The sequence below is a fragment of the Pseudomonas sp. Marseille-Q1929 genome, assembly GCF_017316265.1.
Classification (GTDB): domain Bacteria; phylum Pseudomonadota; class Gammaproteobacteria; order Pseudomonadales; family Pseudomonadaceae; genus Aquipseudomonas.
Genome location: NZ_JAFLWU010000009.1, coordinates 57,672 through 173,014, shown reverse-complemented (window position 1 = coordinate 173,014; position 115,343 = coordinate 57,672). Strand labels below are relative to the sequence as shown.

Sequence of the window (115,343 nt, the reverse complement as noted above, 5' to 3'; positions counted from 1 at the left end):
CCGGCTCAATGTGTATGCCGAGACCAACACGGCCATTGTCAAGAAAACCCCGGTGAAACGGCGCTTGCCGCCGCTGGGTGGCGGGGATTGAGTGTTTGGCAGGCAGATCGAGGTGACCTCATCGCAGGCAAGCCAGCTCCCACATTTTGACTATGTGAACCCGATCAAGTGTGGGAGCTGGCTTGCCTGCGATGACGGCAGAAAGGCCAATAAAGCCCCTCAGTCGTGCAGCGCCTGCGTGATCAACTTATCGAGGGATGAAACGTTTCACCTTGCAACTATGACGACACATTCAATTTGCCCACCTTTCTATCCAATTGAAGGTATCTCGCAAAAACCAAGACATCAAAACGCCACAATCTCTGCTACTGTCCAATGACCTCATCTCCTCCTCGTCGCCTCACCGCGATCTTCTGTGAGCATGCTCTGCGCCCTCGTCGGCTGACGAGGGCGGGCCTGAACCTCATGGAATACCCCCGCGATGGACACACCTTTACCCGGCCCCGCGCAATCACGCGCCGAAAAGATCGTCGAGTTCAAACGCCAGAAAACCCTGCTCAAGGCCGGCGCCTTGCAGGATGCCATCTTCAACAGCGCGTACTTTTCCAGCATCGCCACTGACGAAAAAGGCGTGATCCAGATCTTCAACGTCGGCGCCGAACGCATGCTTGGCTATGCCGCTGCCGACGTGGTCAATCGCATCACCCCGGCCGATATCTCCGACCCCGTAGAACTGATCACCCGCGCCGCCGCCCTCAGTCAGGAGCTCGACACGCCCATCACCCCAGGCTTCGAAGCCTTGGTGTTCAAGGCCTCCCGGGGCATCGAAGACATCTACGAGCTGACCTATATCCGCAAAGACGGCAGCCGCCTGTCCGCGATGGTCTCGGTGACCGCCCTGCGCAACCGCCATGACACCATCATCGGGTACCTGCTGATCGGCACCGACAACACCGCACGCAAGCAGGAAGAAGCCCAGCGCAAAGGCTTTGAACGCGCCCTGGAAGAAAAGAACCTGGAACTGGAACACGCCAGCCACATGAAGTCCGAGTTTCTCGCCACCATGTCCCACGAACTGCGCACGCCGTTGAATGCGGTGATCGGCTTTTCCGAGGCGCTCAAGGACGGGCTGGTGGGTGACATGAGCGAGACACAGCGCGAATACATCGGCGATATTTTCACCAGCGGCCAGCACTTGCTGTCGTTGATCAACGACATTCTCGACTTGTCCAAGGTCGAGGCCGGGATGATGGAGCTGGAACTGGAAGCGGCAGAGCTGTCGGGATTGTTGGCCAACAGTTTGCTGATCGTGCGTGAGAAGGCGGCGTTGCAGCAGATCCAGTTGAAGCTGGACAGCCCGGATGACTTCGGCACCCTGGCGCTGGACCTGCGCAAGACCAAACAGATCATCTACAACCTGTTGGCCAATGCGGTGAAGTTCAGCGAACACGGCAGTTGCGTGACGTTGGCGGTGCGCGAGGTCAAGCGTGATCAAGTCGGCAAGGTCCCGGGCGATTGGCCGGTGCGCGGCTTTGACGTGCCGCCAGGCGAGCATCAGGCGTTTTTGCAGTTCAACGTCAGCGACACGGGGCTGGGCATTGCAGAAGACGACATGGGCAAGCTGTTCAAGGCCTTCAGCCAGATCGACAGCAGCCTGGCACGCAAATTCGAAGGCACCGGCCTGGGGCTGGCGATGGTCAAGCAACTGGCCGACCTGCATGGCGGCAGCGTCGCCGTGGCCAGCCGCGAGGGTCTGGGCGCACGGTTTGTGGTGTGGCTGCCGCTGCTGCGCACCGCCGCCATGGAGGGCCCATGGCCGATATCCTGATCATCGAAGACAACGAAGCCAATATGCGCCTGGCGCGCTTGCTGCTGACCAACGCCGGACACAGCGTGCGCTGGGCCGCCGATGCGGAAAGCGGCCTGACCCTGGCCCGCGACCACCAGCCGGCGCTGATCCTGATGGACATCCAACTGCCGGGCATGGACGGCCTGGCCGCCACCGCCCTGCTCAAGCATGACCCGCTTACCGCACACATCCCAGTGATCGCCCTGACCGCCATGGCAATGAAGGAAGACCGCGAAAAAACCCGCCTGGCCGGCTGCGACGCCTATGTGATCAAGCCCTTGCGCTACAAAGAGCTGTATCAGGTGATCGACGCGCTGCTTAACCAACCCCCACTCAGATGAGTCCCCACTATGGCTACGCTGCTGATCGTCGATGATGAACCCCAGGTGCGCAAGCTGTTGGAAACGCTGTTGCAGTACGAGGGCTACCACACCCTCAGCGTCGGCTCCGGCGAGGAAGCCCTGGCCCTGGTCGCAGAGCAGCCGCCGGACCTGATCCTGCTGGACATCATGATGCCCGGCATGGACGGTTTTGAAGTGGCCAACCAACTCAAGGGCAACCCGGCCACGGCCAATATCCCGATCATCATGCTCTCGGCGTTGAGCGAACCCAGTGCGCGCCTCAGTGGCCTGCAAACCGGTGCCGAAGAGTTCATCAGCAAACCCGTGGAGCGCGTCGAGTTGTGGCTGCGGGTGCGCAACCTGCTGCGTCTGAAGGCCTATGGCGACCAGCTGAAAAGCCATAGCCTGATGCTCGAACAGCAACTGCGCGAGCGCGGCAGCGAAACGGCGAAGATGAGCGTTCACGACCTGGCATTGCTCGACCTGGAAAACGCCTTGCGCCAGGCGGTGACTGCGCGTGAATTCACGCTGCACTACCAGCCCAAGCTGGATTTGGCCAACGGCCGGATCAGTGGCGTGGAGGCGCTGCTGCGCTGGGAGCGCCCCGGTTATGGTGCAGTGTCGCCCGGGGTATTTGTGCCGATCCTGGAACGCTTGGGGTTAATCGTCCTCGTGGGGCGCTGGGTGATCGAACAGGCGTGCAAGCAAATCGCGCAATGGCAACATTCGGACATAGGCGCCTTGGAAGTGTCGGTGAATGTGTCCGGCCATCAATTGATCGAAGGCGACCTGATCACCGATATCGGCCAGCTATTGGCCGAAGCCGGGGTAGAACCCCACTGGCTGGAGGTTGAACTCACCGAAAGCTCACTGATGGAAAACACCCCGCACACCATCAGCAGCCTGCAACGCCTGCGCGAGATGGGGGTGAAGATTGCCATTGATGATTTTGGCACCGGCTACTCCAGCCTCGCTTATCTGCGGCGCTTTCCCCTGGACACCTTGAAGATCGATATCGCGTTTGTCCGCGAAGTCACCAGCAACCCTCAGGACGCAGCGATTGCCCGGACCATCATCGAACTGGCCCACAGCCTGGGCCTGCGCGCTGTGGCCGAAGGGGTGGAAACACCAGCGCAGTTGGCGTTTTTGAAAGAGGCTGGCTGCGATCAGCTACAGGGGTACCTGTTCAGCCAGCCGCTGCCGGTGGCGGCGCTGGAGCGATGGTTTCGGGGAAAGCGCAGCGTCTAACTGGACGCGCCAGCTGACTCTGGGTCCAACGCCCCTCCGGTGATGGGGGCTTCGAATCGGTCCGGATATAAGCGGCAACCCAAAAGAAGCCCGTGACCGGAATCATCCAACGCGCATGTGACACACAGATTTATCCGAGAGGCGGCCAATGCCTCCGTGATCAACCTGCCAATCACATGACGAGCGATACCACGATGATCCATTCAAGCCGTGCGACCTCCCACCACCCAATCCCCTCCGACAAACTTCAGGCACAGCCCGCCCCGCAGCGGCGTGCGGCTGATACGCCGCCCCAAACCGACCCCACGCGCGCTCCCATCCCCGCCAATTCGACCTTCGGGCAATGGTGGAAGCAACTGGGGCAAGCGTTTCAGTCCCCGGATGTCCAGCAGTGGATGCAAGACAAAGGCATAAGGCCCGACTCGATAACCCTTAACCCAGCGTCAGGCCAGATCGCGTTCACGGTCAAATCAGAGCCAGGGCAACTGATTCATAAGGTAGGCCTCGACGACCCGGGCTGGGCAGCCGTCAGCGGCCCGGTCCTGGAGGCCGCCCGCATCATTGTGGCCGACGATACCGCCATCACGTTTGCCCCGCCGTTGTCAGCCACTGCCAATAGCGCTCCGTTCAATTTGATGAAACATTTTTACAAGGCATCGCCGCTCTTTTCTGCGCAAGACAACCGCCACAGTGAGGAACGGTTAGCCGAACAACAGGGGCAACTGGCCGATATCCGCAATCGCTACCAGGCGGCTTTCGATGTACGGCACCTGGCAGACTTTGTCAGAGAAGGCACTCGGAGTGAGTCCGACATCCCCCACGAGTTGAACACCCGTGTTGTCTATATAGACAGCGCCGGCACTTACCGATTGGCCAACGCCGGCGACCACAACAGCGTGAGCTTGAAGCAATTTATCGAAGACCAGGGCTGGCACCTCCCTAGCACCCTCGATCAATTGGACAATCTCGTCAGCGCGTTGCTAACCCCCTTCCCCAAGGCACCCGCCAACGGCAACTACGGCGGCGCGCGGGCATGGCCCGTGCCGCTGGATACCGCGAGTACGCAACAATTGAGCGCCGATATCCTGCGGGGCAAGATCGGCGAGATTGACCTCCATCCCTCCACGAGCGTGTTGGAATACTTACTCGATGGCGCACCAGTGCGTCCTTCAAGCGCCGCTGAGCGCAGGCGTACGATCGATCGCTTGATCGCGTCACCCAAAGGCCAGGCATTAGGCCAGGCGATTCAGGCGCAATTCGAGGCGCGTTCGGTCAAAGGCAGTGCCAACGACTGGTTGCTGGCGGCGCTGACACTGGACCCGTCCGGACCGGCAGAGGCCGCCCCGGGAACCGGGCCAACCGTCATTGCGGGTTACGCGTTGGTATCCCCACAGAATGCAGGCAAGACCGCCACGACGGTATTGAGTGAATTGACAGCCGAGCTGGCCATGGCCGGCAAGGGTTCGTCGCCTGAGCAGGCCGCTATTCAAGCCACGCTAATGCTGTCCAGCCGGGCACCGGAGTTTCTGGTCAAGGACATTCCGCAGGATCTGACCGTGGGCACCCACAGCTGGGTCAGCTTCACCACCGCTGTCGCCCGTATCGAAGCACTCGCCCCTGGGGCGACAGCGACAATGACCTACGCCCAAGTGATGCTCCAGGCGAGCATCGCGCCCATCAACGACGAAGAACAACGCATTGAGTTTGTCGCCCAGAGTGCAGCGATCAAGGAGTGGGCAGTCGCCAATGGCAGGCCGTACCCAACCACCGACGCTGCGTTGAAAGACGTGCGCGAGGCATTCTCAGCCCAAGTCGACGAACTCCAGAGGGCTTCCCTGGACTCCATGGCAGAGATGCCGACTGCCAAGGGCATGGCACTGGAGCAGTTGAAAAAGGCGCTGCCGGACCTGGACCCGAAGCTCTTCGAAGAAAAATGCATCAGCGTCCAGCCCTCCAACCTGCATTTTCCAGGGCCCTATTCGATACTGGATTTGTACATCGACGGTCGGGGCATTCCGAAGGCACCTGATTCTGCGGACAGCTGGGGAGAAACGGGCAGAAGCCTGGTGCGGCATTTAACATTTGGAGAGGTGGACTTACCCGATGACGGCAGGCCGGGTGCCTGGGTTTCGTCTTCGGCGGCATTGGATATCAACGCCATCATGCCAAAGCTTGAACAATTGCCGCGCCTGTCCGAGACGTTCAATACGGCGTTTTCGGCTTATTCGCGTGCGATCAAGACGGCAACTGCCGCGCACGTAAAGCACATGGTTTCGAAACTGCCCTTGGCAGATCGTCAGAACTTCGAGTTCGGCAAAATCACAATCGCCAAGGAAGTCCATTATGAATGGGGCGGTGTCACCGCCAGTGAGCGCAACAAAACCACTGAAGGTTGCGTGCAAATCAAGATCGAGCGCGATGGCCAGGTCCATACCTATCAACTCGACCGCCTGCGCGGCACCATCACTCAGCGTCCGGACCTGGGCGACTTCAAGACCGGGCAGCCTTATTACAAGGAATCGCGGCCCTTTAACGAATTCAAGGTCATCACCCCCGAGGGCCAGTACCCCGCCGGACTGACCGAGGAGTCCAAAGGCGCCGCCGGTATCCCTGACAGCTTCACCAGCTCGAGAACCGCCTATCTTGCAGACGCCATCCTCCAGGACATGGATCTGCCCGGGGTGAAAACCTCGGCCAAGGGGCAAACCACATTTGATACCGAAGTACCAACCTATAAAAAGTTGGCAGAGTTCGGCCTCAACCTCATTCCATTCAGGTCGGCTATCGTCAACTTCCAAAAGGGCGACATTATCAAGGGGGTGGGGGATTTATCATGGGATATATTCGGCTTCCTCGTCGGCTTCGGCGCCGGGCTCAAAGGCGCGAAAGCGGCGGCCACCGGGGCTTCCGCGCTCGCCAAGGTCGGGCATACCCTCAAGATCGTCGGGCGCGCCGGGCTGGGCGCGCTGAATCCAGTGGGCGGCGTGGATGATGTGTTGCGTGGCGCACTCACCGGCACGGCAAACGTGCTCAAGGGGGGGTACAGGGGCATCAAGTCTCTGCGGTACCATCACAGCGGCAATCTGCTTAAGCTGGCCAAACGGCCGGACATCGCCGAAGGCACCTACAAGGCAATCAACACCACGACTGAAAGCAAAGCCCTGGCCAAATTCGACGAGGCGGCAGGCAAGTGGTACGCCGTGGACCCACGCACCCAGCAGGCCTATGGCAAAGCGCTGGACAACTTCGTCGCTGACGCCCCGGGTGCCGCCGCTACCGACAGTTTGCAAGCGATCGGCAGCGCTGATGAAGTGGCAAGCGCCAGCCGGCAACACGGCCTGGCGGCCAGTGGTGCGTTCAAGGATGGGCACAAAGCGGTCGAAGGCACCGCCGTCATGTTCCAGGGCAATTGGCACCGTTACGACGCAATCACGAAGCAACCCTTCGGCCCGCCCCTGAAAGACTTCACGCCTAGCCGGGTTGCCGTCGGCGGCGAGGTCAGGCCCCTGGACACGGAACTGCTGGGTTATGAAGCCAAGTACATTGCCCCGGATGAACTCTCGACCAAGGGTTTGCAAGGCAATGTGTACGTGGGCCGCAGCCAGAAGGAATATGTGAAGATCGACGGCGTGTTGTATGAGTCCCGGCTCAAGGACGGCCAGCGCATCATCCGACACCCCAAGGGCACCGGCCCTGATATTGCCGTCAGGGATCTGGGTACTTCTGGATGGGAGCCTTCGAGCAGGTCCCCGCGCCTGCAAGGTGGCGCAAGCGACTCCACCACGCGCTGGAAGCTGGGGGACAGCACCTATGTCGTGCCGATGGACGACATCAAGACCGTGGAAAACTCGACAACACCCTTCAAGCTCAACTACCAGGGCATGGATCATAACGTCATCTTCGACAGCACGGCGGGGGCGTGGAAAGCGGCCGATGTTTCAACCGGGGTCGATGCGCTCAATCACCAGTACTTCTGGCGAACCGGCAAAGGCAAATGGCAGCGCGGACCGTTCAGCGAGTTCCTGAAAGCTAAAAAAACCGACGCGCATCACTATGCGTTTGTGGATGTCATAGCGCCGTCGGCGGTGAAAATCCCGAGCAGTGCAAAACCTATACCCAAGAACCTTCACTATTTTTGGGCGGGTCAGGACATCCCCACCAAGCTGGCGGACAACATCGCCAACAATGCGGCCCAGGCCCCCGGGTACACCTCCATCCTGCACGTGGATGCTGACACCCCTATCCTGTTTCAACAGATAAAGCAGAAATTGGAAAGCAAGGTCCCAGGCCTTGAGGTAAGGAACCTTCACGAAGATGACATCTTCAAACAATTGAAAAACGACGGAATGTACGATTACTTCCGGCAAGGGCAAGGGAAAAACCTGGCGGCGGCCTCAGATGTTGCTCGCTACCCCATCGCCAATAAATACGGCGGGATCTATCTGGATACCGATGATGTGATTCAGGCAAAAATCGGCGCCGAGGTAGTGAATGCGGGCGCCCATGATGTGCTGCTCAACCGGCCGGTTGGTCATAGCCTCAGCAACTACAAGCCTTTCTACAACACCAGCAATTTCGGCACGCAGGCAAACAATCCGGTGATTAGCGACATGATCACCGAGATGAAAAAGCGCTTTGCTGCCAACAAGGCCTATTTCATGGCGAACCGACCGACCGCGGCCAGGGGCGCCGACGGTGTCGTGCAGTACACACCCGAGTTCAAAGCGTACGAAAACAAGATTTTTGAAACGGTCGGCCCGACACTGTTCAACGACAACCTCAAGCTCAAGCGTCCTGACATGTACGACTTGGGCTTTGACGGGCTGACCAAAGAGAACAAGGTAGTCGGGTCAAAACTCGTCCCGCAGGGCCCGATCGTCAACATTGAAAACGATGTGCGCCAGTCCTATCTGCGCAGCGGCATCGTCCCGCCTGACACACTGGGCAAGCAGCTAGAAAAACTGAAGGAGCATTACTTGCCGCTTCATCACCGGTTCAACGTCAAGATTGGCGCCGAGCATTCCTGGCTCGACTCCTGATGCAGCTCGCCCTCCTTGAGCGGAACCTGAGCATCATCCATCAACGACCCCGGGTCTTCGTTACCGGGGTCGTTGAGTTCCTCGTCCCGTTCTTCCTCGCGTTCATCCGACATGACCGGCACCTCTATGAACCAGGGTTATCCACTTGGATATAAAACGCATACGCCCCCAGCAACAACCAGAACACCATGAATAACCACGGCGCACGCATAGAGAATAGCAGCGACTTGCGATAGCCCTTATGGGACGACTCGGTCTCGCAGAACAGCGGCGAATCGTCATACGCCAGGCCCATCACGGGTTCGCTGCGCAGCAGTTCGCTTTGCTTGTAGTGCCAGTGGTCGATGATGTCGTACGCCGCGCGAATCCCCGGCCAGGCGTTCAGCGAGCTGAAGATGCCGAGCAAGACCAGGAACACCGGCACCACCAGGGTGAACAGCTTGCCCCACTCGGGGTTGAGGTTGCCCATGCCCGAGACGAAGGCGATGACCAGGAAGGATTGCGCGGTGAGGTAGGCGTCGGTGCGGTTGGCCAGGATGGTGGTTTCGTACTGGATCTCGCGCCGGTAGAAGTCCAGGCGGTCCTTGGGCGAGCCGAAGATCTTGGCGTTGTGTTCACTGTGGTCGGTCAGGGCCGTTTCCGGGGACTGAGGCGAGATGATTCTGGGCACGGCGGTGCTCCAAGAAGAGTCGAGTGAGGTTAGAAGATGGGGCGGGATGTGAAGTTCAAGTTTGTTCATGCACCAATCTGAAGCAGCACGCGCGTGCAACTGTGTCGAGAGTGCCTGCGAACGCCAGGTTTGGGGGGTTCGGCACAAGCATTGCTTTAGCCCTTCATCACTGCCCGCACACAGGAGCGTTCGTTACCCCCCGACCCAGAGCCGATCCCATAAGAAAGTAAGGACCAGGCCCAGTGGCACCCTTAGCCACGGGCTCATAAAAACATGCGTTTTTCAAAGCGGCAGTGCCACCCAAGCGTCCCTCGGCACTGACAAGGTACTGGAATGGCTCGATCTTTCTTCGATGAAATGAATGACGCAAACGGCGTGTGCCGTGCGCATTATCAGGAATTCTCCCGCTGGCTGGCCAACACGCCACCGGAACTGCTGGCCCAGCGTCGCCGCGAAGCCGACTTGCTGTTTCACCGCGCCGGGATCACCTTCACCCTGTATGGCGACGAGCAGGACACCGAGCGCCTGATCCCCTTCGACATCATCCCCCGCAGCATCCCCGCCAGTGAGTGGAGCGTGATCGAACGCGGCTGCATCCAGCGCGTCACTGCCTTGAACATGTTCCTCGCCGACATCTACCACGACCAGCGCATCATCAAGGCCGGGATCATTCCCCCCGAGCAGGTGCTGGGCAACGAGGGTTACCAGAAGGCCATGGTCGGCCTCGACCTGCACCGCGACATCTACTCCCACATCTCCGGCGTAGACCTGGTACGCGACGGCGACGGCACCTATTACGTGCTCGAAGACAACCTGCGCACCCCCAGCGGCGTGAGCTACATGCTCGAAGACCGCAAGATGATGATGCGCCTGTTCCCCGAAGTGTTTGCCAAGCAGCGCATCGCGCCGGTGGACCACTACCCCAACCTGCTGCTCAAGACCCTGAAAAGCTCCAGCCGCCTGGACAACCCCAACGTCGTGGTGCTCACCCCTGGCCGCTTCAACAGCGCGTTCTTTGAACACGCCTTCCTCGCCCGGGAAATGGGCGTGGAACTGGTGGAAGGCGCCGACCTGTTCGTGCACGACCTCAAGGTGTTCATGCGCACCACCGACGGCCCCAAGGCCGTGGATGTGATCTACCGGCGCATCGACGACGCGTTCCTCGACCCGCAGGCGTTCAACCCCGAATCGATGCTCGGCGTGCCCGGCCTGGTCGCCGCCTACTGCGCGGGCAACGTGGTGCTGGCCAATGCCATCGGCACCGGCGTGGCCGACGACAAGTCGATCTACCCCTATGTGCCGGAGATGATCCGCTTCTACCTCGACGAAGAACCGGTGTTGCAGAACGTACCGACCTTCCAGTGCCGCAAGCCCGATGAGCTGTCCCACGTACTGGCGCACCTGCCGGAACTGGTGGTCAAGGAAACCCAGGGCTCCGGTGGCTACGGCATGCTGGTGGGCCCGGCATCCAGCGCGGCCGAGATCGAGGACTTCCGCCAACGCATCAAGGCCCGTCCCCACGCGTATATCGCCCAACCCACGTTGAGCCTGTCCACCTGCCCGACCTTTGTCGAAAACGGCATCGCCCCCCGGCATATCGACCTGCGGCCGTTCGTGTTGTCGGGCAAGGAAACCCGCCTGGTGCCCGGTGGCCTCACGCGCGTGGCCTTGCGTGAAGGCTCGCTGATCGTCAACTCGTCGCAAGGCGGCGGAACCAAGGACACCTGGGTGGTGGAGGGCTGATTATGTTGAGTAGAACCGCCGCAGATCTGTACTGGATGTCCCGTTACCTGGAGCGCGCCGAGAACCTCGCGCGCATGCTCGAAGTCAGCTATTCGCTGTCGCTGATGCCCCAATCCGGGCGCAGCGATGGCCTGGATGAACTGGCGATGTCGCTGCTCAGCAGCGGCACCCTCGACAGCTACCTCGAACGCCACAAACAACTGGATGCCGAACGTATGCTGCACTTCTTCGCCCTCGACGAGGAAAACCCGGCAAGCATCTACAACTGCCTGCGCGCCGCCCGCGGCAATGCCCATGCGGTACGCGGGCGCATCACCGCCGACATGTGGGAAAACCTCAACGCCACCTGGCTGGAAATGCGCAGCATCGCTGCAGGCGGCCTGGCGCGGCATGGCATCAGCCACTTCTGTGATTGGGTCAAGCAACGCTCGCACCTGTTCCGTGGCGCCACGTCGGGGACCATCATGCGCAACGACGCCTACCGGTTTATCCGCCTGGGCACTTTTGTCGAGCGCGCCGACAACACCCTGCGCCTGCTGGATGCACGCTACGAAATGTTTGGCGAAGAGTCGGAGGAAGTCAGCGACGTCTCGGCGCGTGGCTACTACCAGTGGAGCGCCCTGCTCCGCGCGTTGTCGTCGTTCGAGGCGTATACCGAGCTGTACCCGAACGCGCTGAATGCGCGCTCCGTGTCCGAACTGCTGTTGTTGCGCAGCGACGTGCCGCGCTCGTTGCATGCGTGTATCGAGGAGTTGAGCCACATCCTCGCCGACTTGCCCGGCAGTTATGGGCGTACCGCGCAACGCTTGGCAGCGGAGTTCGAAGCGCGGCTGCGGTATACCGGGATCGACGAGATTCTGGAGGACGGTTTACACAGCCGGCTGACCGACTTCATCGACACCGTACGCGAGCTGGCGCGGGCGATTCATAGTTCCTACCTGGAGGTGGTGTAAGTGCGCTGCGGCCACTTATCTGTCACTTAGGGTGATTGACCCTGTTGGAGTACCGCTCTTATGTTGGGCAGGTGAAATGCCTTCCCAACCATAAGAAGAGGTACTCCCCATGACCGCACTGCCCCTCAACCCGGCTGCCACCCACAGCCTGCAACGCTGGCACACGATGCTGGCGAGCCGCGATCTCACCGCCCTCCCCGAACTGCTGGCGCCCGACGCCGTGTTCCGTTCACCGATGGCCCATACGCCCTACCCTGGCGCCCCCGTGGTGGCGCTGATCCTCAACACCGTGATCAACGTCTTTGAGGACTTCGCCTATCACCGCGAACTGGCAAGTGCCGATGGCCTGAGCGTTGTACTGGAATTCAGCGCCCGGGTCGGCGACAAGCAGCTCAAGGGCATCGACCTGATCCGTTTCAATGAACAAGGGCAGATCATCGAGTTTGAAGTGATGATCCGCCCCTTGAGCGGGCTGCAAGCCCTGGGTGAGGAAATGGGCCGGCGCCTGGCGCCCTACCTGGCCAAGGCCAAGGGCTGACTACTGGTTTTTCACCAGCACCGGCTCGGCACGGTATTGATCGGCAAACAGCTTTTGCAACTGCGCCACTTTCGGCAAGTCGTTGATCACGATGTAGGGGTACGACGGGTTCTGTGTGAGGAAGTCCTGATGATAGGACTCCGCCGGGTAGAACGTCGTGCCCATCTCGATCCTGGTCACGATGGGCTTGTCGAAGGATTTGGCCGCCTCCAGTTGCGCGATATAGGCCTGGGCGATTTTTTGCTGCTCGGCATTCTGCGCAAAGATCGCCGAGCGGTACTGCGTGCCGGTATCCGGGCCCTGGCGGTTGAGTTCAGTGGGGTTGTGGGCCACCGAGAAGTAGATCTGCAACAGCTTTCCGTAGCTGATTTTGCTCGGGTCATAGGTGACGGAAACCGCCTCAGCATGGCCGGTATCGCCCGCACTGACAGACTCGTACTGCGCCGTGCCCGCCGCGCCGCCGTCATAGCCGGACACTGCGTTTGTGACGCCCTGCACATGCTGGAACACCCCTTGTACGCCCCAGAAGCAGCCGCCCGCAAACACGGCCGTTTGCAGGTTGGCCGAGGCCGGCAGGTCCAGGGCGGGTGGTGCGATGACGACGGCATCGTCGGAAGAGCCAAAGGAAAAGGCCTGGGCCTGGCCGATAAAGGCAACCAAGACCAACACCGGTAAACATCTCAAGATTTTCATAGATCTCACTCCAGAACACGGTCAACTGTGGGAGCTGGCTTGCCTGCGATAGCATCGCCTCGGTCTCACTGACATACCGAGGTGCCTGCATCGCAGGCAAGCCAGCTCCCACAAAAGCCAGCGCCCACAGGGATTGGGGTTATCACATCAGCCGAAGGTAAAGGCATACGCCGCCACATTCGGGTCCAGAAACTCAATGCTGAAAGTACGGTCCTGCACCTCACCCGGCTGGCGCACCAGTTGGTACAAGCGCTGTTCAGTCACCGTACCCGTGCCATCCGGCGCCACATCCGTGCCATGGGCGTCGCCTGGGGCCTGGCCGTCGACCGTGACCTTGAAGCGCACCGGCTTGCCATCCGCGCCAGGCGCCAGCACCAAATGCAAGTCACGGGCGTGGAAGCGGTAGACGATGCGCCCGCCGACCTGCTCCAGGGTGACTTGCTGGCCGCCCACGTTCCATTGGCCTTCCAGGGTCCAGTTGTTCAACGCCAGCGGGCCGGACTTGACGAAGTTCTCGGCGCGCTGCGCGCCCAGATAGGTTTCCGGCGACTGCACGGTGTTCAGGTCCGGCGCCTGTTGCACGCCCTTGGCATTCACGTCGATCAAGCCGCCCGCAACGTTTTGCGCCCCGGCTTCGCGTAGCAGTTGCTGGATCACCCGCTCCGACTCGGCATAGTCGCCCTCGCCAAAGTGGTGATAGCGAATCTGCCCGTTGGCATCGGCAAAGTAATGCGCCGGCCAGTACTGGTTATTGAAGGCGTGCCAGATCTTGTAGTTGTTGTCGATGGCCACCGGGTAGGTAATCCCCAGGTCTTTCATGGCCTGGGTGACATTGCCCACGTCCCGTTCAAAGGCAAACTCCGGGGCGTGCACGCCAATCACCACCAGGCCCTGGTCACGGTATTTCTCGGCCCAGGCTTTGACGTAAGGCAGGGTGCGCAGGCAGTTGATGCAGGAGTAGGTCCAGAAATCCACCAGCACCACTTTGCCCTTGAGGGCCTCGGCGCTCAGCGGCGCGCTGTTGAGCCATTGCACGGCGCCGTCCAATGGCGGCAGCGCGCCTTCGATCGGCAGCGAATCACTGTTGTGGTTGGCCGCCATCATCATCGCCCCACCCTGTGCTGGCGGTTTGGCACTCAAGCGGTCCACCAGGCTTTGTTCCAGGCCACCGGTGGACGCTGTCGACAAGCGCGACAGCACGCCAGTGTCGAGGCCCAGGGCAATCGCTGCCACACCGGCCAGCATCAGTGCGCCAAGGCCGCGACGCAGCCACTCACCGGCGCCCAGGGACTTCTTCATCAAGCCAAAGACTTTACCGCCGACCAGCAACGCCAGCGCCAGGGACGTCGCCGCACCGGCGGCGTAGGCCAGCAACAGCAAGGTAGTGCCGATATTGGCGCCCTGCAGCGCGGCGCCGGTCAGCAGCAGGCCGAGGATTGGCCCGGCGCACGGCGCCCAGAGCAACCCGGTGGCCACGCCGATCAGGAACGAGGCGCCCGCACGCGGCTTGGCGTCGGCCCCGGCGGCTTCCGACAAGCGACTGCCGGCGGCCACCAGCGGCCGCGTCAGGCGTTCCGACAGTTGCGGCAGCAGCAGCGTGAGCCCAAACAGCGCCACGCAGAGCAACGCGAGCCAGCGCCCGTATTGATTGACTTGCACCACCCAGCCGCCGCCCACCGCGGCCAGCGTGGCCACCAGGGCAAATGTCACCGCCATCCCCGCCAACAGCGGCAAGCCACTGCGCAAAAACGGCTGCCCGGTGCGAGCGAAGACAAAAGGCAGAACCGGCAGGATGCACGGACTGACGATGGTCAGCACGCCGCCCAGATACGCGAGAAGCAGAAGCCACATGGGATAAGACCTTATAAGAAAGAGACATTGGCTTACGCCGCCGTGAACGTCATGGCCGCGCCATTCATGCAATAGCGCAGGCCAGTGGGTGGTGGGCCGTCATCGAACACGTGCCCTTGGTGACCGCCGCAACGGCGGCAATGGATTTCGTTGCGTGCCATGCCGAAAGAACGGTCGGTACGGCTGGCGACTGCGTTGTCCAGCGGCTGCCAGAAACTCGGCCAGCCGGTATGGCTGTCGAACTTGGTGGTGGACGAGAACAGCGCCAACGCGCAACCGGCGCAGGCAAAGGTGCCGACGCGGTGCTCATCGTTAAGCTTGCTGCTGTAAGGGCGCTCGGTGCCCTCCTCGCGCAGCACGGCGTATTGCTCGGCGCTTAGCAGGCTGCGCCACTCGGCGTCGGTGTGGCTGATGTCGAAAGTCTCGGCCGCTTCGGCTTCGCTGACCAGGTTGAGCTGCTTCAGCAAGCCACCGGCGAGCACGGCGACACCCAGGCCACCGCCGGCCAGCAGGATGTGTCTGCGTGAGTACATGGAGTTCTCCTCAAAAAGCGTTGACGCCATCCTGCCCCCCGGCCGGTCGCCAAATCCTCACGCAGAGTTAAACAATTCGTGATAACTACACTGAGGCAAAAGCCGCACAATGCGCCGACTACAAGCCAAGGTTTCGCTTACATGGATCAGCCCAAACGTGTCCTGGTGGTCGAGGACGATGCCCATATCGCCGACTTGATCTGCCTGCACCTGCGTGACGAGCAGTTTGACGTGGTGCACAGCGCCGACGGCAACGAGGGCCTGCGCCTGCTGGAGCAAGGCGGCTGGGATGCGCTGATCCTCGACCTGATGCTCCCTGGCGTGGATGGCCTGGAGATCTGCCGGCGCGCCCGCGCCATGACGCGCTACACGCCGATCATCATCACCAGTGCGCGTTCCAGCGAGCTGCACCGCATCCTCGGCCTGGAGCTGGGCGCGGACGATTACCTGGCCAAGCCGTTCTCGATGCCGGAGCTGGTGGCGCGGGTCAAGGCGTTGCTGCGCCGGGTGGACGCCATGGCACGCAACCTGAAGATGGACGCCGGCAGCCTCGACCTCGGCCAGCTGTTCATCAACCCGCTGACCCGCGACGTGACCCTGCTAGGCCAGCGCCTGGACCTCACGCCGCGTGAGTTCGACCTGCTGTATTTCTTCGCGCGCCAGCCAGGCAAGGTGTTTTCGCGCATGGACTTGCTCAACGCCGTGTGGGGCTACAGCCATGAGGGCTATGAACACACGGTGAACACCCATATCAACCGCCTGCGCGCCAAGGTCGAGACCGACCCGGGCAACCCGGCGCGCATCCTCACGGTGTGGGGCCGTGGCTACAAATTTGCCGAGACCGCGCCATGAAGCTGACCCTGACCCAGCGCCTGTCAGTGGTGTTCGCCGTGTTGCTGCTGATCTGCAGCGGCACCTCGGCGTGGCTGCAAGTGCGCTCCAACCGCATGCACGAACTGGAAGTCGTACAAGGTTTGTCCCGCGATCTCGCGGCGCACATCGCCCGTGACACGCAACTGATGGACGCCGATGGCCTCAAGCCCGAGGCGGTGCGCATGCTGTTCAGCCAGTTGATGCTGGTGAACCCGAGCGTCGAGGTGTACCTGCTCGACATCGACGGTCGTGTGGTCGGCAATGCCGCACCCAGCGGCCACTTGTTGCGCGACCGCGTCGACCTGGCGCCGGTGCGGCGCTTCCTCAGCGGCGCCATGCTGCCGATCCTCGGCGATGACCCGCGCAGCGTCGAGGGACGCAAGGTGTTCAGCGCTGCGCCGCTCAAGGCCAATGGCAAGCAGACCGGTTTCCTGTATGTGGTGCTGTTGGGTGAGGCCCACGATGTGTTCGATGCCAAGGACGCGACCGGCATGGCGCTGAAGATCGCGCTGTGGTCCATCGGCCTGGTGGCGTTGCTGTGCCTGATGGCGGGCTTGATCGCCTTTGCCTGGATCACCCGCCCGTTGCGCCAATTGACCGACAAAGTGGCGCAGTTCGATATCAACGGCGCGCCGAAAACCCCGGAGCCGGCCACCGCGCCGCTGCACAGCGGTGACGAAATCGCCGTGCTCGACCACGCCTTCGTGCAAATGGAGAACCGCCTCGGTGAACAGTGGCGTGCCCTCACCCACCAGGACCAGGAACGCCGGGACATGGTGGCGAACATCTCCCATGACCTGCGCACCCCGCTGGCGTCGCTGCACGGCTATCTGGAAACCCTGTCCCTCAAGGACGCCAGCCTCAGCCCCGAAGACCGCCGGCGCTACCTGGGCATCGCCCTGGACCAGAGCCGCAAGGTCGGCGGCCTCGCCCAATCCCTGCTGGAGCTGGTGCGCCTGGAGCACGGTTTTGTGCAGCCGGTGATCGAAGGGTTTTCCCTGCCGGACCTGGTGCAGGACGTGTTCCAGAAATTCGAACTGAGCGCCGAAGCCCGCGCCATTACCCTCACGGCCACCCTGCCACCGCAGGTGCCGACGGTGCTGGCCGACCTCGGGTTGATCGAGCGGGTGCTCACCAACCTGCTGGACAACGCCCTGCGCCACACGCCGCTCAACGGCGAAGTCGAAGTGATCCTCGCGCCGGGCGCCGAGGGTGTCGCCGTGACGGTCAGCGACAGTGGCCCGGGGATTGATCCCGAGTTGCGCGAGGGCTTGTTCCTGCGCGCCTTCACCATTGGCGGCGCGCGCCGCGATGGCGGCCTGGGCCTGCGCATCGTGCACCGCATCCTGCAATTGCATGGGCGCAGTATCCGCCTGGTGGAGCGCCCTGGGCACGGCGCGACGTTTACGTTCTCCCTAGAAAGGCAAGCATCAAGCCGTTGACCTGTTGCCCTTGCTCGTTCTGGATCCAGTGACCGCAATTGGGCAATACGTGTTGCTCCAGATCGGGCACGGCGTCCGGCATGCGCTTGAGGGTGTGGGCTTCAAACACGCCGACCGGGTCGCGGTCGCCAATCAGGAACAGCGTGGGTTGCAGCACCTGCTGGCCGGCCAGGGACTCGCTGCGCTGCCAGTTGCGTGGGAAGTTGCGATACCAGTTCAGCGCGCCACGAAAGCCCTGTTCGGCAAAGGTTTGCACGTACACATCGAGGTCCGCGCGGGTACACCACGACGGCAATGCGCCGGGGGCGGCAACGCCGTCAAGCAAGCGGGCGTTGGCGGGTTTCTGCTGCAAAAACACATCCTGATCCTGCATGAACAGGCGCAGGGTGCGTTCGATATCGGCGTCCAGTTCCTGCTCGGCGACGCCGGGTTCCTGGAAATACAGGATGTAATTGAAGCGGTCGGCGTACAGCTCGCGCATGATTTCAATCACCGGCCGCCGCGCGCGGCCGGCGAACGGCACCGACAGCGTGATCAGCCGCGTCACGCGCTCAGGCTCGAGCAACGCCAGGTGCCAGGCCACCACGGCGCCCCAGTCATGGCCGACCATCACAACTTGGCTGTGGCCGAAATGGTCCATGGCTTGCTGGATATCGGCGCACAGGGTCAGCAAGTCATAGTCGGCAATTTCGGCGGGCGCACTGGATTGGCCATAACCCCGCATTTCCGGAACAAACACCCGATAACCCGCCGCCACCAGCGCCGGGACCTGAAAACGCCAGGAGTGCCAACACTCCGGGAAGCCGTGCAGCAACCAGACCGGCTGGCCGTGCTCGGGGCCGGCGATGTGCACACTCAGCGTAATGCCGTTGACGGGGATCAGTTGCTGGCGCATGGGCGGGCCCTGTGTAGAGGTTTTCACCCAGCGTGGAGGATTGTCAGCGGCGATGCCAGCATCATTGATACCGGGAATGCCTCACTCCACCGCCCACCAGCGGGGCAACAGTTGCCGCACCCGCGCCTCGCCGAAGCGGTCGTCGATCAGCATCACCACGCCCTCGTCCTGCTGGCTGCGGATCACCCGGCCGGCGGCCTGCACGACTTTTTGCAGCCCCGGATACAGATAGGTGTAGTCATAGCCGGCGCCAAAGATCGCGGCCATGCGCAGCTTCATCTGCTCGTTGACCGGGTTCAGTTGCGGCAAGCCCAGGGTGGCAATGAACGCACCGATCAACCGCGCCCCGGGCAGGTCGATGCCTTCACCAAAGGCGCCGCCGAGCACCGCGAAACCGATGCCTTGGCTGTGCTCGGTGAACTGGTCAAGAAAGGCCTGGCGCTCGGCCTCGGCCATGCCCCGTGATTGTTGCCACAGCGGAATCTGCGGGTGGCGCTCGGCGAGCAATTGCGCGACCTGTTGCAGGTAATCAAAGCTGGAGAAAAACGCCAGGTAGTTGCCTGGCCGTTGCGCGAACTGCTGGGCGATCAACGCGACGATGGGTTCCAGCGACGCCTGGCGGTGCACGAATCGCGTAGAGATCGCATCGACAATCCGCACCTGCAATTGCTCCGCCTGGAACGGCGACTCCACGTCGATCCACGCCGTGTCGGGTGGCAGCCCCAGCAGGTCGGCGTAGTAATGCCGGGGGCTGAGGGTCGCGGAAAACAGCACGCTACTGCGGGCGGCGGTCAAGCGCGGGCGGATAAATTCGGCTGGCACCACATTGCGCAGGCACAGGGTTGAGCTGCTGCGCTTGCCGTTGAGCTGGCGCTTGCTGATGTCGAAGATGAAGTGTTCGTTGAACAGCTCGGCGACCTTGGCAAATTGCAGGGCTTCGAAGTAGAAGGTTTGCAGCTCGCCGCTAAGGGCTTCGGGGTGATCGTTGAAGTAGTCGCCCAGGGCGCTGGTGCACAGGCTGAGGGCTTGCAGGAGTTTTTCCGGGCGGGCGGCATAGGCCTGGTAGGGCGCGAGCTGATCCTTGTGCAGCGCATTCCATTCGCGGTTCAGGCGTTGCAGGGGTTTCTTCAGCGGTTCGGGCGCCGTGTCGCGCAGGGTCTTGAGGCTGTACTGGTCGAGGCTGGCGCTGTACATCGCGCGGGCGCGCTCCACCAGGTTGTGGGCCTCGTCCACCAACACGGCCGCACGCCACTGGTTGAGCTGGGCGAGGCCGAACAGCATGGCGCCGAAGTCGAAGTAGTAGTTGTAGTCGGCGACCACCAGGTCGGCCCATCGCGCCATTTCCTGGCTCAGGTAATACGGGCACACGCTGTGGGCCAGGGCCACGTCGCGCAGGCTGCGCTGGTCGAGCAGGCGCACCTGGGCGGCGGCGGCGCGCGCGGCGGGCAGGCGATCGTAGAAGCCTTTGGCCAACGGGCACGAGTCGCCGTGGCAGGCTTTGTCCAGGTGTTCGCAGGCTTTGTCGCGGGCCACCAGTTCCAGCACGCGCAGGGGCAAATCGGGGCTGCTGCGGTGCAGCACGCTGGCGGCGTCGAGGGCGAGCTTGCGCCCTGGAGTCTTGGCGGTGAGGAAGAACACCTTGTCCAGTTGCTGCGGCGCCAGGGCCTTGAGCAGCGGGAAGATCGTGCCGATGGTCTTGCCGATGCCGGTGGGCGCCTGGGCCATCAGGCAGCGGCCGGTGGTGACAGCCTTGTACACCGTCTCGGCCAGGGCACGCTGGCCCGTACGAAAGCCAGCGTGGGGGAAACCCAGGCTTTGCGCCGCGCGGTTGCGCCCATCGCGATGCTGCATTTCCCGCTCGGCCCACCCGAGGAACAGCGCGCACTGCTGGTTGAAGAACACCTCCAGCTCCGTCGCCTGGGCACTTTGGCTGAGCACGGTCTCGCCTTCGCCGACGATATCGAAGTACACCAGCGCCAGGTTGATCTGGGCCAGCCCGAGTTTCTGGCACAGCAGCCAGCCGTACACCTTGGCCTGGGCCCAGTGCAGTTGGCGATGGTTGGCGGGCTGGGCGTCGAGGTCGCCGCGATAGGTCTTCACTTCTTCCAGGCGATTGGTATCCGGGTCATAGCCGTCTGCCCTGCCCCGCACCTTGAGCTGTTGGTACTCACCCTCCAGGGCCACTTCATTCTGGTAATGCGCACTGCGCCGCGAGGCAACGGTGCGATGGCCGACGATACCTTCCTGGGCACTGGGCGACGGGGTAAAGCGCAGGTCGAGGTCGCCGACCTTGGCCGTGAACTCACACAGCGCCCGCACGGCCACGCTGTAGCTCAAAGCGCAGGCTCCGCCCAGCGCACGTAGCAGACGGTGACCGGCATCTGGTGTTGCGCGCAGAATTCCAGCCAGCGCAGTTGGTTGTCCTGCAGGCGGTCGCCGGGGCCCTTGACCTCGATCATGCGGTAGGTGTTTTGCGCGGGCCAGAACTGGATCAGATCCGGCATGCCGGCGCGGTTGGCGCGGATGTCCAGCAACAGCCGGTCGAACCAGTGGCGCAGGTGGGCGGCGGGCAAGCAGGCGAGCGCCTGCTCCAACAGGTCTTCGCTGAGCAGGTTCCAGAACACGAAGGGCGACTGGATGCCCCATTTGTCCACGTAGCGTTGGCGGATCGTGGTTTTGTAGCGTTCATCCGCCAGTTGTTCGAAACAGGCAGCGAACAATGCGGCGCGCCGCGAGTGGAAGTCTTCGCTGTGCAAGTCCACCGGCCCGCGTTGGAACGGGTGGAAAAACGAGCCCGGCAGCGGCGCGAAGATGGCCTCCCAGCACAGCAGGCCAAACAACGAGTTGATCAGGCCGTTCTCGACGTAATGCACCGGCGCCTCGGGCGTGCTCAGGTGCAGCTGCACACAGGTTTCCACCGACTCCAGCGGCTGCGGCAACGCCAGGTCCAGGCGGCTGACCTCGTGCGGCTTGACCTTGGGCAACGCCGGCGCCCCCAGTTTACGCCGCAGGCGTGGCAGCACCCGCAGCAGGTGTTGGAGCTCGGCAGGACTTTCCGGCGCCTGTTGCGCCGCGTTCGCCAGTTCCATGGCCTGGGCGTAGTCCTCCTGGCGCTCCAGCACGCGGATCAGCCGCGCACGGGCGCCGGGATAGGCGCAGGTGCGGTAGATCTGTGCGGCCAGGGTCAACTCGGCGAGGCGCTCGCAATGCTGCCCGAGCTGGAACGCGAGCTTGGCCCGGCGCCGTTCCAGCCAGGGGTTGTCGGTGCTCAGGGTGGCGATGCGCGCCCGTACATCGTCAATCGGTTCACCGGCCTCGAAGGCTTGCTGACACGCATGCAGGAACAGAAACCCCTGCACGTCATCCCGGCTGCGTAACCCCCGGGATTCAGCGCAGATCCTCACTTTTTCGTAGGTATAGATGCCCAGGTCGGCCAGCACGAACTCGGACCAGTCCTGATACAGGTTGCCGAAAAACATCAGGCGCAGGCGGTCGCACAGGTCCATCACGCTGAGGCTGTACAGCGTGTCGGGCAGTTCCGGGCACCAGGCGGCAAAACTGCGGCTGTCGGGGAATTGCGTCGCCAAGCCTTCCAGCCAATCGGACTTGTTGCCCTTCGGATTGTCGAGCCATGGCTTGAACGCCGCGAGGATCTCGCCTTTTTGCAGCAAGGCGAACAGCGCGTCAAAACTCAGCGGGCAGTGCTCGTCGATCCACCCCAAGCGCAACAACGGCTCAGCTGCTGCACGGGTACAACCGATTTCCAGGTAATTGAGTTTGCCCGCACGGAAATGCACGCCCTTGCGCATGACCATGCGCACCAGCAAGGCCTGGGACGCTTGCGGCAAGCTGTCAAATTGCTGAATGAACTGCGTTTCGTCCGGGTCGAGCAGGTCGGCATAGCGTTGCCCCAGCCATTGCAGGACCTGACGGAAGTTTTGTAGGTAATAAAGCGGGTCTTCGAGGGGGTTGGCCATGGCGCACAGGGGTCAAATACTGGTTATGCATACAGAGTGCCGCTGCCGATGGCTTGTTGCAATCGGTAATAGATAAATGGCGCACGCAACTTTTTGTATAAAAGTGATCTGATGGGTGAGCCGATGGCGTAAAATTTGTGCCCCGCAGCCTTTAGCGCGGGACTTTTCAGGGTTGATAGGTAAGGGTTATGAGCATGAAGAATTTGGGTCTGCCACTGGTTGCACTCACTTTTCTGGTATTGGCCGGTTGCGCGACGCAAACGGTGGTGACATTGCAAAATGGCACGCAGTATTTGACCAAGGACCTGCCGAAAACCAACTCCGCCGATGGTTTCTACGAATTCACTGATATTGCCGGCAAGCGCGTGCGCGTGAAGGCGGCGGATGTGGCCACGGTTATCAAGGAAAAGTAACTCTCTGGCGCCGAGTGCAATTCAAAAATGTGGGAGCTGGCTTGCCTGCGATGGCATCACCTCGATTCAACTGAAAAACCGAGGCGTCTGCATCGCAGGCAAGCCAGCTCCCACATTTGGACTGCATTTCAACATTTAGCTGATCACAATCCCCTCCCCCGTAAAGCCGTGCACGCCGACCAGCGTCACCGAATCCGAACCGACACTGATCACCGTATCCCCACCCTGCTCGCGGTACACCACACTGCCCTGCACCTCCTTGAACACCAGCCTGTCCGTCGGCTGATAGCCAATCACCCGATCCTGCCCAAACTGCCCGCTGAACAGAAACGTGTTGTGCCCGCTGTTGTCACGGATCGTGTCATTGCCCTTGCCACCCTCGATAAAGTCCGCGCCTTTGCCGCCCTGGATCAGGTCGTTGCCGTCACTGCCGATGATGAAGGTGTTGCCTTTGTGGGGCTCGGCGTTGCGGTTGAGGTCTTGTACCCAGGTCGTCGCACGGGCCGGGTCGGACAGGTTGGCGACAATCACCGTGGAGTCGCGGGTCATCTGCTCATAGAAGCCCGATTCAAGGACACGCGTCAGGCCGTCGCCATAACCGGTCGGCAGATGGGAGATCCAGGTCGGCAGGTTGGCAATGGAAAACGGCAACACATTCCACAGGGTCGAGGCGTAGTGGTCGTTGAAGCTGACGATGTTGTCGGTGGTGGAGGCATGAGGAGTGTCATGCACGCCGAGGGACGCCAGGTTGAACGCTGAACCATCCAGCGCACGAAACACCGGGTCGTTCTCGTAGCCGATATTGAGCACCTTGTCGCTGCTGCTCTGGGTCGGCGAGGCGTAGGCTACGTAGTTGGCGTCCTGGTAGAAGCCCGACCATTTGTTGCCGCTCAGATCGGCCATGCTATTGACCGCCAAGCCGCCCAGGCTGTGGCCGCTGACCACCACGTCCTTGCCGCTGAGGCCGTGGGCGCCGGCGTAGTCGGCAACGTGTTTGAGCAAGGTGCCGAACGCTTCGCCGCTGTAGTTCTTCGCATAGTCCTTGGGGCCCAGCGCGGCCATGAGGTCGCTGACCAAGTCGCCGATGGAATCGCTGATCAGGCTTTCCCGGGGCCCGGAGGTGCCGCGAAAGCCGATGCCGATCTCCAGCAACTTGCCGGCGTCATCGTACTTGCCCAGCACCTCCACTTGGGCGCTGGTGTAGCCGGCTTTTTCGCCAAAGAACGTACCGCGCGCATCGACCTTGCCGGCGTAACCCAGGGTGCTTGCACTGATGGGCGTCCAACCGGCTTTCTGCACCGCGTCCAGGGCGGCTTTTTCCGAATCCGGGTTCCACGGGATGCCAGGGATAACCCCTTGGGAATCTGTGCCACCGAGCAGCGCACCGACCAGTGTGGCCGGTAGCCCCCAGCCCAGGCCGTTGTGCTGGTAACCCACGGCAAAGCCGTTATCCAGGTTGTGATAGCTGTACAAGGTGATTGCCATGGCGTCGGCGAACAACGCCTTGGAACCCTCTACCCCGAGGTTTTTATAGTCAAAAATACCCATCGTAGTGCCTCTCTTTTGTTGGACTTGTCGAGATAGCGGACTAGCGTGCCTCCGGCCCAAACGCCTCATCCACCTTGGCCAGGTCGGTGTCGCGCAGGTTGCCGGCGTAGTAGTGCAATTTGGTCCAGGCCATCAGGTAGTCATAACGCGCCTGGGCCAGGTCGCGCCGGGTGCTGTAGAGCTGCTGCTCGGCGTTGAGGGCATCAAGGTTGACGCGCTCGCCGCCGAGGATGCTTTGCTTGGTCGAGACCACCAGCGCTTCGGCCGACGTCAGCGCCTTCTGATACGCGCGCAATTTGCTCACCCCCGACAAACAGGCGCTGAACTGGCGGCGCAGTTCGATCAGGGTTTCGCGGGTCTTGCCCTCCAGCTCGTACTCGGCCTGCTCCATCGCCCGGCTGGCCTGGCGGGTGGACGCGGAAATACCGCCACCGGCATACAACGGCAGGCTGACTTCGACGCCGATGGTGTTGGTGTCGTAGCGCTGGTTGTAGGTGTTGCCACTGTCGGACTCCTGCTGGCGCGAACTGGCGTACGCGGTGACTTTCGGCAGATGCCCGGCGCGGTTGCGCTCCACTTCATACCGCGCCACTTCCAAGGCCTGGCGCTGGGATGCCAACGTCGGGTTGTTGCTGATCGCCAGCTCATGCCAGGTGTCGTAGTTGGCCGGGGTCAAGGTGAAGGCGGCAAAGCCCTGGTTCAGCGGCGCCAGGTCGTCGATGTTGACGCTCGGCACACCGATCAGCGCGCCCAGTTCCCGCAGCGATGCGTCCTGCTCATCCAACGCCTGGATCTCCTCGGCGGTGGCCAACTCGTAGCGGGATTCGGCTTCGAGAATGTCCGTGCGCGTGCCCTCGCCCTGCTGGAACAAGTGCCGGTTCTGCTGGAACTGCTGCTCGAATGCTTTCTTCTTGGCGCGGGCAATGTCGATCTGGTCCTGTGCGAACAATGCCTGGGTGTAGTAGGACAACACCCGCACCAGCAACGCCTGACTCTTGTCGCGAAAGCTTTCATCGGCAAACAGCGCCTGGGCCACGCCCTTGCGGTAGTTGGCGTAGGCTTCGTAGTCGAACAACGGCTGTTGCAGGCTGAAGGTCGAGCCGTAGCTGTTGTAGTTGCGGTCATCGTGATAGGTGCCGCCACGGCCGTCGGGCAAGGTGGCCTGGGAGTTGTTGCGGCCCTTGTTGTAGTTGTAGGACAGCTTGGGCAGCAGGCCGGCGCGGCCGATGGTGCGGTTTTCCAGGCCGGCGTCGCGCTCCTTGATGGCGCCAAGGAACACCGGATCGTTGCGCAAGGCTTGCTCGTACACGTCGAACGGGCCCATGGCGGCGTGGGCACTGGTGCAGCTCAACAGCAAGGCGATAAACACCGGTTTCATGCTTATTCCTCGGTCAACGCGGAGCCGGCGCGATCCAGCAGCGGCTTGAACAGATAGTTGAGCAACGAGCGCTCGCCGGTGCGCACAAACATCTCGGCGGGCATGCCGGGCTTGATCACCAGGCCGTGGAGTTTCTCCAGCGCCATGTCGCTGACCGTGGTGCGCAGCACGTAATACGGCGCGCCGGTCTTTTCATCGAGCATCTGGTCAGCCGAAATCAGGCTGACCTGCCCCGGTACCCGTGGCGTGCGGCTCTGGTTGAAGGCGGTGAAGAGGATGTCCACCGGCAGTTGGGTGCCAACCTTGTCCACCAGATGTACGGGCAGGCGCCCTTCGACTTCCAGGCGTGTGCCCTGGGGCACGATTTCCAGCAGCGTTTCCCCGGCGCGCACCACGGCGCCCACGGTGTGCACGCTGAGGTTGACCGCAATGCCATCGGCCGGCGCGTTGATCTGGCTGTGTTGCAGGTCGAACCCGGCCGAGGTCAGTTGCTGTTCCAGGGTCAGGCTGCGCAGTTGCGCGTCGGCCAATTGGCTGCGCACTTCCTTCTGGTATTCCTCGCTGTGCTGCTGAAGTTTCAGGCGCGATTCGAGGATGCCCTGCTCCACCCGCCCGCTTTCGCCGGTGTTCTGCGCCAGGTCCTGCTGCACCTGGGACAGTTGGCGCTGGTACTCCAGCAGGCGGTTGCGCGGGATATAGCCGTTGTCGGCCAAGGGTTGCAGGTTGCCCAGTTGATCGCGCAGGGATTGGGCCTGGGCCGTCAGGTCGCTGCGTGCCCGGCGCATGCCGCCCAGTTGCGCGGTGGCGCCGTCGATATTCGCGCGAATCCCTGCCTGTTCACGGGCAAAGGCTTCGCGGCGGCTGCTGAACAATTGGCGTTGGCCTTCCAGGACCAGGGCCAGGGCGGGATCGGCGTCGCTGCTCAGCTCGGCGGGAAAGGTGATAGCGGCACGGTTATCACGCTCGCTCTGCCAACGCGCCACGCTGGCCCAGGCCATGCGGTACTGCGCTTGCAGCGATTGCACGTCGGCCTGGTGCTGGGTCTGGTCAAGACGAAACAGCGGCTGACCCTGTTTAACGGCCTCGCCTTCACGCACCAGAATCCCGCTGACCACACCCGGGCTGAGGGTTTGCACGGCCTTGCGCTTGCCCGACACCACCACCGTGCCTTGCACCGGAATGCCTTGGTCCAGCGGCGCCAGGCTGGCCCAGAGGAAAAACCCACCGGCACCGAGCACCGTCAGCAGCCAGCCCATGCGCACGAAAAAACGCGCGTCGTGTTGTTCGTGGATCATGCTGGCATCCTCTCTTGAGGCGGTTGTTCGCGTTGCCCGGACAAGGCCCGCAGCACTTCCTGACTGGGACCGAACACTTGCAACTGGCCCTCGTTGAGCACCAGCAACTTGTCGGCCTGGGCCAACGCCGCCGAACGGTGGGTGACCAGCACCACGCTGCTGCCCTGGGCTTTCATCTGCACGATGGCGCTGGCCAGCGCGGCCTCGCCCTGTGTATCGAGGTTGGAGTTGGGCTCATCCAGCACGATCAGCCGGGGCCCGCCGTACAAGGCCCGGGCCAGGGCCACCCGTTGTTTCTGCCCGCCAGACAGGCCGCCGCCGTTGTCGCCCAGCAGCGTGTCGTAGCCTTGGGGCAGGCGCAGGATCAGCTCGTGCACCCCGGCTTGTTGCGCGGCCTGCACCACAAGCTGCGGGTCGGCCTGGCGAAACCGTGCGATGTTGTCGGCAATGCTGCCGCTGAACAGTTCGATGTCCTGGGGCAGGTAGCCGATGTGCGGGCCGAGGTCGTCGCGGTCCCAGCGATGGATATCCGCGCCGTCCAGGCGCACGGTGCCCGCCAGGGTCGGCCACACGCCCACCAGCACACGGGCCAGGGTGGATTTGCCCGAACCCGAAGCGCCGAGCACGCCGAGTACTTCGCCTGCACCGAGGTTGAAACTGACGTGATGCAGGGTCGCCACGCGACGCCCCGGTGGGCCTGCGCTGACCTGCTCGAAACTGACCTGGCCCTTGGGCGCCGGCAATTTCATCGGCTCCACGGCCTCTGGGCTTTCGCGCAGCAACGCGTCCAGACGCTGATAGGCCAACTTGGCCGAACTCCACTGTTTCCACACCGCAATCAGTTGGTCGATGGGGCTGAGCACGCGGCCCATCAGGATCGAACCGGCAATCATCATGCCGGCGGTCATCTCGCCTTTGATCACCAGCAGCGCGCCCAGGCCCAACACCAGCGATTGCAGGCACAAGCGCAGGGATTTGCTCAGGGCGGTGATCACCGAGCCGGTGTCGCTGGCCTGGTTCTGCAAGCCGAGAAACTGCGAATGCACGGCAAACCAGCGCTGACGCAGCGCGCCGAGCATGCCCATGGCCTGGATGGTCTCGGCATTGTGCAAATGGCTGGTGGCCAGTTGGGTGGATTGCTGCGAGTAGCCGCTGGCTTCGCCCAAGGGTTTTTTCGTCAGGTATTCGTTGAGGCACGCCAGGCCGATCAGCAGCAATGCGCCAGCGGTGGCCAGCACGCCGAGCCAGACGTTGAACAGGAAGATCACCAGCAGGTAGATGGGAAACCACGGCGCATCAAAAAACGCGAATAGCGCCGGCCCCGTGATGAACTGGCGGATATGGGTCAAATCCCCCAACGACTGCCCGGCATGCCCCTGGCCGCGATGCAGGTTGCGTTCAAACGCGGCCTTGTAGACGCGCAGGTTGAAACGCCGCTCCAACTGGCTACCGATGCGGATCACGATAAAACTACGAATCACCTCCAGCGTGCCAATAAATACAAAGAAGCCGACGACCATCAGCGTCAACATCACCAGGGTGGTTTCATTCTGGGAGGACAGCACGCGGTCATACACTTGCAGCATGTAGATGGACGGCACCAGCATCAGCAGGTTAATCAATGCCGTGAAACAGCCAACGCTGAGCAAGACACTCTTGTATTCACCCAGCGCTTTGAATAAAGGCGGCGTGGCCATAGCTTGCGATCTTCCTTGAACCAAATAGCGCGCAATAGTTACCCGCACCCCGAACAACGGAGCGAGCAACTAATAAAATCAAGTTATGGGCTTATAACCAATAACTAAGGGGCTCGTTGCAATATCACTTCAGTACCGGAAAGTGTGCGGCCTGTGTATTCACCGTTCTTCTGCCGATTCAAATGGGTAATGCCCGTGCCGTCGGCATTCATCAGCCAGATGCCGTCTGGCGTCGGCAGCCAGGTCTTGGGGGTGTCCCCCAGCCACTGCTCGGCGCACGCGACATCGCCACGCACGGCATTGGCGGCCAACAGGTCCAGGGCACACACTTGGTCCTGCTGGTGCAGTTGCCAGTGCCCGGCCAATTGGGCGCTGCTGGGTAAAACGAGGCTACTCGCCATAACGGGGGCTCCTGCCGACATGAACATTACCTGCACCACGCAGGCGATAAAGTGGGTAAAACGCTGCATCTTCACGCTCCATCGGGGAAACGCGGCGCCGAAACGCCGCGCTGCTACATCACGCCACGATGTCGCTGACGGCTGCCTGGCCCACGGTGGTGACGAGGAAATCCGCCACGCCGTGCCCAGAGAAGTCTACCGCCAAGGTGCCCAGGTTGGTGCCTGCGGCGTAGGTCAGTACCGCGTCGCCGGCGTGCCCGGTGAACGCATTGACGAACGTGAGGCCTGCGCCTTTGGTGATGCCGCTGAGGTCGATCTTGTCCGAACCGGAGGTGAAGTCAAAGATCTTGTCCGCAGCCCCAGGCTTGGAGTCGGAACTGGCGCCGAACACAAAGGTGTCGTTGCCCGCGCCGCCCCACAGTTGGTCGGCTCCGCCGCCGCCGTAGATGATGTCGTTGCCGGCACCGCCCTTGATCAGGTTGGCCGCGTTGTTGCCGATAATCAGGTCGTTGCCGGCGCCACCGAAGGCATTCTCCACGGTCACGCCCTTGGCGATGGACACGTTGCCCACCAGGCCGCCAACGTCGGAGAACGAGGCTTCATTGAGGTTGATCTTCTGGTTCTGGGTGAAACCAGAGAAGTCCAGGGTGTCGTTACCACCGCCGTCCCATACCGAGAACACCAGCTTGTCGGCATTGGAGGTGGCGCTGAGGAAGTCGCGCCCGGTGTTGGAGTTGAACCCGTAGGTGGTGTCGCCGGCACGGGTGTTGTAGTTCGCGCCGTAGAGCTTCTGGATCGCGGCAATGTCGTCGATCAGCGGCCCGGAAGCGTAGGCTTCGACCCCGCCTTTACTGAAGTTCTGGTTGGTGTTGCTTTCGCTCCAGTAGCTCATGACGCTGTAACCGCGCGTGTCCTGTCCATAGGACGCGTCGTTGTAGGTCGGTGCGCCTTCGCCGGCGTTGTAGTCGCCGGGATGCGCCAGGCCCAGGGTGTGGCCGATTTCGTGGGTCAGGGTCTGCCGGCCATAGTTGTTCAGGTCCGGGGTCTTGTTCGGCGTGTAGCTGCTGTTGGTCAGGTACCACGAGGTGCCGTCGTAGCCTGCGCCGGTGCCGGGCAGGTAGGCAAACGCCGCCGCGCCGTCCTGGCCGCCGCTGTAGTTGCCGAAGGTCATGTGGGCGTCACCGCCGCTGGCCTTCTCGGTGAAGGTGACGTTGGCCACATCCGCCCAGGATTGCATGGCCAGCGCGGCCTGTGCTTTTTGCTGGGCGCTGAACTGGCTGAAGCCCGAGATGCCATGTTTGTTCATGGTGCTGGACGACGCCGAGGTCAGGAAGGTGTAGGTCAGATCGATCTTGCCGTTGCCGTCAACGTCCCGGTAGGCCGCGCCGTCGCGCAGTAGCTGGGTGGCTGCCTGGTCGACGGTGTAGGACGGTTTGCCATTGACCGTGAGGTTGCCGCCACGATCATACAGATGGCTGAAGCTATCGATTTGCGAGTAAGCGGTGCTGGCTTGCGCCGCCGACACGATAGCCTTGTCTTTAACTTTTGACATAAACGTACTTCCTTGTTTGCAAGTGCATCAGTCTTTGATCGATAGGAACCCCGCGGGCGAGATCGTCCTATCACTCGCCTCTTTTGAAGGCGTAAGAAAACTGACACAACTTGAAATCTTTCGTCTACATCTTTCCTGCAGGTAAAACAGGCAAACAATTTGCGCAAATAAGTTGCGCGCCGTATTTGTTGGGCGGACTTGGTTTTGTCCGACAAAAAACAGCACCCCCTTATTTAAATATTAAATAGCGCTAAAGTCGTGCAACTTGTGCGGCATCACTAGTTAATGGATCCAATATATTGGCACGGTGTCATTGGCAACATTAAACAGCCACTACCTGCACTAATAAATGCAGTTGCCCCCTATTACCGGGACATACTCCAACCCGTTTTATGCAGAGCCGCCAATAGCGTTTCGCCGTGCAGGCCTGGCACCAATACGCCGTCATCGGTGCTCATGTCTTCGCCGGCGAGGATCGCGTTGATGATCGCCTCCTCCACCGCTTCTGCCGCCGCGCTGAACAAAGGCGAGATATGGTCGTTGTTGACCATCTGCAACGCACTGCTCAATGGCAGGCCTTTACGCCCGTAATCGGCCGCCGGGAGATCCTGGTTGCCGGTGGCAAAGGCCAGGAACAGGTCGCCGCTGGAGTCCTCGGTGCCGCCGCCCGTGCGGGCGATGCCGATGGACGCACGCTGCGCCAGGCGCGTGCATTGGTGCGGCAACAACGGTGCGTCGGTGGCGATGATCACCACGATGGAGCCCATGCCCGGCGTGCCCCGCTCGGCGAACGGCGAGGCAATGTCCAGGAGCTGGCGGCCTACCGGGTAACCATCGACCCTCAGCTCCTGGCGCTTGCCGTGGTTGGCCTGCACCAGCACGCCGACGGTCCAGCCGCCCTGCTCTGCCGACAAGCACCGCGACGCGGTGCCGATGCCCCCCTTGAACTCATGGCAGATCATCCCGGTGCCGCCGCCCACGGCGCCTTCCTGCACCGGGCCGGATTCGGCGCTGTCCAGCGCTTCGCGCACATGCTCAGGCCCGACATGCTGGCCCCAGATATCGTTGAGCAGGCCATCGTAGGTTTCCATCACCACCGGCATGCACCAATACACCGCCGGGTCTGCCAGGCGCTCGCGCTCCAGGGCGATCAGGGTGTCGCGCACAATGCCGATGCTGTGGGTGTTGGTGATGGCCAGCGGCGTGGTCAGCAACCCCGCTTCGCTGATCCACTCAAGGCCCGTGGCATCGCCGTTGCCATTGAGCACGTGGTACCCGGCAAAGCACGGTTGTTGCCGCGCCTCACCGGCACGTGGCTGCACCACGCTGACCCCGGTGCGCACCTGTTTGCCATTGATGCGGGTCTTGAGCGTGCTGTGGCCGACCCGCACGCCTGGGACGTCGGTGATGGCGTTCAGCGCGCCGGGTGTGCCCAGGCCCAAGGTAATCCCCAATTGCCGTGCTCGCATAACCACTCCTTACAGTTTCTGGTACGCCGGACTCGACCGGCCACTGATGCAATAGAAAATCACCGATACGGCCAGCAAGCCGGCGATGATCATCACGTCGCGCACGGAGGCCGCAGCGACCAGGGTCGCCAGCAGATACCCGGCGCCTACCACCGCCAGCAAGGCCGGCAATGGCCACAGCGGCATGCGATACGGATGCTCGCGATCGCGCAGCCACACCCGGCTCATCAAGGCGCTCAACGCCACCACCAGGTACACCAGCATAATCAGCAATACGGTGAACGAGGTGAGGTCGGCGAGGTTGGAGCTGAAACTGAGCAGCGCCGACGGCACCGCCAGGAACAGCGTCGCCAGCCAGGGCGAATCCCAACGCGGGTGAATGCGCGTAAACAATGTATTGATACGTGGCGTCCACAGGGCATCACGGCCACTGCTGAACACCACGCGGCCGATCTGGATCACGATGGCGACGATGGCATTGAACACCGACAGAAAGATCCCCGCACTGACCAGGCGCGACAGGGTTTCATTGCCATGGCTGGTCAGCAGGTAACCGATGGGGTCCGGGCTGCTGATCATCGCACTCAGCGACGGCGCGCCGATCAACAGCGCAGTGATGGGTACCAGCTCGATCACCACCACCAGCCCCAGCGACCACAACACCGCCTTGTGCACGCCCTTGCCGCCGCACTTCATGTCTTCGGCCAGCAACACCGCCGGGCCGTAGCCATTGAACGAAAACAGGCCGATCCCCACCGCGCCGATCACCAGGGCCCAGGGCGCCAGGTGCAGCACGCCGTTTTCGACGATCTGCGGCTGGAACAGCACGCTGGCCGGCTGCACAGGGTTGCCAAAACCGAGAAACACGATCACCAGCAAGGCCGCGACTTCCAACAGCAGGCACGTGCCGGTGATCCAGGCGTTGAGCTTGATGTTGAGGATGGCCAGGGCGTAACTGCACACCACAATGACCAGGGCGACGGTTTGTGAATCGAATTTTGTGCCCAGCGCATTATTCAGGTACGTCGCCGCCCCGGTGGCCAATACCGGCGGGATGAACAGCAGCATCACCAACACCGTCAAGAACGTTGCATAACCGGCCATGCCGCCAAATACCCGCTTGGCGTACACATATTCGCCGCCCGCGCTGTTGTGGGCGCGGCCCAGTTCGGCGTAGCAAAAGGCGAACATCAGCGCGAGCAACGCAGCCATCACAAACGCCAGGAACACGCCGCTGCCGGCCTGCTGGATGGCAAACGGCGCGATGACAAACACAGAACTGGCGGGCGTGACGGCGGAGACGGTGATGGCCACCACATCGAACACACTCAGCGTGGGTTTAAGCACGCCGTCTGGCGTGGGAGAAGCACTCATATCGTTATCCTCTGCTGTTGTTTTTGGTGTGAGGCAGAAACGAAAAATGAAGCCGTGTCGGGATATGTTTCCCGTTGAATGCAGACGACGTTATCCCCTGGGCCGTTGTCAGCCAATTCCCCTATTGGAGTACTCCCCTTGACGTCGCGCGGCAAAAGCCGAAACCTTGGCCGATCTTTTTGCCATGGGAGCCTGCGCTATGAGCCTGTTTGGGGAAGTCGGCCTGCACGCAGGCCTGGGCCGCACGGTCACGCACATCGGCACCGAGCGCTTCTGGAAACAGTTGGTACTGTTGCTGCAGCAATGCCTGCCATTCGATAACGCCCTGGCGATCTTCTACCCCACCGATGGCGCGCCCCTGGCGCTGGAGGAATACGACGCACAACCCACCAGCAAACCCGCGTCGATGCTGGTGTACCTCAATGGTTTGTACTTGATCGACCCGTTTTTCCAGGCCTGCCGCGAGGGTTTCAGCAGCGGTGTATACCGCCTGGAAGAAGTGGCGCCGGACCATTTTCGCCAGAGTGAATACTTCCTCAACTACTTCCACGACAACGTGTTGGAGGATGAGGTGCAGTTCATCCTGCAAGTGCAAGGGGCCGGGACCTTGTCATTGTCCCTGGGCATGCAGCGGCGGTTCAGCGCTGAAGAGACGGGGCTGCTGACCCTGGTGGCCGCCTGGGTGTTGCCGCTGATGCAGCAGCATTGGCAACAAAGCACCCAGCGCGCACCGGCCATGGACAGCCAGATCCGCGATGCGTTGAGCCACTTCGGTAGCGGCGTGCTCTCGGAGCGTGAGCTGGAAATCGCCCGCCTGGTGCTGCGCGGGTTCTCGTCCAAGGCCATGGCCGAACGCCTGAATATCTCGCCGGACACGGTGAAGGTGCACCGGCGACATCTGTACGCGAAGCTGGATATCTCGTCACAGCCGGAGCTGTTTTCGTTGTTTATCCAGTCGTTGGGGCATGATCTGGAACACCCATGATCACGGTATCGAAGCCACCCACCGCCAGAGCCAGTGGCACCCTGTCGGTGGATGGCAGCCTTCACAAGGCTTGAGGCGATACTTTGTAAGTCGCATCAATTTCTACACTTCCCGCGACAAAATGCATTTCTCCCGAAACCTCCTGCGTATTGGGGTTATTTGTGACGGTGATGAACCCTGACTCTGCAAGGTGGAGCTTGTCGCCAGGTGTAAGAATTACCGCATGGCCAAACGGTTGCTCCCCCACACGGTAGGTGCCGTCGGGTGGGGTTGCCCTCAAAATTCTCACGAGAACCCCCGTTGCATCAGCAGGGTCTTGCGGTAACGAATGGTATTGCTCACCGGTTATTTCGAACTGTGGGGAGCCCCGATAAACCACGACGTCCGCAGAAAAGGGCGTGCTCACATTGCCCTCTTTCACTTCGCCCTGTATTTCGTTGGCGCCTTCCTTACCCTGCGCCGCGTCCAGGTGCGTCCACTGTTGATTTGCCATCTTGGATTCCTCTTGGTTTGTTTGAGCGCTGCGCTTGTATTGAATCAGCACGCACCGCAAAAAAAACCTGTCAGAAATGACACCTTACATATGCAGTTTTTTATCGCCAAATCATCTATAGGTAATTCAGCCCACCTAACGACGGCACTCTACCGATCAATGGGAGTTATAGAAGTTTATGTGCTCAGGCAGCAACTTTACGTTATCGACGCGAACAGAAAATAGTGGCCCCTCATGTGTCACCTTCATATTCAATGTACTCACGCCAAACCCATGATGGGTAATTTGTACATCTCCCACATTTTTGGGTAGTTCATTCTGAATATGAATGGCCGTTATGCCGTTCTCTTGCAGCACTTCGGACAGATCGATTTCGTCCTGTTTCGGGTTAAAGTTGAAGATCGTGTCAGGCTCATTGCTCAGAGAATCGCTGGCCTTTTCATACTTGAATGTATTGGCGCCTTTGGCACCCACCACGTGGTCACCCCCACCGCCACCAATCAGCACCGAGTCCTGGCCAGGCTTGGCTTCGAGGCGTTCGCGGTTGTCGGTACCCCGCAACACAGGGAGGCTGTTTTCAGGGTATGTCCAGCTACCGCCGCTCTGAAGAAATTGTACTGAAGACATATTGATAACCTCTCGAAATATATTTGCTTGATAGGAGACATGTGAAGTACCGAGAAACTTCTCACGGCAAGAATATCGCGATCAACCCGGGATTTTTAACATCCTATTTCGAAAATATCCGCACTGTTTCCGCGACACAAAGCCAAACACCATTCTTCAAGCCAGGCCAGCACGCCAATATCGGCAGATGACTACTCTGCGTCATAAATTGCAGTACCTTATTCAAGGCGCTGTTGCTGGTCACTTCCTGTAAATCAGCAACATTTTGCCAAAACAGCACATGGACAGGGCTGTATAGCGTTATTAACGCCCCATACGAATAGTGTTCCACACCCGCGTCCGAATCCTATCGATATTCAACGGCATCGCTTCCAACGCAAACAACTTGCCCATCATTTCTTCGCTCGGGTAGATCTTGGTATCCGCCTTGATCTCCGGCTCCACCAGGCTGTCAGCCGCGCTGTTGCCGTTGGCGTAATGCACCGAGTTGGTGATGTCGGCCATTACCTTGGGCTCCAACAGGTAGTTCATGAACGCATAACCGGCCTTTTCATCCGGGGCGTCGGCAGGCATGGCCACCATGTCAAACCAGATGGCGGCGCCTTCCTTGGGGATCTGGTAGCCGATCTTCACGCCGTTCTTGGCTTCCTTGGCGCGGCTTTCGGCCTGCAGCACGTCGCCGGAGAAACCGACGGCCACGCAGATGTCGCCATTGGCCAGGTCTCCGGTGTATTTCGAGGAATGAAAGTACGCCACATAGGGCCGCACTTTCATCAGCAACGCTTCGGCTTTTTTGTAGTCCTCGGGGTTCTTGCTGTGGGGCGGCAAGCCGAGGTAGTTGAGGGCAATCGGCAGCAATTCCGGGCCGTTGTCGAGGATGGCCACGCCACATTTGCTGAGTTTCTCCATGTACTCGGGCTTGAAGATCAGGTCCCAGGAGTCCACCGGGGCGTTATCCCCCAACACGGCCTTGACCTTGTCGATGTTGTAGCCGATGCCAGTGCTGCCCCATAGGTACGGGAAACCGTGGGCATTGCCCGGGTCGTTGTTTTCCAAGGCCTTGAGCAGCACCGGGTTGAGGTTTTTCCAGTTGGGCAACTGGCTCTTGTCGAGTTTTTTCAAGGCGCCGCCCTGGATCTGCCGTGCCATGAAGTGGTTGGACGGAAACACCACGTCATACCCGGAGTTACCCGTCATCAGCTTGCCGTCGAGGGTTTCGTTGCTGTCATACACGTCGTAGCTGAAACCGATTCCGGTCTGCTTCTGGAAGTTCTTGGTGGTGTCCGGCGCGATGTAGCTGGACCAGTTGTAGATCTTCACCGTCTCGGCGGCCTGGCTGATAGAGGCCACCAACATCAAGGGCAACAGGGTAATGGCTTTCATGGTTCGATTTCCTGGCGGTTTTAGGGCTGTTTTTATGGCAGGCGATCAAGGATCAAAGCGTTACAGAATCAATACGTAGGTCTTGCGCACGGTGTCCTGGATATCCCAGATACCCGTGCTATTGGCTGGCAACATCAATGCATCGCCGGCTTCTATATGGACGACGTCACCGTTGTCCGGGGTGAAGGTGCAGCGGCCCTGGATGAAATGGCAAAACTCCTGGGATTTGATCTGGCGCCGCCAGCGACCGGGGGTGCATTCCCAGATGCCGGTTTCGACGCCGTCGCTGCGTTCAACGCTCAGCGTCGAGGCCACCGCGATGGGTTCGCCCAGGGGCACGGCCACCGGCGACGAGTCCGGCAGGTGGGCGTTCAGCGTGTCTTTGAATTGAGTGATGCTCATGGGGTTTCCCGTGTGAGTGGAACGGTTTAGTGCATGAAACCTTCCATGAAACCGGCCACGCCGGTCGCCAACTTGCGGCGCCAAGGGGCGGTGTTGGGGTTGGCCAGCACCTGGTCTTCATGGACAAAACTGCGAATGATCGCGTTGTAACCCAGCCAGCGGCACGGCTCGGGCTCCCAGGCCTTGAGCGCATCCAGCCCGCGCTCGCGGATCACCCAGGGTTGCTGGACCAGCGGCGTGACGTGGCCGAGGATCAAGTCGGCCAGGGTGCGCCCGCCCAGGTTGGTGGCGCCGACGCCCTCCCCGCCGTAACCACCGGACAGCGCGATGCCGGTCTTGTTGTCGCAGAGCATGTGCGGTCGGAAATTGCGCGACATGCCGAGGTTGCCGCCCCAAGAATGGGTAATCCGCACGTTCTTCAGTTGTGGGAAAAGCTCGCCGAACAGGTAGCGACGCAGCTCCACTTCGTTGTCCGTCAAGTCGAAGTCGTGGCGCAGTTTGCCGGCGAACTGGTAACCGCCACGGGCGCCGAACACCAGGCGATTGTCCGCCGTACGCTGGCCGTAGGTGACCTGGCGGCTGCTTTCGCCAAACGCCTGGCCGTGGTTCAGGCCGATTTCGTCCCAGGTGCTGGCGGGCAGCGGCTCGGTGGCGACGATCAGGCTTTGCACCGGCAGTTGATAACGCCCCAGGGGCGGCAAGGTGTTGGCGTAACCCTCGATCGCTGGCACCACCCAGGCGGCGCGGATGCTGGCCTTGGCGGTGCGCACGCTGCCGGATTGCCAGTGGGTGACCGCGCTGTTCTCGTAGATCGGCACGCCCATGTTTTCAACCACCTGCGCCAGGCCGCGCACCAGCTTGGCCGGGTTGATGGTTGCAACGTGGGGCGCATAGATACCGCCATAAGGCTTGGCGATGCGGATCTGTTCGGCGAGCTGCTGCGGGCTGAGCCAGCGATAGTCGGATTCGGTGAGACCCTGGGCGTAGAGTTTGTCCAGGTAGCGGCGCAGGCTGCCTTCCTGCTCGGGGTAACGCGCGGCGCAGTACAGGGCGCCGCCTTTGCGGTAATCGCAGTCGATGCCTTCGCGGGCCAGGACCTGGGCGACTTCATCGGGAATAGCGTGCAACAGGTCAAAGGACGCGCGCCGTGCTGCGGGTGCCAGGCCCGCCAGCAAACGGTCTTCGCCCAGCAGGTTACCCATCAGCCAGCCGCCATTGCGGCCCGACGCGCCGAAGCCGGCGGTTTGTGCTTCGACAATCGCGATATTCAGCTCAGGTGCCTGGCGCTTCAGGTAGTAAGCGGTCCACAACCCGGTGTAACCGGCGCCGATGATGACCACATTGACGTCCAGGTCGTGCTCCAGGGACGGCCGCGCCACCAGCGGGTCGTCCAGCTGGTCCATCCATAAACTGATATTGCGCCATGCTGGCATGCCCGCTTCCCCTACCTCGTTTCGATAGGGCTGATCCTAGAGCGCGGTGTTACGGCATGTCTTGCGCGCGTGCACGCAGGGAAATTTGTTTGACATAGGCCTTGGGTGACTGGCCAGTGTGCTGACGGAATGCACTGTAGAACGCCGACAGCGAATTGAAACCGGCGGCGAACGCGAGGTCATCGACCTTGATGGGCGGCGTGGAGGTCTCCAATGCCGCGAGCAAATGCTGGAGCCGCGCCTGGTTGACGTAGCGGTAGAAACTTTGCCCCAGCACCTGGTTGAGCAAGTAGGAAATCTGATTACGGCTGTAGCCGCATTCCTTGGACACCCGCTGTAAATCCAACTCGGGGTCCAGATAGGGTTGTTTGCGCTCGAAGTACTGCTGCAAGTCATTGGCCATATGCCCCAGTTGCTGGGGCGACAAACCCAGGCGGCTGACCGTGGGGCGCAGCGCCTGGGCAGGCTGTTCGTGCACCAGGGACGCGTATTCGTTGACCCGCCAGATCAGCCCGTCGCGCACGGTAATGGCTTCGCTGGTGCGAAATGACACCAGGCCCTGGCCACCGCGCAGGGTGATGCGGTACTGGATAAAGGCCGTGTCGCCATCGGCGCGGATGCGGTCCGTGTGTTCAATGGCCTCATCCACCGCCCGTGGCATGCTGGCTTGCAGGTATTCGCGCAACTCGGTGTAACGGATGACACGGTTCTGGAAGAAATCGTGGTACTGGATGTCCGGATGGTAGTAGGACATCACCCCATCAAGGTCGCGATGCCGCCAGCATAAGTGATGGCGTAGCACCAACTCGCGAGTGGCTCGGGTCTGCGAAGCGTCATCGTCTGCGGCGATGTTTGGCATGGGCGGCTCTGCGGCGGGTAAACCCTGGAGATTGCCGACTTTTGCGGGTGTCGACAATGATCAATTGGCGTTTTTGACTAATGGCATATTGCCCAATCACAAGTAGGACATGACCTACGTCAAACTTCAGGAAAACAACTGCCGAACGGCGCGCAAAAAGTCACCTGCCATTTACGAACGAATGCTATTTTTAAACTCTTCGACGCCACGACCAGTGAAGGTCCTGGCCCCTGCCGCGAGCAAAAGGAAGCGCTCAATGAACAAGGTAGGCAACATGAACAAAGTGACATTCCCCAACGCCTGCCAACTGATGCGCTGGCATTTCCATCCAATCGGCTTCGAGGGCAGCATGGACGCGCCCGGCAGCATGGTCGCCCGCCTGTTCGACCGCGCCAGCGGCGAGACGCTGATCGCCATCGCCGGCATTCCCTGTGCCACGGTGATGAATGCCGCCGATGTGGAGCGGATCATCGAGGCCGTGGAGGATGAGCTGGAGTCGTTTGTGCCGCCGCAGTCCCTGCGGGCCTGACGCCGGCAAGCACTGATTATTAATGTGGGAGCGGGCTTGTGTGGGAGCGGGCTTGCTCGCGAATGCGGTGGTTCAGTAACAAATTTAGTGACTGACACTCCGCTTTCGCGAGCAAGCCCGCTCCCACAGGGGAACTGCGTTGACAGGTTAACTGCGCTGATCGTCAAAAAACGCCTTCTTGCCGTCCACCCGCTCCGACGCCTTGGGCACATTCCCCGCCTGCCCTTCAGACTTTTCCACATACCAATAGCAATGGCTCACGGCGCGGGTAATCCCCACATACGCCAGGCGCAGCACCTCGTCCTTTTGCGCAGTGTCATACGGTTCGCTGTCACCGTCCTTGCCCAGCCCTACCATGCGGCAGACCTGGTTCTTGTAGGGGGAGCTGGTGACATGCTGGCAATCCCCTAGCAGAAACACCGCATCGGCCTGTAGGCCCTTGGCGCTGTGATAGGTCAGTTGCTTGAGCCGGCGCGCGTGAGGCGGCAAGCTAGAATCCACATTAACTACAGACTGAATATGCTCTTGAATCAATAGCTTATCGCTACTTTTTCGATACAGCATTAATACGGTTTCGCCGCGTTGGTAGTGTTCCAGCAACTGCCGCCCCAGAGCCACTTCGTCGCGCTCCAGTACTTGGACCGGCACCAATGCCTTGGGCGCTCCGCTGGCCTTGGCCTTTTTACCGGGGATCGCCGGCGCGGCGCGCACGATATGCTCCGCCGCGTCGATGATGTGCTGGTGGCTGCGGTAGTTCTCGCCAAGCATCACGCGGGTGGTCGCAGGCGACGGGAATTCCTTGTTGAACTCCATGAAGTACTTCGGCGAGCTGCCGCGCCAGCCGTAGATCGACTGCCAGTCATCGCCCACGCACAACAGCGAAGAACGCTGGGCGCCCCGCCCGACGTGCATGGCCGGGCCGCGACTGCGGATCTCCCGCAGGCTGGCGCGAATCCACGAGACGATCTGTGGCGACACATCCTGGAATTCGTCGATCATCAGGTGGGACAAGGGCCGCAGCAGCGGATCGCTGAGCAGCTTGAGGTTTTCCGGGGTGTTCTCGCCGAACAGCGAGAACATGCGGTTGTAGGTCATGATCGGCGGCGACTGGTCGAGCAGATGATCTTCCAGGGCTTTCCAGAAAATGCTCAGGGCCTCGAAGAAAAACCGGTCCGGGTCGTCCTTGGCAAAGCTCATTTGGCCGACCGCCGTGGGCACATCCAGCCCGAGGTTCTCGATAAACCCGGCAGACACCACAAAGCAGTCCAGCAGCGGCGCCGAAGCCAGCTCGCCCTTGACCTTGTAATCAAAGCCCGGCCCGGCGCTGGCGTCGCCGGCAAGGCTGCTTAAAAGGCGCTTGGACGATTCATAATTATCAATCCATATCAATGGCTTGCGACAGAAAGCTTGAAACAGGGTGCGCTTGACCGCCCACTCCGCACGTACCGACAACTTTGCATTGGGCCGGCTGATCTGGGGGTTTTCACGGGAATCGAAACCCAGCACCACCCAGGCATCCAACTCGGGGATATAGCCATGGCAATGGAACTGCGCGCCATTGATTTCCACGGTCTGCCGGTTGGGCTCGATGCCCTTGATCGGCCAGGCCCCGGCGCGAAACCACAGGTCTTCGACGAGGTCGCAGAGCTCTTCGTCGCGCTTGGCCGCCAGTTCGGTCACCGCTACGCGTTTTTGCACGTCAGGATGGTCGCGTTCCAGCTCCTTGAGCTGCAAGCCATGCCGGGCCAGCGGCGCGATCAGCTCACGAAACCGTGGGTGCTGGCCGTGCAGCCGGTGATAGCAGGCGTTCATTTGCTGGCGCTGGGCGTCGTTGATGCGCAGGTCAAACGGGTTGCTGTCCGCTTCCTCAACGCCTGTGCTGAGGTTCTCGAACGCTTGCAGGCGTTCAAAGCCCGGCAGGCTGCGCACCATCGGCAGGATGCGCGAGTGAAAGGTGCGCACCACCGCCTGGGCCTCTTTGATGCCAAGGGGTCGGCCCCACAGACTAAGAATCTCCATGAGCTTATGGATGAAGTCTTTGCGAGACTCCCGGGTGAAGGTCACCACGGTCATCGAACTCAGCTCAAAGCCCAGGTAATGGGTGAGCAGCAGGATACGCAGCACCAGCGAGGTGGATTTGCCCGCCCCCGCGCCGGCAATTACCGAGGTGGACGGTGTATCGCTGAAAATCATCTTCCATTGCGCCGCGCTCGGCTGGGCATGGGCCGGCAGCAGCCGCGCGACATCAGCCTTCATGCGTTTTTTCAATTCGGCGGTCAACGGCAGGCGCCAATCATCGAACAGGCTGTCGTCAACGCCGGGAGCACGGTGCTCATCGGGGCGAAAGTCACGAATCAGCAGGACTTGCCGGCCTTCCTCGATGCCATCGGCCTTGCCTTCGCGGTAGCCATACTCGACACCTGCCTCGTGCCCACTGCGAAAACCATCTGCCTGCCCATGCAACCAGGAAAACCGGTGCTGGGCGCGCAAACGCGTCAACCCATGGCCAAACAGGCGCGCGGCGAGGCGCTTGAACAGGGGCATGTCTGCCAGTGGGCGCAGTTCTGGGGGGAAATCAGGGGTGTGTTGCGGCACGCGGACTCCAGCGATGAGGTTGGTTTTGGCGAATGCACCATGGTCGCCGGAATCGCGCTGCAGTTCCAGCCAATTGCTTTGCCGTCATGCAGTTAGGCGATGAAGTGAAAGTCAAAACCCCAGCAATAGATCTGCTAAATCGATAGGAATCAGGCATTTTTTACGCTTTTTATCGATCATGCGCTGCTGGATCATAGGCGCCATCCACAGGAGACGATCATGCTAGAACTTCGACCTTTCAACACGCTGGGCGGCGCCCACCATGGCTGGCTTGACGCCCATCACCACTTTTCATTTGCCGAATACCATGACCCCCAGCGCATGCACTGGGGCAACCTGCGGGTGTGGAACGACGACATCATCGCGCCCGGCACGGGTTTCCCGCAGCATCCACACCGCGACATGGAAATCATCACTTATGTGCGCGAAGGCGCCATCAGCCATGCCGACAACCTTGGCAACAAAGGCCGTACCGAAGCGGGTGATGTGCAGGTGATGAGCGCGGGCACCGGGATTGCCCATAGCGAATACAACCTGGAGGCTACGCCGACCAAGATCTTCCAGATCTGGATTATCCCGAATGAAGCCGGGCTGCCGCCGTCGTGGGGCGCCAAGCCGTTTCCGAAAGAGGGTCGCGATGGTTTTGTGACTTTGGCCAGCGGCAAGGCCGGTGACAATGAAAGCCTGCGCATTCGTGCGGATGCGCGCTTGGTGGCGGCCAATCTGAAGGCTGGGGAAAGCGCGGAGTACCGACTCGATAGCGGACGCCGTGCGTATATGGTGCCGGCAACCGGTGCGATTGAAATCAATGGCTTGCGGGCACAAGCTCGGGATGGTGTTGCGATTGAGGATGAGCCGGTGTTGCGGGTGACGGCGATTGAGGACAGTGAGATTGTGTTGGTCGATCTGGCTTGATACCTGACTGCACTGCATAAAAATGTGGGATCAATGTGGGAGCGGGCTTGCCCGCGATAGCAATATGTCAGCCACTGATTTCTTGACTGATCCATCGCCATCGCGGGCAAGCCCGCTCCCACATTGAAATATGATTGTCCCCACACTTAGGGGCTGTGGTGTTACTGGGAGATAGCGCCGTCCACCAACACCTGGGCCTCTTCCACCAACTGCTTGAGGTGATCTTCGCCAATAAAGCTCTCGGCGTAGATCTTGTAGATGTCCTCGGTGCCCGATGGCCGCGCCGCGAACCAGCCGTTTTCCGTCATGACTTTCAAACCGCCAATCGCCTGGTTGTTGCCCGGCGCGTGGCTGAGGATTTGCTGGATGCTTTCCCCGGCCAGTTGCGTGGACGTAACCTGCTCCGGTGACAGCTTGCCCAGCAGGGCTTTCTGCGCCGGGGTGGCCTTGGCGTCGACGCGGATGGCGAAGGGCTCGCCCAGGGCGTCGGTCAGGCCACGGTAGATCTGGCTTGGATCCTGGCCTTTGCGCGAGGTCATTTCTGCGGCCAACAGGGCCGGGATCAGGCCGTCCTTGTCGGTGCTCCAGACGCTGCCGTCTTTACGCAGGAACGAGGCCCCCGCACTTTCTTCACCGCCAAAACCCAGCGAACCTTCAAACAGGCCATCGGCGAACCACTTGAAGCCTACCGGTACTTCGTACAGGCGACGGCCAATGCGCGCGGCCACACGATCGATCAAACCGCTGCTGACCACGGTCTTGCCCACGGCCGCGTCGACGCGCCAGTCGGGACGGTTCTGGAACAGGTAGTCGATGGACACCGCCAAGTAGTTGTTCGGCGCCAACAGGCCGCCGGACGGTGTGACGATGCCATGGCGGTCGTGGTCCGGGTCGCAGGCGAAGGCTACGTCGAAACGCTCCTTGAGGCCGATCAACCCTTGCATGGCGTAGCTGGACGATGGGTCCATGCGGATCTGGCCGTCCCAGTCCACGCTCATGAAGCGGAACGTGGAATCCACTTCGGTGTTCACCACGTCCAGGTTCAAGCGGTAGTGCTCGGCAATCGCCGACCAGTAGCGCACCCCTGCTCCGCCCAACGGATCCACGCCCAGGCGCAGGTCGGCGCTACGGATGGCGTCCATGTCGATCACATTGATCAGGTCGGCGACGTAGCTATTGAGGTAGTCATGGCGATGGGTGGTATCGGCCTTGAGCGCCTGGGCGTGGGTGATGCGCTTGACCCCAGCCAGCTGGTTGGCCAGCAGTTCGTTGGCCTTGGCTTCGATCCACTTGGTCACATGGGTATCGGCCGGGCCGCCGTTCGGCGGGTTGTACTTGTAGCCACCACTTTGCGGCGGGTTGTGGGACGGCGTAATGACAATGCCGTCAGCCAGGCCACTGGTACGGCCGCGGTTGTAGCAGATGATGGCGTGTGAAATCGCCGGCGTCGGCGTGTACTCATCGCCTTCGGCCAGCATCACGTGGACGCCGTTGGCGGCGAGCACTTCCAGCGCGCTGGCACCGGCCGGCGTCGATAGCGCGTGGGTGTCGAGGCCAACGAACAACGGGCCGTTGATGCCCTGTGCTTCACGGTACAGGCAAATGGCCTGGCTGATAGCGAGCACGTGCCATTCGTTGAAGCTCAGCTCGAAGGAGCTGCCACGGTGCCCGGAAGTGCCAAAAGCGACACGTTGAGTGGAGATCGCTGCATCAGGCTGGCCGGTGTAATAGGCCGTGACCAGTCGCGGGATATCCACCAGCAACTGGGCTGGCGCCGGCTTGCCCGCAAAAGGACTGATTGTCATGCATAAACCTCAGAAAGAAGGATTCGGAAAAATGGCAGTTTACTGGGTGTTGGACTACTGCGCGATGGTATCTATCCCACAGCAGGATTAGAAATTTCACACTGCCATCAGCTCAGTTGACCTGCGACTGAAGCAATGCATCGGCCAATGCGTCCAAGGCCACATCCAGGTTGGGGTGCCCGTTGAAGGCGTGGCTCACCCGCACATGCTGCTGATGCAGGCCGCCAAGGCTGAATAACTCACCCGGCGCAATCACCACCTGCTGGGCCACCATGCGCTGAAACACTTGGCGCATGTCCACCAGGGCTACCGATTGCAACCAAACGCCCGCGCCGGCGGTCGGCATCCGATAGCTCACACGCCCTTCAAGGCGCGCATCCAGGCGCTGGCTCATGGCTTCAGCTTGTTCCTGAAGACGCTGGCGCAACGTGCGCAGGTGTTGGTCGAAACGCCCGCTCTGGTAAAGCCGCGCAATGGCGCGCTGGCGAATCGATGACAGACGGAACGAGCGCAGCAAGAATTGACGTTGCAGTTCGCTGCTCAAGTGGCGGGACAGCACATAGCCAAAGGGCGCTTCGGCGCCGAGGGTCTTTTCGAACGAGGAAAACACGATCAGCCGCTCCGGATTTACCAGGTTGCGCAGCGCCGGCAAACGGGGGCCGAAGACCAGCTCGCCAAAGGTGTCGTTCTCCAGCAGCCAGCAGCCGTGCTGGTCAAGCAGATGCGCCACCTGCAAGCGCTCCGGCATTGATAGCGCCGCCCCGGACGGCAAGCTGACCACCGACGACAGCAATACGACGTGCACCGGTTCGTCGCGCAGGAGTCGCTCGAATGTCATCAGGTCCAGACGACCATCGGCCTGCCAGGGCAATTCGACCACGCGCACGCCGGCGGCCTGCAACAAGCGCAGGATCAACCAGTCGCAGGGCGACTCGACAAGCAACGTGGTGCCCTTGAGGCCCAACACATCGATCAGGATTTCCAGTACGCCCTGCAGATCGGCGCCGACATACACCTCATCGGCCTGCCAGCAACGCGAGGGCGATGAGGTATAGCGTGCCGCCAACGCCGCCCGCAACTCCCAGACGCCGCAGGGTTGCGACCAGGGTTGCAGGTGACGCGGGTAACGGCGTACCAGTTGGCGTTCCAACATCAGCAGCGTGCCATCCAGCGTCGCCAGCAACGCCGGCTCATCGCCACTGAGCACGACCATTCTGGGACGACGCGCCGCTGCGTAGAGCCGTTCCAGCAGATCGCCCGTCGATGCCAGCAGCGGGTTGCCGGCCACAGGCCAGGCAAAATACCCGGACTTGGCCACTGAATAGACCCGACCTTCCTTCTCCAGCAACGAATACGCGTACTGGATCGTAGAGATGGACACACTCAAGCGCGTCGACAGCTGGCGCAGGGACGGCAGCCTGACGGGGGTTTCAAGGCTGATTTCGTTGATCAGGTTGATCATGTAGCGGTACACCGCCTGATAGGCAAAGTCCGCCTGCCGCTCACCCCGCAAGTTCATTGCCACACGCCCGCGCGGCGTATTCCAAGCATGCCCTAGCGCCCGGACAACTGAAACGTGCGCGCTTCGGCGCTGCCCAGTGCACGCAGGCTACGTCGGTTGCGTGCACCGGCACTGTGATCGATCGACAACAGCCGCTTGCGATACAGGTGCTGAAGCAACGGCAGTGGCAGCCCACTGGTGTCGGTCACCCACTGTTGCAACATCTCCGCCGCCGACTTGCCTTGCAACACCTTGTGCAGCTCCGGCAGGGCGACCAGCATGCCCGGGTGGCATTGGCGCAGGTAGCCTTCCAGTCGCTCGCCGTGGTGAATAAAGGGTGAGTAAAGCAGGCACGTCAGTTGCCCCTCCTCCAGGCCAAAAAACTCCTGAGCGTAGGTAGCCGACAATATTCGCCCATCCCGACTGCTCGCCCCGGCAATCAGGTGCTCGGGGATTTTTCGATGACACATGTAGTCCTGTGCCTGGCGGATAAACCCTTCCACACCATCCTCGTAGGAAAGTTCGCGCAGGCACTGAGCCTGCAACCCGGACAGATGGGCCATCAGCAACGGATTGGGAAAGTCTGGGTGGCTGAAATGGAAGCCAAGGGGATCTGGCTTGCGGGCCAGAAACTCGTTAAGCAGCGGGGTCGAACCAGGGTCCACCTCGCCGAGCAGGTCGGCAATGCCAATGTAGGCCAGGTGCCGGTGGCCCCCGCGCCCTGGGCTTTCATTAGCCACGTACTGCTCGCCATAGAGGTCGCGATAACAACCCACGCTCCACTCTTCCATGCGTGCAAACAGCCCATTGAGCGAAATCGGTTTTCCTGGGGGCATGGTCACGCCAGCCTTCAAGGCGTTCTTTTTCAGCCATGCCAGGTACTGACCCTGCTTGCGCGGTGAATCACCACTGACCAGCGCATGGACCCCGCCATTCCAAGTGGTAATGCGCTGGTAGAAATCGCCGAGGGACAGGTAGGTGTCATTGCACAGCGTTGCGCGAACATCCCCGGACGTGAGGTGCCCGACCATCAACATGGCCCGCTGGCTGACTTCACGCCCGGCGCTCGACGGGGGCCGCTGGTGATTGAAGGGCTGGACCTCCTGGTTTTCCACCATCAGCAGTTCCACCCGCGGGTCGTCATGGAAAAACAACGCGCTGTACCCCTGCTGCAGCGTATCGAGCGTGGCCTGCGTCATGCCTACGTGACGCAGCGTCGCGACCCGTAGCTGGAAAGTCTTGGGGGCCCGAGCGGCAATCGACAATTGCGCCGCACGCAGCAGCGCCAGTGTGTAGCTGCTGACGTCACCGCCACCATGGGCGACCAATACCTTGTAGCCCCCCACTTGCTCCATTCCGCCCGCCGCCACCACAATCCGCTGAATCAATAATTGAAGTGCAGTACGTTCGACGCGCGAAAAGTGCCCAATCAGACGCTGCAGAACTTGTTGGTAAACATAGTTCATGGCTTGTTCGTGAATTACGCTCATAGCTTTACTACCCAAGTTGAAATATCAGTTTCAAGCAATTGCTTAATTGGCACTTGCTCGACCCATTACATCTGTAGGCTTGACGTTTATTGCTCGGCACTTCGACTAATAAACACTAGCACCTTGCAACAAAAGCATTGCGGGCGAGCATCCATTCACTTAGCCGCCAGGCTGCTACAGAAAGGCTGAAGCGCCGGGCTGGGCTTGAGATCTCAGCGAACCTAGGAATACTCCGACAACTTCCTACACCTTTTTAACCGGGAAATTAAAGACGCGTCCGACGTATATTAATCAACCGCAATGGCGAACCCCTTGTAGGGGTATCCCTTTCAATAACAGGCATTCGGGCACACAGAGTAGCGACCCGGTTAGTACGAGCAGCGCGAAGCGCAAATGTCAGATAGTCAATCATTGCTCAATCCTTGAGATGACAGTGAGAGCACAATTATCGGCAGTCGAATAATGATTAACAGATACAGAAATTCGCCTGAAACCAGCGCAGATGAAAAGCAGCCAAGACTTTGTTTTCGCCCACACAACGACGCCGCACTGAAATTCAGTGCGGCGTCAGGGACAAAGGTATTGTTTGCGGGGTTTGAGACCGGAGCGGCGGCTCAACCCGGGAACGGGTTAAGCCCTGTCAAATGGCGTATTTGCCCCATCCATTCGGATGCAAGCGCATTCATTTGCGAATACTCCTACAGCTCAAACAGCTTCAACCTGCAACGCAACACGCTCACGACATGGGCATTCGTCCATGTAGCGGTGCGCTTCGACAAACTGGCTGAACGCAAATACCGTGGTTTTCAGCGGTACCAGCACGCGGTCCGCGGTGAGCTGGTTGATATCACGCAAAGCGCGCTGCAAGGCCACGTGGTCCTGGGTGATGCCCAATTCCGGCTTACCGGTGAAGTTGCCGATGCAGTGCACAAAGAATTGAATGTTCTTCTGGAACGCTGCACACGCCGGGAATGGCGTCTGGTTGCCGCCCTGCAAGCCATACAGCACCAGGCTGCCACGCGGGGCCAGCACATCGCCGAGCAACGACATCTGCGGGCCGCCCAAACCATCGAACACCACGTCCACGCCACGGTTGTCGGTGAATTTGTTGACCTGCATGAGCAGGTCCTGCTCTTCGGTGACGATGACTTTTTCCGCGCCCAGGGACAGTAAATACTCGCGTTCTGCACTGTCCTTGGTGGCGGCAATCACCCGCACACCCAGGGCTTTGCCCAGTTGCACAAAGGACGGGCCAGCACAGTGGCTCGCGTCCGTCACCAGGGCAAACTGGCCGGGTTTGACCCGCGCCAGGTCCACATACGCAAAATAGGCGATCAACAACGGGGTGTAATGCACACTGGCTTCAATCGGGCTCAAGACGTCCGGGTAACGGGTCAGGGCCGAACGGGGCAAGACGATCAGCTCGCCATACACCGGGTAATCATTAGGGCTCTCGGCCGGAAAACTGGCGACTTTATCGCCCACTGCCAGGTCATCCACACCTTCGCCCAGGGCCACAACCACCCCGGCCATCTCATGGCCAAGGCCGGAAGGCAGGCGCGCATGGGAAGACGCCAGGTTCTGGCGCCACAGAATGTCGTACCAACTGATGCCGATCGCTTCGACACGCACCTGCACTTCGCCCGGTGCGGGCTGCGCGGCTACATGCTCTTCGCACTTGAGCACCTCGGCCGGACCAAACTTGTGAAAACGGATCGTGCGGGACATCGCAAACCTCGTCAAAGTAACCTCTAATGCCATGAACTCTATCTGGGCTTTCCCGGTAAGACCACAGGTCACCATTAATAGTCGACATGCCTGTCATTGATTCCGCTCCCGAGGAAAAGACCCCGGCTAACGTAGGAAAACTCAATTAGCCGGTGCAGAGTACCAGCCTTTCCCCGTAAGATTCATGCCGGTCATGCTTTTCTAATCGAATCCAAGGGGTTCTTTCATGGCCGCTCTCGTCAAGCTCGCTGACTCATCCAGGACACAAGATGAACCGTAACGACCTGCGTCGTGTCGACCTTAACCTCTTGATCGTATTCGAAACCTTGATGCATGAGCGCAGCGTGACCCGCGCCGCCGAGAAACTGTTCCTCGGCCAGCCGGCGATCAGCGCCGCACTGTCGCGCCTGCGCGGGTTGTTCGATGACCCACTGTTCGTACGCACCGGCCGCAGCATGGAACCGTCCGCTCGCGCCGTGGAAATCTTCGCCCTGCTCTCCCCGGCCCTGGACTCGATTTCCACCGCCGTCAGCCGTGCCGCCGACTTCGACCCGGCCACCAGCACTGCGGTATTCCGTATCGGCTTATCCGACGACGTTGAATTCGCCCTGCTGCCCCAACTGCTCAAACGCCTGCGTGCCGAAGCCCCTGGCATCGTGCTGGTGGTGCGCCGCGTCAACTACATCCTGATGCCCGGCCTACTGGCCTCTGGCGAAATCTCCATTGGCGTCAGCTACACCGCCGACCTGCCGGCCAACGCCAAGCGCAAGCTACTGCGCCGCAGCGTACCGAAACTGCTGCGCGCCGACAGCGTACCGGGCAGCCTGAGCCTCGACGACTTCTGCGCCCGCCCCCATGCACTGGTGTCATTTGCCGGAGACTTGAGCGGGTTTATCGACGAAGAACTGGAAAAACTCGACCGCAAACGCCACGTGGTACTGGCCGTACCGCAGTTCAACGGCCTCGGCACGTTGCTCGCGGGTACCGATATCGTTGCCATCGTGCCCGACTATGCCGCCGAAGCCCTGACGGCTGCGGGCGGCTTGCGCGCGGAAGAACCGCCGTTGCCGGTGCGCTCGTTTGAATTGCATATGGCGTGGCGTGGGTCGCAGGATAATGACCCGGGGGAGCGGTGGTTAAGGTCACGGATTCAGATGTTTTTTGGGGACCCTGAGAGTCTTTAGGCCTCGGCGGGCTGGCTTTTAATCTGATCATTTTGCTTTTCTACAAACCATGGAGTTCCATTCATTTCCAGTGGATCTCGACATAGGAAATGTGCCACAGCCATGAGTAAACTAGTACATCACAAAAATATGGCACTCACCTGTTCCCTAGATGACTATGAGAATGGCTTGGTATCAGAGCAACACCATTTCCATAATTGCTTGATCTACATGTTGCAACGCGGGACTTACGATCCGAGTATCACCTTGGCGACTGCTTGCTACATGCGCGACGATGTAGTGCTTGGCACTTGGCATAGCCGCATCACAAGAGTCACCTCGCGCGTCCACGCTAATAGCCCTGACTCGCCGAACAATCTAGTTAAAGCGTTTGGAACTTATGACGCCAGCATGTTAGACAATCGTGACTCATACAGGGAACTGCTGGATCTCGCCGGCCCAGGCATGACGAAACAGTTGTTGCTTTATGCCCATGACGCCTCTGCGCTCAATGCTTACAGAGCTAACGGACAGCTTTACAAAAAACTTGTAAGTGAACAGTCCCTCCACGGCCTGATCGTCAACGATGAAGAGTTCTACACTTACATCTCTTTGAAGTTGATATTAGACGCCAACGTCGTCGGCGAGCCTATTTCCGAACTTCATGCCACGTTGTTCACCATGGGAAATGATGTAGCAGGAACACTAGGCTTGGATTTCCACTTTAACCATGCATCCTCCCCTCTGGCGCTACCCATTAATGTCATTATTGGCGCAAATGGAGTGGGCAAAACACGAGCACTGCAGGCCGTAGGCAAAGAGATGCAGAATAAACACAAGATAAAATCCGACACAAAACAGCCTCAAAAAGGAGATCACGGCAATCCGATTGTCGTGTTTTCCCATGAGGTACGGAGTTGGGCGCGGTTGCCACAACGCATATTCAAACACGTGCCATTGGGAATTACACAAGTTGATTGGGCAAAGCTACCAGCGATTACTCAAGAAATCTCCATACTTCCCGAAGGAAACTTTTCGCTCGCCACCCTCAACAAAATACTCGGAAAAGTCGTTAATACGAGCAACCTCTACGTGACGCGCATGGGATCAAAAAATCCCACGCACTCACTGGATGAGCTTGCGCATGATCCTGCGAAATGCGCACATATAGATCTGAGTGTGGACTATAAGTTTATCGACGAACTTGGACTTGAGCACCATCTAAGCTCCGGCCAGAGAGCCTTGATCTGCTTCTGCTTCAACTTGGTATTACATTGCCGTCCGCGCTCTGTGCTGTTGATCGATGAGCCAGAAAACCATTTGCACCCACATTTCATCTCGCTATTGATGCAAACATTGCACTCGGTGTTGGTCGCTACTGAGTCTGTAGCCATCGTAGCGACGCACTCCCCGTTTGTGGTCAGAGAGGTAGATAAGTCTGGTGTTGTGATCTTGCAGGCCGACCACCAAAATCTACCGTCTCTTTTCAGACCGGGCATGCAGACTCTGGGCGGGGATGTGTCATTGATTTCCGATTACGTATTCGAAGATCTGAATGTGCGTAAGGGGTATCAGGAATCGATCGATCAGGCCCTGCTAGCCGGTCGCTCAGATCCTGTTACACGCGATAGGATCTTGAAGCAGTTTGCCACACTGGGCTCAGATGCTGCAGCTTATGTGCGGTCACTGGAGCGTTAACAAAGCATGCCCACTTTTATTAAACGTCGCACGCAACCTTGCGATGACCTGAAAGCCATCTCAGTGTTCATCAGTGAAAAACAACTGAAGTGGGAGATTCTCCGCAAGGAGTACCACAACCTCCAGGTAATGTTCGCAAACTATCTAGAGGCTGTTGAATTCCCCTCACAGCATATAGCGAGGCGTCGATACAGCACCGACGCTGCGGACGCGTTTTACTTTCTGTACGACAGCAAAGCGACATGCCTCGCTCATATCGATGAGTTTCGATCTACAGCGGCAGGAAAACTTGGAGGCTGTCCGTACTGCGGCCTCCCGGAGAATATCACTTTGGATCACTACCTGCCGCGAAAGCGCGAAGCTTTTCCTGAGTTTTCAATTCTGTCATCGAATCTGGTCCCAGCCTGTTCAGGGTGCCAGAGCAAAAAAGGTCATTCCTACGCGACGCATAAGAAAAAGCTGGTTACACGAGCTGCACGCTTCAAGCCCAAACTTCGCGCTACTCGCACCACTAGGCAAAATTATTACTCATCGCCCGCGCAGACAAAGAAAACCAATCGCGCCTTGCCGTTTCGGATACTTCACCCCTACATAGATAGTTTTTTGATGCACCCCGTCATACGCGTTATACCGGATAAAAAGCCCGGAACTTTTCAGGTAAGAGCAAGTGGCGGTTTAGAGAAATCCAAGCGCACTCAACTGGATTTACATTTGAAGAAGCTCGACGTTTCGACTCGTAGCGGTCGAGCTGTTCGAGCCGCTAGAAACTCGATCATTCGAGACTTATCAATCAACAACATAACGTTCAATCGCAACAGCGTCTTAGCCGAGCTGCCACGACTTTTGAAGTCGTCGCTAGAGCGATGTGGACTCGCACCTAACACTATCGAGGCTGCTTACGTCAGATCGTTGATGAGCCAGCCTTGCGCACTCGATGATTTGATCCAATGGTCGCGGGAACGCGTTGAGCCCAATGTGCTTGCCGCCAGGCCCGTTATTTTATAGGGCTAAGCTCCAGATCGTGGGGCCAAATGAAATGTGCAGGCGCGCCTCAACTATAGCGGCACAACCAGCTGACGGATGGACGCACACTGAAAACCACCCAGCTCCACCTTTATTTTCTGTCAGCAATTGCCATTCGCAATCGCTCGCGTATTGGCTGCGACTGGGGAGGAAACTGGGGCATATTTCAGTTTTTCAGACCTGAACATACCGCCCTAGAGCCAAGTAAAAATGTTTTTTGAGGACCCCGATAGCCTGTAACTACCCTCGCCCCCTACTCCAACCCCTTTAAAACCCGCCTCCTGGCGGTTTTTTTCGTTTACGGCGTTCCGTCGGAATCCAACGTTTTTCACACAACCGTTACTTAACGCGATCAGCAAACCTACGCATTGCCCAAGAAACGCTCTAGTACATTTTTTGTGATCATCACGGTGTAAATATCTGCCTGCATGAGCCCATGTACCCATTCGCACGTGGCGGCAGTAAAAACCTCACCGCGACCTTTGTGAAAGTGCACCACCATGCCGGCCCCACGGCTGTGCAACGCGATGTTGGCGTCGCTAAGGTCGGGCGCCAGGATGGAAGCACGAAACCGCGCATCGCCGTCGCCGAGCATGAATGAATAGGCATCCTCGGGCCGGCCATGCTCGGCATTGGTCGCCCAGCCCATGGCGAGAATGTGCAATCCGCTGGGCGCCCCGTCGGTGCCGAGCGGTTCTGGAAGGCCGTCGACGAACGTGTAGTCGAGGCCGTCCACTTCATAGCCAAAGATGTTGGCTTCGTCGCCGAACATGTCCGCGTAGCCAAGGCCTGTCCCCATAAACGCCCAGTGCTGAGGCCTGAAGACCGTGTATCCACGCGGGTTGCGCGGTGCCATTGCGCCAAAGCTGGCGTATATCCCGCGCAGCGCATTCACCCCGAACGTCGATGCCCCGGGGTGATTGACCCGCGGATCTTCCCAGGCTCCCGTTAGCCGATGAGGCTCGGTAGCCGCCACAGGATCGAGCGCGCCGGCATCGTACTTGTAGGCCACTTGCCGGCGCCCCTCATCCTCCAGGCGAATCTGCCACATGAAATTGCCGGCGAATCGCGCGACCCTGCCGCCCTCCTCGACAAAGGCGTCGACATGGTCGCGCATTTCTCGCGTCCAGTACTCGTCGTGCCCGACGAAGACGGCGCAGGCGTAGCCTTCCAGCGCGTGCGGGTCGTGATGCACATCGTCCTGGGTCAGGATATGCACCGTATAACCTTGCTGTTCGGCCCAGACCACAAAGGGTCTCTCGAAAGAAGCCCAGCCCGCCAACGCGTAGTACTTGGTGTAACCGTTAAGGCCAGCCCATTCGATGAACTCATAGCGCGCCGGCCCTGGCTTGCGGGGCCGGGTCGCGTTGACGCAACGTGGCGCATCGTCCGGCAGCCACACCTGCCCTCGCGCCCAGGGGCGCTGCGCCGACAGCAAGGGTGAGCGGCCACGCGGCGTGCCGGGGTGAAGGCCAAAGTAATGATTGGCACCGCCCCAGTCGTTATAAGCGGCCCACGTCGAGGTGGCCGCGACGAGTACCAAGGCATCGGCACGCTTGCGCAGCGCCTTGACGATAAACAGATGATGCCCGAGGACGCTGCCAGCGCTGTCCTGTACTTCGACGATATAGCCACCCTGCTCGGCATCCGTCGGGATGGTCCATTGCATGAAGGCGGGCCATTGGCAGCCATGCTCATAGGCACGTTCAGGCAGCGGGTGGAATCTTGCGTCAAGGCTGTCGGTGGTATGCAACGTGTGGGCAATGGCGCCATCGCGATAGATCCTGAGCCGCACTTGCGGGCAGTTCGACGACAGATACAGGCAAACCGAATCACCCGGGCTATAGGCGCGTCGATCCGAATAACACCAGGCAGCCGCCGGGCCTGATGCTGAAGGGACTTCAACCCAGGTCTCGCGTGCGGCCTGACGTGGCCCTGAAGTCTGGCTGACGGTCACGCTGGCGCCGGGCCGTTCACCGCGTGCAGCGGGTTTTTTGAGGTCTGTGGAATTCATTGAGTCGTACTCCTTTATTCGGCGGTTCGGCCAGCCAGGGTATTGGCGCTGACTCGAACGCCAGGCGCCTCGATGTGCGCAAGGTCGATACCCGCCGTTTCGTCGATCAGCAACCCGGCCAGGACGGTGACTACGCCCAACCCAATGACATAGCTGACGTACAGATAGCCAAGGTCGGCGGCGCTCAGGTAGCTGTGCAGATAGGGGGCCGTGCCGCCAAAGATCGCCACTGACACCGATGAGACCAAGCCGACGCCCTGGGCCCGTGCCTGGGTGGGCACCTGCTCGGAGAGCACCGCTGGGAAAATCGCCGCGATCAACGACCACGCACCGAGCCCCAGCACCTGGGCCAGGAACAGCGTGTAGGGCTCAGTGGTCACCATGATCGAGATGGGATAGGTGAGTACGATCACGCCCAGGCCCCAGGCGATGACCATGGGGCGGCGGCCGACCCGATCGGACAACATCCCGCAGACCGGCAACCAGCACACACAAAGGATCTGCGCGAGAAGACTGGCGACATAGGCACCCGTAGGGTCCATGCCTTGGGCAATCGCCGTCGACGCGCCGAACGTGACCCAGGCGTAGTAAGTGACATTCGCGGCCGCCGCAAGCATGACGATGTTACGCGCCACGCGCAGCATCTCCCCCGTGGACAGCTTGCGCGGCGGCCGCGCTTGCCCCTGCTGCGCGACAAACACATGGGATTCCTGCGCACCGCGGCGCAAGAACAGCGCGTAAATCCCGAGCACGCCACCGAGGGCGAAGCCTATCCGCCAGCCATAGTCACCCATGGCCTGCGCGCCCAGCAGCCAGGTGAGTATCGCCGCCACGGCCGTCGCCGCCATCACCCCGAGCGTCACCCCCACATAGACCGAACTCGACCATAAGCCACGATGTTTGCTTGGAGCGATCTCGGCGACATAGGTGTAGGAAACCCCTGTTTCGCCACCATGGGCAAGCCCCTGCATCAGCCGAAAAAACAGCAGCGCGCCCGAGGCATACAGGCCGATGCTCTGGTAGTCAGGAATAAGCGCGATGCCCAGGCTGCTGAGCGCAAGCAGCAACATGGTGAGCACCATGATGGTCCGGCGCCCCAGCCGGTCGCTCAGTCGGCCAAACAACCATCCGCCGATAGGGCGTGCGACAAAGCCACCGGCAAACACCGCCAGGGTCGCGAGCATTGCCGAGCGCGCATCGCTCTTGTCGAACAGATTGCTTGCCAGGTACACCGAAAAGGTTGCGTACAGGGTCCAGTCAAACCATTCGAGCGCATTGCCGATACCGGCCGCGCGCAACGATTTGAGGCGTCCTTGGTGAGACGTCGTATTGTTCATGGGTCAGTTCCTGGTGACGGATGGGATCAAAGATCAAAGGTGCAGCGCGGGCTTGGGCTGGCGAACGCCATGGGCAGAGGGGACGCGGACCCGCAGCGCAATCAGCAGCGCGGCCAGCAACATCAGCACGGCTGCGGCGACGAATACGCCTGCGCTGCCACCGACGCTGAACACGGCACCGCCAGCGGCGGCGCCGGTTGCGATGGCGGACTGCACAGAGGCCACCACCATGCCTCCGGCGCTTTCCGCCTGATCGGGTACCGCACTGGCCACCCAGTTCGACCACGCCACCGGCACCCCACCAAAGGCCAGGCCCCAGATCGCCAGAAGTACCGCCTGCCCCGGCAACGATGCCGGCAACAGCACCAACGCCAGTGCGGCAACGCCGACCAGTGCGGGCATCAACACCAGCGTGGCCAGGGGATGGCGTTCCAGCAGCCTGCCGGCCAACAGCGTGCCTACGAAGTTGGCCACGCCGAACCCCAGCAACATCAGTGACAGCCCTTGCGCGCCAATGCCGGTCGTCCCTTCAAGGAATGGCCGAACATAGGTGAACATCGCGAAGTGCCCGCTGTGCACCAGCACACAACCGAACATCCCCATGGCGATCCCTGGGCGCTGCAACACCTCTAAAACAGTGCGCAGCCTTGCCGGCCGACGCGGTGCGAGGCGCGGCAGCGTGAACGATTGAAAAGCCAGGGTCACCATGCCGACCGCCGCCGCTGCAAAAAACGCGCTGCGCCAGCCGTACAGCCCGCCCAGGTAGCTGCCCAGCGGCACGGCAACGACCGTACCGATGGCAATCCCGCTGAAAATGATCGAGAGCGCCCGGGGCAATAGCGCGCTCGGCACCAACCGCATCGCGACCGCCGCCGCCATGCTCCAGAACCCGCCAAGGGCAATACCGAGCAAGATGCGCATCAACAACAGCACCGCGAAGCTGGAAGAAACGGCGACCAATAGATTGGAAGCCACCATCAACGTGGAAAACCCCAACAACACCCAACGCCGATCGATGCCACGGGTCAGGCCTGGCACCAACAAGCCGGCGAACAGCGCAACGACTGCTGTCACCGTTACCGCCTGGCCAGCCAGCGCTTCGGACACGCCCAAGTCAGTCGCCATCAGGGTCAGCAAACTGGCCGGAAGGTACTCGGCGGTCAGCAACCCGAACACCCCCATCGCCAACGAAAACACGGCCATCCACGCGGGGGTCGCGGGTTCTACATCCAAGCCGACGCCAGGATGGCGCTCGGGTACGGCATTACAGACACAGTCGGTCATCGTACGGATCTCCCAATCTTCATGACGAACCGAAGTCTAGGCGCCGCATTCCGGATGATCTATGATTGAAAATCTCGACTTTTTGACTAAAACACCTGAACGATGCCTGCAGATCAGTTTGCTCTCTCCTCGGACCTCATCAACGAACTGTTGCGCGGCATGCGCCTGCGCGGTGTCGAATACCGGCGTATCCAGGCCGGCCCTACCTTCGGCTTGGGCTTCACGGAAAAACCCGGGCACGCGTGGTTCCACTTCATCGCCGTCGGCAATGCGGTGCTGCGAATGGAGGATGGCACGACTTACGAACTGTCTGCCGGCAACGCCGTGTTCATCTCCCATGGCGCAGCCCATCAACTGCTTTCACATCCAGACGCGCCTGTTCTGGACATCAACCGCCTGGACGGCGCCCCGCTCGGTGACTCCGTCAGCGCAGTGGCCACCGGCGCCGATGCGAGCCCCGCGCCGAGCACTATTGTGTTCAGTGGTTGCATGGAGTTTGAACTGGGCAGTATCCATGGCCTGGGCAAGCTGATGCCCGGCCTGATGCTGATTGATGCCGGCGGCCAGCGTTACCCCGGCCTGGTACCGATCCTCACCACCATGGAACGCGAGGTCAGCGCCGCACGTATCGGCTACGCCGGTATCCTCGCGCGTTTGGCCGACGTGGTGGCGGCCATGGTCGTTCGCGGCTGGGTGGAGTGTGCCTGCGGCAATGCCTCAGGCCTGGTCGCCGCCTTGCGCGATCCACGCTTGGCCGGTGCCCTGCTTGCGCTCCATCAGCAACCGGGCCGCGACTGGACCGTTGCGCAGTTGGCAGCGCACTGCAACACCTCACGCTCGGTCTTCGCCGACCGCTTCCAAGTGACGATTGGCATGACCCCGCTGCGCTATGTCACCGAACTGCGCATGCGGCTGGCGAGCCAGTGGCTGACCCTCGAAAGGCTGCCGATTGAAGAGGTGGCGCAGCGTTTGGGCTACACATCGCAGGCCGCTTTCAGTCGTGCATTCAAGCGCATTACGGGCAAAACACCGGGATTGAGTCGTAAGGTGCGGCAGGTCACTGTGACTTGAAACATAGCGCAATACCCTGACTCATTTGCCGCCCCAGGCGCCAGAGCATGCGATCTCTCCACACGCTGTGACACCCTCCTACCCCTCACAAAGCCAGATTGACATCATGAGGCCATCATGGAAAATCACTGGCTCTTTTTGCCCATCATCAATGGGTGTTCGCTGGCGCGGTGCCGGCACCGTCGCTGCTTGATACCTTGTGAGGGACTTACATGACGTTGGAACAGATGGACTTTTGCTTTATTCCCGACGAGGCCTGGGTCGAACTGAAAACCTATTACTATCTGAGTGAAGATCACAACGGCATCCGTCTGACCTGTTCGGAAACTCATGAAGAAAGAACTGTCGGTAAAGGTACCGCGATCACTTTGCATCCCTCATCACCGCGCCTGCGAGCCGAACGCCCGGCGTACATCAAACTGTGCAAGTTCGTACTTGATTGCGCCAGCTCTTTGATCGCTCATGGAAAGCTGGAAGTGTCAGAACTCGTCAAGCGCTTGAGTGATGATGATTACCTGGCGAATGTAAAATCCAGTGACGTTGAGAACATGCTCAAGTGCTACGTCGCCAGCAAACAGTTGATCGCGTCTGAATCCGGTCGAGCCAACCAAAAAAGAACGTTTCTCCAGTTGAGCCAGGCTGGACTGGAAAGAGAAAAAATAAGAAGTTTTGCCGGTTCCATGGCAAGTGAATTGGAGTCCTTGAGCGCGCGAATCAGGCTGATCATCGCTCACAACCCAACAGTGGGTACCTATCGAGAAGATATTTTGAGAACGGTGCTGGAAAAGCATCTGCCAGAGCGTTATCACGTCGCCACGGGGTTTATATTCGGCTGTGACCGACAAATCGATATCTTGATCTATGACCGCATAGATTACGCACCCCTGTTTCGCGAGTCGGATCTTGTCGTCGTGCCGAAGTCCGCGGTCCGAGCGGTCATCGAAGTGAAGACCAACCTCACCACTCAAGCCTTCAGGGACAGCCTGTCTTTGATATCTGAAATTACCATTCTGGATAGCGGTTACCCGCCTATATTCAAAGGTATCTTTGCTTTTGAAAGTGACGCTGCCGAGGACACGTTGTGTGAAATCGTCAAGGAGCATCACGCAGAAGAATCATGGGATTTCGAAGAGGAAGAGGAAGCTGATGCTGATGCTGATGCTGATGAAGATGAAGATGAAGATGAAGATGGTCCATACCCAATAGGCAGGCCCTTCGATCACCTGACGTGTGCCTGCATCAACCAGAAGTCGTTCCTTTACACAACCTATCGGAAAAACGACGCGACGCGGTTTATGCCAATTCTGGTCAAGACCCACAGCAACACCGGCTTGCCTAATCAGGTCGCGCTGTTCATGGAGCACCTGCTCTGCTACCTGCAGTTTGGCGGCGCAAAGCCAGGAACGTTTCACTCCTTGCAGAACATGCTGGGAAGTGACACAAGGGCCAACACCTACTGCAACCTTGCGCAGGAAGATTGGGGTGCCTATTTCGAAGGAGCCGACCTTGAAGAAAAAATGCAAATGGAGGAAAGGATCACCAATATCATGCATTGGCTGGAAGGGGGAACCTCCACGCTTCCCACTCTGACAGAGTAGCCAGAATGGTGCGGCGTGACTTCCGGTTACAGCGTGTGGTGCGGCCCCCTCAAGTCCCACTCTTCACCTTGCTCCAGACCCGCGTGCGCACCCGCTCCAACTTGAGCGGCAACGGCTCCAACGGAAACAGCGTGTCCAACACCACTTTCGCCGGATACACCCCGGGATTATCCCGCACCCGCTCATCCAACAACGCAGTGGCGTCCTTGTTCGCATTGGCGTAACTCAGGTAGTTGGACGTCTGCGCAATCACCGGCGGGCGCAGCATATAGTCGATGAACGCCAGCCCCTGCTGAGGGTTCGGCGCATCCTTGAGTAGCACCAGGCTTTCGACCCACACCGGCGCGCCTTCCTTGGGAATACTGTATTGGATGTGGCGGCCACTGCTGGCTGCATCGGCGGCTTTCTTGGCGTCCATCACACCGCCGGCCCAGCCGACCACCGCGCAGATGTTGCCATTGGCCAGGTCGGTGATGAACCGCGATGAGTCGAAGTAGCGGATGTGCGGGCGCAGTTTCAGTAGCAGTGCCTGGGCTTTCTGGTAGTCGTCCGGGTTCTGGCTGTTGTAGGGCAGGCCCAGGTAATGCAGGGCGATGGGGATGATTTCGCCCGGTGCATCCAGCATGGCCACGCCGCAGGTGTCCAGCTTGGCGAGGTTTTCCTCTTTGAAGATCAGGTCCCAGGAGTTTACCGGTGCGTCGGCACCGAGAATGGCGCGGACTTTTTCCACGTCGTAGCCAATGCCCGTGGTGCCCCACAGGTACGGCACCGCGTAGCGATTGCCGGGGTCGTTGCTCTGCACCTTGGCCAGGATGGCCGGGTCAAGGTGGGTTGCGTTGGGCAACTGCGCGCGATCCAGTTCCTTGAGCACACCCGCCTTGATCAGGTTGGGCAGCAGGTCACCGGTGGCCACTACCACGTCGTAGCCACTGCGCCCGGCCATGAGTTTGCTCTGCATGACTTCACTGTTGTCGAACACGTCGTACGCGCTATGTATGCCGGTCTGCGCCTGAAAGGTTTTCAGCGTGTCAGGGGCGATGAAGTCGTACCAGTTGTAGATATTGACCTTCGGTTCTTCTGCCAGGGCGCAGGTCACTGCGCCACTGATCAAGCAGGCCAGGCCCCATCGTACGTATCGAGTCAGGTTCATCGCGCACTCCTGGGCGTTGCCGCCCGATTATTGTTTTGGTTGGGGAAGATCGATCAGCGCAGCAGCAGTTCGCGGCGCCCATCGGCGTGCTGCACGCTCTCGCCACTCAGGTGCAAGCGACGATCATTGAGGTAGTGATAGTCCGCGCGGGCGGCGTGCAGTTGCGTCAGATCCACGGTCACGACCTGCCGGGTTTCGTCGCGCCCGGCCTCGAACAGCGGGCGGCCAAAGGGGTCGATGGCGGCGCTGCCCCCGGCAAATACCAGGCCGTCGTCGCCCTCGCCGACGCGGTTGACCATCACGCTGAACAGCTGGTTTTCCTGGGCGCGGGCCATGATCGCGGTGCGATGCACCGGCCCATAGGGGTCCATATTGCCGTTGGTGACGATGATCAGCTCGGCCCCCAACTGGGCCAGGGCGCGGGCGGTTTCCGGCAGTTCGATGTCGTAGCAGATCAGGATGCCGACGCGCACGCCCTTCCACAGCGCCGTGACCAAACGGTCGCCCGGAGTAATGTCGCCGCGCTCGGAAGGCCAAAGGTGGGTCTTGCGATAACGCAACGCGATACCCTCGGGCGTGACCAGCACCGAGGTGTTGTAGTGCACGCCGGCATCGCTTTCGACCAGGCCAATGACCACCGACACACCCCGCTCGCGCACCGCCTGCTCGATGGCACGCAACGCCGGGCCGTCAAGGGGCTGCGCCACCTCGGCCAATTGTTCGCCGGCGACGAAGCCCATCAGATGGGTCTCGGGAAACACCAGCAGGTCGGTGTCTGCGCCACACGTGGCGATGGCTTCCAGGGCGCGTCGCAGGTTATAAGCAGTGTCGCCGTCACGGCCGGCCAGTTGCATGAGTTCGATCTTCATCGTGGATCCTTGTGCACAGTAAGCTGGCAACGAGTATGGGCCGTACCCCCACGGCACAAAATCACTTCGATGGGGTAACCCTGAATGGGTAGCGAGATGCATCTGACCTTGCAGGACCTGGCCTGGCATGACGCCGTCGGCCGGTTGATCGAGACCCTGGACCGGCCGAATTTCTGGACGTCACTCACGCGCCTGCTCGGGCGTTATGTGCCGATGGACAACTGGGTGGTGTTGATCTTCAGCGCAGGACGCCCGCAGTTGCTGGCCGAGTCGCCGGCGCAGGAAAGCGCCAGCGACTCGCTGTTCCAGGACTATCTCAAGGGCTTGTACTTGCTCGACCCGTTTTACCTGGCCAATCGCGAAGCGCCGCAAAGCGGCTTGTTCCAGTTGGATGATGTCGCCCCGGAATGCTTTGAGCAGACCGACTATTACCAGCGCTACTTCCGCCTCAACATCGTCGCCGACGAGATCCACTTCAATGTGCAGCTCGATGCGGAACGCACCCTGAGCCTGTCCCTGGGTAGCAGCACACGCTTCAGCCACGAACACTTCGCGTTGCTCGGGTTGATCCAGCCATGGGTCGCCGGGCTGATGCGCCAGCGTTGCGTCTTTGAACAGGGCTTCAAGCGCGTGCCAGAAGCCGCCACCGACTGGCAGGAACGCGTGGACTCCCCCGGGTTGCACATCAGCTCAACCCTGACCAGCCGCGAAACCGAGGTGGCCCAGTTGATGCTCAGTGGCTGCTCGAACAAAGAGATCGCCCGCAAGCTGGCGATCTCGGCCGAGACGGTGAAAGTGCACCGCCGCCACCTGTACAACAAGTTGGGGATCAAGTCCCAGTCCGAGCTGTTCCTGTTGTTCCTGCAAGCTCAGGAGTGAGGCGCCCAGCCGACCTGTTTCAGCGCCGCCAGCAGTTGCTCGGGCTTGAGGGCCAGCGCGGTCTTGCCCCGGCCTTGCAGGTCGTTGGCGGCGAGCATGGCGTTGAGGATCGCTTCTTCAACCGCGTCCGCCGCCGCGACAAACAACGCCGAGATGTAGTCGTTGTTGACCATCTGCAGCGCCGTCGTCGGCGGCCCGGGCTGCCCCAGGTTGGCCACCGGCAACCCGCTGTTGCCCACCGAGAACGCGATGAAAATATCGCCACTGTCGTCTTCGGTGCCGCCACCCACCCGTGCCAAGCCGATGCTCGCCCGCTGGGCCAGGCGTGTGCATTGGTGGGGCAACAACGGCGCATCCGTCGCCAGGGTAATCACGATGGAGCCCATGCCCGGCACGCCGACATTCACCGGGCCGTCGTAGGGCGAAGGCACATCCTTCAACACCCTGCCAACCGGGTAGCCCGCCACCCGCAATGCACCGCGCGCGCCGTAGTTGGCCTGCACCAGCACGCCAACAGTCCAACCGCCCTCCTCGTCGCTCAGCACCCGTGACGAGGTACCGATACCGCCCTTGAACTCATGGCAGATCATGCCAGTGCCACCGCCCACGCAACCTTCCGTGACCGGACCGCTACGGGCGTCACGCAGCGCCGCGTGGACATGCTCGGCGGTCACGTGCTGGTCCCAGATATCACTGAGGATGCCGTCATAGGTTTCCAGCACCACGGGCATGCACCAGTAGGTGTGCTGCTGGCCCATCTCACGCTCGGCGGCGACCAGCGCATCACGCACCACGCCGACGCTGTGGGTATTGGTGTAGGCGATGGGCGTGGTCAACAGGCCGGCTTCGCGAATCCACTCCAGGCCCGTGGCGTCGCCGTTGCCATTGAGCACGTGCACACCGGCAAAACACGGCGCCAGGTGCGCGGCAACCGCACGCGGCTCGATGACGGTCACGCCGGTGTGCATGGAGCAGTCGGCGTGCTCTGCATTGAGGGTGTGATGGCCGACGCGCACGCCGGGGACGTCGGTGATGGCGTTGAACGCCCCCGGCTGGCCGTCGCCGATGGTGATACCCAGATCTCGTAAACGCATGTTTTTACTCTTAATTGTCGAGTGAAGAACGTGCGGTAAGTCTAGGTTCACCCTGCGGCGGTGACGATAACCCCCTGTTGTTAACCCCGAGGCGTTAGGTCATCGCACCGGTGCAACCAACGTGCGCCCCTGCTCCCACAACCCGGTCATGCGCCATTGCTGCTCCAAAACACCTTCACCGAACGGCCGCACGCCCCCGAGGTTTTCCCCCAGTGCCTGGAAGTAAGCGCCCTCTTCAAACAGCAAGATCCATTCAGCCGATTGCAGCAGGTCCGGCCCAAAGAACGTCGCGCCGCCATTGGCTTCCAGCACCGCTGGCGTGTGCGGGTTGGCGGCGAGTACGTCCAAAATGAACTCGGCTTCGGGCTGACGCCGGTCGATGTACACCGGCAGCTCGCGGGCCAGCGTCACCCGTTGCGCCGCCGCGTAGTTCAGCGGGAACACCCGATGCGCCGCCGCATAACCTCCCAGGTACGGCGTGTGTACATGGATCACCACGTTGACCTGCGGCGCGCCGCGAAAGGTCGCCGCATAACGCCGGCCACCGCCACCCTGGCGGCTGGCGCTCAACGGCTGGCCCGGCGCCAGGTATTCATCCAGATGCACCACGCCGTCGTAGCTGGCGACCACCGCACGGATGCTCTGGTCGTCGTCCCACGGGCCGGGCGTGGCCACGACGATCAGCAGGTCGCTGCCCGGCACACGCACATGGGCCTGGAAGGTGTTGGTGGCGGTCAAGGTGCGGGTGTCCTTGAGCACCTTGAAAATCTTCGCGGTATCACGCTTGGTCTGTTCGACCTGGTGCAGCAGGGCTTCACTCAACGGGGCAGGCTGGCTCACTTGATGAACTCCAGAATCATGGAATGGATGACTCCACCTCTCAGCACGAGTTGTGCCAGCCGCCACAGGCCCGTGATCCGGGGCATGGGCGCCGCGCGGATGTTGTCTCCCCAGCAACCACTGCTGACCGACTGCTGCCACAGCAGCACCCGGCCCCGCCCGCAGCCGAGTCGCGCCCGCAATTCCAGCGCCCTAGGGGACTGGCATGGGCGTTGCTATCAGCCTCTGCAACGTTTTCCATTTTCTTTCGGGAGCCTGTATAAGCACGGAGTTTTTCTGGCGGTTGCCCCTGGGCACCGACGGCCAGCAACTGAGTACAGACCTGCACAATCGCGGCAGCTTCAACCGCAGCCCCGGGCATATCGCGCCAGGCCATCGGCCCAACGGCGAGCCGGATGGCTTCACCTATATCGACTACATCGCGCAGGTGGCCAAGGCCGCCGAGCTGGCCGGTTTCGAGGGGGCGTTGTTGCCCACCGGCCCGGAGCCGTGGATCGTCGCCGCGGCGCTGGCCCGCGAGACCCGGCGCATCCGTTTCCTTGTGGCGTTCCAGGCCACCTGGACCCTGCCCGCCTACGCCGCGCAACAGGCCGCGATCCTGCAACACCTGAGCCACGGGCGCCTGGACTGGAACATCATCACCGGCGGCAACCCGGCCAGCCAGCGCGCCCAGGGCGATTTCCTCGAACATGACCAGCGCTACCGGCGCACCGGCGAATTTCTCGACATCATTCAGGGCCTGTGGGAGCACGAGACGTTCTCCTATGAGGGCCAGGTCTACCAGCTGGAGAACGGTTCACTGCCCCCTGGCCTACGCAACGAACGCAAACCCGGCGTGTACTTTTCTGGCTTCTCCGAGCCTGCGCTGGACGTCGCCGCCAAGCACGCCGACGTGTACTTGAACTGGGCCGAGCCGCTGGACCAACTCCAGCCGCACATGGACCGGGTGCGCGAGCGCGCGGCGCAACAAGGCCGCGAAGTGCGCTTCGGCCTGCGCGTGGACCTGTTCGCCCGGGAAACCGAAGAAGCCGCCTGGCGCGACCTGCGTCGCCAGTTCGACGCCGTGGGCAATCGCGGCAGCAACGAGGCCAAGGCCTTTGTCGGCGGCTCGGATTCGGTGGGCGCCGCACGCCAGACCGCCTATCACCAGAATGTCGACCGCTTTGAAGACCTGATCATCGGCCCCAACCTGTGGGCCGGTTTTGCCAAGGCCAAGCCCGGCCCCACCGTGGGCCTGGTGGGCAGCCATGAAAACGTCGCCGAACGCCTGGCCGAGTACCGCGACGCGGGCTTCTCGACCTTTATCCTCGCCAGCAACCCACACCTGGAAGAAGCCCTGCGCATCGGCCAGGAAGTATTGCCGCTGGTGCAAGACCGCCCTTCGCGCTGAACAGGATGACCATGAGCAAACCCTCTCTCGATACCCTCTGGTACACCCACAGCCCGGTGCCGACCGGCCTCGGCATCGCCGTGGAATCCGGGCGCCTGGCCGAGGCGTTCCTGCCCTCGGGCACCAATATCCAGGCCTTGCGCGAGTCCAGCGAACGCGACATCCGCGAAGCCCACTACGACCATCACCTGCCCAATTCCGTGCGCCACGGCGGCAACATCCCGGCGATCTGGGCCTATGCCAACGGCGTCGACACGCGCCTGCTGGGGTTGTCGTGGAGCGACGAAGTGCAGTTGATCCTGACCACCGTCGAAAGCGGGGTCAAAACCGTGCGCGACCTCAAGCACCGCCGCTTCGGCATCCCCAAGTGGGCCAACGTGCAGATCGACTTCACCCGCGCCCAGGCCCTTCGCGGCCTGGAAAACGCGCTGAAGCTGGAAGGCATGAGCGTCAGCGACGTGGACCTGGTGGACTACCCCTACGGCGGCACCTACAGCGATGAACAGATGCGCCACGTCCACGGCGCCCAGGTGTCGTTCGGTTTCAACCGCGCGCAACGGCGCAACAACGAGCTGATCGGCCTGCTGCGCGGCGACATCGACGCGATCTTTCTCAAGGGCGCCCACGCCGTGCAACTGGCTGCCGAGTTCGGCTTGCATGTGGTGATCGACACCGGCTCCCACCCCGACCCGATGATCCGCTCCAACAACGGCACGCCGCGCACCCTCACCGTGGACGGGCATTTGCGCGAGCATCACTTCGACGCGGCGAAAACCATCGTCGACTGCGTACTGCGCGCCGAGCAATGGGCCTGGGCCAACCCCGAGAAGACCCGCCAGTTCCTCGCCCGCGAACTCAACACCAGCGAGTATTGGGTGGCCACCGCCTACGGCGAAGATGCCCATCGGCGCCTGCGCACCATGCTTGATGAACAGTCGATCCTGGCGTTGCAGGATTTCACCGATTTCCTCCATCGCTGGCAGTTCATCCCACGGCGTTTCGATGTGCGTGACTGGATTGATTTCAGCGTGCTGGAAAGTGTCCTCGGTGCCACTTCACGCTTGTCCGTATAGTTTCATCTCGCGCACCTTGGCCGGCTTGCCGGCCTTTTTTTCGCCCGCCGAAAAGCCCGCCTGCTCAAATTCAAACAACCCCTTGCTGCCCCACTGCTGCTGGGGCAGCAACACCCTGCGCAAGCCCACATAAAACCTATATATATCAACAACATAAAACTTGGCACAGGCCCTGCTATAGCGCTGTAGCTTTCAAGGTTTGCAGCGCACTTAAAAGACAACTTAAGCAGACCGAAAAGTACCAGCACCATTACTTTCGGAGGGGTTATGTACCGCATCAACAGGATCACCCACAGCCTATGGCTGGCCACCGCCTTGACCGGCACGCTGCACAGCCTGCCCGCATTGGCGCAGGAACAAACGCCCGCCGCCGACGACAGCGCGCCCACCCTCAAATCGGTGACGGTCACCGCCCAGCGCCGCGAAGAAAGCGTGCAGGACATCGCCAACGCCGTCAGCGCCGTGTCCGGCGAAAGCCTCGGCCAGGCCGGCACCGACTACATCGGCAAGGCCCTCAAGTTCGTGCCCAACGCCCAGGCCAACAACCCGGACGGCGATGCACGGCCGCGCTGGTACATTCGCGGCGTGGGCACTGGCGACCAGGGCGCCGCCACGGTGTTCCCGGTGGGCGTGTACGTCGACGATGTGTACCTCAACGCGCCGCTGGCCGGCGGCGACCCGCTGTTCGACCTGGACCGCATCGAGATCCTGCGCGGCCCGCAAGGCACGCTGTATGGCAAGAACACCACCGGTGGCGCGGTAAACATCCTGACCAAAAAGCCGAGCTTTGATAACGACGGCTACGCCACCCTCGGCTACGGCAGCAAGAACGAAAAAATCGTCAATGGCGCCCTCGGCGGCACCCTGGTGGAAGACCGCCTGGCCGCGCGCGTGTCGCTGTATTCCAAGGAACGCGACGGTTTTATCAAGAACGTCTATGACGACAAGGATTACGACCGCGTCGACAACAAAGCCGTGCGCCTGCAATTCCTCGCCAAGCTCAACCCCGACCTCACCGCACTCTGGACCCTGCACGACAGCCAGACCCGCGGCACCGCAGCGGGCCTGTTGCCGGTGGGCAGCTTCCCCTGGCTGGGCGGCTATAACCGCAGCAACCCGGACCGGCGTTACATCGACAGCAACGTCGACAATAAATCGAAGATCGAACACGCCGGCACGGCCCTGACCCTCAACTACGACCTGGGCGACTACCGCCTCACCTCGATCAGCGCCTACGACGAAACCAAGCAACGCAGCATCAGCGACGATGACCTGTCGCCGGTGGAAAGCGGGCGCAACTACACCAACAACCGCTGGCGCCAGTACTCCCAGGAATTCCGTGTCGCCTCGCCCACCAGTGAGACCCTGCGCTGGATCCTCGGCACGCACTTCTTCCACGAAGACCTGCAAAGCGCTGGCGCCACCTCGGCCTTGCCGGATGAAGGCGCATCCGAGGCCAGCTACACCGGCACCTCGTTCAGCCATAAAAACACCAGCTACGCACTGTTCGGCAACCTGGCCTACGACTTCACCGACCAGTTCACCGTCACCGGCGGCCTGCGCTGGACCCGCGAGAAAAAAGCCATCGACCTGGACCTGGTGCAAACCACCGGCAGCAACTTCAACGGCGACTGGTGGGATTCAGGCTCCCTGCAAAACCCGGTGGACGTGACCGGTGCCGGCATCACCACCAACGGCAATGCCAAGCGCAACAAGACCTGGAGCGCGGTGACCTACGACCTGACCCCGGAATACCGCATCAACGACAACCTGCGGGTGTACGCCCGTTATGCCAAGGGCTTCCGTTCGGGTGCGTTCAACACCGGGCTGTCCAGCAGCCTGGAGCAGTTGAGCACGGTGCAGCCGGAGACCCTCAATTCCTATGAACTGGGGCTCAAGTCCGAATGGCTCAACGGTCGCGTGCACGCCAACGCCAACGTCTTCTACTACGACTACCAGGACATGCAGGTCAGCGCGACCACCACCACCGCCAGCGGCAGCCTGGTGTCGTTGCTCACCAACGGCGCCGAAGGCACGGCGCGCGGCGCGGAGTTCGAACTGGAAGCCCAGGCCACCGACAACCTGCACCTGCAATTGGCCGCCTCGGTGTTTTCCAGCGAGTTCACCGGCGACCTGTGGAAGGGCAACAGCTTTATCCGCGCGCCACGCCACACCTACGCGCTGGGCGCCGACTACCGCTTCCCGCTGGATATTCCAGGCGCCCTGGTCCTGGGCGGCGACCTGCGCTACCAGAGCAAGGAGTACTTCATCTCGGCGTACCAGCAGTCGCAGTGGACCTGGCTCAACCAGGGCGGCTACACCGTGAGCAATGCGCACCTGAGCTACACCACCGCCGACGAGAAGTACAACATCACCGGCTTCGTCAATAACCTCACCGACAAGCAGTACCAGAACCACGGCATTTCCCTCAACCGTGGCAGCGCGCCGTATTGGGCGTCGTTCGGTGATCCGCGCACCGCCGGCGTGACCGTGACGGCGAAGTTCTGAGGATGCCCGTGAACACCTCGCGCCCGGGTTTCCTGGTCAACTTCATGCTGCTGGCCACCTTCAGCGGCGCCACCATCGGCATGGCCAAGATCGTCACCACCTTGTACGCCCTGTCGCTGGGGGCAAACGCCATGCAGGTGGGGATCATCTCGGCCATGGAGTCCTTGGGCATGGTGTTTCTCACCTTGCCGGCGGGTTTCGTGATCGCCCGCTATGGCGCCAAGCCGATCTACTTTGTGTCGAGCCTCGGGCCGATGCTGGTCAACCTGCTGATCCCGCTGTTCAGCGGTTGGCTGTGGCTGGCGCTGGCGCAGTGGTTGATCGGCTTGTTCATTCCGTTTCGCATCGTCGCGATGAACAGCGCCTTCCTGCGCGAACTCAAGCACCTGGGGCTGAGCAAGGCCGGCTGGTATCGCGGCGCCTTGACCCTGGGCCTGGGCTTGCTGGGGCCGCTGCTGGGCAACCAGTTCAGCGGCGAGGGCCAGTTTCATTGGGCCTTTGTGCTGATAAGCCTGTGCTTTGGCGCGATGGCGGTGTACAGCCTGAGCTTCTGGGAAGGTGAACCGCCGAGCGAGCGCGCGCCGGCGCTCAACCTGGCGGCCATGTTCGGCGAAGCCCGCACGCTGCTGGGGCATCGGGACATCCGCGAGCCGTGCGCCATGGAGGCGCTCAACAGCGCGACCACCTCGGTGTTCAGCACCTTCATCATCCTCTATGCGCTACAGGAGGCGGGCTTGTCCCAGGACCGTGCGGTGGCGTTGGTGGTGATCGAAGGGGTTGGCGCGGTGCTGGCGCTGTTTGGCCTGGGGTACGTACTGCGCCACCTCAGCCAGGGTCTGGCCTATGGCTTGAGCCTGGCGTTCGGCATGGCGGCGCTGCTGCTGATCGGATTGAGTCACGGCTTTGCATGGCTGGCCTTGGCGGGCGTGTTGTTGAGCCTTGCAGCCGCCGCTTTGCACCTGCTGAACATGAACCAACTCAGCCAGCAGGTGCAGGACAAGAGCAAGGTGTCGGGGCTGTTCCAGCTCGCCTCCATGGCCGGCGGTTTTGTCGGGGCGATGGCGGGCGGTGTGATCAGTTACCTGATCGGCCTCGGCCCGCTGTTTGTGTGCTGGGCGCTGCTGATCCTGGTGATCGCGGCGACCTGGTATACGGCACGCCGCCACGTGCCGGTCGCGGCCTGACTGCTGCTGTAGCAGCAGTGCACCAGCAACGCGTTGCCCATGCAGCAGCGCGGTTGCCCTCCTTCACCCGTGTTTGCCGGGCCTTGGGCCTTGGCATACAAGCTGCACTATTGCCTTCAAGCAGACTGATAAGAGTATCCCCATGCCCCAACCTTCACTGCCGGTGCTTGTGTCCCGGCTCTCTTGGCTTATTTCGCCGCTGGCCTTGCTTGGCCTGTGGGCCGGCGTCGCGGCGGCCGGGGTATTCCCCCGGCAGTTGCTGGTGCCGCCCGCCCAGGTGTGGCGCACCTTTGCGCTGCTGCTGGAAAACGGCGAGCTGTTGGACCACCTGCTTACCAGCCTCGGCCGCCTGGGCTGGGGCCTGGGCATCGGCGCAGTGAGCGGGTTGCTGTTCGGCTTGCTGATGGGTTTGTCGAAAACCGTGGAAGCCTATTGCGGGCCGCTGTTCCATAGCCTGCGGCAGATCCCCAGCCTGGCCTTGATTCCGCTGTTGGTGCTGGTGTTCGGCATCGATGAAATCTTCAAGATCGTCATCGTCGCCGAAGCAGCTTTTTTCCCGCTGGCGTTGGCCACCAGCCAGGGGGTCAAGGGCATTCCCCGCAGCTATTTCGAGGTGGCGGCGGTGTATCGCCTGCCCTGGCTGAGCCTGGTCAAGGCCGTGGCGTTGCCAGCCGTGACGCCGCAGATTGTCACCGGCCTGCGCATCGGCCTGACCCGCGCCTGGGTGGTGTTGATCGCCGCCGAACTGCTGGCGGCCGACAGCGGCCTGGGGCAGATGATCGAGATGGCGCGGCAGATGTTGCGCATCGACGTGGTGATGGTCGGCATCGTCGTCACCGGTCTGGTCGGCTTCGCCCTCGACTGGTCCCTGCGCCGCCTTGAACGCCGCTTGCAGCGCTGGCAACCGACGCGGGTGGCGCCATGAAACGCCTGCTCCGACACGCCCGTGGCGCGCTGCTGCCCCTGCTGTTGCTGGCCGCCTGGGAATATGCCTCGCGCCAGGGTGCCAGCGGTGCGTACGCCGTGGTGCCGTTGGCGCAGGTGGTGGCCGGCTTGGTGGAGATCGTCGGCAACGGCGAGCTGCTGACCAACCTGCTCGCCAGCCTGCTGCGCACCAGCCAGGGCCTGCTGTTTGGCGTGCTTGCCGGCACCCTGATCGGCGCCAGCATGGCGTTGTCCGCTTGGGGCGAGCGCTTGATTGCACCGCTGTTCCACAGCCTGCGCCAAGTGCCGATGCTGGCCTGGATTCCCTTGATCGCGCTGTGGTTCGGCAACGGCGAAAGCTCCAAGGTGCTGATCATCGCCCTCGCCGCCAGCTACCCGATGGCCCTCAACACCTTTGAAGGCTTGCGCCAGGTGGATGCGCGCCACCTCGAAGTCGCCCAGGCCCTGGTCCTCAGTCGCCGCCAACGCTTTGCCCTGGTGCTGCTGCCGTCGGCACTGCCCAGCCTGTGTACCGGTGTGCTGCAAGCGATTGCCTTCGCCTGGGTCACGGCGGTGGGCAGCGAACTGTTCCTCTCCGCCGGCCCCGGGCTGGGCAACCTGATGATGAATGCCGAAGCCGGCGCGCGCATGGAGATCATCCTGCTGTGCGTGGTCAGCATCGCGGCCCTGGGCTACGGCATGAGCCTGTTATTCACCTGCCTGAGCCGCTACCTGCTGCGCTGGCGCCCCTGATTCTGGAAGGCTTGGACATGACTGCAATCGCACCGCACATTGTTTCCCTGACACCCCACACCCTGCCCGGCGCCCTTGAAATCAAAGGGCTGAGCAAGGACTACAGCCTCAAGGGCCAGCGCCTGCGCGTGCTCGACGGCATCGACCTGACGGTTGCCCCCGGCGAGTTCGTCAGCATCGTCGGCCCCAGCGGCTGCGGCAAATCCACCTTGCTGCGCTTGATCCTCGGCCTGGACAACGACTACAGCGGCCAGATCCTCCTCGACGGCCAGCCCGTGACCGGCACCAGCCTCGACCGTGGCATCGTGTTCCAGGACCATCGTTTATTCCCGTGGATGACCGTCAGCCAGAACATCGCCCTGGCCCTGAAAAACCACCGCCTGAGCGCCAAGGCCAAGCAGCAGTTGGTGGACGAGCACATCGCCAAGGTCAACCTCGAAGGCTTTGCCGACGCCTACCCGCACCAACTCTCCGGCGGCATGGCCCAACGCGCCGCCATCGCCCGCGCGCTGATCAACACGCCCAAGGTGCTGTTGCTCGACGAACCCCTGGGCGCCCTGGATGCCCTGACCCGGGTGTACCTGCAACAGGAACTGCAACGCATCTGGGTCAAGCAGCGGTGCACGGTGATCATGGTCACCCATGACATCGAAGAGGCGCTGTACCTGGGGGACCGGGTGATTGTGATGCAGGCGCATCCGGGCAGGATTCGGCGGGAGATTGCGGTGGGGTTGCCGCATCCGAGGGATCATCTGTCGCCAGAGTTGCACGCGTTGAAAGCGCAGTTGCGCGCTGAGTTGCTAGGGGAACATCAGGCCTGACACATCCAAAAATGTGGGAGCTGGCTTGTGTGGGAGCGGGCTTGCTCGCGAATGCGGTGGATCAGTCGAAATATAGGTGACTGATACTCCGCATTCGCGAGCAAGCCCGCTCCCACAGGGGATGGTGTTGAGTCAGGCCGTAAGCGTGCGCCTGTCACTCAACCTTGACCGGATACCCCCCAATCGGCGGCAATTCCCCAATCTTCTCCAACCGCGCCCGCACAATATTGCGGCTGATCCCCAGCAACCGCCCGGTCTGCAACTGGTTGCCATGGCAGAACTGGTACGCCGTGCGAAACACCTGCTCCTCGATATGATCGAACAGGTTATCGAGGTTCTTCTCAAACAAACTGATCAACGCCGACTCCAGGTCACCGCCTGCCGCAGGTAGCGCCTGGATCTCCTGGCGCACCGCCGCACTCATCTCCACCAAGTGCAAATCCCCCGGTTGGATCACCTGCTGGCGGCACACCAGCAACGCGTGATGAATGGCGTTTTCCAGCTCACGGATATTCCCCGGCCAGTTATGCGCCAACAGCTTGCGCTCGGCCTCGGGGCTCAGTTGCGCGCTGCTGTAGCCCAGGCGCCGGCAGTGTTCGGCGACAAAGAACTCGGTGAGCGGCAGGATGTCTCCCGGGCGCTCGCGCAGCGGCGGCAGGCGGATGGTGGCGACGTGCAGCCGGTAGAACAGATCCTCGCGGAAATTGCCCGCGACCACGGCATCCGCCAGGTTGATATTGGTCGCCGCCACCAGCCGCACGTTGATCGGAATCGGCGTGCGCGAGCCCAGGCGCACCACTTCGCGCTCCTGCAACACCCGCAGCAATTTGACCTGCATGCCCAATGGCAAATCGCCGATCTCGTCGAGGAACAAGGTGCCGCCGTTGGCCGCTTCAAACCAACCGGCCTTGTTTTGCGTGGCGCCGGTGAAGGCGCCCTTCTCATGGCCGAACAGCTCGCTCTCCACCAGGGTTTCGGGAAACGCGCCGCAGTTCACCGCGACAAAGTTGGCCTGGCTGCGCCGGCTCAGATTGTGGATCTGCCGCGCCACCAACTCCTTGCCGGTGCCGGTCTCGCCGATAATCAGCGCGTTGGCTTCGCTGGGTGCCAGGCGCTCGATGCGGTTGAGCAGTTCCTGGGAACGCGGGTCTTTGAAAACCAGTACGGTGGCCCGCACCGTTTTGCTCAGTTCACGGGCGTTGGGGTGGGTGAGCAATGACATCTTACGGTCCTGTTTCCAAAGTACTTGGGCGCCATAGTGAACCAAGCCGCATAGATAAAATAATTATTAATTTGCATTTGAATATTCCAATAAAACATATGAGATTCACTGCTGCTGGAGCAGCAATCCATCAGCAATCGCTCGCTGCTGATTCAGCAAAAGCCCCCTCGAAAACGCCGTAAAACCCAGGGAACAGGGGATATGGGCGCCTGGCATGCATTCTGCGTTGTCCCTCGGTATCCGTCGTTTGAACCCCGAGGTTTTTGCATGAAGTTGACCCGCCCCCTCCCCGCGCTGCTCGCCGCCTTGCTGGTCGCGCCCCTGGCCAGTGCCATTGAAATCGACCCGCAACGGTTGAGCCAACTGGACCAGGACATCCAGCGCGCCACCCCGCAGTTGATCGAACTGCGTCATGCCATCCACCAGCATCCCGAGCTGGGCAACCGTGAGTTCGAGACGGCCAAGCGCGTGGCCAAGCGTTTGCGTGAACTCGGGCTGACGGTGCAGACCGAAGTGGCCCACACCGGCGTGGTGGCGATTCTGCGCGGCGGCAAACCCGGCCCGGTGGTCGCAATCCGCTCCGAGCTGGATGCGCTGCCGGTCACCGAGCAAACCGGCCTGCCCTACGCCTCCACCGTCAGCGTGCCCTACAGCGGCAACGACTTCAGCCAGGCCGGCAAGACCGTCGGCGTGATGCACGCCTGCGGCCACGACGCGCACATCGCGATTGTGCTGGGGGTGGCCGAAGTGCTGGCCAAGCACAAGGACAGCCTGCCTGGCACCGTCAAGTTCATCTTCCAGCCCGCCGAGGAAGGCGTGCCGGTGGGCGAGAAAGGCGGCGCGCGCCTGATGATCGAACAAGGCGTGCTGGCCGAGCCGGCGCCCCAGGCGATTTTCGGCCTGCATGTGGGGCCCGGCGTGTCCGGCTCGCTGTCCATCAGCCGCGAGCGCACCACGGCAGCGGCCGACACCTTCGTGGCCACCGTGACCGGCGAACAAACCCACGGCGCCTTCCCCTGGGCCGGGATCGACCCGATTCCCCTGGCGGCGCAGATCGTGCTGGGCTGGCAAACCATCCCGAGCCGGCAAATGGACCTGGTGGCGCTGCCGGCTCCGGTGATTTCTGTCGGGCGCATCGACGCCGGTGTGCGCAGCAACATCATCCCCGCGCAAGTGCGCCTGGAAGGCACCGTGCGCACCTTGAGCCAGGCCCAGCGCGACGACGTGATCGAACGCCTGCGCCGCACCGCCAGCAAGATCGCCGAAAGTGCCGGCGCCAGCGCCAACATCGACGTCACCCCGACGTACCCGGCGGGCTACAACAACAGCGCCTTGGTGGATGCGCTGCTGCCGCAACTGAAGGCCTCGTCCAAGCTGCCGGTGGACATCGAATCCGGCGTCTACGCGGCGGACGACTTCGCCGAATACTCGCGCAAGATCCCCGGCGTGTTCTTCGGCCTTGGGGTGACGCCCGATGGCATCGACCCGGCGCACACCTGGCCCAACCATTCCCCCAAGTTCCTGGTGGACGACAACGCCCTGCCGGTTGGCGTGCGGGCGCTGTCCCGCGTAACCCTGGCCTATCTCGCCAACAACGGCTTTGGAGCACAACCATGAAACTCGTCTGCAAACGCCTGATCGCCGCACTGGCCTTGATCCCCGCACTCAGTGCTTTCGCTGCCGACACTCCGAGCAGCGTGCGCATCGGCATCGTCTCGTTCACCCAGGGCGGCAAGCCGGTGTTCGGCGGCATTCCCGGACGCGTCATCGAGGAAGGCTGGCTGCAACAGGAACTGCAAAAACGCGGGGTCGCCCTGGAGTGGCAAGCCCTGCCCCACGCCAACGCCGGGCCGCAGATCAACGAAGGCTTCTCCAACAACGGCCTGGACTTCGCCGTGCGCGGTGACTTGCCCTCAGTGATCGCCCTGGCCGGTGGCGTGCCCGGCAAGCTGGTGGTGCCCGGCGGCAGCGGCAATAACATCTACCTGGTGGTGCCCAAGGATTCGCCGGCGCAGTCGATCAGTGATCTCAAGGGCAAGCGCCTGGCCCTGCACCGTGGGCGGCCGTGGGAGTTTCCGTTCAGCCAGTTCCTCGCCAGCCAGGGTTTGGCACTGAAGGACTTCAAGATCGCCAATATCAACCCGCAGGTCGGCGCGGCGGCGGTGTCGGCGGGCAAGGTCGATGCCGCCGTGCTGCTCAGTGAGGCCTATCTGCTGGAAGACAAGCAGGTCGGCCGGGTGCTCTGGTCCAGCAAGCAAGGCGACGCCGACTGGCGCCTGGCCTCGGACCTGTGGGGCACCGAACGTTTTGTCGACAACCAGCCGCAACTGACCCAACTGGTCGCCACCGCCTGGGTCAAGGCCAGCCAATGGTTGGCCGATGAGCACAACGCAGATGATTACTACCGTTTCTCGTCCCTGGCCGGCACCCCGCAAAGCGTGCTGCGCCGCGACGATCAAGGCGACCCGGTGCCGTGGGTACAACGCTGGGCACCGAAGACCGATGCGCAGTTGCTCAAGCACTTCGCCGCACTGTCCCAATACGCCCTCGACAACCAGTTGATCAGCAGCCAACCCGACTTCAGCCAGTCCCTGGCCACCCGTTTCACCGACCAGGCGATCCGCGACCTCGACCTGATCGACCTGTGGCCCAACCTCAAGGCCCAGGTCGAAAGTGCCCGCTAACTTTTTCCAGGAGACTGCTTGATGAGCATCGACTTTTTCACCCGCCTGCCGCTGCATGGCGAAACCCAATTCCTGCCCGGTGACCCGCGCAACCGCGGCGACTGGCAAGCCCCGGAAAACAACAGCGGTGCCGTCTCGGACTTCGCCGTCGGCGACCCGTTCACCTACATCGACTACCTCGGGCAGATCGCCCGTGCCGCCGAGATCAACCGCTTCAGCGGTGTGCTGATGGTCAACGCGCCCAGCGGCGAAGAGCCCTGGACCGTCTGTTCACTGCTGGCCCGGGAAACCCGCACGCTGAAATTCGTCAGTGCGTTCCAGCCCTTCCATTTCTCGCCCTTCGTCGCCGCGCAGATGGCCGCCACCTACCAGCGCGCCAGTGGCAACCGCCTGGTGTGGAACATCATCAACGGCGGCTCCGAAGTGATGCAGCGCCAGGTAGGTGACGTCACCGGCCACGACGACCGATATGCGCGGGCCAGCGAGTTCATGGATGTAGTCAAGGGTTACTGGAACAACGAACAGTTCCACTACGCCGGGCGCTACTACAGCGCCGAAGGCGGCGGCCTGCGTGGCCCGCAGAAGAAAGCCGAGCTGCCGCTGATCTGCACCGCCGGTTCTTCCGAAGCCGCCCGCGAATTCGCCGCCAAACATGCCGATTACTACCTGATGCGTGCCGAGCGCCCGGAAGAAATCCGCGCGCTGATCGACGACGTGCGCCGCCGCGCCGTGGCCCATGGCAATGGCAACCTGCGTTTTGGCTTGTCCGTCGATGTGGTCACCCGCCCGACAGAGGACGAAGCCCGCGCCGAGGCCCGGCGCTTTTTCGACGAAGGCGTGGCCAAGGGCGTAGTCCAGCAACTGGCGGCCCACGACGGCCTGCGCTCGGCGCGCAAGCTGGGCTTTGAGCACGAGTACGCGCAAAAACAGGCGCCTGGGTTCGATGACTTTTTCATCCACCCCAATGTGTGGTCCGGCTTCGGCTATATCGGCGTGCCGCCCGGCGTCGCGCTGGTGGGCAGCTACGCCCAGGTGATCGAGCGGATTCACGAATACAACGCGGTGGGCATCGAGCTGTTTTTCCTCGCGGGCTACCCGCACCTGGAAGAAAACTATCGCCTGGGCGAGCACATCCTTCCGCACTTCCGTCACCTGCGCCAACCCGCAGCGCGGCAGTCGGCCCAACCCAGCGAACAGGTGGCGTGATGGACCCGACGTTTTTCAGCCGCCGCCGTTTTCTCGGCAACAGCCTGACCCTCGGTTCTGGCCTGGTACTCGGCAGCAGCCTGCTCAGTGCCTGTGGCGACGGCGCAGCACCGCAGGCCTTGGCCAGCACCGCACCAAGCGGTCCGCAGTACGGCGGGCGCCTGCGCCTGGGGGTGATCGACGGCAGCCGCAGCGGCAACCTCGACGCCCATAAACCGGTGGGCAGCGGCATCATTCGCGGCTTTGCGCTGTACAGCAAACTGTGGGAATGGGACGAAAACATGCTGCCGCGCCTGGCCCTGGCCGAGGAGGCCGAAGTCAGCGCAGATGCACGCATCTGGACCCTGCGCCTGCACAAGGACCTGGAGTTCCACCACGGCAAGACCATCGACGCCGATGACCTGGTGTTCTCCATCCGCCGCCTCACCGACCCACACCTGGCCTCGCCCTACGCGGCGTTGCTGCACTGGATCGACCGCGACAACCTGGAGAAACTCGACAACCGCACCCTGCGCGTGCGCTTCAAGGACGGCGCCGGCTTCGTGCCGTTGCCGGAAACCTGGGTCAACTTCGGCGGCATCGTGCCGGTGGACTATCACCCGGTGACCAACCCGGTGGGCGCCGGCCCCTACAAATTCAAGAGTTTCAGCCCCGGCCAACGCTCGCTGTTCACCCGCTTCGAGAACTATTACAAGGCCGGCAAACCCTATGCCGATGAATTGGAAATCATCGACTTCAAGGACCAGACGTCACGCCTGGGCGCCTTGCAATCCGGGCAGATCGACCTGGCCAACGGCTTGGCCAACGAACACCTGCGCCTGGTCCAGGCCAATCCAAAATTGCAGGTGCTGACCTCGGTCACCGGCAACTGGCTGACCTTCGACATGAACCTCAGCCAGGCACCGTTCAACGACCCGCGCGTGCGCGAAGCCTTTCGCCTGATGGCCGACCGTGAAGAACTGGTGGCCCGCGCCCTCAACGGCCAGGGCCGCGTGGCCAACGACCTGTATGCGCCCAACGACCCGACCTTCGACCACCGCATCCCGCAGCGCAGCTACAACCTGGAACGCGCCAAAGCCCTGTTGCGCGAAGCCGGCCAGGAGCACTTGAGCGTGGAACTGGTGGCCGACCAGGACAGCGGCGGCGTCGGCTCGGCGCTGGTGTTCGCCGAACAGGCCAAGCGCGCCGGCGTGGACATCCGCGTGCGCCAGGTCGACAGCGCCACCTTCAACGGCCCGCAACTCACCGAATGGCCGCTGAGTACCGGTGGCAGCATCGGCGCGCCGTTCCTCACCTGCGGGCTGCACTCCGACGCGCCGGTGTCGGTGGCCAACAAGACCCACTTCAGCGACCCGCGCTTCGACCAACTGTTCCTGGAGGCCCTGGCCCAGCCCGACCTGGAAAAACGTCGCGTGCTGGTACACGAAGCCCAGCAGATCCAGCATGACAAAGGCGGCATGCTGATCTGGGGTTACGCCAACCTGCTCGACGGCATCGCCCACCGCGTCGGTGGCGCCCAGGCGGAAAAAACCCTGCTCCCCACCTGGCGCTTCGACAGCCTGTGGCTCAAGGAGCCCGTGTGAGTGGGCTGGCACGGCGCCTGTTATCCGGGCTTGGCAGCGTGCTGCTTATCAGCGTGCTGGTGTTCCTCGCCATCCGCCTGCTGCCGTCCGACCCGGCGCGGGTGATACTCGGACCGGGCGCGCCCGAGGCATCGTTGCAGGTGCTGCGCGAACAGCTGGGCTTGCATTTGCCGCTGTGGCAGCAATACCTGCACTGGCTGGGCGCGGCGCTGCAGGGTGACCTGGGCCTGTCCCTGGATTCCCAGGTGCCCGTGACCCAGCTCCTCGGCCAACGCTTCGCCAACTCCCTGGCGCTGCTCATCCCCGTTGCCCTGTGCAACCTGCTCCTGGCCGTGGGGCTGGGCACGTTGCTGGCGCTGTACCGCGACCGCCGGATCGACCGCCTGACCCTGCCCCTGCTGGTGATGTTCAAATCATTGCCGGGGTTTGTGCTGGCGATCGGCTTGATCATGCTGTTCGCCACCAGCCTGTTCACCTGGCTGCCGGCGGTGTCGCTGCTCGACCCGGATCACTCGGCGTTCACCCAGGGCCGCTACCTGGTGCTGCCCGTGGCCGCGCTGGTGCTGGCCAGCGCGCCGTACCTGATCCGCCTGGTGCGTGGGGCGATGATCGAAGCGCTGCACAGCGACTACCTCGAAGCCGCCCGCCTGCGTGGCCTGCAACCCTGGCGGCTGGTGCTCGGCCATGCGCTGCCCAATGCCGTGCTGCCGCTGATCCAGGGGCTGGCGTTGACCCTCAGCGTGTTTTTCAGCAGCACGTTGCTGGTGGAGATGGCGTTTACGTATCCGGGGGTGGGCAGCCTGCTCAACGATGCGATTCGCCTGAGGGATGTGCCGGTGATTCAGGGTGGGGTGAGTGCGATTGCGGCGTTTGTGGTGGGGGTGAATTTGCTGGCGGATGCGCTGGCGCGGCTATGCGTGCCCAAACTGCGTACCCAACACCTCTGACTACATGGGATCAAAACTGTGGGAGTGGGCTTGCCCACTCCCACAGTTTTTTTGTGTCATTGAGACTTGAGTGTCATGACCCGATCCGCAATCGCCCGCACCACATTCAGATCATGGGTGACAAACACCAGCGCCATCCCCTCCGCCTGCAAACCCCGCAGCAATTCCAGGATCGACGCCTGCACCGACACATCCAGCGCCGAGGTGATCTCATCGCAAATCAGCAACCTCGGCTCGCACACCAGTGCCCGGGCAATCGCCACGCGCTGGCGTTCACCACCGGACAAGCTGCCGGGATAGGCATCGGCTAGGGCCACGGGCAAGGCCACGCGGATCAAGGCTTGCTCGGTACGCTCGCGCAATGCCGCGCCGCGCAGGCCGAAGAAGTGCCGCAGTGGCGTAGCCAGGCTTTGCGCCACGGTGTGGCGCGGGTTCAACGCGCGCAGGGGGTTCTGGAAAATGTACTGGATGCGCCGCCGCTGCTCGGATGAGCGTGCGCCGAGCGCAAGACTCAGCAGCGCGCCAGCGAACCGCAGGCGCCCTGCCGCTTCCTGGGCCAGGCCGACCAGCGCGCGGGACACGCTGCTTTTACCGGAACCCGACGCGCCCACCACGGCCAGGCATTCGCCCCGGCGCACATGCAGGTTCACCCCTGCAACCACGCGCCGCCCGGCATAACTCACCGCCAGTTCATCGACCTCCAACAACAGCGGCTGCTGCGACAGATCCTCCAGCGGTCGCGCCGCCAGCCGCGCTGCTGCCAGCAGGCGCTGGCTGTAGGGATGTTGCGGCTGGCGAAACAACTGCGCGGTCTCGGCGCATTCCACCACCCTACCCGCGTAAAGGACCATCACCCGGTCGGCCAGGGACTCGACCACGCCGAGATCGTGGGACACGTACACCGCCGCCACGCCCTGGGTTTTGCATAACTGGCGTAAGGCGGCCAGGAAGTGCGCCTGGGTGGTCACGTCCAGCGCGGTGGTCGGCTCGTCGAGCACTACCACTTGCGGACGCAGGATAAACGCCAGGGCGAGCAATACCCGCTGCTGCTGGCCGCCGGATAATTGATGGGCAAAGCGCCTGAGAAAGCCTTGGTCATCCGGCAACCCCACTTGCTGCAAGGTGTCGCGCAGGCGTTGCTGGCGTGCCTCCCGCGACAGCTGTGGCGCATGAGCGGCCAGGGTTTCCTGCAACTGGCCGAGGATGCGCAGCGCCGGGTTCAGCGCCATCGCCGGGTCCTGGGGGATATAGGCGATCACACCACCCCGGGCCTGGCGCAAGGCTTCGCCCTGCAAGCCGAGCAGATCAGTGCCGGCGACCAGCACCTGCCCACCACTGATCCGCGCGCCCTTGCGCACATGCCCGAGCAACGCGGTGGCCAGCGTGGTCTTGCCCGAGCCGGACTCTCCCACCAGGCCGAGGATTTCTCCTGGGTTCAATTCGAAATGGATATCGGCAACCACCGCCTTGCCACTGTCCAGTTGCACCCGCAGGTCCTGCACACGCAACGGCGTCATGGCGTGTGCTCCAGCACCCCGGCGCGCACCCGGCCGATGCCTTCGGCGAGCATGTTGCTGGCATAGGCGAACACGCCGATCAGCAGCGCCGGCACCAGCACCGCCCAGGGTTGCAGGACCAGCCCGCCCTGGTTCTCGCTGATCATCAGGCCCCAATCCGCCGCCGGCGGCGCCATGCCGTAGCCGAGAAAGCTCAGCCCCGACAAGATGCCGATGGCCCAGGTCAGCATGCTGCCAAAATGCACGAGCATGGGGGTGAGGATGTTCGGCAGCACTTCGCGCAACAATAGGTGGCGGCGCGGCAGGCCCATGGCTCGCAGCACTTCGATGAACTCCTGCTCGACCACGGCCTGGGTGCTGGCGCGGGTCTGCCGGATCATGCCGGGCAGGAAGGCGAAGGCCACCGTCAGCACGATCAACCACGGCTCGCGCCCCAGCAGCGAGACCACCAGCAGCACCAGGATCAACTCGGGAAACGCCAGGGACAGGTCGGCGCTCCAGCGGATCAAACGGTCCAGTGACCCACGGGAAAAACCCGCCAGCAGCCCCAGGCCCGCGCCCACCAGCAACGCCAGCGAGGCGGCCGCCAACGCCATCCACACCACGCTCCATCCGCCCACCAGCACCCGTGACAGCACGTCATGCCCGAGGTAGTCGTAACCCAGCGGCGCGCTGGCGCTGGGCGCGCCGTACACCGGGCCGAGCAGTTCACTCGCGCCATGGGGCGCCAGCAACGGCCCAGCCAGTGCCAGGCCGATCACCAGCAGGCTCAGGCCGGCGCCCTGGCGCACTTGTCGATTGGCGGCCAAGGCACGCCAAGGTAAGCACAGCATCGGGCTCACCTCGCCGACAACAACGGAATGTCGAAACCGTGATCCAGATCCAGCAATGGGAACAGCAGATCCGCCACGCGCTGCGCTTCATCGATCAGCGGATAACCCGAAAGGATGAACGCCGACACGCCCTGCGCCTGGTACTCACGCACGCGCTCGGCCACCTGGATGGCACTGCCCACCAGATAGGTACCGGCCGCCGGACGCAGGATGTCGAACCCAAACAGGCTTGGCCCGACCCACACGTTGGGGTAGATCTCCAGTTCCCGCGCCGTGGGCAGGCGGCCTTCGCGCAGGGTTTGCAGGTTGCGTTGCACCTGGGGATCGTCGCTGACGTACGTCTCCAGGGTTTCGCCCGGGGGCAACTGCGCGGCCACGCCGTCGAGGGCGGTTTGCAGGGAGGTGCGCTGCAACAACAACTCGGCGTGGGCCCACGCCTCTTCTTCGGTCTCGCGCACGATAATCTGCAAGCGCGTACCAAAACGCAGGCTGCGCCCGCGCTTGGCCGCCTCCAAGCCGACGCGGCGGAATTTGTCCCCCAGGCGTGGCGGCGTGTCGGCAAAGCTCAGGTACACGTCGAGCAGGTCGGCCGAATGGGCCACACCGGCGTCGGACGTGCCCGCACCCCAGAACTCGATGGGCGTGGATTGCGTCGGCGCCAGCCAGCCGCCCAGCGGGTGTTCGGCATCTGCCGGATCGCGCGGCGCCAGGTTGATGTATTTACCGGCAAAACCCTGGGTTTCACCGGCATACACGCTGCGAAAGGCCCGCCAGTAGTCGCGGCTGAAGTCGTAGCGCTCATCGTGGGGAAAATGCACGCCCAAGGCCGCCAGGCCGCTGTCATCGCCATTGACCAGGTTGAGCAACAAACGCCCACCGGAATACTGGTCGAAGCTCAACGCCCACTTGGCCAATACCGCTGGCGACAGTTCACCGGGGTACTGCGCAATCAAAAACCGCAGGCGTTTGGTCGCATCGATCAAGGCAGCGGCCGTGGCCAGGTTGGAATTGGGGCTGGTGCCCAGCAGCGAGCCGTAATAACCCAGGCGGTCGGCGACCACGGCAATCTGCTTGAGCTGTTCGAAACCGGTCACCCAGCGCCCGGCCGCTTCCCACGGGTACGGGCCATCGGGGGTGGTGAGGTACCACAAGAGTTTGATCGTCATGCTGTGTTGCTCCAGAAAAAGGTCAGGGATGCACGCAAGGGCATGGCTTTAGAAACGGGTCAGCGCACTGACACCAAAGGTGCGCCGGTCGCCCCGCGCGTCCCAGGCCACATCGAAGGGCAAGGGCACGCTATCGGTCTTGTATTGTTTGTCGGTGAGGTTGTTGACGTAGGCGGTCAGATCCAGGTCCAGGCGCCCGCCAAAGTGGTAGGTGGCGCTGGCGCTGCCCAGGGTGTAGCCGCCTTGGGACACGCTGTGGTCCTGCTGGGCGGTGGGCAGGAAGTAGATGCGGCTCTGGTAGCGCCAGTCGCTGCCGAAGTTGAGCGCATTGCCGTTGTCCAGCGGGATGCGGTAGCTAGCGCCCACGGCCAGGGTGCGTGACGGCGAACGGGCGATGCGGTTGCCGGAGTAATCAACGCCGCCGGATTCGAAGTCCTGCAACTCCGTGTGCAACAGGCCCGCCGAGGCGTTCAGGTGCAGGTTGGTGAACGGCAGCGCTTCAAGTTCGAACTCGGCGCCGCGAATCACGCCCTTGCCGCTGTTGGTCAGCAGCGACACCACCTGGCCGTCGCGCACCGACACGGCGTTGACCTGGATGTCCGAGTAGTCGTAGTAGAAGACGTTGGCGTTGGCGGTCAGGCGTTCATCGAACCATTCACTCTTGATCCCCAGCTCGTAGGCATCGACATTTTCCGGCGCCACCACCGACGCTTCGGCCTGCACCAGCGCGCCGCCGCTGAAGCCTCCGGAGCGGAAGCCCTTGGCATAACGGAAGTACACGCGGGCGTTGTCGTTGAGCTGGTACTCGGGGGTGATGTCGTAGGTGAGTTTGTTCCAGGTGCGTTTTTCGTCCTGCACCACGGTGGTCGCCAGCGGCCCGGTGTAGTGCTTCCACCACTGGTCGGCGCTGGCGAACGACACTGAGTCGCTGCCCGGTGCGGCCACGCGTTGCAGGTCGATGTCCTTGGTTTCGCGGGTCCAGCGCAGGCCGGTGGTGATGCTCAAGGGCTCGCTGACCTGCCAGGTGGTGCTGCCGAAGATTGCGAAACTGTCGGTGGTCTGGTCAATCGAGGTCTTGCCGTAATCGGCGACGCCGAACGCCTGGTTGTAGTCGGCCGGCAGCAACGCACTGCTGGAAGCGCTGTCCAGGTGTTCGTGGAACAGGTGGGTACCGACGATCCAGCTCACCGCCTGGTTCTTCGCCGAGGACAGGCGCAGTTCCTGGGAGGCCTGCTTCCAGTGGTCGTCGGAATAGGAGCGGCCGAACTCGTAGATACTCATGTTCGGGCCCTGGGCTTTTTCCTGGATGTCGTCGAACGCCGTAATCGAATCCAGTTGCAGCTCGCCCAGGTCCCACTTCAACGCCAGTTGCACGCCGTTGTGCTGGATGCGGTCGTCGGCCTTGCCGGTAAACGCGGCGTGGCCGGTGTTCGGCTTGGGCGCCGGGCCGAACAACGTGCTGCCGCCCGCCCCTGCGCCCCAGGCGCGGGTGGCGATGCCCTGGCCTTTGTAGTCGCGGGCATGCAGTTGCAGGGTGGCTTGCAGGTCATCGTTGATTTGCGCCAGCAGTTGCAGGCGCAGGGCTTGGTCGTGGATGTCGCCAACCGTGTGGCCGTCCACCTGGTTTTTCAATTGGCCGTCGCTGCTCTGGTCGATAAACGCCACGCGGCCGGCCAGCTTGTCCTTGAGCAAGGTGCCGCCGTAGGCGCCTTCATACAGCTTGGCGTTGTAGTTGCCAGCATCGGCCTTGAAGTAGCCTGCGGGGTCTTCGAAGGTCGGTTTGCGCGAGACAAAGTTGATTGCGCCGCCGGTGGTGTTCTTGCCCCACAGGGTGCCTTGGGGGCCACGCAGCACTTCCACGCGCTCCATGTCATACAGCGGAAAACCGGTGGCCACGTGGGGGTCGATGTACACGTCGTCGGTGTAGATGCCCACCGGGTACACCGTGGTCGAGGCCATGTCGCCGGAGCCCATGCCTCGGATGTACCAGCGCGGGCGCTGGTGGCCGGCAAACTCCGGCGCGATGGCGTTGGGCACATTGCGCAGGGCTTTGCCGGCACTGAAACCGCCGCCGTTACTCTCGATGTCCTTGGCGCTGACCACGGAGATCGCCGAGGGTACGTCCTGCAGAGACTCTTCACGTTTTTGCGCGGTGACGGTCACCGTGGGCAACGCATCGTTAGCTGCGGCCACCGGTTCGTCGGCGGCGGCGAGCTGGCCGTGCAGCGCCAGGGCACCGGCAACGGCCCAGGCCAGGCGGTTGAAGCGAAAGTGTGCGGGCATGGGCTTACTGTCCTTGGCTACGGTTGAGCAATGCGCGGGCGTCTTGCAACGGTTGGGGGGCGACCCACTGGGCGAGGTCGAAATCGTGCTCAAGGAAGCCATGGCGGTAGAGGAAGTTCTTTTGCAGCGCCAGGTACTCCAGGCGCTTGGCCGATAAATCCGGGTGCAGTGAGGTGTGGAAATCCCCCCGGTAAGCCGCCTCGACACCGGCACTGGCGGCACGGGTTTCTTCGGCGAGGATGCCGCGCAGCGCATCAAGGTTCTGCGCGGCCCAATCGGCGGCACGCAGCGTTTGCGCGAGGAACCGCACCACTACGTCGTAGTGCTCGTCCAACAGGTTCTGGTGGATGGTGATCGGGCGCGGCGTGCCGTTATTGATGCGTTGGCGAGGCGTGGCGACCTGGTCGAGGTCGATGCCCACCACCAAGCCCAGGCGCTGCGCGGCGTCGGCGGCCGAGGCGCCTTTGACGTACACCGCGTCCACCTCGCCGCGCACCAGGTGATCGAGGCCCGACCACAGGCGCTGCAAACCTTCCTCAGGCGGCAGGCTGTCGTCACGTGGGTGCAGGGCCACTTCCACCAGGTCCACATCGCTGAAATCCAGGCCGGCCAACGACAGCGCGCCCTTGTAGCCGGACAGGCTCATGGCGCGGGCGATGCTGCCGGGACGGTCGCCGACTTCCCAGGCCGGCAGGGCCAGGCGCTTGCCGCGCAGGTCGGCGGGCGAACGAATGCCCGAGTCGGGACGCACGAGGATGGTTTGCCATTCCTCGATCCAGGTCAGGCCGATCAAGCGCGTGGGTGTGCCGGCGCCGCGTGCGGCCAGGGCCGGCACGTTGCCGCCTTCACGAAACAGCCCCGGCAGTTCGTGATCGTAATGATGACGGCCCAGTTGCAAGGCGTCCTGCAAGGTGGCGACGCGGATACCGTCGCGGGCGAATTCTTCGCCCAGCCAGCCGAGCTTGAAGGCAATACCCGAGGCGGTCGGCACTGGGCAACGGGTAAACCACAACGTGTCCAAGGAGGAAGGAGGCAAGGCAGCGGCAATGGGCATGGGAACTCCGGTCAGCACAAATGAAAGACCCGTTAGCGGGTAGATGCGCAGCTCATCGCAACGACCATGCCAACCAGCTATCAGGCTGATTTATAACGAATTTATTTGATATCGGAGTTTCAGGAAGCGCCGACTGCTGCCAGCGCAGCAGGCCACCAGCAGCCACTGCTGCCAATGCCACAACCAGCACGGTTGCGTCGCGCCAAAGCCCCTGCGCACGGGCCAATGCGCGCTGGCGCAGAACTTGCTCAGGGCTGGCGTGAGTGTTTTTTCATCTGCCCAACGAGACGTTTACCCATGAGCGACATCGCCCTGCCCCTACGCACCGAACGCCAGGCCCTGGACGCCGCCCGCGCGGCCGCCCTGCGCATCGCCGAGCTGGCCCGCGACCCTGCGAACAATGAGCAACTTCCCAGCCGCCAGGCCCAATGGCTGTCCGATTACGGACTGACCGCCATTGGCGTGCCCAGCGCCTTGGGCGGCCTCGGCGCCTCAGTAGAAACCCAGGTGGAGGTGGTGCGCATCATTTCCACGGCCGACGGCGGCGTCGGCCAGCTGTTGCAGATTCACTACGTGATGCTGCGCGGCATCCTCGAGGACTACAGCGCCACGGCACGCCAGCGCATCGTCAGCGATGTGTTGGCCGGCAAGCGCCTGGCCAACGCCTTGGCCGAAGTCGGCGGGAAAAACAAATTTGCCCTGAAGACCCGCGTCGAGCGGCGCGCCGACGGGCAACTGGTGCTCAACGGCAGCAAGTTCTATTCGACCGGCGCCTACCTGGCCGACTGGATCTGGCTGGCCGCCGCCTCAGAGCAAGGCGGCGCGGGTATCTGGCTACACCGCGACACCCCCGGCCTGACCCTGGTGGACGACTGGCGTGCCTTTGGCCAGCAGCATTCGGTGAGCGGTACCGTGCGCTTCGATGACGTGATCCTCGACCCCGACTTCGTGTTGCTGCGCGAAGGCCCGATGAAGCGCACCGGCCTGACCTTCCCGCAAATCCTCCACGCCGCTATCGACACCGGCATCGCCGCCGGCGCGTTGCAGGCCGGCGTCGACTACCTGCGCCAGCACGCACGACCGTGGGTGGAGAGTGGCGTCGATCACGCCTATGAAGAACCGCACGTGATCCGCCAGATCGGCGAATTCGCCGTGGCCCTGCGCGCCGCCGAATCCCTGCTGCGCGACGCCGCCCGGCTGTTCGACCAGCATCTGCTGGATGAGCACGACACAGTTCTGCAAAGCGAGCTGATCCTGGCGGTGGCGACGGTGCGCGCCCACTCCGACAGTGCCTCGCTGAAAATCTCCAGCGAGATCTTCGCCCTGCTCGGCGCCAGTTCCGCCCTGAGCAAATGGAACCTCGACCGCTTCTGGCGCAATGCGCGGGTGCACACCACCCATGACCCGATCCGCTGGCGTTTGCACCATGTCGGCAATTACTACCTCAACGGCGTGGACCCCGGCGAATACACCGCGATCCTCGCCAAAGGTGAACAAGGCCGCAAGACCGGTTGAGGGTTGCTGCAAGGAAGCGCCAATGTGTGCTCCAATCGCCGCCGATTCGCCCCAACCATCGGCACTACAAGGATATTGCGCACATGGCTGCTTCCAATAAATGGCTGATGTCATCAGTCGCTTATTACCTCGACTTTTTCACCGTCCCGCTGTTTATCGCCCTGGCCCTTTACCTCGCGCCGTTCGACGCCGGCCTGGCCCTGCTGGGCCTGCTGGCCTGGACGCTGGTGGAGTATTCGACGCACCGCTTCCTGTTCCACTCGCTGTACCGCCGCGAACACTGGACCCACCATGTCGACGTGCTGGCCTATATCGGCGTGTCGAGCTGGAAGACCAGTTCCACCTTCGCCGCCCTGCTGCTGTTTGCCTGGTACACCGGGCTGACCTCGGTGTTTATCGGCGCGGTCACCGGTTACTTCTTCTACATTTCCCTGCACTACGTGATGCATCGCCCCGAGCACTGGGCTTACCGCTACATTCCCGGTTTGGTGGCCAACCACGACCTGCATCACCGCAAGGGCATCGAGAAAAACTTCGGGGTGTCGTCCCCGCTCTGGGACCATGTCTTTCGCAGCTACATCCGCGCCGAATCGCTGAGCACCGAGGAAAAGCCAGCCTGACCCGTGGGTCGCGAATACTCAGGGTCATCAATCACCCGCACATGCTGGGCCAGCAGCAAGGGCAGTTGCGCTTGCAGGAACTCCACCCAGGTGCGCACCTTGGCATCCAGGAAGCGCCGGGACGGATACAGCGCGAAGATGCTGCGTTCACGCAAGCGGTGATCCGGCAACAGGCGCACCAGCGAGCCGTCCTGCAACGCCTGATACACACTGAACAACGGCAACAGGCTGATGCCCATGCCTTCCTGCGTGGCCTTGACCATGGCGTCGGCCACGTTGGTCCTGAAGGTGTCGCCCGGGGCAATGGCCAGGTCACCCGCTGGGCCTTTGAACAGCCAGGCGTCTTCCTGGAAGTCTTGCAGGTGCAGGCGCCGGTGTTGCATCAGGTGCTCCGGCTGTTCGGGCACGCCGTGCTGAAGCAGGTACCGGGGCGCGGCGCAGGGCACGCTGAACAACTGGCCAAGCGTCTGGCTGACCAATGCCGAGTCGGGCAGTGAGCGGGCAATCGAGATCACCACGTCGTGGCCTTCCTCCAGCGGGTCCGGGTTGTGCTGGGACAGGCTCAGCTCGATGCACACGTCGGGGTAACGCTCGCTGTAACGCGCAATCAAGGGTGTGATCAGTACGCCCAGCCCGCTCATGCAATGCACGCGCAAACGCCCGCGCGGGTTGAGATGGTCGCCGTGGGCTTCCGCTGTGGCCTCGCGGACGTCCTCCAGGATGTCGCGGCAACGCAGCAGAAAGCGCTCGCCGGATTCGGTGAGGCACAGGCGTCGCGTGGTGCGTTGCAACAGGCGCGTTTGCAGGTGCTTCTCCAGGTCGGAGACCAGCCGCGACACTTGCGCGCCGGACAGGTCCAGGCACTCGGCGGCGGCGGCAAAGCTGCCACTGTCGACCACCCGTGCAAACACCTGCATGCCGTGGAGCAGGTCCATCAGCGCGGCCCCGCGATTGCTACGTAAAACGTATGAGTCATTTACCCGCTCCTGTCTTTAACCCTGCGCTGTGCTGGCTAAACTGAAGCCTACTGACAGAGGGTCATCCCATGAACATCAAGTTTTGCAGCCTTATCCTGCTCTTCGCCGCCAGCGGCGCTTTCGCCGCCGACAGCGTGCCGGATGTGCAGCGTGTGGTTTCCGTCACCGCCGTGCCTGGCGGTTGCCAGGTGGCGCCGGCCACCCTGGTGTATCTCGACAGCCAGGGCGTGCAGCACACCGTCAACTACCTGGTGATGGGCACGTGCCAGGGCGGCGTTTAAAGCAGGGTCCAGGTGTAGCTGAGGATCAGCCGGTTCTCGTCGATATCACTGCGGTAGTTGGAACGCGCCATGACATTACGCACGCGAATGCCCAGGCCGCGTAACACGCCGCTTTGCACGGCGTAGCCGATATCGAGGTCGCGCTCGCGGTCCTTGCCTTCGAATCCCGCGCCGGTGGTCACGTTGTCACCGCTGATATAGCGCAGCGTGGTGATCAACCCAGGCACGCCGAGTGCGGCGAAGTCGTAGTCATAGCGCGCCTGCCAGGAACGTTCGTCGGTGTAGGCGAACTCGTAGGTGGGCACCTCGTTGCCCAACGGCGTGACGTTGGCAAACACCCGGGGGAACGCACTGTCGCCGTACATGGCCTGGTAGCCGACATACACTGTGTGGCCGCCGTGCCGGGCTGACAGCAGCGAGAAAAATGCCTGGTTGTCGATCTTGCCCAGGCGTTTTTCGCCGTCTTCCCGCGCCGTGTAGTAACCGAGGTTGGCGCCCAGCAGCCAATTCCCGAACGGCTGGCTGTGCTTGAGGCCGAGGAAGTTCTGCGCGTAGATGTCTTGCAGCTCGCCACGCCACAGGCTGACGCTGGTGCGGTTGGCGTTGAAGGCGTAGTCGCCGCCCACATAGTCGAAGGCATCGCTGTCGGCGCTGCGCTGCGGCACGTGGCCGAGCATGGCGAGCATCTTTTCATCACCGGCTTCGTTGCGCAGGCTGGTGGTGGTCAGGTGGCCGGCCTGTAGCGTGAGGCCTTTGATCTCACTGGAGCTGATATTCACCCCTTGATAACTCGGTGGCAGCAGGCGGATATCGCTGAAGGCCAGCACCGGCAGGTTGGGCTGCAATTCGCCGACCTTCAATTCGGTCTTGGACAGCCGCGCCTTGAAGGTCAGGCCCAGGCGGCTGTAGTCGTCTGCCGCGCGGCCATTGTCCTTGACTGGCAACAAGCCGGTATTGACCCGGTCCGGGCTGCTGTCGAGCTTGAGGCCCAGGGTGCCGAGTGCATCCAGGCCAAAGCCGACGGGCCCCGGGGTATAGCCGGATTTGTAAGTGAGGATAAAACCCTGGCCCCACTCTTCGGCCTTGGACTGTTTATTCGCGCCGACGATATCGGAGAAGTCGCGGCTGAAGTAATAGTTGCGCGCTTGCAAGGTGGCGCTGGAGCCGTCGAAAAAGCCGCCCTCGGCCGCCGTCGCGGCGAGGGGCATGCCAAGTAGAGACAGCCAGAGTCGCTGGGTGGTCTGCTGATTCATGTCGTTGCTCTTTTAATTGTTGTTATCGACGATGGGGAATTCAACGCGCGCCAGCCGCCTCCAGGCGCTCGCGCGGCCGGCGCACATTCAGCGCGTAGGTCAGCATCGCCAGCGCCGCGATTGCGCCGGGAATGGCAAAGACCAGGAAGTTCAGTTGCAATGGCAGTTCCGCCGACATCAACGCGCCCCCCAGCAACGGCCCGACGATTGCACCATTGCGGCCGATGCCGGACGCCCAGCCCAGGCCGGTGGCGCGAATGGACAAGCCGTAGAGCTGCGCGGCAGCGGCATACAGCAGGATTTGCGTGCCAATGGTGGTGGCGCCCGCGAGGAAGATCAGCAGGTACAGGACCGGCATCGGGCTGTTGAACCCCAGCAGGCTGATGGACACCACGCCGGTCAGGAAGAAGCAGATCATCACTTTGATCAGGTTCAAGCGGTCACCCAACCAGCCACCCACCAACGCCCCTGCCATGCCGCCAAGGTTCAGCGCGACCAGAAAAGACAAACTTGAACCCAGGCTATAACCAGCGCCTGCCATCAGCTTGGGCAGCCACGAACTCAGCGCATAGACCATCAGCAGGCAGCAGAAAAACGCAACCCAAACCATGGCCGTGCGCACGCCCAGCCCGTGGCGGAACAGCTCCACCACCGAGGCGCCCTTGGCTTTCACATCGTTGAGCACCAGCTCATCGCCCGCCTCGATCTGCGTGCCCGGCGACAGGCGCATCAGCAACCCCCGCGCCTGTTCGTGGCGGCTCTGGCGCACCAGGAAGCCGATGGATTCCGGCAGCCAATACACGATGATCGGCAACAGCAACAACGGCACAGCCGCCGCGAAGAACATCGACGACCAGCCATAGTTGGGCAGCATGAAAATCCCCACGCTGGCCGCGAGCATGCCGCCCAGGGAATAACCGCTGAACATCACCGCCATCAAGGTACTGCGCAGTTTCTTGGGTGCGTATTCGTTCATCAGCGCCGCTGCATTGGGCATCAGCCCGCCACAGCCAAGCCCGGCGATAAACCGGCAGATACCAAATTCCGTGGGGCTGCTGGCAAAGCCGTTGACCACCGTGGCCACGCTGAACAGCGCGAAGCACACGGCGATGCCTTTCTTGCGCCCGAAGCGGTCCGCCAGGCTGCCGAACACCAGTGCGCCGAACATCATGCCGAACAGCGCATAACTGCCCAGCGCCCCGGCTTGCAAGGGCGAAAGCCCCCACTCTTTCATGATGGACGGCAGGACCACGCCGTAGATGAACAAATCGTAGCCGTCGAAGATCAGCAGCAAGGCACACAGGCCCACCACCATCCAGTGGAACCGACTGAAGCGGGCGTTATCGATAATTGAATGAACGTCATGGGTACGCATGGCAGTGCTCTCTTTATTGTTGTTGTGAGTGCAAAGGAGGCTCAACCCAGGTCGCCGCCTCCCACGGGCAGGGTCACGCCGGTGATGTAGGAGGCTTCGTCAGACGCGAGAAACAGGATCGCGCCGGCTTGTTCGTCGATGCTGCCGTAGCGTTGCATCGGGCTGCTGGCGAGGGTCTGGTCGACGATCTGTTGGTACCAGACGCGTTCCTGTTCGGTTTGCGCCTGGCTGTTACGCGGAATACGGCGCGGCGGGGCTTCGGTGCCACCGGGCGCCGTGGCATTCACACGAATGCCGCTGCCGGCGGTTTCGAAGGCCAGGCACGCGGTGAGGGCATTCACGCCGCCCTTGGCCGCGCCATACGGCACGCGATTGACGCCGCGTGTGGCAATCGACGAGACGTTGACGATGGCGCCGCCGCCCTGCGCCAGCATGTACGGCAACACGCAATGGCAGCACCACAACGTGGGGAACAGCGAGCGGCGCACTTCGGCTTCGATTTCCGGCGCGGCGTAGTGCTCGAAGGGTTTCGCCCAGATCGTGCCGCCGACGTTGTTGACCAGGATATCGATGCGCCCGAAATGCGCCTGGGCTGTCGCCATCACCTGCGCGCAGTCGGCGTGTTGCTCCAGGTCGGCGGTGAGGATCAACGCGCGCTCGTGCTGCAACTCATGCACCAGGTCCGAGCGATCGACCGCCACCAGCCAGGCACCCTCCTCCAGCAAACGCTCGGCTACGCGCCGGCCAATGCCTTGGGCAGCGCCCGTCACGAGCGCCACCTTGTTGTTGAACCTTAAAGTCATGGGGCTTCCTCAGGCGGCATCGCCGGTGACGATGGCGTTAGGGGTGAATTTCTCGTAGTGGAAGCTGGCCGGGCTGACGCCTTGGCGCTTGAAGTGCTCGCGCACGGCATCGACCATCGGCGGTGGCCCGCACAGGTACACGTCGACGTTACCGCCGTGGAGGGCGTCGCCGGGCATGTGCTGGGTGACATAGCCCTGGCGTGGGTGGCTGGTCTGCGGGTCGGCGACGCAGGTGACCACGGTGAGATTCGGCAAACGCTGGGCAAACCCGTGCAGCGCCTCGACCATCACCAGGTCCTGGTCGCGGGTCACCCCGTAGATCAGCGTGATTGCGCGCGTCTCCTGGCGTTCGGCGAGCACTTCAAGCATCGACAGAAACGGCGCCAGCCCGGTGCCACCGGCCAGCAGCAACAACGGCCGCGCCACCTCGCGCAGGTAGAAACTGCCCAGTGGACCGGTCATCGAGACTGCGTCGCCGGGCTGGGCCTGGGCCAGCCAGCTGCTCATCAACCCGCCTGGCACCTGCTTGATGAGGAAACTCGCGCGGCGCTCGCCGGGGCGGCTGCTGAAGGAATAGGCGCGGGTCTGGCCGCTGCCTGGCACGCCGATATTCACGTATTGGCCCGGCAGGAAGACCGGCGCTTCGTGCAGTTCGAAACTCACCTCCACCGCCGCATCGGCATGGCGGGTGATGTTGGCCAGCGTCGCGGCAAATTGCGCGGTGCCGGTCTTGCACGCGCTGGACAGCACCGGCACGGCGATCACGCAATCGGACTGCGGCACCATCTGGCAGGTGAGTACCTGGCGTTCCTCGGCTTCGTCGGCGCTGAGGGCGTCGTCGATATAGTCGTCGCCCAGCTCATAGGCGCCGGTCTCGCAGCGGCATTTGCAGGTGCCGCACACGCCGTCCGAGCAGTCCATGGGCAGGTTGATACGTTGGCGAAAGGCCGCGTCGAGGACCTTCTCACCCACCTTGCAGTCGATGAAACGGGTCACCCCGTCCTCGAAGTTCAGGGCAATGGCGTACGTCATTGGGGCGTCCTCAGATGTGATAGATGTCGATGACCTGATGGATGTAGTCGTTTTTCAGCACCACCTTCTTGCGCGTGATCAGCGGCTGTTCGCCGCGCAGGTCAAGGTGATAGAACGAGGTGCCGAAGTACGTGTCCGTGGTCTTGTAGCGGTGGCTGAGGGTTTGCCAGTTGAAGCGCAAGTGCACCTGCGCGCCGTCGTCGGCCAGCACTTCGAGGTTGGTGATCAGGTGCGCGGTGCGCGGCTCTGGCGTGCTGGCGCTGGAGCGTTCGGTCTTGATGCGGAACACGCGGTCTTCCAGGCCGTCACGGCTGGGGTAGTAGATCAGCGAGATTTCGCGCTGGGGGTCTTCGGTGAGGGTGTCGTGGTCGTCCCACGCCGGCATCCAGTATTCGACCTTGGGCGAGTAGCACGCCAGCCATTCGTCCCACTGGCGGTCATCCAGCAGGCGCGCTTCGTAGTAGAGAAAGTCGAGCAAACGGTCACGGGAGGCGCTCATGACAGCACCACCTTGTCGCTGGCGATCAGGTGTTGTTGCTCGTGCTGGATAGCGCGTTGCAGGCTTTGCGCCCAATGGGCGTGCTGGCGCACAAACAGGCCTTCGTCTTCGGTCTTGACCCCGCTGAGCTGCGGCTGCATGCCCATGGCGCGGGCGTTTTCATCGGCGCCTTCGACCCATTGCTTGGCGCCACGGCTGAGGTCGTTCCACAAGGTGGTCGCGCCCTGGTAGCCGGTCTGGCAGGCGCGGAACTCTTCCAGGTCATCCGGGGTGCCCATGCCGCTGACGTTGAAGAAATCTTCGTACTGGCGGATGCGCGTGGCGCGCTCCTCGGCACTTTCGCCAATGGGCGCCATGCAGTAGATAGTGACTTCGGTCTTGTCCACCGCGAGCGGGCGCACCACGCGGATCTGTGTGGAGAACTGGTCCATCAGGTAGACGTTGGGATAGAGGCACAGGTTGCGCGTTTGCTCGACGATAAAGTCGGCACGTTCCTGGCCCAGGCGTTCGGCGAGCGCCGCGCGGTGGGCGTGGACGGGGCGCACTTCGGGGTTGAGCAGGCGTGTCCACAGGAGGATATGCCCGTGCTCGAAGGCGTAGACCCCGCCGAGGCTTTTCGACCAGCCATTGGCGTCGACGGTGCGGGTGCCTTCGGCCTCGTAGTTGCGCCGGCCCATGGTCGCCGAGTAGTTCCAGTGCACCGAGCTGACGTGGTAGCCGTCGGCGCCGTTTTCGATCTGCAGCTTCCAGTTGCCGTCGTAGACATACGAGGAACTGCCGCGCAGCACTTCCAGGCCCAGGGGCGCCTGGTCGACCATCTGGTCGATGATCACGCGGGTTTCACCCAGGTAATCGCTGAGTTCCGGCACCGTCTCGCTGAGGCTGCCAAACAGGAAGCCGCGGTAGTTTTCGAAGCGGCCCAGGCGCGTGAGGTCGTGGGAGCCGTCGCAGTCGAAGCTGTCGGGGTAGGCGCCGGTCTTGGCGTCCTTCACTTTGAGCAGCTTGCCGGCGTTGCTGAAGGTCCAGCCGTGGAACGGGCAGGTAAACGAGCCTTTGTTGCCTTGTTTGCGTCGGCAGAGCATGGCGCCACGGTGCGCGCAGGCGTTGACCAGGCCGTGCAGGGTGCCGTGCTTGTCGCGGGTGATGACCACCGGTTGGCGGCCGATCCAGGTGGTGAAGTAGTCGTTGATCTCGGGCACCTGGCTTTCGTGCGCCAGGTAGATCCAACCGCCTTCGAAGATGTGTTTCATCTCCAGGGCGAACAGGTCGGGGTCGGTGAAGATGTCGCGGCGGCAGCGGAAGACCCCGGTGGCGGGGTCTTCCTGGACGGATTCGCCGAGTTGCCGGGCGAGGCGGTCGAGTGTGCTGATCATGGGGTAGGCCCTCGGTTGTTCTTGTATCAGGCGCCTTCACTCTAGGGGCACGCTGCAACCGTCAATATCCGCTGGCTGCAATTCGCTATCCGCCGGGCGCGCGGCGTTTCCAGGTCTGCGACGGCAACTCGCCAAAGCGCTTGCGATAGGCCTCGGAAAAGCGCCCCAGGTGCACGAAGCCGTGATCCAGCGCCACCTCGGTCACGCTGCGCGCCGTGGCCAGTTGCAGGCGTGCGTGCACGCGCTCCAGCTTGCGTTGGCGCACGTAGTCGCGCGGCGACAGGCCGACCTGGCGTTCAAACAGGGTATAGAGCGAACGCTCGCTGACCTTGGCGGTGGCCATCAGTTGTTCGACGCTGATGTCGTCGGTCAGGTGCTCCTCGATAAACTGGCGCACCGCTTCGAAACCGCCGCCCTGCGCCACGGGCGGGACCACGCGCAGGACGTTGCTGGCCAGCAGCGCCAGCAGTTTGTTGGCCACGATGCGCTCGTACAGGCCTTGCACCTCGGGCTCGGCGGCGTTTTCCGCCTCATGGCAGATCAACCCCAGCAGTTGCAGGAAGCCGCTCATCTCACTCAGCGCATGACGCGCCGTGGCAAAGCGGATGCCCTGTTGCGGCAGGGTCCAGCGCTGTTCCAGGCAGGCGTTTTCCAGCAGGCGCACCGGCAACTTGATGATGAATTTCTCGCAGTCGGCGGAATAGGTCAGGTCCACCGGGTCATCCGGGTTGATCAGCAGGATCTCGCCGGGCTGGAACACCTGTTCGACGCCACGGGCATTGGAACGGCAGTGGCCACTCAGGAGGATTTGCAGGTGGTAGATGGTCTGCAGCGCCTCGGACGTGACCTGCACCGGCGCGCCGTAGCTGATGCGGCACAGGTCCAGGCTGGAAAAGGTGCGGTGGCTGATGCTCGCCTGCGGGCGCCCGCGCGGTGGCAGGCGAATGCAGTGGCTGCCCACATGCTGATTGACGTAGTCGGAGACCGCGTAGGCATCGGCACGTTGGAAGATCTGGCTGCGCTCACTCAATAGCACGGTCATGGTTGCGCCTCTTTTATAGTTATTGGGTGCAGGCTGACGCCTGGGGGTGTGGCCGTCCAATATGGATAAGGTCTCAATGAATACCCAGCGGGTATTGACGTGTCTAGTGCGTCACGCAGTGAGCAATTGGACTTATTACGAAACAATCTAGCCGCCCATACACCGGACTGCGCCGCCTTATCTACGCTCAGCAACGTGCCAGGAGGCGTATTGAAGAGTCCATGACGGACCCACTGTCTCCTGGCGCCTGATGCCTAGGAGATCACGATGAGAAAGGAAACCCATCGCCCCCGGCCTGGGTTCGGCTGCGCGTTGTTCGGCGCATTGCTGAGCCCACTGGTCGTCGCGGCCCCCACGCTGTCTACGCAAATCCCCTTCGATGTCACCGCCACCCCGCCGTTTTCCCTCACCAGCCTGCAACAGAACTTCGACGATATGTCGTGGCAGACGTTTATCGCGCTGAACTGGCCAGCCCTGGCCGATGGCAACCCCAATACCGGTGTGCAAATCGGCCAGCAGGACGCGGCCACGGTGTGGGAAGGCTACCGGGAGAGCTACCAGATCTTCCTGCCCCAGGGGCAGAAGCCGCAGCCGTTTCGCGCGCCGGCGGCCGTGCCGCCGGCCTGTGAGGGCAAGGGTTCCGGACGTTTGCTGCAACAGATGGGCAAGGTCCCGGACGTGCTGGACGAGTTTATCCAACCCTTTGAAAGCGGCCCGCTGGTGGACCAGAGCGGCGTGTACACGCGCAATGAAATCGTGGTGAACCAGTCGATGTTCGATGGCATCGTCAACAACGGCCTGTACAGCGTGCAAGGCCAGCAGGCGTTTTTTGCCGCCAGCCCGACCAATGCGGTGGCGTTCAGTTGCGGCAACCCGAGCACCAGTGAGGTGGGCTCGATCATGGTCAAGGCGTCGTGGAAGGTGCTGGACGGCAACGATAAGCCCGGCAGTTTCCACACCGTCGATGCCTTGGTGTATACGCCGGGCAACAGCGACCCGAGCAAGGGGCCGGTGGTGGCGGAGTCCTGCACGGCCGAGCCGGTGGGCCTGGTCGGCCTGCACATCGTGCACAAGACCACCAGCGCGCCGCAGTGGGTGTGGTCGACCTTCGAGCACGTCGACAATGTGCCGGAAAAGACCACGCCACCGGCCGAGCGCAAAGGCCCGTACCTGTTCTACAACGCCAGCAGCCATGGCGAGGTCAACCAGCCGCCGCCACGCCCTTGGAACCCGGCGGTGAAAGCGACGCCGTCGCAGATCGTGCGCGAGATACCGCTGACCGATGCGACGAAAGCCCTGAACAGCACCTACCAGACGTTGCTGCGCACGGTTAACCCCAACAGCGTATGGGCCAACTACCAGTTGATCAGCACCCAGTGGCCGACACTCAGCGGCCAGCCGCCGTGCCAGATATCGGCCACCGTGCCCCTGGGCAAGCCGGCGCCGTCGTTCCTCGCCAATGCGACCTTGGAGACCTACATCCAGGGCAGCGTGCCCCAGGCGTCGTCCAGTTGCATCGCCTGCCACGGCAACGCCGCGACCCACGTCACGCAGTCGCCACGCACCAGCTTCGCCGACTTCACTTACCTGCTCGAACGCGCCCAATCCACCGGGGCAACAGGGAGCCAGCCATGAGTACCGACCTCGACAACTTCACCGGCCTGAGCGTGGTGCTCACCGGGATCAACCAGGAACTGCTGGCGCCCTCCGTGGACCCCATCGGCCTGCCCACCACCTTCCTCGATTTCATCGGCCCGCGCCTGGGGCAGAACGTGCTCAGCGCCCTGCTCGGCCAATACGCGTCGTTGCTGGCCGAGCAACAAACGCCGCAGCAAATCGGCACCGCGATCCTCATGCAGAACGGCCAGCCCGCCACCACGCAAACCGCCCAGGCGGCACGCGCGATCATGAAGCTGTGGCTGCTCGGCGTGTGGTACCAGCCGTATACCCAGGGTGCATTCCCTGCGAATGAGCAAACCGTGGTCAGCGCCGAGGCCTACACCCAAAGCTGGGCGTGGAGCATCGCCCAGGCGCACCCGATGGGCTACAGCGAGTTCTTCTTTGGCTACTGGAACAGCGCACCACCGAGCCTTGAGGAGTTCACCGGCGTTGCCGCCAATACCCAGCCAGGAGCGTCGTCATGAGTACCGAACAAGCGGATGTAGTGATCGTCGGTGCGGGCCTTGCGGGCAGCCTGATTGCCTATCAACTGGGCCTGGCCGGGGTAAAGGTGCTGGTGCTGGAATCCGGCCCGGAAATCCCGGCGAACCGTAACCAGTACCTGGAGCGGTTCTATACCGCCACCCTGAAAACCCCGGAGTCGCCCTACCCGCCCGTCAGCACCCTGAGCCCGGCGCGCAACCCGGCCGAGCAGAACGCGCCGCGTGCGACCATCGCCGACCTGATCCTCGGCTGGAACAACCCTGACGTCAGCTACCTGGTGCAGAAAGGCCCGCTGCCGTTTACCAGCACCTATGAGCGCGTGGGCGGCGGGACCACCTGGCATTGGGTGGCGACGTGCCTGCGCATGCTGCCCAATGACTTTCGCCTGAAGTCGCTGTACGGCGTCGGGGTGGATTGGCCGATCAGCTACAACGACCTGCAAAGCGCGTATTGCCGCGCCGAGGCGGAAATCGGCGTGGCGGCCAACGTCGCCGACCAGGGCTACCTGGGCATCACCTTCCCCGCCAACTACGAGTTCCCGATGACCAGCATCCCGCTGTCGCTGGTGGACGGCAGCTTTGTCACCGCGGTGCAGGGCCAGTCGTTCCAGGGCTTGCCGCTGGTGGTCAGCCCGACCCCGGCCGGGCGCAATTCGCAGCCCTATGCCGGGCGCCGGGTGTGTGCGGGCAATACCAATTGCACGCCGATCTGCCCGATCCAGGCCAAGTACGACGCCACGGTGACGATGAACAACGCACTCAACACCGGCAATGTGCGGATCCTGTACAAGACCGTGGCGAGCAAGGTCACCGTCGCGGCGGATAAGACCATCAGTGGCATCGAGTTCATCCAGTATCAATTGGGCGATGGGCCGGCGACCGGCACCGGCGTGGCCATCGGGCAGCGTTATGTGATCGCTGCGCATGCCATCGAGACGCCCAAGTTGCTGCTCAATTCCACCAGCAGCGCCTGGCCCAACGGCGTGGCCAACAGCAGCGGCCAGGTCGGGCGTAGCCTGGCGGACCACCCGATCTACCTGGCCTGGGGCTTGATGCCCGAAGGCAAAACGGTGTTCCCGTACCGGGGGCCGGTGTCCACATCGGGCATTGAAAGCCTGCGCGACGGGGCGTTTCGCAGCCAGCGTGCGGCGTGGCGGATCGAGATCGGCAATGAAGGCTTCAACTGGCCGATTGGCGATCCCTACACCACCGTCGCCGACCTCATCGATGGCAGCAACGTCAGCCGCACCAACCCATTGCCAGATACGGGCGGCTCCTCGCAGGTGCTGTTCGGCACGGCGCTGGTGCAACAGTTGAACAACTTGCTGACCCGGCAATTTCGCGTGGGCTTCCTGGTGGAGCAAGTCGAGGACGACCCGAACAACGCCAACTGCTACATCGTGCCGTCCAGCCAATACAAGGATCGCCTGGGCATTCCGCGCCCGGAGATCCATTACGACCTGTCGGACTACACCAAGGAGGGCTTCAAGCAGGCCCGCATCCTCGCCAGCCACGTCATCACCGAGCTGCTCGGGGCAACGGAACTGACCGCCGACATCCCGCCGGGGGTGTTCGTCTACGAGGGCGAATCCTATTCGTTCCAGGGCGCCGGGCATTTGATGGGCACCTACCGCATGGGCGCCGATCCGAAGACCTCGGTGGTGGACAAGTACCAGCGCAGTTGGGACCACGCCAACCTGTTCCTGGTGGGTGACGGCGTGTTCCCCAGCACCGGCACGTCCAACCCGAGCCTGACCATCGCCGCGCTGTCGATCCAGGCCGGCGACACCCTGTGCAACGACCTCAAGGCCGTGACCGTGCAGGTGCAGGCCAACCAGCCGTGGCAAGGCACCGGCGTGCAGATCAGCGGGCCGAGCCCACGCCTGGTGCGCTACGTGAGCGGCAAATGGCTGGCGAGCCCGGTGGGCGGCATGGTGGATGGCAATGGCAGCCCGGGGTTGATCGCCAAGGCGGGCTATACGTTGCCGGGGGCCAATGAAGGCGCGTTGATTGGGCGCGTGGGCAGTGGGGGGACGCCGTTTTTGGTGGGGGATTTGGCGCTGGTTCCGCCGGGGGAAACCGGGGAGCTGCAACTGTGTATTAATGACGATCTGGAGGGTAGGTATGGGATTGGGCTTGCGGATAACCAGGGGGCGCTGACGGTGCAGGTCGCGTTCGGCACCCTGTAAGCCTGGGTGAGGCTGCGCCAATGCAGCCTCACCTCCCGACATCGAAGCGCGCCACGCTCAAAAGTCGTAGTCGGGCTCATGGCCATTGTTCTCTTTTTCTTGCTTGGGCTCTTTTTTCTCCAAGGCCTGATCCGACTCGTAACGCTCTAGTACTTGCTTCTTCAGTTCACGCACATATGGCTCGTCTTCAATCGCCACCACATACAGGTGAATCGGCAGCTCGCCTTTTTTACCGCTGCCCAATATGTTCATGGCTTGATCAATCGTATCAAACGAGCGCCCTACCCCCGACGTGGGATCGCACAGCCCGAACGTGATGAAACTCGCCCAATCCCACCCGCAGGTGCGAACGTCCAAGGCCATTTTGGTACTGGTGGTACTTCTACCTTTATCAATCAGCAGCTGTCGCAGTGCCGGCGCCGAACTCACCGTGGGTACGGGTGCATCCAGCTTGAAGCCTGGCGACTCATGGTAAAACAGGTAGTAGCCCGCGTCTTGCAGGCTGGAAAGCGTGGTCAATTGGCCCTTTTGGCTACCGATATCAGCCACCCAATCCTTGGCACGCTTGGCCTGCAACAACACCGCTTTGCGGCAGACCAGCCCCCCGACATTCAGTGAAATGATCACCCCAAGGTCTGCGCCAACGCGGCTTTCCTCAGGCGTCCCGGCCAATTGAAGCGCACCGAAATACGATTGAGAGGTCGGATAGCCAAATGCAGGAATTTTTTGCCCCGCCCAATCGGCCAACCACTTTTCCACATACACGCTGAACCGACCGTTGAGCGGATCTTCCTTGGCGACCGTACCGGAAAGAAACTTCGCCATTTCATCTTCACATTGAAGCATCGCCCAATAGATTGTCCAAAGCACGTCAATGGACAATGTCAGTGGCGACGTGAGCATTTGGGTCAACATCTGCCATTGTTCCACGGGCTGCGTCGAACTCAGCAACTCGATGGCAGAGTCTGCGACCATGTTGGCGGCTGCGAGCTTGGCGCAGGCCGCGACGATCTCTGGATAGCCCCCGGTAACCGGCACTCCGTAGTGTTTGGCATAAGCCAGGTCACGAATGGCCTGAGCTTGCTGTTGCAGGCCGGCATACTCCTCGTCAGTCGGGCGTTGTTGAAACACCAGTGTCCCAAGCAGGGCCGTTGCGTCTGCTATCTCGTGTTTGCGCACACAGGCGTCGATATCGGACAACACCGCCGGAAACTCGGCAGAGAGCCACGCAGCGCCGGACGCAGAAGCCAACGCGCGGGCCGAGGCAAGCTTGAACGCTTCGAGTACCTTTAGCTGTTGCTTCGACTCATCCAGCAGCAGTTGCTTCGGATCCCGTGTTTGTTTTTTCGCTCTGACGTTTGTATTGTGCTGCGCAATCTGCGTCTTGAGTGACGCCTCATTCGCATCCCAATGCGCCACAGCTTGCTTATGGTCCGCTAGGGCTGAGTTACGTAACTCCTTAGCGTCTGTCGTATTTCGTCGATTAACCAACCAACCGAACCCGTAATGCTTTTTAGCGAGGTCATCGACCCCCGACTGGCACTCATCCAACTTGTCTTGGGTGGGTTTCAGGGCCTGCATCCGTTCAAAGGGGGCGTTACGTAACTTCAAGGCGTCAATCCCTTCGATCGCAGCCTGATCATCGGTGATCGTTTTGTTCAGCTGGATGATCGTTGTCTCGATGCAAGAAGAGAGGTCTTGGGCTAATTGGGTAACGATTGAGCGGTTAAGTGCGTGCATCAAACTCATGGATGACTTCCCAGTCTTACAGCTATGCCCCACAGATACGCACCGCCGAACGCCTTGGTCCGCGGCACAATTTCCCGGCGCCAGGCGCCCGTCGAGATGCAGGATACTTAGCACTAAAAAATCCTGCCAGCCTGCAATCGCAAGATACCGTCAGCCTCATTGGCAATCTACGTTGCAATCGCGGCAACAGTCCTTTGTCATCACGCGCATTGATAGCACCCTAACGAAACCCCCATCCTAGAGGGCTTTCCCGCCGCTTATATCATTCCGAATGATAGTTACCTTTGCTTCATTCGATTCGTGACATAGCACCCCGCCGCGCATGATCCGCCCATCTCAAATACATTGGCGGATGCACCTCATGGAACAGTCACTCAAACATTTGCGCTTCCCCCTGGCGATCCTGGCCGTGGTGGTGATGAGCGCGTGCGGCAAGACCCCGGAACAAGCGGCCGCCATGCCTGCTGCCAAAGTCAGCGTGGCCAAGGTGCTGGAGCAACCGGTCAACGAGTGGGATGAATTCACCGGTCGCCTGGAAGCGCCGGAGACCGTGCAGATCCGTCCACGGGTGTCGGGCCAGATCGATCAGGTGGCCTTCATCGAAGGTGCCCTGGTGAAGAAAGGCGACCTGCTGTTCCAGATCGACCCGCGTCCGTTCCAGGCTGAAGTGCGCCGCCTCGAAGCCCAGCTGCAACAAACCCGTGCTGCGGCCAGCCGCAGCGACAACGAAGCGCAACGCGGTGAACGCCTGCGCCAGAGCAATGCGATCTCCGCCGAACTGGCCGACTCGCGCACCACCGCCGCCCAGGAAGCCCGCGCCGCGGTCGCCGGCATCCAGGCGCAGTTGGACCTGGCCAAGCTGAACCTGAGTTTCACCCGCGTCACCTCGCCGATCAGCGGCCGTGTCAGCCGTGCCGAAATCACCGCCGGCAACCTGGTGACCGCCGACGTCACCGCGCTGACCAGCGTGGTGTCCACCGACAAGGTGTACGCCTACTTCGACGCCGATGAGCGCGTGTTCCTCAAGTACACCGAACTGGCCCGCCAAGGCCGTCGCGGTGCGACTACCCCGGTGTACCTGGGCCTGTCCAACGAAACCGGCAACCCGCACCAGGGCCAGATGAACTTCGTCGACAACCAGGTCAACCCAGCCACCGGCACCATCCGTGGGCGTGCGGTGTTCGACAACACTGACGGCCGCTACACCCCGGGCCTGTACGCGCGCTTGAAGCTGGTCGGCAGCGGCACCTACTCCGCCGTTTTGATCAATGACGAAGCTGTCGGCACTGACCTGGGCAAGAAATTCGTGCTGGTGATGGAAGGCGACAAGCCGGCGTATCGCTCGGTGGAACTGGGGCCGAAAATCGAAGGCTTGCGCATCGTGCGCAGCGGCCTGAACAAGGATGACACCGTGATCGTCAAGGGCCTGCAACGCGTACGTCCTGGCTCGCCCGTCGCCCCGGAAACCATCCCGATGGCCAGCAAGGAAACCCTCGCCGCCTTGGCCCAACAACGACAAGCGCTTGAAGCCAGCAACCTGGAGCAAGTGGCGCCGGAAAAAACCGCGCCCAAGCTCGCAGCCGTTGCGACTCCACGCGGTTAAGGGATACGACTCAAGATGAATTTTTCCAAGTTCTTCATTTCGCGGCCGATCTTCGCAGCGGTACTGTCGCTGCTGATCCTGATCGCCGGTGCAATCTCGCTGTTCCAATTGCCGATCAGCGAATACCCGGAAGTGGTACCGCCGACCGTGGTGGTGCGTGCCAACTTCCCCGGCGCCAACCCCAAGGTCATCGGTGAAACCGTGGCCGCGCCATTGGAGCAAGCCATCACCGGCGTCGAGAACATGCTGTACATGTCCTCGCAATCCACTGCCGACGGCAAGCTGACCCTGACCATCACCTTCGCCCTGGGCACCGACCTGGACAACGCGCAGGTGCAGGTGCAAAACCGTGTGACGCGGACTCAGCCGAAATTGCCTGAGGAAGTGACACGCATCGGTATCACCGTGGACAAGGCTTCCCCCGACCTGACCATGGTGGTGCACTTGACCTCCCCGGATCAGCGCTACGACATGCTCTACCTGTCCAACTATGCCTTGCTCAATGTGAAGGATGAGTTGGCGCGTCTGGGCGGTGTGGGTGACGTGCAGCTGTTCGGCATGGGCGACTATTCCCTGCGTGTGTGGCTGGACCCGAACAAGACCGCTTCGCGCAATTTGACGGCGACGGATGTAGTCACCGCGATCCGCGAGCAGAACCGCCAGGTGGCGGCCGGTGCCTTGGGTGCGCAACCTGCGCCGAATGCCACCAGTTTCCAGTTGTCGGTGAACACGCAAGGCCGTCTGGTGACGGAAGAAGAGTTCGAGAACATCATCATTCGCGCAGGCGATAACGGTGAAATCACCCGCTTGAAAGACATCGCACGGGTCGAGCTGGGTTCCAGCCAATACGCCCTGCGGTCGTTGCTCAACAACCAGCCGGCGGTGGCGATCCCGATCTTCCAGCGCCCGGGTTCCAACGCGATCGAGATCTCCAACGAAGTGCGCGGCAAGATGGAAGAGCTGAAAAAGAGCTTCCCGCAGGGCATGGACTACAGCATCGTCTATGACCCGACCATCTTCGTGCGTGGCTCCATCGAAGCGGTGGTGCACACGCTGTTCGAAGCACTGATCCTGGTTGTATTGGTAGTGATCCTGTTCCTGCAAACCTGGCGCGCCTCGATCATTCCGTTGGTGGCGGTGCCGGTATCGTTGATCGGTACGTTTGCGGTGATGCACCTGTTTGGCTTCTCGCTCAACGCGCTGTCGCTGTTCGGCCTGGTACTGGCGATCGGTATCGTGGTGGACGACGCCATCGTGGTGGTGGAGAACGTCGAACGGAATATCGAGCTGGGCCTGGAACCGTTCCCGGCCACCGAAAAAGCCATGAGCGAAGTGACCGGCCCGATCATTGCCACGGCGTTGGTGCTGTGTGCGGTGTTCATCCCGGCTGCGTTTATCAGCGGCTTGACCGGGCAGTTCTATAAGCAGTTTGCCTTGACCATTGCGATCTCCACGGTGATCTCGGCGTTCAACTCGCTGACCTTGTCGCCGGCCCTGGCTGCTGTGTTGCTCAAGAGCCATAACGCACCGAAAGACCGTTTCTCCAAGGTGCTCGACAAGCTGCTGGGCGGCTGGTTGTTCAAACCGTTCAACCGTTTCTTCGAGAAAGCCAGCCACGGTTACGTCGGCACCGTACGCCGGGTGATTCGCGGCAGCGGCATCGCCCTGTTCCTCTACGCCGGTTTGATGGTGCTGACCTGGTTCGGTTTTGCCCACACCCCGACCGGTTTCGTACCGGCCCAGGACAAGCAATACCTGGTGGCCTTCGCCCAACTGCCGGACGCCGCCAGCCTGGACCGCACCGAAGATGTGATCAAGCGCATGTCCGACATCGCCCTCAAGCAGCCGGGCGTGGAAGCAGCGGTCGCCTTCCCGGGCCTGTCGATCAACGGCTTCACCAACAGCCCGAACAGCGGCATCGTGTTTGTCACCTTGAAGCCGTTTGATGAGCGTAAAGACCCAAGCATGTCCGCCGGTGCGATTGCCGGTGCGTTGAACGGCAAGTACAGCGACATCCAGGAAGCCTACATGGCGATCTTCCCACCGCCGCCGGTACAGGGCCTGGGTACGATTGGCGGGTTCCGCCTGCAGATCGAAGACCGTGGCAACCTGGGTTACGACGAGCTGTACAAAGAAGTGCAGAACGTCATCACCAAGAGCCACAACGTTCCAGAACTGTTCGGCCTGTTCACCAGCTACACGGTCAACGTGCCCCAGGTCGATGCGGCCATCGACCGTGAAAAGGCCAAGACCCACGGCGTGGCGATCAGCGACATCTTCGACACCCTGCAGATCTACCTGGGCTCGTTGTATGCCAACGACTTCAACCGCTTTGGCCGTACCTACCAGGTCAACGTGCAGGCTGAGCAGCAGTTCCGCCTCGACGAAGACCAGATCGGCCAGCTGAAAGTACGCAACAACAAAGGCGAGATGATCCCGCTGGCGACCTTTATCAAGGTCAGCGACACCTCGGGCCCGGACCGCGTGATGCACTACAACGGCTTTATCACCGCCGAGATCAACGGCAACGCCGCGCCGGGCTACAGCTCGGGCCAGGCGGAAGCGGCGATCGAGAAGTTGCTGAAAGAGGAACTGCCCAACGGCATGACCTACGAGTGGACTGACCTGACGTATCAGCAAATCCTCTCGGGCAACACTGCACTGTTCGTGTTCCCACTGTGTGTGCTGCTGGCGTTCCTGGTACTGGCGGCCCAATACGAGAGCTGGAGCCTGCCACTGGCGGTGATCCTGATCGTACCGATGACCCTGCTGTCGGCCATCACCGGGGTGATCATCTCCGGCGGCGACAACAACATCTTCACCCAGATCGGCCTGATCGTACTGGTGGGCCTGGCGTGCAAGAACGCGATTCTGATCGTCGAGTTTGCCAAGGATAAACAGGCGGAGGGGCTTGACCCGCTGGCTGCGGTACTGGAGGCGTGCCGTCTGCGTCTGCGGCCGATCCTGATGACCTCGTTCGCGTTCATCATGGGTGTGGTGCCACTGGTGTTGTCCAGCGGTGCCGGTGCCGAGATGCGTCATGCCATGGGTGTGGCGGTGTTCTCCGGGATGATCGGCGTGACCTTCTTCGGTCTGTTGCTGACGCCAGTGTTCTACGTATTGATCCGTCGCTATGTGGAGCGCCAGGAAGCGCGCAAAGCGGCCAAGGCCTTGAAGCTGGAGACACAGCAATGAGCGTGAAAGTATTCCTGCCGAGCTTGCTGGTACTGGCGCTGAGCGCCTGTGCCGTGGGCCCGGACTACAAAACCGAGAATCTGGAGGCGGCCAACATCACGGCCGCCGCCGACACCAAGAGCTATGACCACGCCAAGTACGAAGGCATCTGGTGGCAGCAGTTCGAGGACCCGACCCTCAACCAACTGGTGACCCAGTCGTTGAGCGGGAACCGTGACCTGCGTGTGGCGTTTGCCCGCCTGCGCGCCGCCCGGGCGATCCGTGATGATGCGGCCAACGACATCATGCCGGTGGTCACCTCCCGCGCCAGCAGCGATGTGGGCAAGGGCCAAATCCCCGGCCAGACCACCAGGCGCGTCACCAGCGAGCGCTATGACCTGGGCCTGGACATGGCCTGGGAAGTGGATTTGTTCGGGCGCATCCGCCGCAACCTGGAGGCCAGCGACGCTGACCAACAGGTGGCAGAAGCCGACCTGTATCAACTGCAAGTGACCATGATTGCCGAACTGGTGGATGCCTACGGTCAACTGCGCGGCGCGCAACTGCGTGAACGCATCGCCCTGGACAACCTGAAAAACCAGCAGGAATCGCGCACCATCACCGTCAGCCTGCGCGATGCCGGGGTGGGCGACCAGTTGGACGTAGAACGTGCCGACGCCCGCCTCGCGGCGGTCGAAGCCAGCGTGCCGCAACTGCAAGCCGAGCAAGTGCGCGAGCGCAACCGCATCGCCACCCTCCTCGGCCAGCGCCCGGACAAACTGAGCGTGGACCTGAGCCCGAAAGACCTGCCGGCGATTGCCAAGGCGCTGCCGATTGGCGACCCGGGGCAACTGCTGCAACGGCGCCCGGACATCCTCAGCGCCGAACGCAAACTGGCCGCCGCCACCGCGCGGATCGGCGTGGCCAAGGCCGACCTGTTCCCGAGGGTCAGCCTCAGCGGCTTCCTCGGCTTCACCGCCGGGCGCGGTTCGCAGATCGGCTCCGCCGCCGCAAATGCCTGGTCCCTGGGCCCGAGCATCACCTGGGCCGCCTTTGACCTGGGCAGCGTGCGCGCCCGTTTGCGCGGTGCAAATGCCGAAGCGGACGGCGCGTTGGCGACCTATGAGCAGCAAGTGCTGCTGGCGCTGGAAGAGTCTGAGAATGCGTTCAGTGATTATGGCAAGCGGCAGCAGCGCCTGGTCTCGCTGATCCGTCAGAGTGAGTCCAGCCGCGCGGCGGCGGACCTGGCGGCGATTCGTTACCGCGAAGGTACCGTGGATTTCCTCGTGTTGCTCGACGCGCAACGTGAGCGGTTGGCGGCGGAAGACTCCCAGGCCCAGGCCGAGGTGGATTTGTATCGCGGGATTGTGGCGATCTACAAGGCGCTGGGCGGGGGTTGGCAGCCGGATACGGTGGTGGCCAGCGCCAAGTGATTTGATTTAAAGAGCTCCTTTGGTTGGTCGCATCCAGCCAATTTTTAGCCCCATGGTCCATTTGGTCGTGGGGCTTTTTTTTGAGGATTTTTTGTGGGATTAGTCTTAAAAAGTTGAAGGCTATAGCTGTAGGCATTTCAGAAAAATATTGTAGGCTATTTCTTAACCCTGCCCACTGCGGAGTTAGTTAACCAGATTTACTTTAATTGAACCTCGACACGCATAGCTGGCCGGCGCTCACCTTGATTCAAGAAAACAGCGACTCTGACGAAAAGCCGATGTAACTTTCAACTATTGGAGGGACCATCATGGCTATATTGTTGACGGCGGAGCAAATGCGGCACACCAAGGCTTCCAATCCTTTCCAGATCAAGAACCCTGGACAGGTGACGAATCAATTCACAATAACCGAGGCATCCAAGGCCGCAGAAACACTGAAGCTTAGCGACAGTAAAGAAATTGTTGAGCTGAAGGCGTTTTTGAAAAAGTATGACATGACGTCAATCAGCACTGACGAATTGAAAGTCGTTGGCCGCATGCTTTACAAAAACGAAATGATTAGCGGCCGATCCTTTGGCATGTTTATTTCGGGAGATGGTGCATCCGACGCTAACGGAAACCAAACCGACACCCATGTGAAGTTTAATGCCATCGCGCTTTTCAACGAGAAACTTGAAGATACTATTGCACATTTCAAGAGCGATCCGGCAATCCCGAAGCGTGAAGGTGCCACGGACCACTTGCAGGGCATGATAGATGCCAATCATGCAATCAATGCCCTCTCCTACTTCATAAACTCAAATGCCAGTAGTCTTTCAATCGACGAACGCGCCTAAGGCATCTCCAAAAATCAGTGCGCTGAGAACGTCCCAGCGCACTGCCCAATTCAAGAAAATCAACGCCCGTAACGGGTCGTGCCTGAATAGGCTTTTGGAAGCTCCTCGTTATTTTTCACGCGCACTCTATAAGTTCCGAGTGGCCCGTTATACGTGGCACTATTGCCTATACCGAAGGTTTCCCGCTTCCACGAGGCGTCTATTTCTCGCTCAATATAAACTTCAGGTGGTCTACCTACGCCCAGAGCAGAAATTCGCGCATCAACATTTGCGTTAGAACATCCATTGGCCGAGGTTATCGTAAACGGTCCATAGGCCGTCTGCTCCGCTCCCCCAGGCACGATATTCGTATAACTATCCGTTATGTATAGGCACGCAGCGAACAGCTGCGACGACATCACCATTAACACAGCAAACCACACCGCAATAAGACTTTTCATGATCACACCTCAAAATCAATAATTAATTTTCAAATATGCACAGAAAGCCAATCTATTGGTTTATTTATCCATAGAATCCCCTCACAGTTAAACAGTATGTCCAGCTTCCTACACAGCAATCTAAAGTCACTGCAGCTGGCAGAAGGAAACACACGGCTTACTGTGCACGAATTCACGCTTTGAATATGCCAGCCGCTTCCTAAAATCATTAAGGAGCGCTCTGTCATACCAATTCGATGGAACGAGTCAGCTATATCCTAATCCCGCTCAGGAGCAACTAATTCCGAGAACTTTCATTCAAAATCAAACTCCGGTAATGCCCCGGATTCGACCCCACCCATTTACGAAACGCCTTATAAAACGAACTGGCATCCGCAAACCCCAACCGCGCCGCAATCTCGGCAAAGCTGATCTGCGGTTCAGCCAGCCAGACAATGGCCAACTCTTTACGCACGCTGTCCTTGAGGCCCTGATACGTCTGCCCCTCTTCCGCCAGGCGTCGGCGCAGGGTTGAGGCGGAGATGCACAAACTGGCGGCCAGGCCGTCGGTTTCCGGCCAGGTGTCGGGGGGCAGGTGGCGCAAGTCGTGTTTGATGCGGGTGGCGAGGCTGTCGGGGTCGCGGTATTTGACCAGGATGTTGGCCGGTGCGTGGGCGAGGAAGCGTTTGAGTTCTTCGGCGCTGCGCTTGATTGGCAGGTCGAGGCAGTCGGCGGAAAAGATCATGCGGGTACGTGGCCGATCAAAGCGTAGGTTGTCGGAAAACATCACCTGGTAGTCGTCGCAAAAGTCCGGCTGTGAGCAGCGCAATTCAATCGCCAGGATCGGAATGCGCCGCCCCGCCAGCCAGCAGGCCACGCCATGCACGATCATCCAATAGGTGAAATAGGTGAACGCGCGCTTGGGTACGGGTTCCGCCAGCACGATCTCCGCCAGGCTCTGTTGGCGCACCAGTTGCGCGGGCATTTGTTCCAGCATCAAGGACAGAAAGCCCAGCGCGGTTTCCAGGCCGGTGGCGAGCGTCGGTTGTGCCATCGACGCGTGACAGAGAAACGCCAGGCTGCCGGATTTGAGCCGACGCGGGTCCATGCCGAAAAACTCATCGTCGTGACGCCGCGCCAGCAGGCGCCAAAGCCGCGCGTAGGCCGTGGCCGGTACACGAGCGTCAGGCTGCTCCAGCAACGCCGGGGCAATCCCGACTTTGCTCAGCGCTTCAACCGTGGCCGCCCCGGGCGCACAGCTCTGCAACAGGGCTTCGCGCACGAGGTGGATGGAGATGGAGTCTTTTTCCGACATGGGCAGTT

93 protein-coding genes (1 of these 93 only partly in view) are annotated in these 115,343 nt (G+C 61.7%); 42 read left to right on the top strand and 51 right to left on the bottom strand.

Going from position 1 to position 115,343, the window contains the following annotated elements; translation table 11 throughout:
- The 5 genes from J1G37_RS13225 to J1G37_RS13205 all read left to right on the top strand — a co-directional run.
- On the top strand, positions 1–91 hold the final stretch of the coding sequence (locus tag J1G37_RS13225; protein ID WP_124524783.1) for an Lrp/AsnC family transcriptional regulator. Its footprint begins 356 nt before the window's first position; only the last 91 of its 447 coding nucleotides appear in the window; its start codon lies beyond the left edge, outside the window; the stop codon is at positions 89–91.
- Between the two features lie 390 nt (positions 92–481).
- Positions 482–1,828, top strand: coding sequence for a histidine kinase dimerization/phospho-acceptor domain-containing protein (locus J1G37_RS13220; protein ID WP_207042260.1), 1,347 nt, complete (start codon positions 482–484; stop codon positions 1,826–1,828).
- On the top strand, positions 1,813–2,190 hold the full coding sequence (locus J1G37_RS13215) for a response regulator (RefSeq protein ID WP_207042259.1): 378 nt from the start codon (positions 1,813–1,815) through the stop codon (positions 2,188–2,190). The genes J1G37_RS13220 and J1G37_RS13215 overlap by 16 nt, the downstream gene beginning before the upstream one ends.
- Before the next feature lie 9 nt (positions 2,191–2,199).
- Positions 2,200–3,438: an EAL domain-containing response regulator gene (locus tag J1G37_RS13210; RefSeq protein ID WP_207042257.1), complete on the top strand. Its 1,239-nt coding sequence runs from the start codon at positions 2,200–2,202 to the stop codon at positions 3,436–3,438.
- Between the two features lie 176 nt (positions 3,439–3,614).
- On the top strand, positions 3,615–8,477 hold the full coding sequence (locus J1G37_RS13205; RefSeq protein WP_242551564.1) for a glycosyltransferase: 4,863 nt from the start codon (positions 3,615–3,617) through the stop codon (positions 8,475–8,477).
- A gap of 124 nt (positions 8,478–8,601) precedes the next feature.
- Here the strand turns inward: J1G37_RS13205 and J1G37_RS13200 are convergent, their stop codons facing one another.
- Positions 8,602–9,147, bottom strand: a complete 546-nt coding sequence (locus tag J1G37_RS13200) for a hypothetical protein (RefSeq protein WP_207042255.1) — start codon at positions 9,145–9,147, stop codon at positions 8,602–8,604.
- Between the two features lie 333 nt (positions 9,148–9,480).
- Between J1G37_RS13200 and J1G37_RS13195 the strand changes: the two genes are divergently transcribed.
- The 3 genes from J1G37_RS13195 (at position 9,481) to J1G37_RS13185 (ending at position 12,381) form a co-directional block, all read left to right on the top strand.
- Positions 9,481–10,890: a circularly permuted type 2 ATP-grasp protein gene (locus tag J1G37_RS13195; protein ID WP_207042253.1), complete on the top strand. Its 1,410-nt coding sequence runs from the start codon at positions 9,481–9,483 to the stop codon at positions 10,888–10,890.
- 2 nt (positions 10,891–10,892) lie between these two features.
- The gene (locus J1G37_RS13190; RefSeq protein WP_207042251.1) at positions 10,893–11,843 is read left to right on the top strand and encodes an alpha-E domain-containing protein; all 951 of its coding nucleotides are present in this window, start codon (positions 10,893–10,895) and stop codon (positions 11,841–11,843) included.
- 109 nt (positions 11,844–11,952) lie between these two features.
- Positions 11,953–12,381, top strand: coding sequence for a nuclear transport factor 2 family protein (locus J1G37_RS13185; RefSeq protein ID WP_207042250.1), 429 nt, complete (start codon positions 11,953–11,955; stop codon positions 12,379–12,381).
- Here the strand turns inward: J1G37_RS13185 and msrA are convergent, their stop codons facing one another.
- The 3 genes from msrA to msrB all read right to left on the bottom strand — a co-directional run bounded on the left by msrA (position 12,382) and on the right by msrB (position 15,458).
- Positions 12,382–13,074, bottom strand: a complete 693-nt coding sequence (gene msrA, locus J1G37_RS13180; protein ID WP_207042249.1) for a peptide-methionine (S)-S-oxide reductase MsrA — start codon at positions 13,072–13,074, stop codon at positions 12,382–12,384.
- A 147-nt stretch (positions 13,075–13,221) separates the two neighbouring features.
- Complete coding sequence (locus J1G37_RS13175; RefSeq protein ID WP_207042248.1) at positions 13,222–14,925, bottom strand: cytochrome c biogenesis protein DipZ; 1,704 nt, start codon at positions 14,923–14,925, stop codon at positions 13,222–13,224.
- 32 nt (positions 14,926–14,957) lie between these two features.
- A complete protein-coding gene (gene msrB, locus J1G37_RS13170) occupies positions 14,958–15,458 on the bottom strand; it encodes a peptide-methionine (R)-S-oxide reductase MsrB (RefSeq protein WP_207042247.1) in 501 nt (166 codons plus the stop codon).
- Positions 15,459–15,599: 141 nt separating this feature from the next.
- Here msrB and J1G37_RS13165 point away from each other — a divergent pair, with 141 nt between their 5' ends.
- The gene (locus J1G37_RS13165) at positions 15,600–16,310 is read left to right on the top strand and encodes a response regulator transcription factor (RefSeq protein ID WP_207042246.1); all 711 of its coding nucleotides are present in this window, start codon (positions 15,600–15,602) and stop codon (positions 16,308–16,310) included.
- Complete coding sequence (locus J1G37_RS13160; protein WP_207042245.1) at positions 16,307–17,773, top strand: HAMP domain-containing sensor histidine kinase; 1,467 nt, start codon at positions 16,307–16,309, stop codon at positions 17,771–17,773. Before J1G37_RS13165 ends, J1G37_RS13160 begins: the two co-directional genes overlap by 4 nt.
- Here J1G37_RS13160 and J1G37_RS13155 read toward each other — a convergent pair.
- From J1G37_RS13155 to J1G37_RS13145, 3 genes are all read right to left on the bottom strand, one after another.
- Positions 17,736–18,668 carry an alpha/beta hydrolase gene (locus J1G37_RS13155; RefSeq protein ID WP_207042244.1) on the bottom strand — a complete coding sequence of 311 codons (933 nt, stop codon included), beginning with the start codon at positions 18,666–18,668 and terminating at the stop codon, positions 17,736–17,738. The two genes, J1G37_RS13160 and J1G37_RS13155, sit on opposite strands and share 38 nt — an antisense overlap.
- Before the next feature lie 81 nt (positions 18,669–18,749).
- The gene (locus J1G37_RS13150; protein ID WP_207042243.1) at positions 18,750–21,005 is read right to left on the bottom strand and encodes an ATP-dependent DNA helicase; all 2,256 of its coding nucleotides are present in this window, start codon (positions 21,003–21,005) and stop codon (positions 18,750–18,752) included.
- Positions 21,002–22,645, bottom strand: a complete 1,644-nt coding sequence (locus tag J1G37_RS13145) for a VRR-NUC domain-containing protein (RefSeq protein WP_207042241.1) — start codon at positions 22,643–22,645, stop codon at positions 21,002–21,004. The genes J1G37_RS13150 and J1G37_RS13145 overlap by 4 nt, the downstream gene beginning before the upstream one ends.
- A 188-nt stretch (positions 22,646–22,833) precedes the next feature.
- Between J1G37_RS13145 and J1G37_RS13140 the strand changes: the two genes are divergently transcribed.
- Entirely contained in the window at positions 22,834–23,058 is a 225-nt protein-coding gene (locus J1G37_RS13140) for a YgdI/YgdR family lipoprotein (RefSeq protein WP_207042239.1), read from the top strand.
- Positions 23,059–23,193: 135 nt separating this feature from the next.
- On the opposite strand, the gene J1G37_RS13135 is transcribed toward J1G37_RS13140, so the two are convergent.
- The 8 genes from J1G37_RS13135 to J1G37_RS13100 form a co-directional block, all read right to left on the bottom strand.
- Positions 23,194–24,606: a lipase gene (locus J1G37_RS13135; protein ID WP_207042238.1), complete on the bottom strand. Its 1,413-nt coding sequence runs from the start codon at positions 24,604–24,606 to the stop codon at positions 23,194–23,196.
- Positions 24,607–24,646: 40 nt separating this feature from the next.
- Positions 24,647–25,984: a TolC family outer membrane protein gene (locus J1G37_RS13130; protein WP_207042236.1), complete on the bottom strand. Its 1,338-nt coding sequence runs from the start codon at positions 25,982–25,984 to the stop codon at positions 24,647–24,649.
- A 2-nt stretch (positions 25,985–25,986) separates the two neighbouring features.
- A complete protein-coding gene (locus tag J1G37_RS13125; protein WP_207042235.1) occupies positions 25,987–27,279 on the bottom strand; it encodes an HlyD family type I secretion periplasmic adaptor subunit in 1,293 nt (430 codons plus the stop codon).
- Complete coding sequence (locus tag J1G37_RS13120) at positions 27,276–28,976, bottom strand: type I secretion system permease/ATPase (RefSeq protein WP_207042234.1); 1,701 nt, start codon at positions 28,974–28,976, stop codon at positions 27,276–27,278. The genes J1G37_RS13125 and J1G37_RS13120 overlap by 4 nt, the downstream gene beginning before the upstream one ends.
- 104 nt (positions 28,977–29,080) lie before the next feature.
- Positions 29,081–29,446: an AprI/Inh family metalloprotease inhibitor gene (locus tag J1G37_RS13115; protein WP_207042233.1), complete on the bottom strand. Its 366-nt coding sequence runs from the start codon at positions 29,444–29,446 to the stop codon at positions 29,081–29,083.
- A 49-nt stretch (positions 29,447–29,495) separates the two neighbouring features.
- Entirely contained in the window at positions 29,496–30,929 is a 1,434-nt protein-coding gene (locus tag J1G37_RS13110) for a serralysin family metalloprotease (protein ID WP_207042232.1), read from the bottom strand.
- A gap of 365 nt (positions 30,930–31,294) precedes the next feature.
- Positions 31,295–32,398, bottom strand: a complete 1,104-nt coding sequence (locus J1G37_RS13105; protein WP_207042231.1) for a P1 family peptidase — start codon at positions 32,396–32,398, stop codon at positions 31,295–31,297.
- A 9-nt stretch (positions 32,399–32,407) separates the two neighbouring features.
- Entirely contained in the window at positions 32,408–33,772 is a 1,365-nt protein-coding gene (locus J1G37_RS13100; protein ID WP_207042229.1) for an APC family permease, read from the bottom strand.
- 199 nt (positions 33,773–33,971) lie between these two features.
- Between J1G37_RS13100 and J1G37_RS13095 the strand changes: the two genes are divergently transcribed.
- A complete protein-coding gene (locus J1G37_RS13095) occupies positions 33,972–34,757 on the top strand; it encodes a helix-turn-helix transcriptional regulator (protein WP_207042227.1) in 786 nt (261 codons plus the stop codon).
- Positions 34,758–34,818: 61 nt separating this feature from the next.
- Here J1G37_RS13095 and J1G37_RS13090 read toward each other — a convergent pair whose 3' ends face one another.
- The 6 genes from J1G37_RS13090 to J1G37_RS13065 all read right to left on the bottom strand — a co-directional run bounded on the left by J1G37_RS13090 (position 34,819) and on the right by J1G37_RS13065 (position 39,954).
- Positions 34,819–35,250, bottom strand: coding sequence for a hypothetical protein (locus J1G37_RS13090; RefSeq protein ID WP_207042225.1), 432 nt, complete (start codon positions 35,248–35,250; stop codon positions 34,819–34,821).
- 156 nt (positions 35,251–35,406) lie between these two features.
- Entirely contained in the window at positions 35,407–35,877 is a 471-nt protein-coding gene (locus J1G37_RS13085; protein WP_207042223.1) for a M10 family metallopeptidase C-terminal domain-containing protein, read from the bottom strand.
- Positions 35,878–36,180: 303 nt separating this feature from the next.
- Positions 36,181–37,260, bottom strand: a complete 1,080-nt coding sequence (locus J1G37_RS13080) for a polyamine ABC transporter substrate-binding protein (RefSeq protein WP_207042221.1) — start codon at positions 37,258–37,260, stop codon at positions 36,181–36,183.
- Between the two features lie 60 nt (positions 37,261–37,320).
- A complete protein-coding gene (locus J1G37_RS13075) occupies positions 37,321–37,662 on the bottom strand; it encodes a cupin domain-containing protein (protein WP_124524810.1) in 342 nt (113 codons plus the stop codon).
- Positions 37,663–37,688: 26 nt separating this feature from the next.
- The gene (locus tag J1G37_RS13070; RefSeq protein WP_207042219.1) at positions 37,689–39,095 is read right to left on the bottom strand and encodes an FAD-dependent oxidoreductase; all 1,407 of its coding nucleotides are present in this window, start codon (positions 39,093–39,095) and stop codon (positions 37,689–37,691) included.
- 49 nt (positions 39,096–39,144) lie between these two features.
- The gene (locus J1G37_RS13065) at positions 39,145–39,954 is read right to left on the bottom strand and encodes a helix-turn-helix domain-containing protein (protein WP_207042217.1); all 810 of its coding nucleotides are present in this window, start codon (positions 39,952–39,954) and stop codon (positions 39,145–39,147) included.
- A 256-nt stretch (positions 39,955–40,210) separates the two neighbouring features.
- Between J1G37_RS13065 and J1G37_RS13060 the strand changes: the two genes are divergently transcribed.
- Positions 40,211–40,483, top strand: coding sequence for a DUF1652 domain-containing protein (locus J1G37_RS13060; protein ID WP_017739291.1), 273 nt, complete (start codon positions 40,211–40,213; stop codon positions 40,481–40,483).
- A 147-nt stretch (positions 40,484–40,630) separates the two neighbouring features.
- On the opposite strand, the gene J1G37_RS13055 is transcribed toward J1G37_RS13060, so the two are convergent.
- A complete protein-coding gene (locus tag J1G37_RS13055) occupies positions 40,631–43,078 on the bottom strand; it encodes a UvrD-helicase domain-containing protein (RefSeq protein WP_207042214.1) in 2,448 nt (815 codons plus the stop codon).
- A 219-nt stretch (positions 43,079–43,297) separates the two neighbouring features.
- On the opposite strand from J1G37_RS13055, the gene J1G37_RS13050 reads away from it, so the two are divergent.
- Entirely contained in the window at positions 43,298–43,993 is a 696-nt protein-coding gene (locus J1G37_RS13050) for a pirin family protein (protein WP_207042212.1), read from the top strand.
- 161 nt (positions 43,994–44,154) lie between these two features.
- Here the strand turns inward: J1G37_RS13050 and pgm are convergent, their stop codons facing one another.
- The 4 genes from pgm to J1G37_RS13030 form a co-directional block, all read right to left on the bottom strand.
- Complete coding sequence (gene pgm, locus J1G37_RS13045; RefSeq protein WP_207042211.1) at positions 44,155–45,798, bottom strand: phosphoglucomutase (alpha-D-glucose-1,6-bisphosphate-dependent); 1,644 nt, start codon at positions 45,796–45,798, stop codon at positions 44,155–44,157.
- Positions 45,799–45,910: 112 nt separating this feature from the next.
- Entirely contained in the window at positions 45,911–47,317 is a 1,407-nt protein-coding gene (locus tag J1G37_RS13040) for a PLP-dependent aminotransferase family protein (protein ID WP_207042210.1), read from the bottom strand.
- Between the two features lie 35 nt (positions 47,318–47,352).
- Positions 47,353–48,789 (bottom strand): hypothetical protein, encoded by a 1,437-nt coding sequence (locus J1G37_RS13035; RefSeq protein ID WP_207042209.1) that lies wholly within the window; start codon positions 48,787–48,789, stop codon positions 47,353–47,355.
- A gap of 705 nt (positions 48,790–49,494) precedes the next feature.
- Positions 49,495–50,517, bottom strand: coding sequence for a zinc-dependent alcohol dehydrogenase family protein (locus tag J1G37_RS13030; protein WP_207042208.1), 1,023 nt, complete (start codon positions 50,515–50,517; stop codon positions 49,495–49,497).
- 269 nt (positions 50,518–50,786) lie between these two features.
- Between J1G37_RS13030 and J1G37_RS13025 the strand changes: the two genes are divergently transcribed.
- The 3 genes from J1G37_RS13025 to J1G37_RS13015 all read left to right on the top strand — a co-directional run bounded on the left by J1G37_RS13025 (position 50,787) and on the right by J1G37_RS13015 (position 54,383).
- Positions 50,787–51,701 carry a LysR family transcriptional regulator gene (locus tag J1G37_RS13025; protein ID WP_124524445.1) on the top strand — a complete coding sequence of 305 codons (915 nt, stop codon included), beginning with the start codon at positions 50,787–50,789 and terminating at the stop codon, positions 51,699–51,701.
- Positions 51,702–51,803: 102 nt separating this feature from the next.
- Entirely contained in the window at positions 51,804–53,378 is a 1,575-nt protein-coding gene (locus J1G37_RS13020) for an AAA family ATPase (RefSeq protein ID WP_207042207.1), read from the top strand.
- A 6-nt stretch (positions 53,379–53,384) separates the two neighbouring features.
- Positions 53,385–54,383 (top strand): hypothetical protein, encoded by a 999-nt coding sequence (locus J1G37_RS13015; protein WP_207042206.1) that lies wholly within the window; start codon positions 53,385–53,387, stop codon positions 54,381–54,383.
- A 379-nt stretch (positions 54,384–54,762) separates the two neighbouring features.
- Here J1G37_RS13015 and J1G37_RS13010 read toward each other — a convergent pair whose 3' ends face one another.
- Genes J1G37_RS13010 through J1G37_RS13000 form a run of 3 tightly spaced genes read right to left on the bottom strand, consistent with a single transcriptional unit; the run spans position 54,763 to position 59,036 of the window.
- Entirely contained in the window at positions 54,763–56,415 is a 1,653-nt protein-coding gene (locus tag J1G37_RS13010; RefSeq protein ID WP_207042205.1) for a N,N-dimethylformamidase beta subunit family domain-containing protein, read from the bottom strand.
- A 14-nt stretch (positions 56,416–56,429) separates the two neighbouring features.
- A complete protein-coding gene (locus J1G37_RS13005; protein WP_207042204.1) occupies positions 56,430–57,752 on the bottom strand; it encodes an MFS transporter in 1,323 nt (440 codons plus the stop codon).
- Positions 57,753–57,785: 33 nt separating this feature from the next.
- Complete coding sequence (locus J1G37_RS13000) at positions 57,786–59,036, bottom strand: MFS transporter (protein ID WP_207042202.1); 1,251 nt, start codon at positions 59,034–59,036, stop codon at positions 57,786–57,788.
- Positions 59,037–59,138: 102 nt separating this feature from the next.
- Between J1G37_RS13000 and J1G37_RS12995 the strand changes: the two genes are divergently transcribed.
- Both J1G37_RS12995 and J1G37_RS12990 read left to right on the top strand, forming a co-directional pair.
- Positions 59,139–60,107 (top strand): AraC family transcriptional regulator, encoded by a 969-nt coding sequence (locus J1G37_RS12995; RefSeq protein WP_207042200.1) that lies wholly within the window; start codon positions 59,139–59,141, stop codon positions 60,105–60,107.
- Positions 60,108–60,319: 212 nt separating this feature from the next.
- Positions 60,320–61,705: a DUF6602 domain-containing protein gene (locus J1G37_RS12990; RefSeq protein WP_207042197.1), complete on the top strand. Its 1,386-nt coding sequence runs from the start codon at positions 60,320–60,322 to the stop codon at positions 61,703–61,705.
- A gap of 49 nt (positions 61,706–61,754) precedes the next feature.
- Here the strand turns inward: J1G37_RS12990 and J1G37_RS12985 are convergent, their stop codons facing one another.
- Both J1G37_RS12985 and J1G37_RS12980 read right to left on the bottom strand, forming a co-directional pair.
- Positions 61,755–62,855, bottom strand: coding sequence for an extracellular solute-binding protein (locus J1G37_RS12985; protein WP_207042195.1), 1,101 nt, complete (start codon positions 62,853–62,855; stop codon positions 61,755–61,757).
- Positions 62,856–62,908: 53 nt separating this feature from the next.
- The gene (locus tag J1G37_RS12980) at positions 62,909–63,724 is read right to left on the bottom strand and encodes a carbon-nitrogen hydrolase family protein (protein WP_207042194.1); all 816 of its coding nucleotides are present in this window, start codon (positions 63,722–63,724) and stop codon (positions 62,909–62,911) included.
- 96 nt (positions 63,725–63,820) lie between these two features.
- On the opposite strand from J1G37_RS12980, the gene J1G37_RS12975 reads away from it, so the two are divergent.
- The gene (locus J1G37_RS12975; protein ID WP_207042296.1) at positions 63,821–64,603 is read left to right on the top strand and encodes a helix-turn-helix transcriptional regulator; all 783 of its coding nucleotides are present in this window, start codon (positions 63,821–63,823) and stop codon (positions 64,601–64,603) included.
- Here J1G37_RS12975 and J1G37_RS12970 read toward each other — a convergent pair.
- A complete protein-coding gene (locus J1G37_RS12970; protein ID WP_207042192.1) occupies positions 64,594–65,697 on the bottom strand; it encodes a P1 family peptidase in 1,104 nt (367 codons plus the stop codon). The two genes, J1G37_RS12975 and J1G37_RS12970, sit on opposite strands and share 10 nt — an antisense overlap.
- Positions 65,698–65,796: 99 nt before the next feature.
- Positions 65,797–66,537, bottom strand: coding sequence for a class II aldolase/adducin family protein (locus J1G37_RS12965; protein WP_207042190.1), 741 nt, complete (start codon positions 66,535–66,537; stop codon positions 65,797–65,799).
- A 259-nt stretch (positions 66,538–66,796) separates the two neighbouring features.
- On the opposite strand from J1G37_RS12965, the gene J1G37_RS12960 reads away from it, so the two are divergent.
- Complete coding sequence (locus tag J1G37_RS12960; RefSeq protein ID WP_207042294.1) at positions 66,797–67,927, top strand: LLM class flavin-dependent oxidoreductase; 1,131 nt, start codon at positions 66,797–66,799, stop codon at positions 67,925–67,927.
- 11 nt (positions 67,928–67,938) lie between these two features.
- Complete coding sequence (locus J1G37_RS12955; RefSeq protein ID WP_207042188.1) at positions 67,939–69,000, top strand: ABC transporter substrate-binding protein; 1,062 nt, start codon at positions 67,939–67,941, stop codon at positions 68,998–69,000.
- On the opposite strand, the gene J1G37_RS29140 is transcribed toward J1G37_RS12955, so the two are convergent.
- A complete protein-coding gene (locus J1G37_RS29140) occupies positions 68,983–69,114 on the bottom strand; it encodes a hypothetical protein (RefSeq protein ID WP_277990739.1) in 132 nt (43 codons plus the stop codon). The genes J1G37_RS12955 and J1G37_RS29140 overlap by 18 nt on opposite strands.
- Before the next feature lie 153 nt (positions 69,115–69,267).
- On the opposite strand from J1G37_RS29140, the gene J1G37_RS12950 reads away from it, so the two are divergent.
- The 5 genes from J1G37_RS12950 (at position 69,268) to J1G37_RS12930 (ending at position 75,190) form a co-directional block, all read left to right on the top strand.
- A complete protein-coding gene (locus tag J1G37_RS12950) occupies positions 69,268–71,508 on the top strand; it encodes a TonB-dependent receptor (RefSeq protein ID WP_207042186.1) in 2,241 nt (746 codons plus the stop codon).
- A 2-nt stretch (positions 71,509–71,510) separates the two neighbouring features.
- Complete coding sequence (locus J1G37_RS12945) at positions 71,511–72,692, top strand: MFS transporter (RefSeq protein WP_207042184.1); 1,182 nt, start codon at positions 71,511–71,513, stop codon at positions 72,690–72,692.
- A gap of 142 nt (positions 72,693–72,834) precedes the next feature.
- Positions 72,835–73,617: an ABC transporter permease gene (locus J1G37_RS12940; RefSeq protein ID WP_207042182.1), complete on the top strand. Its 783-nt coding sequence runs from the start codon at positions 72,835–72,837 to the stop codon at positions 73,615–73,617.
- Entirely contained in the window at positions 73,614–74,369 is a 756-nt protein-coding gene (locus J1G37_RS12935) for an ABC transporter permease (protein WP_207042180.1), read from the top strand. Before J1G37_RS12940 ends, J1G37_RS12935 begins: the two co-directional genes overlap by 4 nt.
- 17 nt (positions 74,370–74,386) lie before the next feature.
- Positions 74,387–75,190 carry an ABC transporter ATP-binding protein gene (locus J1G37_RS12930; protein WP_207042178.1) on the top strand — a complete coding sequence of 268 codons (804 nt, stop codon included), beginning with the start codon at positions 74,387–74,389 and terminating at the stop codon, positions 75,188–75,190.
- A gap of 154 nt (positions 75,191–75,344) precedes the next feature.
- On the opposite strand, the gene J1G37_RS12925 is transcribed toward J1G37_RS12930, so the two are convergent.
- Entirely contained in the window at positions 75,345–76,412 is a 1,068-nt protein-coding gene (locus J1G37_RS12925; protein WP_207042176.1) for a sigma-54 dependent transcriptional regulator, read from the bottom strand.
- Between the two features lie 267 nt (positions 76,413–76,679).
- Between J1G37_RS12925 and J1G37_RS12920 the strand changes: the two genes are divergently transcribed.
- Genes J1G37_RS12920 through J1G37_RS12900 form a run of 5 tightly spaced genes read left to right on the top strand, consistent with a single transcriptional unit; the run spans position 76,680 to position 82,832 of the window.
- The gene (locus J1G37_RS12920) at positions 76,680–78,029 is read left to right on the top strand and encodes an amidohydrolase (RefSeq protein WP_207042174.1); all 1,350 of its coding nucleotides are present in this window, start codon (positions 76,680–76,682) and stop codon (positions 78,027–78,029) included.
- Positions 78,026–79,096 carry an ABC transporter substrate-binding protein gene (locus J1G37_RS12915; protein ID WP_207042172.1) on the top strand — a complete coding sequence of 357 codons (1,071 nt, stop codon included), beginning with the start codon at positions 78,026–78,028 and terminating at the stop codon, positions 79,094–79,096. Before J1G37_RS12920 ends, J1G37_RS12915 begins: the two co-directional genes overlap by 4 nt.
- 21 nt (positions 79,097–79,117) lie before the next feature.
- Positions 79,118–80,302, top strand: coding sequence for an LLM class flavin-dependent oxidoreductase (locus J1G37_RS12910; protein WP_207042170.1), 1,185 nt, complete (start codon positions 79,118–79,120; stop codon positions 80,300–80,302).
- Positions 80,302–81,885, top strand: coding sequence for an ABC transporter substrate-binding protein (locus tag J1G37_RS12905; protein WP_207042168.1), 1,584 nt, complete (start codon positions 80,302–80,304; stop codon positions 81,883–81,885). Before J1G37_RS12910 ends, J1G37_RS12905 begins: the two co-directional genes overlap by 1 nt.
- The gene (locus J1G37_RS12900) at positions 81,882–82,832 is read left to right on the top strand and encodes an ABC transporter permease (RefSeq protein ID WP_207042167.1); all 951 of its coding nucleotides are present in this window, start codon (positions 81,882–81,884) and stop codon (positions 82,830–82,832) included. The genes J1G37_RS12905 and J1G37_RS12900 overlap by 4 nt, the downstream gene beginning before the upstream one ends.
- A gap of 56 nt (positions 82,833–82,888) precedes the next feature.
- Here J1G37_RS12900 and J1G37_RS12895 read toward each other — a convergent pair whose 3' ends face one another.
- The 5 genes from J1G37_RS12895 to J1G37_RS12875 are packed head-to-tail and all read right to left on the bottom strand — an operon-like array spanning position 82,889 to position 89,685.
- Positions 82,889–84,349, bottom strand: a complete 1,461-nt coding sequence (locus tag J1G37_RS12895; RefSeq protein WP_207042165.1) for an ABC transporter ATP-binding protein — start codon at positions 84,347–84,349, stop codon at positions 82,889–82,891.
- Entirely contained in the window at positions 84,346–85,182 is an 837-nt protein-coding gene (locus J1G37_RS12890; protein WP_207042163.1) for an ABC transporter permease, read from the bottom strand. Before J1G37_RS12890 ends, J1G37_RS12895 begins: the two co-directional genes overlap by 4 nt.
- Before the next feature lie 5 nt (positions 85,183–85,187).
- On the bottom strand, positions 85,188–86,348 hold the full coding sequence (locus tag J1G37_RS12885) for an LLM class flavin-dependent oxidoreductase (protein WP_207042161.1): 1,161 nt from the start codon (positions 86,346–86,348) through the stop codon (positions 85,188–85,190).
- Between the two features lie 48 nt (positions 86,349–86,396).
- A complete protein-coding gene (locus J1G37_RS12880; RefSeq protein WP_207042160.1) occupies positions 86,397–88,631 on the bottom strand; it encodes a TonB-dependent receptor in 2,235 nt (744 codons plus the stop codon).
- 4 nt (positions 88,632–88,635) lie between these two features.
- On the bottom strand, positions 88,636–89,685 hold the full coding sequence (locus J1G37_RS12875; protein WP_207042158.1) for an ABC transporter substrate-binding protein: 1,050 nt from the start codon (positions 89,683–89,685) through the stop codon (positions 88,636–88,638).
- A gap of 297 nt (positions 89,686–89,982) precedes the next feature.
- Here J1G37_RS12875 and J1G37_RS12870 point away from each other — a divergent pair, with 297 nt between their 5' ends.
- Together J1G37_RS12870 and J1G37_RS12865 are read left to right on the top strand one after the other, a co-directional pair.
- Positions 89,983–91,200 carry an acyl-CoA dehydrogenase family protein gene (locus J1G37_RS12870; RefSeq protein ID WP_207042156.1) on the top strand — a complete coding sequence of 406 codons (1,218 nt, stop codon included), beginning with the start codon at positions 89,983–89,985 and terminating at the stop codon, positions 91,198–91,200.
- An 83-nt stretch (positions 91,201–91,283) separates the two neighbouring features.
- Positions 91,284–91,820 (top strand): sterol desaturase family protein, encoded by a 537-nt coding sequence (locus J1G37_RS12865; protein ID WP_207042154.1) that lies wholly within the window; start codon positions 91,284–91,286, stop codon positions 91,818–91,820.
- Here the strand turns inward: J1G37_RS12865 and J1G37_RS12860 are convergent.
- Entirely contained in the window at positions 91,775–92,755 is a 981-nt protein-coding gene (locus tag J1G37_RS12860) for a LysR family transcriptional regulator (protein WP_207042152.1), read from the bottom strand. The two genes, J1G37_RS12865 and J1G37_RS12860, sit on opposite strands and share 46 nt — an antisense overlap.
- A 110-nt stretch (positions 92,756–92,865) precedes the next feature.
- Here J1G37_RS12860 and J1G37_RS12855 point away from each other — a divergent pair, with 110 nt between their 5' ends.
- Positions 92,866–93,078 (top strand): DUF2790 domain-containing protein, encoded by a 213-nt coding sequence (locus tag J1G37_RS12855; protein WP_124524482.1) that lies wholly within the window; start codon positions 92,866–92,868, stop codon positions 93,076–93,078.
- Here the strand turns inward: J1G37_RS12855 and J1G37_RS12850 are convergent.
- From J1G37_RS12850 to J1G37_RS12820, 7 genes are all read right to left on the bottom strand, one after another.
- A complete protein-coding gene (locus J1G37_RS12850) occupies positions 93,075–94,331 on the bottom strand; it encodes an OprD family porin (RefSeq protein ID WP_207042150.1) in 1,257 nt (418 codons plus the stop codon). The genes J1G37_RS12855 and J1G37_RS12850 overlap by 4 nt on opposite strands.
- Before the next feature lie 40 nt (positions 94,332–94,371).
- Positions 94,372–95,706 (bottom strand): MFS transporter, encoded by a 1,335-nt coding sequence (locus tag J1G37_RS12845; protein WP_207042148.1) that lies wholly within the window; start codon positions 95,704–95,706, stop codon positions 94,372–94,374.
- Between the two features lie 41 nt (positions 95,707–95,747).
- Positions 95,748–96,509, bottom strand: a complete 762-nt coding sequence (locus tag J1G37_RS12840) for a 1,6-dihydroxycyclohexa-2,4-diene-1-carboxylate dehydrogenase (protein ID WP_207042146.1) — start codon at positions 96,507–96,509, stop codon at positions 95,748–95,750.
- Positions 96,510–96,518: 9 nt separating this feature from the next.
- Positions 96,519–97,541 carry a benzoate 1,2-dioxygenase electron transfer component BenC gene (benC, locus tag J1G37_RS12835; RefSeq protein WP_207042144.1) on the bottom strand — a complete coding sequence of 341 codons (1,023 nt, stop codon included), beginning with the start codon at positions 97,539–97,541 and terminating at the stop codon, positions 96,519–96,521.
- Between the two features lie 10 nt (positions 97,542–97,551).
- On the bottom strand, positions 97,552–98,040 hold the full coding sequence (gene benB / locus J1G37_RS12830; protein ID WP_207042142.1) for a benzoate 1,2-dioxygenase small subunit: 489 nt from the start codon (positions 98,038–98,040) through the stop codon (positions 97,552–97,554).
- Positions 98,037–99,413: a Rieske 2Fe-2S domain-containing protein gene (locus J1G37_RS12825; RefSeq protein ID WP_207042140.1), complete on the bottom strand. Its 1,377-nt coding sequence runs from the start codon at positions 99,411–99,413 to the stop codon at positions 98,037–98,039. The genes benB and J1G37_RS12825 overlap by 4 nt, the downstream gene beginning before the upstream one ends.
- A gap of 85 nt (positions 99,414–99,498) precedes the next feature.
- Complete coding sequence (locus J1G37_RS12820) at positions 99,499–100,455, bottom strand: AraC family transcriptional regulator (protein ID WP_124524489.1); 957 nt, start codon at positions 100,453–100,455, stop codon at positions 99,499–99,501.
- Positions 100,456–100,722: 267 nt separating this feature from the next.
- Here J1G37_RS12820 and J1G37_RS12815 point away from each other — a divergent pair, with 267 nt between their 5' ends.
- Genes J1G37_RS12815 through J1G37_RS12805 form a run of 3 tightly spaced genes read left to right on the top strand, consistent with a single transcriptional unit; the run spans position 100,723 to position 104,806 of the window.
- Positions 100,723–102,090: a cytochrome C gene (locus J1G37_RS12815; RefSeq protein ID WP_207042136.1), complete on the top strand. Its 1,368-nt coding sequence runs from the start codon at positions 100,723–100,725 to the stop codon at positions 102,088–102,090.
- On the top strand, positions 102,087–102,599 hold the full coding sequence (locus tag J1G37_RS12810) for a sorbitol dehydrogenase (protein ID WP_207042135.1): 513 nt from the start codon (positions 102,087–102,089) through the stop codon (positions 102,597–102,599). The genes J1G37_RS12815 and J1G37_RS12810 overlap by 4 nt, the downstream gene beginning before the upstream one ends.
- On the top strand, positions 102,596–104,806 hold the full coding sequence (locus tag J1G37_RS12805) for a GMC family oxidoreductase (RefSeq protein WP_207042134.1): 2,211 nt from the start codon (positions 102,596–102,598) through the stop codon (positions 104,804–104,806). Before J1G37_RS12810 ends, J1G37_RS12805 begins: the two co-directional genes overlap by 4 nt.
- Positions 104,807–104,863: 57 nt before the next feature.
- On the opposite strand, the gene J1G37_RS12800 is transcribed toward J1G37_RS12805, so the two are convergent.
- Positions 104,864–106,555, bottom strand: a complete 1,692-nt coding sequence (locus J1G37_RS12800) for a hypothetical protein (RefSeq protein WP_207042132.1) — start codon at positions 106,553–106,555, stop codon at positions 104,864–104,866.
- A gap of 361 nt (positions 106,556–106,916) precedes the next feature.
- Between J1G37_RS12800 and mexE the strand changes: the two genes are divergently transcribed.
- The 4 genes from mexE to J1G37_RS12780 all read left to right on the top strand — a co-directional run bounded on the left by mexE (position 106,917) and on the right by J1G37_RS12780 (position 113,601).
- Positions 106,917–108,158, top strand: coding sequence for a multidrug efflux RND transporter periplasmic adaptor subunit MexE (mexE, locus tag J1G37_RS12795; RefSeq protein ID WP_207042131.1), 1,242 nt, complete (start codon positions 106,917–106,919; stop codon positions 108,156–108,158).
- Positions 108,159–108,173: 15 nt separating this feature from the next.
- Complete coding sequence (locus J1G37_RS12790) at positions 108,174–111,353, top strand: efflux RND transporter permease subunit (RefSeq protein ID WP_207042130.1); 3,180 nt, start codon at positions 108,174–108,176, stop codon at positions 111,351–111,353.
- Entirely contained in the window at positions 111,350–112,765 is a 1,416-nt protein-coding gene (locus J1G37_RS12785; RefSeq protein WP_207042129.1) for a TolC family protein, read from the top strand. The genes J1G37_RS12790 and J1G37_RS12785 overlap by 4 nt, the downstream gene beginning before the upstream one ends.
- Before the next feature lie 308 nt (positions 112,766–113,073).
- Positions 113,074–113,601 (top strand): hypothetical protein, encoded by a 528-nt coding sequence (locus J1G37_RS12780; protein ID WP_207042128.1) that lies wholly within the window; start codon positions 113,074–113,076, stop codon positions 113,599–113,601.
- 59 nt (positions 113,602–113,660) lie between these two features.
- On the opposite strand, the gene J1G37_RS12775 is transcribed toward J1G37_RS12780, so the two are convergent.
- The gene (locus J1G37_RS12775) at positions 113,661–114,041 is read right to left on the bottom strand and encodes a hypothetical protein (RefSeq protein ID WP_207042127.1); all 381 of its coding nucleotides are present in this window, start codon (positions 114,039–114,041) and stop codon (positions 113,661–113,663) included.
- A 277-nt stretch (positions 114,042–114,318) separates the two neighbouring features.
- On the bottom strand, positions 114,319–115,335 hold the full coding sequence (locus J1G37_RS12770; protein ID WP_207042126.1) for an AraC family transcriptional regulator: 1,017 nt from the start codon (positions 115,333–115,335) through the stop codon (positions 114,319–114,321).
- Between the last annotated feature and the right edge of the window lie 8 nt (positions 115,336–115,343).

Coding starts and splice junctions, on each gene's coding strand:
- J1G37_RS13075 (WP_124524810.1), bottom strand. CDS start 37,662: ATGAGCATCACTCAATTCAAAGACACGCTGAACGCCCACCTGCCGGAC.
- J1G37_RS12820 (WP_124524489.1), bottom strand. CDS start 100,455: ATGACCGTGCTATTGAGTGAGCGCAGCCAGATCTTCCAACGTGCCGAT.
- J1G37_RS12880 (WP_207042160.1), bottom strand. CDS start 88,631: ATGCCCGCACACTTTCGCTTCAACCGCCTGGCCTGGGCCGTTGCCGGT.
- J1G37_RS12810 (WP_207042135.1), top strand. CDS start 102,087: ATGAGTACCGACCTCGACAACTTCACCGGCCTGAGCGTGGTGCTCACC.
- J1G37_RS12925 (WP_207042176.1), bottom strand. CDS start 76,412: ATGTCATTGCTCACCCACCCCAACGCCCGTGAACTGAGCAAAACGGTG.
- J1G37_RS12885 (WP_207042161.1), bottom strand. CDS start 86,348: ATGACGATCAAACTCTTGTGGTACCTCACCACCCCCGATGGCCCGTAC.
- J1G37_RS13060 (WP_017739291.1), top strand. CDS start 40,211: ATGAACAAGGTAGGCAACATGAACAAAGTGACATTCCCCAACGCCTGC.
- J1G37_RS13015 (WP_207042206.1), top strand. CDS start 53,385: ATGCCCACTTTTATTAAACGTCGCACGCAACCTTGCGATGACCTGAAA.
- J1G37_RS12840 (WP_207042146.1), bottom strand. CDS start 96,509: ATGACTTTAAGGTTCAACAACAAGGTGGCGCTCGTGACGGGCGCTGCC.
- J1G37_RS12945 (WP_207042184.1), top strand. CDS start 71,511: ATGCCCGTGAACACCTCGCGCCCGGGTTTCCTGGTCAACTTCATGCTG.
- benB (WP_207042142.1), bottom strand. CDS start 98,040: ATGAGCGCCTCCCGTGACCGTTTGCTCGACTTTCTCTACTACGAAGCG.
- J1G37_RS12785 (WP_207042129.1), top strand. CDS start 111,350: ATGAGCGTGAAAGTATTCCTGCCGAGCTTGCTGGTACTGGCGCTGAGC.
- J1G37_RS13130 (WP_207042236.1), bottom strand. CDS start 25,984: ATGAAACCGGTGTTTATCGCCTTGCTGTTGAGCTGCACCAGTGCCCAC.
- J1G37_RS13035 (WP_207042209.1), bottom strand. CDS start 48,789: ATGAGCGTAATTCACGAACAAGCCATGAACTATGTTTACCAACAAGTT.
- J1G37_RS13205 (WP_242551564.1), top strand. CDS start 3,615: ATGACGAGCGATACCACGATGATCCATTCAAGCCGTGCGACCTCCCAC.
- J1G37_RS12850 (WP_207042150.1), bottom strand. CDS start 94,331: ATGAATCAGCAGACCACCCAGCGACTCTGGCTGTCTCTACTTGGCATG.
- J1G37_RS13160 (WP_207042245.1), top strand. CDS start 16,307: ATGAAGCTGACCCTGACCCAGCGCCTGTCAGTGGTGTTCGCCGTGTTG.
- J1G37_RS12930 (WP_207042178.1), top strand. CDS start 74,387: ATGACTGCAATCGCACCGCACATTGTTTCCCTGACACCCCACACCCTG.
- J1G37_RS13050 (WP_207042212.1), top strand. CDS start 43,298: ATGCTAGAACTTCGACCTTTCAACACGCTGGGCGGCGCCCACCATGGC.
- J1G37_RS12870 (WP_207042156.1), top strand. CDS start 89,983: ATGAGCGACATCGCCCTGCCCCTACGCACCGAACGCCAGGCCCTGGAC.
- J1G37_RS12775 (WP_207042127.1), bottom strand. CDS start 114,041: ATGAAAAGTCTTATTGCGGTGTGGTTTGCTGTGTTAATGGTGATGTCG.
- J1G37_RS13090 (WP_207042225.1), bottom strand. CDS start 35,250: ATGGCAAATCAACAGTGGACGCACCTGGACGCGGCGCAGGGTAAGGAA.
- J1G37_RS13215 (WP_207042259.1), top strand. CDS start 1,813: ATGGCCGATATCCTGATCATCGAAGACAACGAAGCCAATATGCGCCTG.
- J1G37_RS12950 (WP_207042186.1), top strand. CDS start 69,268: ATGTACCGCATCAACAGGATCACCCACAGCCTATGGCTGGCCACCGCC.
- J1G37_RS12770 (WP_207042126.1), bottom strand. CDS start 115,335: ATGTCGGAAAAAGACTCCATCTCCATCCACCTCGTGCGCGAAGCCCTG.
- J1G37_RS13020 (WP_207042207.1), top strand. CDS start 51,804: ATGAGTAAACTAGTACATCACAAAAATATGGCACTCACCTGTTCCCTA.
- J1G37_RS12890 (WP_207042163.1), bottom strand. CDS start 85,182: ATGCTGTGCTTACCTTGGCGTGCCTTGGCCGCCAATCGACAAGTGCGC.
- J1G37_RS12855 (WP_124524482.1), top strand. CDS start 92,866: ATGAACATCAAGTTTTGCAGCCTTATCCTGCTCTTCGCCGCCAGCGGC.
- J1G37_RS12845 (WP_207042148.1), bottom strand. CDS start 95,706: ATGCGTACCCATGACGTTCATTCAATTATCGATAACGCCCGCTTCAGT.
- J1G37_RS13040 (WP_207042210.1), bottom strand. CDS start 47,317: ATGAACTTGCGGGGTGAGCGGCAGGCGGACTTTGCCTATCAGGCGGTG.
- J1G37_RS12955 (WP_207042188.1), top strand. CDS start 67,939: ATGAGCAAACCCTCTCTCGATACCCTCTGGTACACCCACAGCCCGGTG.
- J1G37_RS12815 (WP_207042136.1), top strand. CDS start 100,723: ATGAGAAAGGAAACCCATCGCCCCCGGCCTGGGTTCGGCTGCGCGTTG.
- J1G37_RS13095 (WP_207042227.1), top strand. CDS start 33,972: ATGAGCCTGTTTGGGGAAGTCGGCCTGCACGCAGGCCTGGGCCGCACG.
- J1G37_RS13025 (WP_124524445.1), top strand. CDS start 50,787: ATGAACCGTAACGACCTGCGTCGTGTCGACCTTAACCTCTTGATCGTA.
- J1G37_RS13115 (WP_207042233.1), bottom strand. CDS start 29,446: ATGCAGCGTTTTACCCACTTTATCGCCTGCGTGGTGCAGGTAATGTTC.
- J1G37_RS13185 (WP_207042250.1), top strand. CDS start 11,953: ATGACCGCACTGCCCCTCAACCCGGCTGCCACCCACAGCCTGCAACGC.
- J1G37_RS12995 (WP_207042200.1), top strand. CDS start 59,139: ATGCCTGCAGATCAGTTTGCTCTCTCCTCGGACCTCATCAACGAACTG.
- J1G37_RS13220 (WP_207042260.1), top strand. CDS start 482: ATGGACACACCTTTACCCGGCCCCGCGCAATCACGCGCCGAAAAGATC.
- J1G37_RS13145 (WP_207042241.1), bottom strand. CDS start 22,645: ATGGCCAACCCCCTCGAAGACCCGCTTTATTACCTACAAAACTTCCGT.
- J1G37_RS13000 (WP_207042202.1), bottom strand. CDS start 59,036: ATGACCGACTGTGTCTGTAATGCCGTACCCGAGCGCCATCCTGGCGTC.
- msrB (WP_207042247.1), bottom strand. CDS start 15,458: ATGTACTCACGCAGACACATCCTGCTGGCCGGCGGTGGCCTGGGTGTC.
- J1G37_RS12800 (WP_207042132.1), bottom strand. CDS start 106,555: ATGAGTTTGATGCACGCACTTAACCGCTCAATCGTTACCCAATTAGCC.
- J1G37_RS13100 (WP_207042229.1), bottom strand. CDS start 33,772: ATGAGTGCTTCTCCCACGCCAGACGGCGTGCTTAAACCCACGCTGAGT.
- J1G37_RS13010 (WP_207042205.1), bottom strand. CDS start 56,415: ATGAATTCCACAGACCTCAAAAAACCCGCTGCACGCGGTGAACGGCCC.
- J1G37_RS12985 (WP_207042195.1), bottom strand. CDS start 62,855: ATGAACCTGACTCGATACGTACGATGGGGCCTGGCCTGCTTGATCAGT.
- J1G37_RS13120 (WP_207042234.1), bottom strand. CDS start 28,976: ATGGCCACGCCGCCTTTATTCAAAGCGCTGGGTGAATACAAGAGTGTC.
- J1G37_RS12935 (WP_207042180.1), top strand. CDS start 73,614: ATGAAACGCCTGCTCCGACACGCCCGTGGCGCGCTGCTGCCCCTGCTG.
- J1G37_RS13070 (WP_207042219.1), bottom strand. CDS start 39,095: ATGCCAGCATGGCGCAATATCAGTTTATGGATGGACCAGCTGGACGAC.
- J1G37_RS12875 (WP_207042158.1), bottom strand. CDS start 89,685: ATGCCCATTGCCGCTGCCTTGCCTCCTTCCTCCTTGGACACGTTGTGG.
- J1G37_RS13005 (WP_207042204.1), bottom strand. CDS start 57,752: ATGAACAATACGACGTCTCACCAAGGACGCCTCAAATCGTTGCGCGCG.
- benC (WP_207042144.1), bottom strand. CDS start 97,541: ATGACGTACGCCATTGCCCTGAACTTCGAGGACGGGGTGACCCGTTTC.
- J1G37_RS12895 (WP_207042165.1), bottom strand. CDS start 84,349: ATGACGCCGTTGCGTGTGCAGGACCTGCGGGTGCAACTGGACAGTGGC.
- J1G37_RS13165 (WP_207042246.1), top strand. CDS start 15,600: ATGGATCAGCCCAAACGTGTCCTGGTGGTCGAGGACGATGCCCATATC.
- J1G37_RS13030 (WP_207042208.1), bottom strand. CDS start 50,517: ATGTCCCGCACGATCCGTTTTCACAAGTTTGGTCCGGCCGAGGTGCTC.
- J1G37_RS13190 (WP_207042251.1), top strand. CDS start 10,893: ATGTTGAGTAGAACCGCCGCAGATCTGTACTGGATGTCCCGTTACCTG.
- J1G37_RS12805 (WP_207042134.1), top strand. CDS start 102,596: ATGAGTACCGAACAAGCGGATGTAGTGATCGTCGGTGCGGGCCTTGCG.
- J1G37_RS13155 (WP_207042244.1), bottom strand. CDS start 18,668: ATGCGCCAGCAACTGATCCCCGTCAACGGCATTACGCTGAGTGTGCAC.
- J1G37_RS12990 (WP_207042197.1), top strand. CDS start 60,320: ATGACGTTGGAACAGATGGACTTTTGCTTTATTCCCGACGAGGCCTGG.
- J1G37_RS12905 (WP_207042168.1), top strand. CDS start 80,302: ATGGACCCGACGTTTTTCAGCCGCCGCCGTTTTCTCGGCAACAGCCTG.
- J1G37_RS13175 (WP_207042248.1), bottom strand. CDS start 14,925: ATGTGGCTTCTGCTTCTCGCGTATCTGGGCGGCGTGCTGACCATCGTC.
- J1G37_RS12975 (WP_207042296.1), top strand. CDS start 63,821: ATGCATCTGACCTTGCAGGACCTGGCCTGGCATGACGCCGTCGGCCGG.
- J1G37_RS12865 (WP_207042154.1), top strand. CDS start 91,284: ATGGCTGCTTCCAATAAATGGCTGATGTCATCAGTCGCTTATTACCTC.
- J1G37_RS12825 (WP_207042140.1), bottom strand. CDS start 99,413: ATGATCAGCACACTCGACCGCCTCGCCCGGCAACTCGGCGAATCCGTC.
- J1G37_RS13140 (WP_207042239.1), top strand. CDS start 22,834: ATGAGCATGAAGAATTTGGGTCTGCCACTGGTTGCACTCACTTTTCTG.
- J1G37_RS13135 (WP_207042238.1), bottom strand. CDS start 24,606: ATGGGTATTTTTGACTATAAAAACCTCGGGGTAGAGGGTTCCAAGGCG.
- J1G37_RS13080 (WP_207042221.1), bottom strand. CDS start 37,260: ATGAAAGCCATTACCCTGTTGCCCTTGATGTTGGTGGCCTCTATCAGC.
- J1G37_RS12790 (WP_207042130.1), top strand. CDS start 108,174: ATGAATTTTTCCAAGTTCTTCATTTCGCGGCCGATCTTCGCAGCGGTA.
- mexE (WP_207042131.1), top strand. CDS start 106,917: ATGGAACAGTCACTCAAACATTTGCGCTTCCCCCTGGCGATCCTGGCC.
- msrA (WP_207042249.1), bottom strand. CDS start 13,074: ATGAAAATCTTGAGATGTTTACCGGTGTTGGTCTTGGTTGCCTTTATC.
- J1G37_RS13085 (WP_207042223.1), bottom strand. CDS start 35,877: ATGTCTTCAGTACAATTTCTTCAGAGCGGCGGTAGCTGGACATACCCT.
- J1G37_RS12970 (WP_207042192.1), bottom strand. CDS start 65,697: ATGCGTTTACGAGATCTGGGTATCACCATCGGCGACGGCCAGCCGGGG.
- J1G37_RS12920 (WP_207042174.1), top strand. CDS start 76,680: ATGAAGTTGACCCGCCCCCTCCCCGCGCTGCTCGCCGCCTTGCTGGTC.
- J1G37_RS13195 (WP_207042253.1), top strand. CDS start 9,481: ATGGCTCGATCTTTCTTCGATGAAATGAATGACGCAAACGGCGTGTGC.
- J1G37_RS12915 (WP_207042172.1), top strand. CDS start 78,026: ATGAAACTCGTCTGCAAACGCCTGATCGCCGCACTGGCCTTGATCCCC.
- J1G37_RS12980 (WP_207042194.1), bottom strand. CDS start 63,724: ATGAAGATCGAACTCATGCAACTGGCCGGCCGTGACGGCGACACTGCT.
- J1G37_RS12780 (WP_207042128.1), top strand. CDS start 113,074: ATGGCTATATTGTTGACGGCGGAGCAAATGCGGCACACCAAGGCTTCC.
- J1G37_RS12910 (WP_207042170.1), top strand. CDS start 79,118: ATGAGCATCGACTTTTTCACCCGCCTGCCGCTGCATGGCGAAACCCAA.
- J1G37_RS13065 (WP_207042217.1), bottom strand. CDS start 39,954: ATGCCAAACATCGCCGCAGACGATGACGCTTCGCAGACCCGAGCCACT.
- pgm (WP_207042211.1), bottom strand. CDS start 45,798: ATGACAATCAGTCCTTTTGCGGGCAAGCCGGCGCCAGCCCAGTTGCTG.
- J1G37_RS13210 (WP_207042257.1), top strand. CDS start 2,200: ATGGCTACGCTGCTGATCGTCGATGATGAACCCCAGGTGCGCAAGCTG.
- J1G37_RS13125 (WP_207042235.1), bottom strand. CDS start 27,279: ATGATCCACGAACAACACGACGCGCGTTTTTTCGTGCGCATGGGCTGG.
- J1G37_RS13105 (WP_207042231.1), bottom strand. CDS start 32,398: ATGCGAGCACGGCAATTGGGGATTACCTTGGGCCTGGGCACACCCGGC.
- J1G37_RS13110 (WP_207042232.1), bottom strand. CDS start 30,929: ATGTCAAAAGTTAAAGACAAGGCTATCGTGTCGGCGGCGCAAGCCAGC.
- J1G37_RS12940 (WP_207042182.1), top strand. CDS start 72,835: ATGCCCCAACCTTCACTGCCGGTGCTTGTGTCCCGGCTCTCTTGGCTT.
- J1G37_RS12860 (WP_207042152.1), bottom strand. CDS start 92,755: ATGGACCTGCTCCACGGCATGCAGGTGTTTGCACGGGTGGTCGACAGT.